This is a genomic window from Agrobacterium sp. NPDC090283, assembly GCF_044769685.1.
Lineage (GTDB): Bacteria > Pseudomonadota > Alphaproteobacteria > Rhizobiales > Rhizobiaceae > Agrobacterium.
In genome coordinates this window covers 285,159-397,835 of sequence record NZ_JBIVYG010000004.1, presented here as the reverse complement: position 1 = coordinate 397,835, position 112,677 = coordinate 285,159, and the positions used below count along the sequence as shown (strand labels likewise).

At 60.5% G+C, this 112,677-nt stretch carries 108 protein-coding genes, 2 tRNA genes and 1 pseudogene (2 of these 111 running past the window's edge); 40 read left to right on the top strand and 71 right to left on the bottom strand.

Annotated elements, in window-relative coordinates:
- Window positions 1-90 carry the start of a YihY/virulence factor BrkB family protein gene (locus tag ACIQUH_RS09225; protein ID WP_400813977.1) on the bottom strand. 828 nt of this gene lie to the left of the window's left edge, so only the first 90 of its 918 coding nucleotides appear in the window; it begins with the start codon at window positions 88-90; the stop codon falls past the left edge of the window.
- A 180-nt stretch (window positions 91-270) separates the two neighbouring features.
- Between ACIQUH_RS09225 and ACIQUH_RS09220 the strand changes: the two genes are divergently transcribed.
- From ACIQUH_RS09220 to ACIQUH_RS09190, 7 genes are all read left to right on the top strand, one after another.
- Window positions 271-1,104 carry an SDR family oxidoreductase gene (locus ACIQUH_RS09220; RefSeq protein ID WP_400813974.1) on the top strand — a complete coding sequence of 278 codons (834 nt, stop codon included), beginning with the start codon at window positions 271-273 and terminating at the stop codon, window positions 1,102-1,104.
- Window positions 1,105-1,120: 16 nt separating this feature from the next.
- Complete coding sequence (locus ACIQUH_RS09215; RefSeq protein WP_003520830.1) at window positions 1,121-1,318, top strand: twin transmembrane helix small protein; 198 nt, start codon at window positions 1,121-1,123, stop codon at window positions 1,316-1,318.
- Window position 1,319: 1 nt separating this feature from the next.
- Window positions 1,320-1,898, top strand: a complete 579-nt coding sequence (locus ACIQUH_RS09210) for a cob(I)yrinic acid a,c-diamide adenosyltransferase (RefSeq protein ID WP_400813969.1) — start codon at window positions 1,320-1,322, stop codon at window positions 1,896-1,898.
- Window positions 1,899-1,933: 35 nt separating this feature from the next.
- Window positions 1,934-2,707: a rhomboid family intramembrane serine protease gene (locus ACIQUH_RS09205; protein WP_400813967.1), complete on the top strand. Its 774-nt coding sequence runs from the start codon at window positions 1,934-1,936 to the stop codon at window positions 2,705-2,707.
- Window positions 2,708-2,890: 183 nt separating this feature from the next.
- Window positions 2,891-3,637: an electron transfer flavoprotein subunit beta/FixA family protein gene (locus ACIQUH_RS09200; protein WP_400813965.1), complete on the top strand. Its 747-nt coding sequence runs from the start codon at window positions 2,891-2,893 to the stop codon at window positions 3,635-3,637.
- 25 nt (window positions 3,638-3,662) lie between these two features.
- Window positions 3,663-4,604: an electron transfer flavoprotein subunit alpha/FixB family protein gene (locus ACIQUH_RS09195; protein ID WP_400813963.1), complete on the top strand. Its 942-nt coding sequence runs from the start codon at window positions 3,663-3,665 to the stop codon at window positions 4,602-4,604.
- 115 nt (window positions 4,605-4,719) lie between these two features.
- Window positions 4,720-5,601: a 3-hydroxybutyryl-CoA dehydrogenase gene (locus ACIQUH_RS09190; protein WP_400813960.1), complete on the top strand. Its 882-nt coding sequence runs from the start codon at window positions 4,720-4,722 to the stop codon at window positions 5,599-5,601.
- Window positions 5,602-5,647: 46 nt separating this feature from the next.
- Here the strand turns inward: ACIQUH_RS09190 and ACIQUH_RS09185 are convergent, their stop codons facing one another.
- Complete coding sequence (locus ACIQUH_RS09185) at window positions 5,648-6,316, bottom strand: TlpA disulfide reductase family protein (protein ID WP_400813958.1); 669 nt, start codon at window positions 6,314-6,316, stop codon at window positions 5,648-5,650.
- A gap of 24 nt (window positions 6,317-6,340) precedes the next feature.
- Between ACIQUH_RS09185 and argH the strand changes: the two genes are divergently transcribed.
- The 4 genes from argH (at window position 6,341) to ACIQUH_RS09165 (ending at window position 12,355) form a co-directional block, all read left to right on the top strand.
- Complete coding sequence (argH, locus tag ACIQUH_RS09180; protein ID WP_400813955.1) at window positions 6,341-7,741, top strand: argininosuccinate lyase; 1,401 nt, start codon at window positions 6,341-6,343, stop codon at window positions 7,739-7,741.
- A 223-nt stretch (window positions 7,742-7,964) separates the two neighbouring features.
- Window positions 7,965-8,168 carry a lipoprotein gene (locus tag ACIQUH_RS09175; RefSeq protein WP_400813953.1) on the top strand — a complete coding sequence of 68 codons (204 nt, stop codon included), beginning with the start codon at window positions 7,965-7,967 and terminating at the stop codon, window positions 8,166-8,168.
- Window positions 8,169-8,181: 13 nt separating this feature from the next.
- Window positions 8,182-9,450, top strand: coding sequence for a diaminopimelate decarboxylase (gene lysA / locus ACIQUH_RS09170; protein ID WP_400813950.1), 1,269 nt, complete (start codon window positions 8,182-8,184; stop codon window positions 9,448-9,450).
- Window positions 9,451-9,628: 178 nt separating this feature from the next.
- Window positions 9,629-12,355: a TIGR02302 family protein gene (locus tag ACIQUH_RS09165; RefSeq protein ID WP_400813948.1), complete on the top strand. Its 2,727-nt coding sequence runs from the start codon at window positions 9,629-9,631 to the stop codon at window positions 12,353-12,355.
- 254 nt (window positions 12,356-12,609) lie between these two features.
- On the opposite strand, the gene ACIQUH_RS09160 is transcribed toward ACIQUH_RS09165, so the two are convergent.
- From ACIQUH_RS09160 to ACIQUH_RS09150, 3 genes are all read right to left on the bottom strand, one after another.
- Window positions 12,610-12,969, bottom strand: coding sequence for a response regulator (locus ACIQUH_RS09160; protein ID WP_400813946.1), 360 nt, complete (start codon window positions 12,967-12,969; stop codon window positions 12,610-12,612).
- A 142-nt stretch (window positions 12,970-13,111) separates the two neighbouring features.
- Window positions 13,112-13,654, bottom strand: a complete 543-nt coding sequence (gene hpt, locus ACIQUH_RS09155; RefSeq protein WP_077985217.1) for a hypoxanthine phosphoribosyltransferase — start codon at window positions 13,652-13,654, stop codon at window positions 13,112-13,114.
- A 68-nt stretch (window positions 13,655-13,722) separates the two neighbouring features.
- Window positions 13,723-14,394 carry a hypothetical protein gene (locus ACIQUH_RS09150; protein ID WP_400813941.1) on the bottom strand — a complete coding sequence of 224 codons (672 nt, stop codon included), beginning with the start codon at window positions 14,392-14,394 and terminating at the stop codon, window positions 13,723-13,725.
- 202 nt (window positions 14,395-14,596) lie between these two features.
- Between ACIQUH_RS09150 and ftsE the strand changes: the two genes are divergently transcribed.
- The 4 genes from ftsE (at window position 14,597) to ACIQUH_RS09130 (ending at window position 18,014) form a co-directional block, all read left to right on the top strand.
- On the top strand, window positions 14,597-15,256 hold the full coding sequence (ftsE, locus tag ACIQUH_RS09145) for a cell division ATP-binding protein FtsE (RefSeq protein ID WP_003497447.1): 660 nt from the start codon (window positions 14,597-14,599) through the stop codon (window positions 15,254-15,256).
- Window positions 15,249-16,256, top strand: coding sequence for a cell division protein FtsX (locus ACIQUH_RS09140; RefSeq protein WP_400813937.1), 1,008 nt, complete (start codon window positions 15,249-15,251; stop codon window positions 16,254-16,256). Before ftsE ends, ACIQUH_RS09140 begins: the two co-directional genes overlap by 8 nt.
- 129 nt (window positions 16,257-16,385) lie before the next feature.
- Complete coding sequence (locus ACIQUH_RS09135) at window positions 16,386-17,102, top strand: YdcF family protein (protein ID WP_400814034.1); 717 nt, start codon at window positions 16,386-16,388, stop codon at window positions 17,100-17,102.
- Window positions 17,103-17,216: 114 nt separating this feature from the next.
- Window positions 17,217-18,014: a lysophospholipid acyltransferase family protein gene (locus ACIQUH_RS09130; RefSeq protein ID WP_400813934.1), complete on the top strand. Its 798-nt coding sequence runs from the start codon at window positions 17,217-17,219 to the stop codon at window positions 18,012-18,014.
- On the opposite strand, the gene ACIQUH_RS09125 is transcribed toward ACIQUH_RS09130, so the two are convergent.
- Window positions 17,987-18,538: a gamma-glutamylcyclotransferase gene (locus ACIQUH_RS09125; RefSeq protein WP_400813931.1), complete on the bottom strand. Its 552-nt coding sequence runs from the start codon at window positions 18,536-18,538 to the stop codon at window positions 17,987-17,989. The genes ACIQUH_RS09130 and ACIQUH_RS09125 overlap by 28 nt on opposite strands.
- Before the next feature lie 49 nt (window positions 18,539-18,587).
- Here ACIQUH_RS09125 and ACIQUH_RS09120 point away from each other — a divergent pair, with 49 nt between their 5' ends.
- Entirely contained in the window at window positions 18,588-19,589 is a 1,002-nt protein-coding gene (locus tag ACIQUH_RS09120; protein WP_400813928.1) for a DUF2125 domain-containing protein, read from the top strand.
- Window positions 19,590-19,702: 113 nt separating this feature from the next.
- Here the strand turns inward: ACIQUH_RS09120 and ACIQUH_RS09115 are convergent, their stop codons facing one another.
- From ACIQUH_RS09115 to ACIQUH_RS09105, 3 genes are all read right to left on the bottom strand, one after another.
- Window positions 19,703-20,632 carry a prephenate/arogenate dehydrogenase family protein gene (locus ACIQUH_RS09115; RefSeq protein ID WP_400814032.1) on the bottom strand — a complete coding sequence of 310 codons (930 nt, stop codon included), beginning with the start codon at window positions 20,630-20,632 and terminating at the stop codon, window positions 19,703-19,705.
- The gene (hisC, locus tag ACIQUH_RS09110; protein WP_400813925.1) at window positions 20,632-21,738 is read right to left on the bottom strand and encodes a histidinol-phosphate transaminase; all 1,107 of its coding nucleotides are present in this window, start codon (window positions 21,736-21,738) and stop codon (window positions 20,632-20,634) included. Before hisC ends, ACIQUH_RS09115 begins: the two co-directional genes overlap by 1 nt.
- An 84-nt stretch (window positions 21,739-21,822) precedes the next feature.
- Window positions 21,823-22,584 (bottom strand): class I SAM-dependent methyltransferase, encoded by a 762-nt coding sequence (locus ACIQUH_RS09105; RefSeq protein ID WP_400813922.1) that lies wholly within the window; start codon window positions 22,582-22,584, stop codon window positions 21,823-21,825.
- A gap of 119 nt (window positions 22,585-22,703) precedes the next feature.
- On the opposite strand from ACIQUH_RS09105, the gene gloB reads away from it, so the two are divergent.
- Window positions 22,704-23,474, top strand: a complete 771-nt coding sequence (gloB, locus tag ACIQUH_RS09100; protein WP_400813919.1) for a hydroxyacylglutathione hydrolase — start codon at window positions 22,704-22,706, stop codon at window positions 23,472-23,474.
- Window positions 23,474-23,914 carry a cupin domain-containing protein gene (locus ACIQUH_RS09095; RefSeq protein WP_400813917.1) on the top strand — a complete coding sequence of 147 codons (441 nt, stop codon included), beginning with the start codon at window positions 23,474-23,476 and terminating at the stop codon, window positions 23,912-23,914. Before gloB ends, ACIQUH_RS09095 begins: the two co-directional genes overlap by 1 nt.
- A 204-nt stretch (window positions 23,915-24,118) precedes the next feature.
- Here ACIQUH_RS09095 and ACIQUH_RS09090 read toward each other — a convergent pair whose 3' ends face one another.
- Entirely contained in the window at window positions 24,119-24,892 is a 774-nt protein-coding gene (locus ACIQUH_RS09090) for a DUF3108 domain-containing protein (protein WP_400813915.1), read from the bottom strand.
- Window positions 24,893-25,144: 252 nt separating this feature from the next.
- On the opposite strand from ACIQUH_RS09090, the gene rpmB reads away from it, so the two are divergent.
- The 3 genes from rpmB (at window position 25,145) to ACIQUH_RS09075 (ending at window position 26,684) form a co-directional block, all read left to right on the top strand.
- A complete protein-coding gene (gene rpmB / locus ACIQUH_RS09085; RefSeq protein WP_003509888.1) occupies window positions 25,145-25,435 on the top strand; it encodes a 50S ribosomal protein L28 in 291 nt (96 codons plus the stop codon).
- 163 nt (window positions 25,436-25,598) lie between these two features.
- Window positions 25,599-26,237 carry a queuosine precursor transporter gene (locus tag ACIQUH_RS09080; RefSeq protein ID WP_400813911.1) on the top strand — a complete coding sequence of 213 codons (639 nt, stop codon included), beginning with the start codon at window positions 25,599-25,601 and terminating at the stop codon, window positions 26,235-26,237.
- Window positions 26,238-26,348: 111 nt separating this feature from the next.
- Window positions 26,349-26,684 carry a pentapeptide repeat-containing protein gene (locus ACIQUH_RS09075; protein ID WP_400813909.1) on the top strand — a complete coding sequence of 112 codons (336 nt, stop codon included), beginning with the start codon at window positions 26,349-26,351 and terminating at the stop codon, window positions 26,682-26,684.
- A 3-nt stretch (window positions 26,685-26,687) separates the two neighbouring features.
- Here the strand turns inward: ACIQUH_RS09075 and ACIQUH_RS09070 are convergent, their stop codons facing one another.
- The 4 genes from ACIQUH_RS09070 to ACIQUH_RS09055 all read right to left on the bottom strand — a co-directional run bounded on the left by ACIQUH_RS09070 (window position 26,688) and on the right by ACIQUH_RS09055 (window position 31,409).
- The gene (locus ACIQUH_RS09070; RefSeq protein ID WP_400813905.1) at window positions 26,688-27,713 is read right to left on the bottom strand and encodes an esterase-like activity of phytase family protein; all 1,026 of its coding nucleotides are present in this window, start codon (window positions 27,711-27,713) and stop codon (window positions 26,688-26,690) included.
- A complete protein-coding gene (cobT, locus tag ACIQUH_RS09065; protein ID WP_400814030.1) occupies window positions 27,703-29,607 on the bottom strand; it encodes a cobaltochelatase subunit CobT in 1,905 nt (634 codons plus the stop codon). The genes ACIQUH_RS09070 and cobT overlap by 11 nt, the downstream gene beginning before the upstream one ends.
- 108 nt (window positions 29,608-29,715) lie before the next feature.
- Window positions 29,716-30,705, bottom strand: a complete 990-nt coding sequence (gene cobS, locus ACIQUH_RS09060; RefSeq protein WP_003523293.1) for a cobaltochelatase subunit CobS — start codon at window positions 30,703-30,705, stop codon at window positions 29,716-29,718.
- 68 nt (window positions 30,706-30,773) lie between these two features.
- The gene (locus ACIQUH_RS09055; RefSeq protein ID WP_269346727.1) at window positions 30,774-31,409 is read right to left on the bottom strand and encodes a J domain-containing protein; all 636 of its coding nucleotides are present in this window, start codon (window positions 31,407-31,409) and stop codon (window positions 30,774-30,776) included.
- Window positions 31,410-31,523: 114 nt separating this feature from the next.
- On the opposite strand from ACIQUH_RS09055, the gene ACIQUH_RS09050 reads away from it, so the two are divergent.
- Window positions 31,524-31,805, top strand: coding sequence for a BolA family protein (locus ACIQUH_RS09050; RefSeq protein WP_400813898.1), 282 nt, complete (start codon window positions 31,524-31,526; stop codon window positions 31,803-31,805).
- A 227-nt stretch (window positions 31,806-32,032) separates the two neighbouring features.
- On the opposite strand, the gene aroB is transcribed toward ACIQUH_RS09050, so the two are convergent.
- Window positions 32,033-33,166, bottom strand: a complete 1,134-nt coding sequence (aroB, locus tag ACIQUH_RS09045; RefSeq protein WP_400813896.1) for a 3-dehydroquinate synthase — start codon at window positions 33,164-33,166, stop codon at window positions 32,033-32,035.
- Between the two features lie 5 nt (window positions 33,167-33,171).
- Window positions 33,172-33,753: a shikimate kinase gene (locus tag ACIQUH_RS09040; protein ID WP_400813894.1), complete on the bottom strand. Its 582-nt coding sequence runs from the start codon at window positions 33,751-33,753 to the stop codon at window positions 33,172-33,174.
- A gap of 188 nt (window positions 33,754-33,941) precedes the next feature.
- Between ACIQUH_RS09040 and ACIQUH_RS09035 the strand changes: the two genes are divergently transcribed.
- The 5 genes from ACIQUH_RS09035 to ACIQUH_RS09015 all read left to right on the top strand — a co-directional run bounded on the left by ACIQUH_RS09035 (window position 33,942) and on the right by ACIQUH_RS09015 (window position 37,950).
- On the top strand, window positions 33,942-34,115 hold the full coding sequence (locus ACIQUH_RS09035; RefSeq protein WP_035239639.1) for a hypothetical protein: 174 nt from the start codon (window positions 33,942-33,944) through the stop codon (window positions 34,113-34,115).
- Complete coding sequence (xerD, locus tag ACIQUH_RS09030) at window positions 34,112-35,107, top strand: site-specific tyrosine recombinase XerD (RefSeq protein ID WP_400813890.1); 996 nt, start codon at window positions 34,112-34,114, stop codon at window positions 35,105-35,107. Before ACIQUH_RS09035 ends, xerD begins: the two co-directional genes overlap by 4 nt.
- A 62-nt stretch (window positions 35,108-35,169) precedes the next feature.
- Window positions 35,170-36,123, top strand: a complete 954-nt coding sequence (locus tag ACIQUH_RS09025) for an acetyl-CoA carboxylase carboxyltransferase subunit alpha (RefSeq protein ID WP_400813887.1) — start codon at window positions 35,170-35,172, stop codon at window positions 36,121-36,123.
- A 295-nt stretch (window positions 36,124-36,418) separates the two neighbouring features.
- Window positions 36,419-37,717, top strand: coding sequence for a L,D-transpeptidase family protein (locus ACIQUH_RS09020; RefSeq protein WP_400813883.1), 1,299 nt, complete (start codon window positions 36,419-36,421; stop codon window positions 37,715-37,717).
- Window positions 37,714-37,950 carry a sulfurtransferase TusA family protein gene (locus ACIQUH_RS09015; RefSeq protein WP_400813881.1) on the top strand — a complete coding sequence of 79 codons (237 nt, stop codon included), beginning with the start codon at window positions 37,714-37,716 and terminating at the stop codon, window positions 37,948-37,950. The genes ACIQUH_RS09020 and ACIQUH_RS09015 overlap by 4 nt, the downstream gene beginning before the upstream one ends.
- 242 nt (window positions 37,951-38,192) lie before the next feature.
- Here ACIQUH_RS09015 and ACIQUH_RS09010 read toward each other — a convergent pair whose 3' ends face one another.
- The gene (locus tag ACIQUH_RS09010) at window positions 38,193-39,338 is read right to left on the bottom strand and encodes a CobW family GTP-binding protein (RefSeq protein WP_400813880.1); all 1,146 of its coding nucleotides are present in this window, start codon (window positions 39,336-39,338) and stop codon (window positions 38,193-38,195) included.
- 192 nt (window positions 39,339-39,530) lie between these two features.
- Window positions 39,531-40,589, bottom strand: coding sequence for a D-alanyl-D-alanine carboxypeptidase family protein (locus tag ACIQUH_RS09005; protein ID WP_400814026.1), 1,059 nt, complete (start codon window positions 40,587-40,589; stop codon window positions 39,531-39,533).
- 224 nt (window positions 40,590-40,813) lie between these two features.
- Between ACIQUH_RS09005 and ACIQUH_RS09000 the strand changes: the two genes are divergently transcribed.
- Window positions 40,814-41,977, top strand: a complete 1,164-nt coding sequence (locus ACIQUH_RS09000) for a M20 aminoacylase family protein (protein WP_400813878.1) — start codon at window positions 40,814-40,816, stop codon at window positions 41,975-41,977.
- A 458-nt stretch (window positions 41,978-42,435) separates the two neighbouring features.
- Here ACIQUH_RS09000 and ACIQUH_RS08995 read toward each other — a convergent pair whose 3' ends face one another.
- Genes ACIQUH_RS08995 through ACIQUH_RS08985 form a run of 3 tightly spaced genes read right to left on the bottom strand, consistent with a single transcriptional unit; the run spans window position 42,436 to window position 47,196 of the window.
- The gene (locus ACIQUH_RS08995; protein ID WP_400813874.1) at window positions 42,436-43,194 is read right to left on the bottom strand and encodes a transporter substrate-binding domain-containing protein; all 759 of its coding nucleotides are present in this window, start codon (window positions 43,192-43,194) and stop codon (window positions 42,436-42,438) included.
- A gap of 13 nt (window positions 43,195-43,207) precedes the next feature.
- Complete coding sequence (gene acnA / locus ACIQUH_RS08990) at window positions 43,208-45,835, bottom strand: aconitate hydratase AcnA (RefSeq protein WP_400813872.1); 2,628 nt, start codon at window positions 45,833-45,835, stop codon at window positions 43,208-43,210.
- Between the two features lie 14 nt (window positions 45,836-45,849).
- Window positions 45,850-47,196, bottom strand: coding sequence for an MFS transporter (locus ACIQUH_RS08985; RefSeq protein WP_400813869.1), 1,347 nt, complete (start codon window positions 47,194-47,196; stop codon window positions 45,850-45,852).
- 138 nt (window positions 47,197-47,334) lie between these two features.
- Between ACIQUH_RS08985 and ACIQUH_RS08980 the strand changes: the two genes are divergently transcribed.
- Window positions 47,335-48,399 (top strand): lactonase family protein, encoded by a 1,065-nt coding sequence (locus ACIQUH_RS08980; RefSeq protein WP_400813866.1) that lies wholly within the window; start codon window positions 47,335-47,337, stop codon window positions 48,397-48,399.
- A 6-nt stretch (window positions 48,400-48,405) separates the two neighbouring features.
- Here the strand turns inward: ACIQUH_RS08980 and ACIQUH_RS08975 are convergent, their stop codons facing one another.
- From ACIQUH_RS08975 to iolD, 11 genes and pseudogenes are all read right to left on the bottom strand, one after another.
- Window positions 48,406-49,290 (bottom strand): GntR family transcriptional regulator, encoded by an 885-nt coding sequence (locus tag ACIQUH_RS08975; RefSeq protein WP_400813863.1) that lies wholly within the window; start codon window positions 49,288-49,290, stop codon window positions 48,406-48,408.
- A 93-nt stretch (window positions 49,291-49,383) separates the two neighbouring features.
- Window positions 49,384-50,883: a tripartite tricarboxylate transporter permease gene (locus ACIQUH_RS08970; RefSeq protein WP_400813860.1), complete on the bottom strand. Its 1,500-nt coding sequence runs from the start codon at window positions 50,881-50,883 to the stop codon at window positions 49,384-49,386.
- A 7-nt stretch (window positions 50,884-50,890) separates the two neighbouring features.
- Window positions 50,891-51,364 (bottom strand): tripartite tricarboxylate transporter TctB family protein, encoded by a 474-nt coding sequence (locus ACIQUH_RS08965; RefSeq protein ID WP_400813857.1) that lies wholly within the window; start codon window positions 51,362-51,364, stop codon window positions 50,891-50,893.
- A gap of 53 nt (window positions 51,365-51,417) precedes the next feature.
- On the bottom strand, window positions 51,418-52,389 hold the full coding sequence (locus ACIQUH_RS08960; protein ID WP_400813855.1) for a Bug family tripartite tricarboxylate transporter substrate binding protein: 972 nt from the start codon (window positions 52,387-52,389) through the stop codon (window positions 51,418-51,420).
- Between the two features lie 182 nt (window positions 52,390-52,571).
- Window positions 52,572-53,156: pseudogene (locus ACIQUH_RS08955) on the bottom strand (isocitrate lyase/phosphoenolpyruvate mutase family protein); the annotation flags it as partial.
- Window positions 53,157-53,178: 22 nt separating this feature from the next.
- Window positions 53,179-53,703 carry a GNAT family N-acetyltransferase gene (locus tag ACIQUH_RS08950; RefSeq protein ID WP_400813852.1) on the bottom strand — a complete coding sequence of 175 codons (525 nt, stop codon included), beginning with the start codon at window positions 53,701-53,703 and terminating at the stop codon, window positions 53,179-53,181.
- 182 nt (window positions 53,704-53,885) lie between these two features.
- A complete protein-coding gene (locus ACIQUH_RS08945) occupies window positions 53,886-55,049 on the bottom strand; it encodes a Gfo/Idh/MocA family protein (protein WP_400813847.1) in 1,164 nt (387 codons plus the stop codon).
- A complete protein-coding gene (locus ACIQUH_RS08940) occupies window positions 55,049-56,107 on the bottom strand; it encodes a sugar phosphate isomerase/epimerase family protein (RefSeq protein ID WP_400813844.1) in 1,059 nt (352 codons plus the stop codon). Before ACIQUH_RS08940 ends, ACIQUH_RS08945 begins: the two co-directional genes overlap by 1 nt.
- 4 nt (window positions 56,108-56,111) lie before the next feature.
- A complete protein-coding gene (locus ACIQUH_RS08935; RefSeq protein ID WP_400813842.1) occupies window positions 56,112-56,924 on the bottom strand; it encodes an SDR family oxidoreductase in 813 nt (270 codons plus the stop codon).
- Entirely contained in the window at window positions 56,921-57,814 is an 894-nt protein-coding gene (gene iolE / locus ACIQUH_RS08930; RefSeq protein ID WP_400813839.1) for a myo-inosose-2 dehydratase, read from the bottom strand. Before iolE ends, ACIQUH_RS08935 begins: the two co-directional genes overlap by 4 nt.
- A 1-nt stretch (window position 57,815) precedes the next feature.
- Complete coding sequence (gene iolD, locus ACIQUH_RS08925) at window positions 57,816-59,687, bottom strand: 3D-(3,5/4)-trihydroxycyclohexane-1,2-dione acylhydrolase (decyclizing) (protein ID WP_400813837.1); 1,872 nt, start codon at window positions 59,685-59,687, stop codon at window positions 57,816-57,818.
- 105 nt (window positions 59,688-59,792) lie between these two features.
- Here iolD and iolG point away from each other — a divergent pair, with 105 nt between their 5' ends.
- From iolG to ACIQUH_RS08895, 6 genes are all read left to right on the top strand, one after another.
- Complete coding sequence (gene iolG, locus ACIQUH_RS08920; RefSeq protein ID WP_400813833.1) at window positions 59,793-60,800, top strand: inositol 2-dehydrogenase; 1,008 nt, start codon at window positions 59,793-59,795, stop codon at window positions 60,798-60,800.
- A 3-nt stretch (window positions 60,801-60,803) separates the two neighbouring features.
- Window positions 60,804-62,234, top strand: coding sequence for an NAD-dependent succinate-semialdehyde dehydrogenase (locus ACIQUH_RS08915; protein ID WP_400813830.1), 1,431 nt, complete (start codon window positions 60,804-60,806; stop codon window positions 62,232-62,234).
- 124 nt (window positions 62,235-62,358) lie between these two features.
- Window positions 62,359-63,171 carry an HpcH/HpaI aldolase/citrate lyase family protein gene (locus ACIQUH_RS08910; protein ID WP_400813827.1) on the top strand — a complete coding sequence of 271 codons (813 nt, stop codon included), beginning with the start codon at window positions 62,359-62,361 and terminating at the stop codon, window positions 63,169-63,171.
- A complete protein-coding gene (locus ACIQUH_RS08905) occupies window positions 63,172-64,140 on the top strand; it encodes a hydroxyacid dehydrogenase (protein WP_127755587.1) in 969 nt (322 codons plus the stop codon).
- Entirely contained in the window at window positions 64,133-65,257 is a 1,125-nt protein-coding gene (locus ACIQUH_RS08900; RefSeq protein WP_400813823.1) for a Gfo/Idh/MocA family protein, read from the top strand. Before ACIQUH_RS08905 ends, ACIQUH_RS08900 begins: the two co-directional genes overlap by 8 nt.
- 75 nt (window positions 65,258-65,332) lie before the next feature.
- Window positions 65,333-66,217, top strand: a complete 885-nt coding sequence (locus ACIQUH_RS08895) for a MurR/RpiR family transcriptional regulator (RefSeq protein WP_080819437.1) — start codon at window positions 65,333-65,335, stop codon at window positions 66,215-66,217.
- 10 nt (window positions 66,218-66,227) lie between these two features.
- On the opposite strand, the gene ACIQUH_RS08890 is transcribed toward ACIQUH_RS08895, so the two are convergent.
- The 11 genes from ACIQUH_RS08890 to ACIQUH_RS08840 form a co-directional block, all read right to left on the bottom strand.
- A complete protein-coding gene (locus ACIQUH_RS08890; RefSeq protein WP_236774974.1) occupies window positions 66,228-66,983 on the bottom strand; it encodes a sulfite exporter TauE/SafE family protein in 756 nt (251 codons plus the stop codon).
- Window positions 66,984-67,040: 57 nt separating this feature from the next.
- Window positions 67,041-68,054: an ABC transporter permease gene (locus ACIQUH_RS08885; RefSeq protein ID WP_046799878.1), complete on the bottom strand. Its 1,014-nt coding sequence runs from the start codon at window positions 68,052-68,054 to the stop codon at window positions 67,041-67,043.
- A gap of 35 nt (window positions 68,055-68,089) precedes the next feature.
- Window positions 68,090-69,625 (bottom strand): sugar ABC transporter ATP-binding protein, encoded by a 1,536-nt coding sequence (locus ACIQUH_RS08880; protein WP_400813817.1) that lies wholly within the window; start codon window positions 69,623-69,625, stop codon window positions 68,090-68,092.
- An 86-nt stretch (window positions 69,626-69,711) separates the two neighbouring features.
- Window positions 69,712-70,638, bottom strand: coding sequence for a substrate-binding domain-containing protein (locus tag ACIQUH_RS08875; RefSeq protein WP_161991693.1), 927 nt, complete (start codon window positions 70,636-70,638; stop codon window positions 69,712-69,714).
- Entirely contained in the window at window positions 70,638-70,844 is a 207-nt protein-coding gene (locus ACIQUH_RS08870) for a hypothetical protein (protein WP_110758044.1), read from the bottom strand. Before ACIQUH_RS08870 ends, ACIQUH_RS08875 begins: the two co-directional genes overlap by 1 nt.
- Window positions 70,845-71,150: 306 nt before the next feature.
- On the bottom strand, window positions 71,151-73,229 hold the full coding sequence (pbpC, locus tag ACIQUH_RS08865) for a penicillin-binding protein 1C (RefSeq protein ID WP_400813813.1): 2,079 nt from the start codon (window positions 73,227-73,229) through the stop codon (window positions 71,151-71,153).
- Window positions 73,226-78,682 carry an MG2 domain-containing protein gene (locus tag ACIQUH_RS08860; RefSeq protein WP_400813810.1) on the bottom strand — a complete coding sequence of 1,819 codons (5,457 nt, stop codon included), beginning with the start codon at window positions 78,680-78,682 and terminating at the stop codon, window positions 73,226-73,228. Before ACIQUH_RS08860 ends, pbpC begins: the two co-directional genes overlap by 4 nt.
- 118 nt (window positions 78,683-78,800) lie before the next feature.
- Entirely contained in the window at window positions 78,801-78,989 is a 189-nt protein-coding gene (locus tag ACIQUH_RS08855; protein ID WP_003497541.1) for a Trm112 family protein, read from the bottom strand.
- A gap of 11 nt (window positions 78,990-79,000) precedes the next feature.
- Window positions 79,001-79,672 (bottom strand): LON peptidase substrate-binding domain-containing protein, encoded by a 672-nt coding sequence (locus tag ACIQUH_RS08850; RefSeq protein ID WP_400813805.1) that lies wholly within the window; start codon window positions 79,670-79,672, stop codon window positions 79,001-79,003.
- Window positions 79,673-79,741: 69 nt separating this feature from the next.
- Window positions 79,742-80,710, bottom strand: coding sequence for a thioredoxin (gene trxA / locus ACIQUH_RS08845; RefSeq protein ID WP_400813802.1), 969 nt, complete (start codon window positions 80,708-80,710; stop codon window positions 79,742-79,744).
- A 53-nt stretch (window positions 80,711-80,763) separates the two neighbouring features.
- Window positions 80,764-81,273, bottom strand: coding sequence for a prolyl-tRNA synthetase associated domain-containing protein (locus ACIQUH_RS08840; protein ID WP_400813799.1), 510 nt, complete (start codon window positions 81,271-81,273; stop codon window positions 80,764-80,766).
- Between the two features lie 253 nt (window positions 81,274-81,526).
- Here ACIQUH_RS08840 and ACIQUH_RS08835 point away from each other — a divergent pair.
- A tRNA-Gly gene (locus tag ACIQUH_RS08835) sits at window positions 81,527-81,601 on the top strand.
- A 289-nt stretch (window positions 81,602-81,890) separates the two neighbouring features.
- Window positions 81,891-82,190 carry a hypothetical protein gene (locus tag ACIQUH_RS08830; protein WP_400813797.1) on the top strand — a complete coding sequence of 100 codons (300 nt, stop codon included), beginning with the start codon at window positions 81,891-81,893 and terminating at the stop codon, window positions 82,188-82,190.
- Window positions 82,191-82,408: 218 nt separating this feature from the next.
- Here ACIQUH_RS08830 and ACIQUH_RS08825 read toward each other — a convergent pair.
- The 26 genes from ACIQUH_RS08825 to ruvC all read right to left on the bottom strand — a co-directional run bounded on the left by ACIQUH_RS08825 (window position 82,409) and on the right by ruvC (window position 107,334).
- Window positions 82,409-82,485 (bottom strand) — tRNA-Met (locus ACIQUH_RS08825).
- Window positions 82,486-82,620: 135 nt separating this feature from the next.
- The gene (mnmA, locus tag ACIQUH_RS08820) at window positions 82,621-83,817 is read right to left on the bottom strand and encodes a tRNA 2-thiouridine(34) synthase MnmA (protein ID WP_400813793.1); all 1,197 of its coding nucleotides are present in this window, start codon (window positions 83,815-83,817) and stop codon (window positions 82,621-82,623) included.
- A gap of 205 nt (window positions 83,818-84,022) precedes the next feature.
- Window positions 84,023-85,213 carry an OpgC family protein gene (locus ACIQUH_RS08815; RefSeq protein ID WP_400813790.1) on the bottom strand — a complete coding sequence of 397 codons (1,191 nt, stop codon included), beginning with the start codon at window positions 85,211-85,213 and terminating at the stop codon, window positions 84,023-84,025.
- 472 nt (window positions 85,214-85,685) lie between these two features.
- The gene (locus ACIQUH_RS08810) at window positions 85,686-86,762 is read right to left on the bottom strand and encodes a Tim44 domain-containing protein (protein WP_400813788.1); all 1,077 of its coding nucleotides are present in this window, start codon (window positions 86,760-86,762) and stop codon (window positions 85,686-85,688) included.
- A gap of 225 nt (window positions 86,763-86,987) precedes the next feature.
- On the bottom strand, window positions 86,988-88,583 hold the full coding sequence (gene serA, locus ACIQUH_RS08805) for a phosphoglycerate dehydrogenase (protein ID WP_269346694.1): 1,596 nt from the start codon (window positions 88,581-88,583) through the stop codon (window positions 86,988-86,990).
- An 85-nt stretch (window positions 88,584-88,668) separates the two neighbouring features.
- A complete protein-coding gene (locus ACIQUH_RS08800) occupies window positions 88,669-89,847 on the bottom strand; it encodes a phosphoserine transaminase (RefSeq protein ID WP_400813784.1) in 1,179 nt (392 codons plus the stop codon).
- A gap of 212 nt (window positions 89,848-90,059) precedes the next feature.
- Window positions 90,060-90,905: an outer membrane protein gene (locus ACIQUH_RS08795; protein WP_400813782.1), complete on the bottom strand. Its 846-nt coding sequence runs from the start codon at window positions 90,903-90,905 to the stop codon at window positions 90,060-90,062.
- Window positions 90,906-91,093: 188 nt separating this feature from the next.
- Window positions 91,094-92,446, bottom strand: a complete 1,353-nt coding sequence (glmM, locus tag ACIQUH_RS08790; protein WP_003523248.1) for a phosphoglucosamine mutase — start codon at window positions 92,444-92,446, stop codon at window positions 91,094-91,096.
- 189 nt (window positions 92,447-92,635) lie between these two features.
- On the bottom strand, window positions 92,636-94,582 hold the full coding sequence (gene ftsH, locus ACIQUH_RS08785; RefSeq protein WP_400813778.1) for an ATP-dependent zinc metalloprotease FtsH: 1,947 nt from the start codon (window positions 94,580-94,582) through the stop codon (window positions 92,636-92,638).
- A gap of 154 nt (window positions 94,583-94,736) precedes the next feature.
- Entirely contained in the window at window positions 94,737-96,074 is a 1,338-nt protein-coding gene (gene tilS, locus ACIQUH_RS08780) for a tRNA lysidine(34) synthetase TilS (RefSeq protein ID WP_400813776.1), read from the bottom strand.
- Between the two features lie 27 nt (window positions 96,075-96,101).
- Window positions 96,102-97,112, bottom strand: a complete 1,011-nt coding sequence (gene ybgF / locus ACIQUH_RS08775) for a tol-pal system protein YbgF (RefSeq protein ID WP_400813773.1) — start codon at window positions 97,110-97,112, stop codon at window positions 96,102-96,104.
- A gap of 158 nt (window positions 97,113-97,270) precedes the next feature.
- Entirely contained in the window at window positions 97,271-97,804 is a 534-nt protein-coding gene (gene pal / locus ACIQUH_RS08770; protein WP_003506243.1) for a peptidoglycan-associated lipoprotein Pal, read from the bottom strand.
- Window positions 97,805-98,015: 211 nt separating this feature from the next.
- Window positions 98,016-99,323 (bottom strand): Tol-Pal system beta propeller repeat protein TolB, encoded by a 1,308-nt coding sequence (tolB, locus tag ACIQUH_RS08765; protein WP_400813768.1) that lies wholly within the window; start codon window positions 99,321-99,323, stop codon window positions 98,016-98,018.
- Window positions 99,324-99,343: 20 nt separating this feature from the next.
- Complete coding sequence (locus ACIQUH_RS08760) at window positions 99,344-100,513, bottom strand: hypothetical protein (protein WP_400813765.1); 1,170 nt, start codon at window positions 100,511-100,513, stop codon at window positions 99,344-99,346.
- A 9-nt stretch (window positions 100,514-100,522) separates the two neighbouring features.
- Window positions 100,523-100,981, bottom strand: a complete 459-nt coding sequence (gene tolR / locus ACIQUH_RS08755; RefSeq protein WP_003523240.1) for a protein TolR — start codon at window positions 100,979-100,981, stop codon at window positions 100,523-100,525.
- Window positions 100,982-101,033: 52 nt separating this feature from the next.
- On the bottom strand, window positions 101,034-101,753 hold the full coding sequence (gene tolQ, locus ACIQUH_RS08750) for a protein TolQ (RefSeq protein ID WP_003523238.1): 720 nt from the start codon (window positions 101,751-101,753) through the stop codon (window positions 101,034-101,036).
- A 261-nt stretch (window positions 101,754-102,014) separates the two neighbouring features.
- Complete coding sequence (ybgC, locus tag ACIQUH_RS08745; protein WP_065656478.1) at window positions 102,015-102,455, bottom strand: tol-pal system-associated acyl-CoA thioesterase; 441 nt, start codon at window positions 102,453-102,455, stop codon at window positions 102,015-102,017.
- A complete protein-coding gene (locus ACIQUH_RS08740; RefSeq protein ID WP_400813761.1) occupies window positions 102,452-102,988 on the bottom strand; it encodes an NUDIX hydrolase in 537 nt (178 codons plus the stop codon). Before ACIQUH_RS08740 ends, ybgC begins: the two co-directional genes overlap by 4 nt.
- Entirely contained in the window at window positions 102,985-103,509 is a 525-nt protein-coding gene (locus ACIQUH_RS08735) for an NUDIX hydrolase (RefSeq protein ID WP_400813759.1), read from the bottom strand. Before ACIQUH_RS08735 ends, ACIQUH_RS08740 begins: the two co-directional genes overlap by 4 nt.
- On the bottom strand, window positions 103,506-104,087 hold the full coding sequence (locus tag ACIQUH_RS08730; RefSeq protein WP_400813757.1) for a DinB family protein: 582 nt from the start codon (window positions 104,085-104,087) through the stop codon (window positions 103,506-103,508). Before ACIQUH_RS08730 ends, ACIQUH_RS08735 begins: the two co-directional genes overlap by 4 nt.
- 36 nt (window positions 104,088-104,123) lie before the next feature.
- A complete protein-coding gene (locus ACIQUH_RS08725) occupies window positions 104,124-104,342 on the bottom strand; it encodes a DUF2945 domain-containing protein (protein ID WP_400813755.1) in 219 nt (72 codons plus the stop codon).
- A 52-nt stretch (window positions 104,343-104,394) separates the two neighbouring features.
- On the bottom strand, window positions 104,395-105,435 hold the full coding sequence (ruvB, locus tag ACIQUH_RS08720) for a Holliday junction branch migration DNA helicase RuvB (protein WP_003523226.1): 1,041 nt from the start codon (window positions 105,433-105,435) through the stop codon (window positions 104,395-104,397).
- Window positions 105,432-105,830: a PIN domain-containing protein gene (locus ACIQUH_RS08715; protein ID WP_400813751.1), complete on the bottom strand. Its 399-nt coding sequence runs from the start codon at window positions 105,828-105,830 to the stop codon at window positions 105,432-105,434. Before ACIQUH_RS08715 ends, ruvB begins: the two co-directional genes overlap by 4 nt.
- Window positions 105,827-106,108, bottom strand: coding sequence for an AbrB/MazE/SpoVT family DNA-binding domain-containing protein (locus ACIQUH_RS08710; RefSeq protein WP_400813749.1), 282 nt, complete (start codon window positions 106,106-106,108; stop codon window positions 105,827-105,829). The genes ACIQUH_RS08715 and ACIQUH_RS08710 overlap by 4 nt, the downstream gene beginning before the upstream one ends.
- A 63-nt stretch (window positions 106,109-106,171) precedes the next feature.
- Window positions 106,172-106,789 carry a Holliday junction branch migration protein RuvA gene (gene ruvA, locus ACIQUH_RS08705; RefSeq protein WP_003506224.1) on the bottom strand — a complete coding sequence of 206 codons (618 nt, stop codon included), beginning with the start codon at window positions 106,787-106,789 and terminating at the stop codon, window positions 106,172-106,174.
- A 32-nt stretch (window positions 106,790-106,821) separates the two neighbouring features.
- A complete protein-coding gene (gene ruvC, locus ACIQUH_RS08700) occupies window positions 106,822-107,334 on the bottom strand; it encodes a crossover junction endodeoxyribonuclease RuvC (RefSeq protein ID WP_003523217.1) in 513 nt (170 codons plus the stop codon).
- A 245-nt stretch (window positions 107,335-107,579) separates the two neighbouring features.
- On the opposite strand from ruvC, the gene ACIQUH_RS08695 reads away from it, so the two are divergent.
- On the top strand, window positions 107,580-109,886 hold the full coding sequence (locus tag ACIQUH_RS08695) for a methyl-accepting chemotaxis protein (protein ID WP_400813746.1): 2,307 nt from the start codon (window positions 107,580-107,582) through the stop codon (window positions 109,884-109,886).
- A gap of 143 nt (window positions 109,887-110,029) precedes the next feature.
- The gene (locus ACIQUH_RS08690; protein ID WP_400813744.1) at window positions 110,030-111,031 is read left to right on the top strand and encodes an LLM class flavin-dependent oxidoreductase; all 1,002 of its coding nucleotides are present in this window, start codon (window positions 110,030-110,032) and stop codon (window positions 111,029-111,031) included.
- Between the two features lie 52 nt (window positions 111,032-111,083).
- Here the strand turns inward: ACIQUH_RS08690 and ACIQUH_RS08685 are convergent, their stop codons facing one another.
- On the bottom strand, window positions 111,084-111,830 hold the full coding sequence (locus tag ACIQUH_RS08685) for a YebC/PmpR family DNA-binding transcriptional regulator (protein ID WP_400813741.1): 747 nt from the start codon (window positions 111,828-111,830) through the stop codon (window positions 111,084-111,086).
- A gap of 195 nt (window positions 111,831-112,025) precedes the next feature.
- Between ACIQUH_RS08685 and ACIQUH_RS08680 the strand changes: the two genes are divergently transcribed.
- Window positions 112,026-112,529 carry a pyridoxamine 5'-phosphate oxidase family protein gene (locus ACIQUH_RS08680; protein ID WP_031234299.1) on the top strand — a complete coding sequence of 168 codons (504 nt, stop codon included), beginning with the start codon at window positions 112,026-112,028 and terminating at the stop codon, window positions 112,527-112,529.
- A 36-nt stretch (window positions 112,530-112,565) separates the two neighbouring features.
- Here the strand turns inward: ACIQUH_RS08680 and ACIQUH_RS08675 are convergent, their stop codons facing one another.
- Window positions 112,566-112,677 carry the final stretch of an MBL fold metallo-hydrolase gene (locus tag ACIQUH_RS08675; protein WP_400813738.1) on the bottom strand. 731 nt of this gene lie beyond the right edge of the window, so only the last 112 of its 843 coding nucleotides appear in the window; the start codon falls outside the window, past its right edge; it ends in the stop codon at window positions 112,566-112,568.

The following is a 112,677-nucleotide window of genomic DNA, read 5'->3' as shown; positions in this document are numbered from 1 at the left end:
ATGGCTCGCCATCGCCCAGCCGTCATCCTCGGCGAAATGGGAATAGGCATCGAAGGCAACCTTGCCTGCCAGGCGCACTGCGGCAACCATGTCACCTCCATTCATCGGCATTTCATTTGTAACTTCGTCGCGAATATGGGAAATCAGCTTCGCTTTGTACAGCGCGCAAGCGGGCCTTTCGGTTCCCGCAGGACACGGATTTCGCGCAATTTCGATTTTAACGGGCCGGGCAATCGGGCCAGAACAACAGTCGGTTTCCCGGAGCGGCAAATGTCTGAAAAACCCGTCATCATCATCACCGGCTGTTCCTCGGGCATCGGCGCCTATTGCGCCGGCGCGCTCCACCGGGACGGCTGGCGGGTTTTCGCCACCGTGCGGCGCATCACCGACATGGCGGCGCTCGAGAATCAGGGCATCGAGACACTGATCATGGATTACACCAAGCCGGAAACCATTGCCGCGCTGGTGGAGACGGTGAGGGCGCGCACAGGCGGCCGCATCGATGCGCTTTTCAACAATGGCGCCTATGGCCAGCCGGGCGCGGTGGAGGATCTGCCTGTCGAAGCGCTCAGGGCGCAGTTTGAAACCAATGTCTTCGGCTGGCACGATCTGACACGGCGGGTCATTCCCTTCATGCGCGCCCGCGGTTCGGGGCGCATCGTGCATTGCTCCTCGATCCTCGGCCTCGTTCCCTATCGTTATCGCGGTGCTTACACCGCATCGAAATTCGCGCTTGAGGGGCTGGGCGTGACGCTGCGCATGGAGCTTCAGGGCAGCGGCATCCATGTGAGCCTGATCGAGCCCGGGCCGATCACTTCCAAATTCACCGCCACCGCGCTCGCCCATATCAACGAACATATCGATCTCGAAAATTCGGCCCATGCGGCGGAATATAAACGCCAGTTGGCGCGCATGGATGGCTCCGGTCCCGTCAACCGGCACAAGCTTGGCCCCGATGCCGTTTATGCCGTGTTGAAACATGCCCTGACCGCCGCGAGGCCGAAACCGCATTACCCCGTCACCGTTCCAGCCAAACAGGGGCTTATCCTGAAACGGCTCTTGCCTGCCGGACTTTTCTATCGTCTGCTGCGCAGATTCGATTGAGGAGGAGTAATACCGCATGTCCGGCTTCACCACCGTTCTGGCCCTTATCGTCATGGGCCTCGTTGTCATCGTGCTGATACGCGGCCTCTTCAACATGCTGAAGGGACAGGACGCCAACCGTTCCAACAAGCTGATGCAGCTTCGCCTGCTTTTGCAGGCTGTCGCCATCGTGCTGATCATGTTCACCCTCTGGCTCACCGGCGGCGGCCGCTGACATGGTGAAGCTGAACAAAATCTATACCCGCACCGGCGACAAGGGCACCACGGCGCTGGTTTCCGGCCCACGCCGCCTGAAGCACGATCTTCGCGTCGAGGCCTATGGTACGGTGGACGAAGCCAATTCGGCCATCGGCGTTGCACGACTGCATACGGGCGGGCTGGAAAGGCTGGATGCCATGCTGTTCCGCATCCAGAACGACCTTTTCGATCTCGGCGCCGATCTCGCCACGCCGGAAAGCGGCGAGCCGCTCTCCTACGAGCCGCTGCGCATCGTCGAAAGCCAGGTGACCCGGCTTGAAAACGAAATCGACGAAATCAACGCCGCGCTTGAACCGCTGACCTCCTTCGTGCTGCCGGGCGGCAGTGCGGCGGCAGCCAGTCTCCATATGGCGCGCACGATCTGCCGCCGGGCGGAAAGGCTGATGGTGGCGCTTTCGGTCACCGAGAACGAGACTGTCAGCCCGGCGGCTATCAAATATGCCAACCGCCTGTCCGATTTCCTGTTCGTGGCCGCCCGTTTTGCCAATGACACGGGCAAGGCCGACATTTTATGGGTTCCCGGCAAGAACCGCTGACACAGTGCGACAACCGTTCAGACAAAGGGCATTCGATGTTCATCCCCCTGCACGATGCGAATTCCCTCAAGCACATCCGGCTGCAATATGTCACCATCAGCCTGATCGTGGTCAATGTGCTGGTCTGGCTGTTTACCGGCGTGATCGCCAGCGATACCGAGGCCAATGCGGCAGCGCTCGGCCTCGGTTTCATTCCGGCGGTCGTGTTCGATTACGCCTATCTGGAACCCGCCCTGCAGATCGTGCCTGATGACCTCACCGTTGTCACCTATGCCTTCCTGCATCTCGACTTCTGGCACCTCGCCGGCAACATGCTGTTTCTGTGGGTCTTTGGCGATAATGTCGAGGATGCACTCGGTCATTTGCGTTTCCTGGTCTTCTATCTCGCCTGCGCCATCGTCGGCGCGCTGTTTCATGGCTTCGTCGCCCCCACCTCGGAAGGGCCGCTGATCGGCGCTTCGGGCGCCGTGTCTGGCGTCGTCGCCGCCTATTTCCTGCTGCATCCCAAGGTACGCGTCTGGGTGCTGGTTCTCATGCGCATCCCGCTTCCTTTGCCCGCCTTCATTCCCCTGGCGTTATGGATCGGCCAGCAGTTCCTGATGCTGGCGCTCGGGCTCGAAGAAAACGTCTCGTGGGGCGCGCATGTCGGCGGCATATTGGCTGGGGCGATCCTGGTGGTTTTCATGCGCAGGCCGGGTGTTCCCCTGTTTGACCGCACCATTGTTCCGCCGAGGGCGGCGCAGTTCAAGAATCCGTCGCAAACGGCGGGGTTGTCGCAAATCGAACGGGGCTATGACGGGGGCAGATGATCCCTTGGCGAAGAGATAGCGTATTTACGTGAACGTCAACGTAAGATATGCCTAACGTGCATGCGATAATGAAGTTTGCTCCGTTGTAATTGCGGGAAAAATGCTTATCCATGTCGCCAACCTTTTTTTGGAGGTCCGCGCGGTCCAGTGACCAAACGGACAGGAGTTTGAGGAAAGCCGCCGATGAAAATCCTTGTCCCCGTTAAACGAGTCGTCGATTACAACGTGAAGATCCGCGTGAAGTCGGATGGTTCAGGCGTTGAGCTTGCCAATGTGAAGATGTCGATGAACCCGTTCGACGAAATCTCGGTGGAAGAGGCGCTGCGTCTCAAGGAAGCCGGCAAGGCCGAAGAGGTTGTGGTCGTCTCCATCGGCCCGGCCAAGGCGGAAGAAACGCTGCGCACCGCACTCGCCATGGGTGCCGACCGCGCCATCCTGATCGAGACCGACGAGACGGTCGAGCCGCTCGCCGTCGCCAAGCTCCTGAAGGGCGTGGCGGAAGCCGAACAGCCCGGCCTCGTCATCGTCGGCAAACAGGCGATCGATGACGATTCGAACCAGACCGGCCAGATGCTGGCCGCCCTGCTCGGCTGGGGCCAGGGCACCTTTGCCTCCAAGGTCGAACCATCAGACGGCAAGGTCGCGGTCACCCGTGAAGTCGATGGCGGCCTGCAGACGGTGGAGCTGAAGCTTCCCGCCGTCGTCACCACCGATCTTCGTCTGAACGAGCCGCGTTACGCCTCGCTGCCGAACATCATGAAGGCCAAGAAGAAGCCGCTCGACAAGAAGTCACCGGCCGATTTCGGCGTCGATGTTTCGCCGCGCCTGAAGGTGCTGAAGACCGAGGAGCCGGCAGGCCGCAAGGCCGGCATCAAGGTCGGCTCGGTTGCCGAGCTGGTCGAAAAGCTCAAGGCCGACGGCGTCCTCTAAGATTTCGGAAAAGGGAGATATTCTCATGGCCATTCTTCTTCTGGCAGAACACGACAACGCAACCCTTTCCGACCTGACGGGAAAGACGCTGACGGCGGCAACGCAGATTGCCAAGGGGACGGGAAGCGACGTCCACGTGCTGGTCGCCGGTTCCGGCGCCAAGGGCGCAGCTGACGCAGCCGCGAAACTCTCCGGCGTCTCGAAGGTGCTGCTTGCCGACGACGCCTCCTATGCCAATGCGTTGGCAGAACCGCTGGCGGCGCTGATCGTTTCGCTCAGCCCTTCCTATGATGTCATCATTGCGCCGGCCACCGCCTCGGCCAAGAATGTGACGCCGCGCGTCGCGGCGCTTCTTGACGTGGCGCAGGTCTCGGAAATCATCGAGGTTGTCGGCCCCGACACCTTCAAGCGGCCGATCTATGCCGGCAACGCCATCCAGACGGTGCAGGCGACCGATGCGAAGAAGGTCATCACCGTGCGTCCGACCGCCTTTGCGGCAGCAAGCGAAGGTGGTTCCGCCGCAGTGGAAAGCATCGGTGCGGCCGAAAATCCGGGCCTTTCCAGCTTCGTTTCCGATGCGCTGGCCTCGTCCGACCGTCCGGAACTGACGTCTGCGAAGATCATCATCTCGGGTGGCCGTGCGCTTGGTTCCTCGGAAAAGTTCAAGGAAGTCATCCTTCCCGTCGCCGACAAGCTCGGTGCCGCCGTTGGCGCCAGCCGTGCTGCGGTCGATGCCGGTTATGCGCCGAACGACTGGCAGGTGGGCCAGACCGGCAAGGTGGTTGCGCCGCAGCTTTATATCGCGGCGGGCATTTCCGGCGCCATCCAGCATCTGGCCGGCATGAAGGACTCGAAGGTCATCGTCGCCATCAACAAGGATGAAGAAGCGCCGATCTTCCAGGTGGCGGATTATGGTCTCGTCGCAGATCTCTTCGAGGCGCTGCCGGAACTCGAAAAATCGCTGTAATTTAAGCATGAATTGGAGGCGGCGCGTTTTTTGAACGCGCCGCCTTCTCTTTTTCGGCGATATGCGTAACATCGCCGGCCATAACGCAGACAAATCCCTGAGAGGAGACCAGCCTATGACCGCCCCCTTTAAAAACATCGGTGTCATTGGAGCCGGTCAGATGGGATGCGGCATTGCGCATGTCTCCGCCATTGCCGGCTACAGGGTCCATATTTACGATCTTTCCAAGGAAGGCATCGAGGCCGGTCTTGCCACCATCAATGGCAATCTCGCCCGCCAGGTCACCAACGGCAAACTTTCCGACGAGGCCCGCAAGCAGGCGCTGGCGCTCATCAGCGGATCGACCGATATCAACGATCTGGCGGCCATGGACCTCGTCATCGAGGCCGCGACGGAAAATGAAGAGATCAAGCGCAAGATTTATGCGCAGGTCTGCCCGATCCTGAAGCCCGAGGCGCTGCTCGCCACCAATACGTCGTCGCTCTCCATCACCCGGCTCGCATCCGCCACCGACCGTCCCGAACAGTTCATGGGCATCCACTTCATGAACCCGGTGCCGGTCATGAAGCTGGTGGAACTGGTGCGCGGCATCGCCACCAATGAAAAGACCTTTGACGCGGCGAAGGATTATGTGCGGACGCTGGAAAAGGCGATCACCGTCGCCGAGGATTTCCCCGCCTTCATCGTCAACCGCATCCTGCTGCCGATGATCAACGAGGCGATCTATACGCTTTATGAAGGTGTCGGCTCGGTGGAAGCCATCGACACCGCCATGCGGCTCGGCGCCAACCACCCGATGGGTCCGCTGCAGCTTGCCGATTTCATCGGTCTCGACACCTGTTTGTCGATCATGCAGGTTCTGCATGACGGCCTCTCCGACAGCAAGTATCGCCCCTGCCCGCTGCTGGTCAAATATGTCGAGGCCGGCTGGCTCGGCCGCAAATCCGGCCGCGGCTTCTACGACTATCGCGGCGAGACGCCGGTTCCGACACGGTAAAGATCAGCCGCAGCGAGGGAGAGAAAAATCTCTCCCGAAAGCCGGCTTACTTAGCGGCTGCGGCGGTCACCAGCGCCCTGGCATCTTCGCTGTCCCATGCCGCCGGGCCGTTCATGGCGGCGAGCAGGCAGCCGTTCTCATCCAGCAGCAGCGTTGCCGGCAGGCCGAAGGCGAGGCCTTCCTTTTTCAGAACGTTGAAGACGCCCATGGAACTGTCGCGGTAAGGCTTCAGCGCATCGATCTTGTATTCTTCCATGAAGGCTTTCGGCTTTTCATCCCCGCCGACATCGATATTGATGGCGACGACCTCGAAATCCTCGCCGCCCTTTTCATGTTCCAGTGCATTCAGAGCCGGCATCTCTTCCCGGCAGGGCACACACCATGTGGCCCACAGGTTGAGAAGAACCGCCTTGCCCTTGAGATCGGCAAGCGTCATATCCTTGGCCTCCGGTCCCTTGAAGGACAGCGGAACGATGCGGGGCTTGTCCGCCGCCGACATGGCGGCCACCTGCCCCTTCAGAAAAGGCTTCAGCGAAGCGATGCGGTTTGCCGCCCCCTCACATAAACCGCCCTCTGCCACCGCTGCCCCTTGAACCGGGCTCTCAGACCCAATATGCCTGAACCAGACCGCGCCTGCGCCGCTTAAGACACCGGCAACGGCAGCAATTGCAACCAACTTGGCGGAAGGAAGCCGGAACGGCGTTTTTTCTGTCATCGAATACTCCAGGGCACTAAAAACATGGCTGACGGCACAGATCAGAAATCCTCCAACCAGATGTGGGGCGGGCGTTTCGCTTCCGGGCCATCTGCCATCATGGAAGAGATAAATGCCTCCATCGGCTTCGACAAGAAGCTTTACGCCCAGGATATCCGCGGCTCTATGGCGCATGCCGCCATGCTGGCATCTAAAGGCATTATTTCGCCCGAAGATAAAGACAAGATCACCGATGGCTTGAACACGATCCTGTCAGAGATCGAATCCGGCACCTTCGAATTCTCGCGCAAGCTCGAAGATATTCACATGAACATCGAGGCCCGTCTTGCGACCCTCATCGGCCCCGCCGCCGGCCGCCTGCACACCGCCCGCTCGCGCAACGACCAGGTGGCGCTCGATTTCCGCCTGTGGGTGAAGGAAGAATTGCAGAAAACCGAGGGCATGCTGACCGCCCTCATCGCCGCCTTCCTCGACCGCGCCGAAGAAAATGCCGACACCGTGATGCCCGGCTTCACCCATCTGCAGACCGCACAGCCCGTCACCTTCGGCCACCATTGCATGGCCTATGTGGAAATGTTCGGCCGTGACCGCGCCCGCGTGCGCCATGCCATCGAGCATATGGACGAAAGCCCGATCGGCGCGGCCGCCCTTGCCGGCACCGGTTACCCCATCGACCGCCACATGACGGCGAAGGCGCTCGGTTTCCGCGAGCCGACCCGCAACTCCATCGACACCGTCTCCGACCGCGATTTCGCGCTGGAATTCCTGTCGATCGCTTCCATCTGCGCCACGCATCTGTCGCGTCTCGCCGAAGAGATCGTCATCTGGTCGACGCCGCAATTCGGCTTCATCCGCCTGTCGGATGCCTTCTCCACCGGTTCCTCGATCATGCCGCAGAAAAAAAACCCTGACGCCGCCGAACTGGTGCGCGCAAAGACCGGCCGTATCAACGGCTCGCTGATCGCGCTGCTGACTGTCATGAAGGGCCTGCCACTCGCCTATTCCAAGGATATGCAGGAAGACAAGGAACAGGTTTTCGACGCCGCCGAGAGCCTGGAACTGGCGATTGCCGCCATGACCGGCATGATCCGCGACCTTGAAGTGCGCAAGGACCGCATGCGTGCGGCGGCCGGTTCCGGCTACTCCACCGCCACCGACCTTGCCGACTGGCTGGTGCGCGAGGCAGGCCTGCCCTTCCGCGACGCCCACCATGTGACCGGCAATGCCGTTGCGCTGGCGGAAAAGAAGGGCTGCGATCTCGCCGATCTGTCGCTGGAGGAATTGCAGGCCATCCACCCCGGCATCACCAAGGGCGTTTTCGACGTTCTGTCCGTCGAGGCATCGGTTGCCAGCCGCACCAGTTTCGGCGGCACGGCGCCTTCCGAAGTGAAGAAGCAGATCGCCTGGTGGCGTGGACGCAACTGATAAGCCGACCTGCCGCCGTCACCCCGGACTAGATCCGGGGTCCAGCGCGATCAAGTCCTTGATCGCAATAGACTCTTCTCACGGCGCAGACGCGCCGTGGCTGGACGCCGGATCAAGTCCGGCATGACGGCGGAGAGATTTTCGCGCTTTGCCCCAGTCTGAGGGTGCACAAGCGCCCTGTTTTTCGTTATCAGAGAGGCACATATTTCCTTTGGACAGGCTCATGCTTTCAAAAACCGCGCGCAAACTCATCGTTCCCATCGGCATGACGCTCGCCGTCAGCCTTGTTCTCAGCGCCTGCGGGCGTAAAGGCGACATCGATCCGCCGAGCACGCCGGTCGAAATGCGCAACAAGCGCGCCGCCGATGGCAGCGAGCCGAAGCCGGCGACGGCAGAGCGTCCGTTCATTCTCGACAAGCTTCTCTGACGGGTAAAAAGCCGTGAACCATTTTGGCTATATCGACGGCGTGCTGCACGCCGAAAACGTGCCCGTGCCCGAGATCGCCAAGGCGGTCGGCACGCCTTTCTATGTCTATTCCACTGCAACGCTGGAGCGCCATTACAAGGTGTTCTCAGGCGCTTTTGCGGATGTGGACGCCATGGTCTGTTACGCCATGAAGGCCAACTCCAATCAGGCGGTTTTGAAGACGCTGGCAAAGCTCGGCGCCGGCATCGACGTCGTCTCGGGCGGCGAGTTGCGCCGCGCACTCGCAGCCGGCGTGCCGGCAAGCCGCATCATGTTCTCCGGCGTCGGCAAGACGGTGGCGGAAATGGATTATGCGCTGGAAGCCGGCATTTATTGCTTCAACATCGAATCCGAGCCGGAACTGGAAGTCCTCAACCTGCGCGCGGTCAAGGCGGGCAAGCGGGCGCATGTCTCCTTCCGCATCAATCCGGATGTGGATGCGCGCACCCACGCCAAGATTTCCACCGGCAAAAAAGAGAACAAGTTCGGCATTTCCTATGAGCGGGCGCGCGCGGTCTATGCCCATGCCGCCACCCTGCCCGGCATAGACGTCACCGGCATCGACATGCATATCGGCAGCCAGATCACCGAATTGCAGCCTTTCGAGGATGCCTTCCGGCTGCTGCGCGAACTCGTGGAAGTGCTGCGCACCGACGGCCACACGATCAGCCACGTCGATATTGGCGGCGGTCTCGGCATCCCCTATCGCGATGACAATAATCCGCCGCCGTTGCCGGATGCCTATGCCCATATCGTCAAGAACGAGCTGAAGAGCCTCAACTGCAAGATCGTCACCGAGCCGGGCCGCCTGATCGTCGGCAATGCCGGCATTCTGGTGACCGAAGTCATCTATGTGAAGGATGGCGGCGAGAAGACCTTCGTGATCGTCGACGGCGCGATGAACGATCTCATCCGCCCGACGCTTTATGAGGCCTATCACGGCATCCGCCCGGTGGTGCAGCCGGCCGAGAACACACCGCGCATCAAGGCCGACATCGTCGGTCCAGTCTGCGAAACCGGCGATTATCTGGCGCTGGACCGCGAGATGGCGGCACCGCAGCCGGGCGATCTCATCGCCGTCAGTTCCGCTGGCGCCTATGGCGCGGTGCAGGCCGGCACCTATAATTCGCGCCTGCTGGTGCCGGAAGTACTGGTGAAGGATGACAAGTTCCACGTCATCCGCCCGCGCGGCACCTATGAGGAGTTGATCGCTCTCGATTCCGTGCCCGCCTGGCTCGACTGATCCCGCTCACTATCCAGCGTGACCGATCACAATCAAGCGAAGCTGCCTAAAAAATGGGGGTGAGGGCTTAGGCGCCCTCGTCTTCGCCACAAAGAATGTTATCCTTGCCCCCGTGATATGAACAGCGCGCCGTTCCGGGAATGGCGTTCGACGTGGCCAGAACCGGGAGAACGGATTGATGACCACTGCCGGAGAGGACAAGACTGGCGGAGAGGACAGGGCAGGCAGAAAGCGCCCGACCGGCGCATTCGCGCAGCGGCCGGACCTTGCCCGTCGGGTTGCCGCCAAGCGCTTCTTCGCAAAAATCGTCCTGCTCGGCGAAAAAATCGCGCCGAAAACGCTGTGGCCGCTCTCCATCGCCGCCGTATTTCTGGCGCTTGCCTGGTTCGGCCTCTATCGGCACATGCCTGATGTCCTGCGGCTCGGCGTCGTGTTCGTTCTGGTTTTCAGCTTTATCGCCACGCTTCTGCCGATCCTTCGGCTGAAATGGCCGACGGATCATGACGCGTCGCGCCTTCTCGAAGATCGCAACGGTCTCGCGCACCAGCCGGTCGGCGTGCAGGAAGACGAGCCGGCCTTCGATACGCCTTTTTCCCGCACGCTCTGGAAAGAACATCAGATCCGCATGGCGGAGCGCATCGCCGCGCTGAATGCCGGCCTGCCGAAACCCGATATTGCCCGGTACGACCGTCTGGCGCTGCGCGCCATCCCCGCTCTCATTCTGGCAGCAGCATTCGGTTTCTCCTATTCGAATGGTGCGGGTACAATTGCCGATGCCTTCCGCAGCCGGCCGGTCGTCGGTCCGCTCAATCCCGATATCCGCCTCGATGCCTGGGTCACGCCACCCGCCTATACCGGCCGCGCACCGATCTTCCTGACCGGGCGCGATGCGTCCGGTCGCGACGCGGTTTCCGTGCCGCAATCCTCCAGGCTGACGATCCGCATGACCGGCGGCGATGGCGGCGAGGAAGTGACCTTCGAACCGGAAATGGCAGGCGCGCTGCAAAAGCTTGCACCGGAAGCGGCACGCGCCGACAGCGCGAGCGGCGATATTGCCGTTCAGACACCGGTACGCTCAGCGGATCAGCCCGTCGCGCCGCGCACCTTCGCCATGGATGTTACCGAAAGCGGCATGATCACCGCCAATGGCGAACAATGGGTGTTCAACGTCATTCCCGACCAGCCGCCCAGCATCGCCTTCGACAACATGCCGCGCCGCGCCGTCAATGGCGCGCTGGAAGTGGGCTTTACCGCCAAGGACGATTATGGCCTGAAGGAAGCCCATGCCATCATCGAGCCCATCGGCGTGGCCGAAGGCGCGACCGCGCTTTATCCGCCGCCGGAATTCAAGCTCGATCTGCCGCGGCAGAACAATCGCGAGATCAAGGGCCTGACCAGCCGCAACCTGACCGAACATCCGATGGCGGGAAAACGCGTGCGCATCACGCTCGTGGCGACGGATGGCGCCGGCCAGACCGGCCGCAGCCCGGCACATGAAATGGTGCTGCCGGGCCGCAATTTCTCCGAACCACTGGCCGCTTCCGTTGCCGAACAGCGGCAGATCTTCTCGCTGGATACACGCCAGATGCCGAAGGCGATCGCCTATAACGAGGCGGTGGGCATGCGCCCCGAGGAGACCATTCCCAACACCACGCATTATCTCCTGCTGCAATCCGCCCAGACCCGCATGCGGCTCGCCTATAATGAGGAGATGCTGAAGGAGACGGCGGATTATCTCTGGGAAATCGCGCTCGGCATCGAGGATGGCGATCTTTCGCAGGCGGAAAGACGCCTGCGTGATGCGCAGAACGCGCTGTCCGAAGCGCTGCAACGCAATGCCTCCGACGAGGAAATCGCCAAGCTGATGCAGGAACTGCGCGAAGCCATGCAGCAATTCATGAGCGAGCTTGCCCAGCGCATGCAAAATGCGCCGCAAGCCAACATGAACCAGCAGTCGCAAAACGTGCTGCGTCAGCGCGATCTGGAAAACATGATGAACCAGATCGAGAACCTTGCCCGCTCCGGCAATCGCGACGCGGCGCAGGAAATGCTCTCGCAGCTGCAGCGCATGATGAATAATCTGCAGGCCGGCCGGCCGCAGCGTCAGGGCCAGCAGGGGCAGCAGCAAAGCAGCAAGATGCGCCAGCAGATCGACAAGCTGGGCGAAATCCTGCAGCAGCAGCAGAAACTGATGGATGAGACTTTCAAGCTCGATCAGGCGCTTCGCGACCGCATGCAGCGCGGCGATCCGCAGCAGGGCGGGGAAAGCGAAGACGACCAGCAGATGGGCGAGAACGGTCAACCGCCGCAACAGGGCCAGCAGGGTCAACAAGATCAACAGGGTCAAAATGGCCAGCAGGGCGGGCAGCAGCAGACCGACCAGATGACCGCCGAGCAATTGCGCGAGGCGCTGAAAAACCTCAGGGCGCAGCAGGATGCGCTCGGCAAGCAGCTCGGCGAGTTGCAGCAGGGCCTTCGCGATCTCGGCATGGAACCGGGCGAAAACTTCGGCAAGGCCCAGCAGGAAATGCAAGGAGCGGGCGAAGCGCTGGGCAAGGGCCAGGGTGAACAGGCCGTCGAAGGCCAGGGCAATGCGCTGAACGCGTTGCGTCAGGGCGCACAGGACATGATGGGCCAGATCATGCAGGCCATGCGCCAACAGGGGCAGCAGCCCGGACAGGGACAGGAAGGCATGGCCGGTCAGGGCGGCCAGAACGGCCGCGACCCGCTCGGCCGCCCGCGCAGCACCACCGGCCCGGATTTCGGCGATCAGGTTAAGGTGCCTGATGAGATCGACGTGCAGCGCGCCCGTGAAATTCTCGAAGCGATCCGCGAAAAGCTCGGCAACAATCCGCCGGGTGAAGTGGAACGGCGTTATCTGGAGCGGCTGCTGGATATTCGGTGAGGACTGAAAACAATTCCCAACTGGTCCGAACTTTGACCTCGCTCTTTTATCCGAGACAGAGCCCTGTCATTCAGTTCGGAGCAAAGGCTCATCAAGCACTCCATGTCATCCTCGGCCTTGAGCCGAGGATCCACAACTCGGTAATGGATCCTCGGCTCAAGGCCGAAGATGACGTGTTTAGGGACGGCGCAATCCGCAACAAAAACAAAAAAGGCGGCCCCTGGCCGCCCTTTCAATCTCTCTAATCTCGCCGTTCAGGCCGCAAGCGCCCGCGCAACGGCCTTGCGAATATCCGGAAGCGCGAAGGGCTTGGAGACGACGTCGATAATCTTCTCCGCCAGATCGTCCGCACGTTCGCGCTGTTCGGCATAACCCGTCATCAGCAAAATGCGCATCGCCGGGAAGCGCTCGGCGGCGCGGTGCGCCAGCTCGATGCCATCCATGACCGGCATGCGGATATCCGAAAGAAGAAGATCGAAACTGGTTTCCTGGAGCTTCTCCAGCCCCTGCTCGCCATCCGCCGCCTCATAGGTCTCGTGACCGTCGAGACGGAGCGCCCGCGCCACGAAGGAACGCAGCGCATCCTCGTCTTCGGTAATCAGAATCTTTGCCATTACTCATTGCTCCTGGGCATCATTTCCAGCCGTGAGCAACATCGCAGGCTCCTCTTTTCAAGAGGTAAACACCCAGGCTTTGGCTGGGTGAATGGTTAATGAGGCGTCTCCGCCCTGTGCCGTTCCGGCACGGCAAATATGCTCAGGCGTCGCCGGTCACAACGCCGACAAAGGGCAGTTCGCGGAAGGCATAAGCGACATCCATGCCGTAACCCACGACGAAATAATCTGGACATTCAAAACCGACATAATCGGCCTCCAGATCTTCCTTGCGCTTCACCTTCTTGTCGAGCAGCACGGCGATGGTGACGTTGCGGGCGCCACGCTCGTAAAGCAGTTCCTTGGCGAAACGCAGCGTGCGGCCGGATTCGAGAATATCGTCGATCAGCAGGACATCGCGGTCCTTCACGTCGCTGTCGATATCCTTGACGATCCTGACGCCCTGGGACACCGTGCCGGCGCCATAGCTAGAGAGCGTGATGAACTCGACTTCCGGAGCAAGGCCGCTGTCATGCAGCGCGCGGATAAGATCGGCCGCGAAAATGAACGATCCCTTGAGCACGGCGATGACCAGCAAATCCTTGGTCGGGCCGCTGGCAATGTGCTTGGCCATATCGCGATTGCGCTCGGCGATCTGCTCGGCGCTATAAAGCGGCTCGATGTTTTTTCCACGGACGACGGGCATTCTTACTCCTGTGCTGCGTCTTGCCGATTTTACCTTTCAGTAAAAATAGAAGACACGCGTTAGCACAGTCAGCGTTCGGACGCACCCGCCTCAACGAAGGAAAGCTTGATCTCCGGCGTTTTTCCACCGGGATGGCGCAACTTTGCCGAAAAACCATGGCTGAAACCCGGCTGCATCTCTTTGACCGGCGGTTCGATGACCATGCTCGCCACGAGCTGTCCCTTGGCGGCGAAGAGATCGGCACGAAGGGCCGGCACCTCTTCCAGATGGCCGCCATTGTTTTCCACGATGCCATTGATGAGCAGGATATCCATGCCGCCCGCCTCCTGCGGGGTCACGGTGACATGGGAAATGGCGAGCGGATTGACCGAGGCCGCAACGGCCGTCTTTTCCGGTATGACGACAGACAGACCGCCCGAACAGACGAAGACAAAAATGGCAAGCCCGGCCACCAGTGCCGAATAGGCATCTGCCGACAGCCGCGACAATCTGCGATCCACCCAGCCGATGAAAGCGAGGCAAAGCATGGCAAGGGTAACGGGTGGTTTTTCCATCTGCCGGCGCGCTACGCCACGATTGTCATTTCCGGGCTGGCGCGCACGGTTTTCCTTGATGGTGACAAATTCCGCGTCTACCACATCGCGGTCGGGATTTGCCGCCCGTGCCGTGCGGCGCGCCGGCGTTTCCGGCATCAGGAGGTCAAAATCGAATGCCGCTTGCCGGCGAGATGAACGGAACATAGCCATAGAATTCCTTGGGTGAGGTTTTCCGGCCCGCAAAACTGGGCATTGCAACGAATCCTGCCAAGTTTTAAATTTAATTGGTTAATGCTTCGCAAAAACGGCTCGCACAGGCCACCGGAACCGGGTTAGACCCGCGCCGTCCGGGCCTCATGCGCCGGCGGCTTGCGAACCACCACGAAACGAAGAGACTGGAAGTCCGTTGATCCATTTCGAAAATGTCGGGTTGCGTTACGGCATGGGACCCGAGATCCTGAGGGACATGACCTTCGATATCCCCAAGGGTTCGTTCCAGTTTCTGACCGGCCCTTCGGGTGCGGGCAAAACGACGCTGCTGCGCCTGCTTTTGATGTCACTGCAGCCCACCCGCGGCAATATCCGCATGTTCAATCGTGATGTGTCGCGCATTCCGCGCAGCGAGTTGCCGATGCTGCGTCGCCGCGTCGGCATCGTGTTTCAGGATTTCCGGCTGCTCGATCATCTGACCACCTATGAGAATGTCGCTTTGCCGCTGCGCGTGCGCGGCAAGGAAGAGAGCGCCTATCGCAACGACGTGATCGAGCTTCTGAAATGGGTCGGGCTCGGCGAGCGCATCAACGTGCTGCCGGCCATTCTTTCCGGTGGGGAAAAGCAGCGCGCCGCCATCGCCCGCGCGCTGATGGACCAGCCGGAAATATTGCTGGCCGACGAGCCGACCGGCAACGTCGATCCGCCGATGGCCAAGCGCCTTCTCAACCTTTTCCTGGAACTCAATCGGCTGGGCACGGCCGTCGTCATCGCCACCCATGATTTTGGCCTGATGGACCAGATCGATGCGCGCCGGATGATCCTAACCGAAGGGCGGCTCGACATCTATGAATGAGATCAACCGCAAACCGTTGAAGCCGGAAGCGGCGCAGCCGAAACGCCCGCCCATGCGCATCCGCCCGATGGCGCCCATCCTGCCGCCTTCCAATATTCAGGGCAATGCGCTGATGGTGGTGATCGCCATCATGGCCTTTCTGGCCTGCCTTACCCTTGGCGCCGTCTCCATGGTGCGCGCCACCGCCGCCACCTGGCAGAGCCAGATTTCCCGCGAGATCACCATCCAGATCAAGCCCGAGGACGGGCTGGACATGGATGCGGCGCTCTCCAAGGCGCGCAATCTGGCGCTCACCTTTGTCGGCACACGCGATGGCACGATCCTCGACGATGCGGCGACATCGCGTCTGCTGGAGCCATGGCTCGGCAGCGGCCTCGATCTTTCCGAACTGCCGGTGCCGCGTCTCGTCGTCATCACCATCGATGAAAACAATCCGCCCGATTTCCAGGCGATGCGGGACATGCTGAAGGCCGAGATTCCACAGGCGTTCCTTGATGACCACCGCACCTGGGTCGACCGGCTGGTCTCCATGGCCAGAACCACCGTCATGATCGGCGTCGGCGTCCTCATCCTCGTCTTCACCGCCATGGTGCTGACGGTTGTGTTCGCCACGCGCGGCGCGCTTTCCGGCAACCGGCACATTGTCGAGGTGCTGCATTTCGTCGGTGCCGAAAGCAGCTTTGTGGCACGCGAATTCCAGAAGCACTTTTTGAAGATCAGCCTCAAGGGCGCCGCGGCAGGCAGCGCGCTGGCCGCCGCCGTGTTCCTCGTCGCCGGCTTCTGGCAGTCGAGCACGGTCGCGACGCCACAGAGCGATCAGGCAAGCGCACTTTTCGGCTCGTTTTCGGTCGGTCTCGGCGGTTATCTCGGCATCGCCATGACGATGATCATCATCGCGCTCCTCACCACGATCACGGCGCGCATGACCGTTATCCGCACCATCGACGATATCGACCGTGTCCGGTCCGATCCATCGAAAAGCGACGGCCTTGCATCGTGAGAATGCCCCCCGGAATCCTGCGGGAAAACTGAAACCGTCACACGCCGGATGTAACCTGCGGACGGTGGACAAAAATGCCTGTTCCTTGCCTTAATCGGCGAGTATTCAGGAGGAATGTTTGTGAGTCGGATGGACCAGGATCAGACGACGGTGCGGCCGGCCAGGAAGGGCCTGTTGTCGCGGCGTGGTCCTCTGCGCCGTTTTATTCGCGGCCTCATCCTGCTTTGCGTCGTCGCGCTGGGTGCGTTTTCCGGCGGTTTCCTGTGGTTTGCCGATTCCGTCGCCTCCATGCGTCCGCCCGAAGGAGCGAGAGGGGATGCCATCATCGTTCTTACCGGGGGTTATCAGCGGATAGAACAGGCGGTCGGCCTGCTTCGGGACGGCGTGGGCAAGCGGCTTTTAATCTCCGGCGTCAACCCGGCCACAACCCGCTCGCAGATCCGCAAGATGACTCAAGGGTCTTCCGACATGTTCTCCTGCTGCGTCGATATGGGCTACAAGGCGATCGACACGATCGGCAACGCCAATGAGGCGGCCAGCTGGATACGTGACCACAACTATTCCTCCATCGTCGTCGTCACCAATAATTACCACATGCATCGCAGCCTGCATGAATTGCGCAGCGCCAGCCCGCAGACGGAATTCATCGCCTATCCCGTCATCAGCGCCGATCTCGCCCGTACCAACTGGTTTGTGGAGCCGGATGTGGTGAGAACCATGCTCTATGAATATCTGAAGTTCGTGGCTGCGGCTGGACGAGACCTCACCGGCTTCGGCAAGGGCGATGGCCTGCGCAAGGCCGCCACGGATCATGCCCCGCCGAAAGTCACGGCGGCTTCGTCGTAAGCATCCAGAAACACGCTTGCTGCCGCCCCTTGTTTTCGTGTAGGCGTCTGGCATCGGCATCCGGCATCGAGACGCTCAAAGTTTCGGGACGGCTGCATCCCGGGAAGGCTGTTGATGCTCAAACTGCGCTCTTTTCTTTTCAATACGCTGTTTTACCTCAATCTGATTGTCCGCATGATCGTGCTGACGCCGATCTATTTCATCCTGCCGCGCAAGATCGCCTTTGAAATCCCCAAGAACTGGGCGCGGTCCAACCATTGGCTGATGAAAACCATCGTCGGCACCACATTCGAAATCGAGGGGCTGGAGAATATTCCCGAAACCGGCTGCATCTTCGCGCCCAAGCATCAATCCTTCTGGGATACCTACGCGCTTCTGCCGAATCTGCCAGACCCGGTCTATATTCTGAAACGGGAGCTGATGTGGATTCCGCTGTTCGGCTGGTACGTGATGAAACAGCGCATGATCCCGGTCAACCGCGCCGCGCGCGGCAAGGTGATGCTGAAGGTGATGGAGCGGGCGAAAGAGGAAATGGCCGCAGGCCGCGAACTCATCATCTATCCCGAAGGCACGCGCCGCCCGCCGGGCGCGGAGCCTGAATATCGTTACGGCATCGCAAGGCTTTACCGTGACCTTCAGGTGCCGGTCATTCCCGTTGCCATGCATCCCGGTCTCTTCTGGCCGCGCCGGTCCACCATGCGTTATCCCGGCCATTTCAAGGTGCGCATTCTGCCGGCCATCGAGCCGGGGCTCGACCCCGACGTGTTTTTCAAGCGATTGATCGATGTGACGGAAAAGGCGAGCGACGAGCTGCTTCTGGAAACCGTGCGCAACAACCCACACCTGCCGCTGCCGCCGACCGCCGTGAAGCGGATCGCCGAACTTCAGGGCAAGGACACCGCCGCCGGCTGAGCGGCGAGTGTGCCGACATTTTTTGCGATGTTCTCCAGCAGGGAGTCGCGAATGCCCATCTCCTGCAGATGCTGCACGGTGTTGAAGACATAATCCGTGTTCGGCCCGGAACGACCGGTGGCGGCCGCGATGATGACGGCCGATTCGGCAACGCCGAGACCGCCGATATATTGCTCATGCGCGGGATCGGCCACATACGTCACCGCACTGCCGCGCCGGCCATTGGCGAGCGCAATGGAAACCACCCGCTCCTTGTAGACATTCGTCACCAGTTCGCGCTCGCGCAGATAGGCCATGACGGGATCGTGGTCCTCTCCCCGCACGCGGAAAGCGACACCAAGGCAGGAACCGCCGCGCTCCAGACCGAGGACGAGGCCGGGCTTTTCATCCGTACCTCTGTAAAAATTGGAACTGATGCAGAGCGAGCGCCGATAACCGTGCAGCCGGGCCTGCTGCCGCTCCTCGAACGCGAAGCCGGGGTTCCACATCAACGAACCGTAGCCAAAGACCCAAAAATCGTCCATATCCCAAGCCAAATCAAAATTCCCTGAAGTCTGTTCATCGGAGATCAATATGGCAGCGTCAAGCCAATCCGGCACGGCCAAAAAATTCCTCTGGCTCGCCGTCGCCATCCTCGTGGTCATCGGACTCTACACCGCCGGGTGGTTTTATGCCGCCGAGCGGCTGAAGCAGACGGTGCTGAACGTCATTGCCCCCTCGCAGGCCCGCAGCGTCAGCGGCGATTGCGGCGATATCGCCTTCAAGGGCTATCCCTTCCGAATCGGCCTCTTCTGCTCCAAGGTAACGGTGGATGACAAGGAGAACGGCGTTTCCGCTTCCTTCGGCGAACTTCGCTCGGCAGCGCAGGTCTATAATCCCGGCCATATCGTATGGGAACTCGATTCGCCTGCGGAAATCCGCTCCGCCCACGGCCTGTCGATTTCGGCCGTCTGGCAGAACATGCAGTCCAGCATCGTCACCAAGCTGAAGGGGATCGACCGCAGCTCGCTCGTCATCGACGGGCTGAAAGCGCAGGCGGTTTCCTCCGTCACCGGCCAGACGATCGACTTCGATGCCGTCAAGACGGAGATGCATCTGCGCCAGAACGGCGCCGATCTCGATGGGGCGATCACGCTCACCAAGTCGGCGACCGTTATCAAGGACTGGCCGCAGGTTCTTCCGCGCCTCGACGCCATCTTGGATGTCACGCTCGCGGGCAAGGCGGGCATGGTGGATGGCAGCGACAAATCCGGCCTTTATGGCACGAGCGGCGAGCTTCGCCGGCTGGTGGCCGATATTGGCGAGGGTCGCACCATGCACATCAGCGGCCCCTTCTCCTTCGACAATGAGGGTTATCTCTCCGGTCAGTTCAAGCTGGAAATCGAAAAGCTCGGCGCATGGTCGGACAATGCCAAACAGGCGTTTCCGCAGCTGCAATCCACCATCGATACCGCCCGCAAGCTGCTCGGCGCGCTGGCTGGCGGCGGCGACAGGGCATCCGTCGACCTCGTGGTGGATCGCGGCCGCGCCACCGTCAGCGGCTTCATTCCGCTTGGGAAAATCCCGCCGATTTGAGCAGTTGATTTATACCCTCTGTCATCCTCGGGCTTGACCCGAGGATCCATGCTGCGTCGAATCGTGGATCCTCGGGTCAAGCCCGAGGATGACAGAGGGAGACTAAATGCGCCCTACTTCTTCTGATCCAGCGCGTGACGCCCAAAGTCCGGCGCGTCGACATCCTGACCGGCCTGGACGATCGAGCGGCGGATGGCGCGGGTGCGGGAAAACAGTTCGAACAGCTTGTCGCCCTCTCCCCAGCGGATCGCCCTTTGCAGCGAGGCGAGGTCTTCGGAAAACCGCGCCAGCATTTCAAGGATCGCATCCTTGTTATGCAGGCAGACATCGCGCCACATGGTTGGGTCAGAGGCGGCCAGACGCGTGAAGTCACGGAAACCGGAAGCGGAATATTTGATGACTTCCGATTCGGTCACCGTCTCCAGATCATCTGCCGTGCCGACAATGTTGTAGGCGATGATGTGCGGCAGATGCGAAACGATCGCCAGAACCTTGTCGTGGTGTTCGGCATCCATTTCATCCACGCGCGAACCGAGCGCCCGCCAGAAATCCTTCAGCCTTTCCAGAGCCTCGGCATCCGTGCCCGGCAGCGGCGTGAAGATGCACCAGCGCTCGCGGAAGAGGCCGGCAAAACCGGCATCCGGGCCGGATTTTTCCGTACCCGCCAGCGGATGGCCGGGAATGAAATGCACGGTATCAGGCATATGCGGGGCCATCTGCGCGATGACCGAGGCCTTGGTGGAGCCGACATCGGTGACGATGGCGCCCGGTTTCAGATGCGGCGCGATCTGCTGCGCGACGCTTTCCGAGGCACCGACCGGCACCGAAACGATGACGAGATCGGCATCCTTCACCGCTTCCGCCGCCGAAACCGTATAATCCGTGCCGAGCGTCAGTTCTTCCGCCCGTTTCAGCGTGTCTTCGCTGCGGGTGGAAATCGTCACGTGGCGGGCAAGCCCCAGCTCTTTGATATCGCGGGCAATCGACGAACCGATCAGGCCGATGCCGATCAGCGCGATGCGTTCAAACATGATTTCCCCCATCACGCCTGCCCCATGAACTCGGTGAGAACAGCGATGACGCCGAGATTGGCCTCTTCGGAACCGACGGTCATTCTCAGCGCATTCGGGAAGCCATAACCGCGCACCGCACGCAGGATGTAACCGCGACGGCTCAGGAACTCATCCGCGTCCGTCGCCCGCTTGCCATCCTGATCCGGGAAATGGATGAGGATGAAGTTGGTGACCGAAGGCGTGACGGTGAGGCCGAGACCGGTAAAGGTCGCGACCAGCTTTTCCATCCACAGGGCATTATGTGCCACAGCCTGTTGAACGAATGCCTGATCGCGGATCGCAGCGGCACCCGCCGCAATGGCCGGGGCGCTCATGTTGAACGGGCCGCGCACACGGTTCAGCGCATCGATAATATCCACCGGGGCATACATCCAGCCCACACGCAGTGCGGCCAGACCGTAAACCTTCGAGAAGGTGCGGGTCATCACCACGTTACGGTTGCCGGAAACCAGCTCCAGCCCGGCCTCGTAATCGTTCTTGCGGACATATTCGGCATAAGCCGCATCCAGCACCAGCACGACATGTTTCGGCAGACCTGCCTGCAGGCGGCGGATTTCCGCGACGGGAACATAGGTGCCGGTGGGATTGCCGGGATTGGCGACAAACACCATCTTCGTCTTCGGCGTCACGGCGGCGAGGATCGCATCCACATCGACAGCGCAATCCTTTTCCTTCACCGTCACCGGGGTCGCGCCCGCACCCATGATCTGGATCTTGTAGACGAGAAAACCGTGTTCGGTGATGATCGCCTCATCACCCGCGCCCAGATAAACGTGGCAAAGCAGGCCGAGAAGCTCGTCCGAACCATTACCGCACAGGATGTTTGCGATATTGAGGCCATGCACATCGGCAATCGCCTGGCGCAGCGCGATCGCCTGACCGTCCGGATAGATTTCCAGATGGCTGGCGGCGCTGCTGAAAGCCTCTATCGCCTTCGGGCTCGGCCCAAGCGGCGTTTCATTGGAGGAGAGCTTATAAACCTTCGCGACGCCGTCCACATGTTCCTTGCCGGGAACATAAGCGGCGATATCCAGAATACCCGGACGCGGAACAGGTTGGTGAAGCTCTGCACTCATTTGATCGACCTTTGGAAAAACGCCGGAGAACCCGGCAAAAGCAATGCCGGAGGCATTAGACCGGAATGGCCGCTTTGTCGAGGGTCAGCGCGGCTTTCCCTGCGAGGTGGCAGCGCGAGTCGTTGGAACCCCCTGCGGCGCGAGCACGGGCACAAAAACGCGACGCGAGGCGCGCTGGGTGACCGGCAGTCCCTGATAGAGACGCTTTTGCGCTTCCACCACGATGACGCCGGAAAACAGCGGCCAGAGCCTGCGACCGGTATGTTCGAGATAACGGCGGAACTTCAGAACCGGCCGGCTGGTGGTGGGCGGAAAGAACAGCGCCTCGGCGGTGGCGCCCGGGGTGAAATTGGTTTCGCGCAAAAGCGCCGTCAGCTGCCCGCGAGAATAGGGTCGGCCGGAACCAAAAGGCGTATGTTCCATGCGTGCCCAGACCCCGCGCCGGTTCGGCACCACGATCACCAGACGGCCGCCGGGCGCCAGCACCCGCCACAGTTCCTTCAAGCTTTCGCGTGGATTTTCGGCAAATTCCAGCGCATGCACCATCAAGACGCGATCGATCGACGCATCGGGCAGCGGCAGTTCCTCGTCGAACACCAGCGCCGTGGAAGATAGCTCGCCCGCCGGCCAGTTCACCGCCCCCTGCCCCGCCGGCATGAAGGCGAAGGTGCGCTCCGTATCGCGGCGAAACCGCTCCAGAAACGGCACGGCATAACCAAGGCCGACCAGCCGCTCTTCCGGCAAGGGCGGCCACAGCGTCGAAAGCGCCATGGTGATCGCCTGCTCGGCCGAGCGGCCAAGCGGAGAATGATAGAATTCGCGCAGATCGACGATATCGGTATTCATGGGCGAGAATGTAGCATCAGGCGGTTGGACTTCAAGGCGTCTGCCCTTACATTGGAAATCAGTTGGGAAAGTCAGGCGGGCGAATGCGCCGGTTTAGGCCGGCAAATGGAGAGGATACGATGAAACCTTTGGAAATAGACGTCTTTCTTTGCCGCAGCGACAATTTCGGGGTTCTGTTGCACGACCCCGAAAGCGGGGCGACGGCCGCCATCGACGCGCCGGAAGAAGGCCCTATCCTGCAGGCTCTCGACGGCCATGGCTGGAAGCTCACCCATATCTTCACCACCCACCACCATCAGGACCATGTGGAAGCCAATCTCGCGCTGAAGGACAAGTTTCGCTGTGAGGTGCACGGCCCCTACGACGAGGCGATCGCAATCCCCGGCCTCGACCGCTCGCAGGCGGATGGCGACGAATTCGAATTCGCCGGACGCCGCGTTCAGGTCATCGCCACACCCGGCCATACGGCGGGCCACATCTGTTATTATCTGCCCGATGACGGGCTGCTGTTTGCCGCCGATACGCTGTTTGCCATGGGCTGCGGCCGCCTGTTCGAACGCCCGGCGGCGGATATGTGGCATTCCTTCCAGAAGCTGATGGCCCTGCCGGATGACACGAAGGTCTATTTCGGCCACGAATACACGCTGAGCAATGCCCGTTTTGCCCTGACCGTCGATCCCGACAATGCCGTGCTGCGCGAACGCGCGGAATGGGTGGAAAAGGCAAGACAGGCAAATGAATTCACCATCCCCACCACCATCGGGCTCGAAAAACAGACCAATCCCTACATGCGCGTGGCGGATGCCGGTATCCGCAGACATCTTGGCCTAGAAAGCACCACCGATGCCGATGTCTTCGCCGAAATCCGCACGCGCAAGGACAATTTCTGATGGGAACGGATATATCCGCGCAGGCGATCATTCGCGAACTGGGGCTGGAGCCGCATCCCGAGGGCGGGTTCTACCACCAGACCTTCCGTGACAGGGCCGGCGGCGAGCGCGGCCATTCAACGGCGATCTATTATCTCTTGGAAAAAGGCGTACGCTCGCACTGGCACCGGGTTACCGATGCGGTGGAGGTGTGGCACTATTATGCCGGCGCGCCAATCGCGCTGCATCTTTCGCAGGATGGCCGGGAAGTGCAGACCTTCACGCTTGGCCCCGCCATTCTGGAGGGCGAGCGCCCACAGGTGATCGTGCCGGCCAATTGCTGGCAATCGGCGGAAAGCCTTGGCGATTTCACCCTCGTCGGCTGCACCGTCTCCCCGGGCTTTGCCTTTTCGAGCTTCGTCATGGCCGAACCCGGCTGGTCGCCGGGCGATGCGCCGTGAAGCTCAAAGCCGATGAAGCGAGCGTGCGCCCCTTGTTTCTTCTCCCCAAGGGGGAGAAGTCCGCGGCAGCGGGATGAGGGGGCAAGGGTAGCGATATTCGGTGAGGGTTCCCCCCTCATCCGACCCTTCGGGCCACCTTCTCCCCGGCGGGGAGAAGAAATACGCCGCACCGCCGGGCGTCACTCACCCGGCAACAAATCTTCGTCAGCCGCCGTACTTCGTGGCGGTAATATAAACCTGCCCCACCCGCGTCGGAATGATCGCATAAACGGGCGCATAGACATCCATATTGTTCGACTTGGCGAACCATATCTCCATCGAGATCGATTTCAGATATTCGATATCCTTGCGTCCCTGCCGGTAACCCGACTTCGGCACGTAACGTGCCTTGCAGACGATGGCGTCCCCACTGAAACCGTTCGTCTTGAAAGGCTTGGTGCCGCTGGAACTCAAAACGAGATCGAGTCGCGATTCGCCGTCATAGATCGGCAGGCGAGTCGGGCAGATGCGGCCGCCCGCTGGAATGATGAGGCCGGAAATCGGGTCCAGAACCGAGCGCAGGTCGCGATCCTTCACATCCACCCAATTGTCCGGACGGGCCTTCGGCTCGGGTTTCACCGTCGTCGACGTGACATTGCCGTTGCGATAAACGACGTCATAGGTTCGCACGCGCTTGCCGTCCTTGTAGACCAGCGAATATTCATTGGCCTGCAGCCGGTGACCGCGCTTGGCGCCCGACACCGTCGTCTTGCCGGAAATATCCTTCAGAATGCTGGCGAGGCCGGCGGCACTGAAGGAACCGGAGATCGAATAATTCGGGCCATTCATGCGAGTCGAAAAACTTGCCCGCGCGATCGGCAAAATGCCGAGATTGATGCTGTATTCGCTTGTGTGGCGTGCTTCGGCGGCGAGCGAGGGGGAGACGCCCGCAAACGCTATTGTCACGGCCATGAAAATGCTTTTTCCTCTGGCAATCATTTCGATATCACCTTAAAAGAGGCGCGGAAGCGGCCTTATCGGGCGATCATATACGCTGACTTGTGGCAATAAAAAAGCGGACGACGGTTGAAAACGCCGGAATTTCCTTTGATTTGATCCCGAGCGGCTTGACTGTTAAGTCCCGTCTGACTATAGAACCGCAACTTTCCAATCATGGCCAGTTGGATTGCCACCCCGGTTTTGCCGGTGGCGAGCCAGTGGTGAAACAGACGAAACGAAATAGGTGTACCCATGTCCCGTGTATGCGAATTGACCGGCAAGGGCGTCCAGACGGGCAACAACGTCAGCCACGCCAACAACAAGACCAAGCGCCGGTTCCTTCCGAACCTCTGCCAGGTCACGTTGATCTCCGATGCTCTCGGCCAGCGCTTCCGCCTGCGTGTTTCCGCAGCCGCTCTGCGCTCCGTTGAACACCGTGGCGGCCTCGATGCTTTCCTTCTGAAGTCCGGCGAAAACGAACTGAGCATGCGCGCTCGTCTCCTGCGCCGCCAGATCGCCAAGAAGACGGCTGAAGCTGCTTAATAGCGGCTTCGCATCATCTGATATTCAGAAGGCTTGAATGGCTTTTGCCGCTCAAGCCTTTTGTTTGTTCCAGATTTTAGTTGCATCGGATTTTGCGGAAACCGTTTGAGACGTTTCGCTCCGATGTTTGGCTCCAACTGGTGGCATCACCCAGGATAAAAAAATGCCCTATCTGCGCTTTACGCTTATCTACGTTCTGCTGATGACGCTCGTCGTCGTCGCGTCCAATATTCTGGTGCAATATCCGCTGTCGGGCTCGCTGTTTGGTATCAACCTCGGCGACCTTCTGACCTGGGGCGCCTTCACCTATCCGGTCGCCTTCCTCGTCACCGACCTGACGAACCGCCAGTTCGGCCCCTCGGTCGCGCGCCGCGTGGTGCTTGCCGGCTTCGTCGTCGGCGTCACGCTGTCCTTCTGGACATCCATCCCCCGCATCGCCGTCGCCTCCGGCACCGCCTATCTGATCGGCCAGCTGCTCGATATTTCGGTCTTCAACCACCTGCGCCGTCAACGCTGGTGGCATGCGCCGCTTGCCGGCTCGATGCTGGGTTCGGTGCTGGATACGGCCCTGTTCTTCTCCATCGCCTTTGCCGCAAGCTTCTCCTTTGTCGGCCCCAATGATGCATTCGCCATCGAAAGCGCGCCGCTGCTCGGCGTTCTCACCCTGGAAGCGCCCCGGTGGATTTCCTGGGCACTGGGCGATCTTTCCGTCAAGGTCCTCGTCGGCCTCGTCATGCTCTTGCCTTACGGCGCGCTGATGAACACGCTGAAGCCGATGCCGGGCGCCGTCAAATCGGGCTGACATTTTCGTCAGCCGGATTTTGATGTTGAACGCGTGGATCAAATCGCGCTTGCAAACCCAAAGGTGACGTTGCAGTCTGCCGTCCGTGTCAACGCACGGAGGCAGATCAACATGCAGATCAAGGACGTTATCGACATTGTGGATGCGACGAGCGCCACGCTTTCTGGCTCAAGCTTCGATAATGTCAATCTGTCGGGAACCACCTTCGAAAACGTCAATCTGGCCGGAACACGCTTCAACGACATCAACTTTTCCGGTGCGTCGTTTACGGACAGCAACATGTCCGGCTGGTCAATCGATGACGTCAATTTTACCGGACTGAAACTGAGCCATTCAAACCTGTCCGGCGCGCAGATAACGGCATGCCGAATGACCGGCATGAAGATCGACGGCATTCCGGTCGAGGATCTCCTGGCTGCCTATAAGGCGGCACGGGAGCAGGCCTGATACTCACTCCACCAGCTTGAATTCCAGCATCAGATTGCGCTGGAGGAACGAGTGATTGTCATCGGAAACGATGATGAGGCGCGTCGAGCCATCCGGCCCTTTCACCACATCCATGCCTTCCATATTGTCGATCTGATAGGCCATGCCCGCTTCCATGAGGATTTCGCCATCCACCACGGCACCCGGCCGGATATCGCCCCCACGGATGCGGCGGATGCGCATGCCCACGCCTTCGGCGAAGTTGAAGCGCCGCTCAAGAAGCAGCAGATCGCCGTTCGGCAGGAAAGCGCCATCCGTCACATCGAAGGACGGATGATGGGTAACAGCGAAGGTGCCCTTCAGCGGACCTTCCAATATGGCCGCGAGAAGATTGCCGTCCGCATCGATGCTTTTTTCAGCCACCACGACCAGGGCGCCGCCGAGTGGGGAATCGGCCGGCGACACCGCCAGTGCCTCCATGCCGCCATTATGGCGCAACTCGTTATTGGGAATGAGGTACGGCAGGCGGGCGAGCGGCTTTGAGGTGGCGAAGCCCGGATCGGGATAGATGTCGATCCTGTGACGCTGCTCGTAGCTGACGAACACCTTGCCGTCGCGCAGCGCCAGCCCTTCCGCATCCATTTCCATCTTGCGCGGCGGTTCGCGCCCGCTCATGTCCAACATGGGCGTGATACGGGCATCTGCAAGCCCGGACAAAGCACCGCGAGCGTCGCGCGTGACCCTGCCCGTCAGCCAATGGCCGGTATCCAGCACTGCAACGAATTCCTCGCCATCGGGGCGGAAACGGATGGAAGAGATCGCACCGAACAGCTTTTCCGGCGCGCTCATCACCATGCCGCCGACAAATTCCAGCTTGCCGAAACGTTTTTGGCTGGTGCCGACCTCGAAGCCGGACAGAAGACGCGCGCTGACAGGCACATCGATGGTCGACGCGCCGATGGGAACGGGAAACAGCGAAGCCGCCGTAAGAACGGCGGCCAGCGCAACAGACTTGCAGGCAGAGGAAGCCCGACCCCGCTTATCCGGCACGGCGGATCCTGCGGGACGAACCGGAAGCACCGCTCGTATCCTCGAAGAGGGCAGCGAGCTGCTCGGTCATTGCGCCGGCCAGCTCATCCGCATCGACGATGGTGACCGCGCGACGGTAATACCGCGTCACGTCATGGCCGATACCGATTGCCAGCAGTTCCACCGGCGACCGTGTCTCGATCTGCTCGATGACGGCGCGCAGGTGCCGTTCCAGATAGTTACCCGGATTGACCGAGAGGGTGGAATCATCCACCGGCGCACCATCCGAAATCATCATCATGATCTTGCGCTGTTCGGGGCGGCCGATCAGGCGGTTATGCGCCCACATCAGCGCCTCGCCGTCGATGTTTTCCTTGAGCAGTCCCTCGCGCATCATCAGACCGAGATTGCGCCGCGAACGCCGCCATGGCGCATCCGCCGACTTGTAAATGATATGGCGCAGATCATTGAGGCGACCCGGCGAAGCGGGCTTGCTGTTCGCCAGCCACTGCTCGCGCGACTGCCCACCCTTCCACGCCTTGGTGGTGAAACCGAGGATCTCCACCTTCACGCCCGAACGTTCCAGCGTACGGGCCAGAATATCGGCGCAGGTGGCCGCAACCGTGATGGGCCGGCCCCGCATCGAACCGGAATTGTCGATGACCAGCGAAACCACGGTATCGCGGAACTTGGTATCGCGCTCCTTCTTGAAGGACAGCGGCTGCATCGGATCGATGATGAGCCGCACGAGCCGGGCAGGATCGAGATAACCCTCTTCCAGATCGAAATCCCACGAACGGTTCTGCTGCGCCATCAGGCGGCGCTGCAGACGGTTCGCCAGCCGCCCGACGGCGCCCTGAAGATGGGCGAGCTGCTTGTCCAGGAAGGCGCGCAGACGGTCAAGCTCGGCCTCGTCGCAGAGTTCCTCGGCGCGGATTTCCTCGTCGAATTCCTCGGTGAAGATGCGGTAATCGACCTTCTCGTTGAAATCGTCGAAGGGGCTGTTGGGGCGGCGGGTCTCGCCGGGCGTTTCGGAATCCTCGTCGAGATCGTCGGACATTTCCTCGTCCGACATCTCGGCGCCGTCCATCTCGCCTTCTTCCATTTCCTCCTGCGAGGCCTCGTTCTCATCGGCGGGCGTCGCGTCCGAGCCGGCCTCTTCCTCGACCTGCTCTTCTTCGGTCTCGTTGGTGCGCGGCTGGTCCTCGTTGGACTCCGCCTCCTGGCTCTCAGGCTCGTTATCCTCGTCGCCGAAATCTTCCGCCATCTGCATCGAGGTCAACATCTTGCGCACCAGCCGCGAAAACGCCTTCTGGTCGGTGATGACACGTGAGAGATCGTTGAGGTCGCCGGCCGCCTTGTCCTCGATGAAATCGCGCCAGAGATCGACAACCTTGCCGGCGCTTTCCGGCGGCTTTTCGCCGGTCAGCTTCTCACGCACCAGAAGTGCAACGGCTTCCGCAAGCGGCGCGTCATCCTTGTTGCTGATGCCCGAAAAATTCGCCTTGGCATATTTCTCGGTGTTCATGGCGTTGATGTTGGAAGCCATGCCCGGCATGCGCAGCGCGCCGATGGACTCCACGCGAGCCTGTTCGACGGCATCAAAGATCAGCCGTGCTTCCGCACCCTGCGGCGACATCACCGCATGGGTATCCGCATCATGGCAGGCCAGGCGCAGCGCCATCGAATCGCCGAGGCCACGCGTGATAGCGATTTCCTGTGCGGTGGGTTTCTTGGAGATTTCCGGCAGGCGCATGCGCTCGCCGGCAAGGCCCGGCCGCTCATTGGCAAAAACGACCTCGACTTCGGCATCGCCGGCAACGGATCGCACGCATCCGGCAATCGCCTGACGCAACGGTTCCGTATCGACCGCCGTACCCGGTTTCGCTCTGGAATTGTCGCCGCGCCCTGCCATTGTCTTTCCTGTCATTTGTCGGCGCCTGCGGCACGCCCATCCCTAGGATGCGCGGCCGGCCGGCGTCTTCAAGTCATCGGTGATCTTCTCCGGACAGACCGGGGACGATCAGGCGCTGAGAACGATGTTCGCGGCGCTTTCCTTCAGCTCGACACCGAAGGCCCGCTGATATTGCTCGGCCACCAGCGTACGCTCCAGCTCGTCACACTTGTTGAGGAAGGTCACACGGAAGGCAAAGGCGAGATCGCCGAAGATTTCCGCATTTTCCGCCCAGGTGATAACGGTACGCGGGCTCATGACGGTGGAAAGATCGCCATTGATGAAGGCCGAACGGGTGAGATCGGCCACGCGCACCATCTTGGAAACGGTTTCGCGACCCTTCGGATTGTCGAAGCTCTTCACCTTGGCGGCAATGATGTTCACTTCCTGCTCATGCGGCAGATAGTTCAGCGTGGTGACGATGGACCAGCGGTCCATCTGCGCCTGGTTTATCTGCTGCGTGCCGTGGTAAAGGCCCGTCGTATCGCCGAGGCCGACCGTGTTGGCGGTCGCAAAGATGCGGAAGGCGGGGTGAGGACGGATGACGCGGCTCTGGTCGAGCAGGGTCAGGCGGCCCGACGATTCCAGCACGCGCTGGATAACGAACATCACGTCCGGGCGGCCGGCATCATATTCGTCGAAAACCAGCGCGACATTATGCTGGTAGGCCCAGGGCAGGATGCCGTCCTTGAATTCGGTGACCTGCTTGCCGTCTTTGAGGACAATGGCGTCCTTGCCGACGAGGTCGATACGGCTGACATGGCTGTCGAGGTTGACGCGCACGCAGGGCCAGTTGAGGCGCGCGGCGACCTGCTCGATATGGGTGGATTTGCCCGTGCCGTGGAAACCGGACACCATGACACGTCGGTTGTGAGCAAAACCGGCAAGGATCGCAAGCGTCGTATCGCGATCGAAAAGATAGTCGGGATCGAGGTCCGGCACATAGGCGTCGCCCTGGGAATAGGCGGGAACCCGCAGATCCGTATCAATGCCGAAAACCTCCCGCACGGACACCGTCGTGTCGGGCAGGTTGGAAATATCAAGGTCGATTTTGCTCATCACGTCTCCAAGGCGGGCGGCAGCCACCCGGCCACATCATCAATCAGGCGGTAAACACGTAAGTTGGCTTAGCAGAAACCTGACTGCTTTAACAATTGATATGCTTGAACAACAGCCCGAAAACGTTCTTCCGAACCACGATCGCCACCATTAGCATCAGGATGGTGCTTTTTGACAAGCTCCTTATAGCGCCTTTTTATGTCTTCCTGCTTTGCGCTGGAAGAAAGACCGAGCGTATCGAAGGCTTTTGCCTCCAGCGTCTTCAGCTTGCGGTCCTGCTGCATGCGGGTGCCGCCTGCCCTCGAGCCACCCGCAAAACCGCCGGCGAAGCCGAAAGGATCGCGGATACGGGCATTGCCGCTGGCCGTGCCGGAGCGCAGCGTGGAATGCAGCGGGCTATCGCGCGCCGTCTTGTTGACGCCCACTGTCCAGGTGGGGCGATGGCCAGTGATCGCCTCCTTCTGGTAACGGGCGATCTCGCTGTCGGAGAGGCCGGAAAAATAATTATAGCCCTTGTTGTATTCCTTCACATGCTCAAAACAGAACAGGAAGAATTGCCCCTCGGCATTGCGGCCGACGGGTGCCCGGTGAATACCCGGCTTGTCGCATCCGTCCCACTGGCAGGTTGGGGCCTGAACCTCAGGTTCCCGCTCCCTTTTCCGGCGCGTGCGGATGCGATCGAAATATTTCGAATCCAGTTTCATGATGCCCTGATTATGGGGTGCGAAAAGCTGCACAACAAGAATTGACAAAGCGGAATGTTACAGGCTTTTAGGGAGCCCCCTTCAAAGACCGAAAACAGAATTGGAGCCCTTCGCATGTCGCTGCGAGATCGCATAGAAACCAAGCTTAGGGAAAGCTTTTCACCGGAACGCCTAAGGGTCGTCGATGAAAGCCAGATGCATGCGGGCCACCAGCCGGATATGACAGGCACGGGCGAGACGCATATGCGTGTTCAGATAGTGTCTGAAAGCTTTTCAGGCAAGTCTCGTGTCGAGCGTCACCGGGCGATCAACGCGCTTTTAAAGCCGGAACTCGATGCCGGGCTGCATGCGCTGGCGATTGAGGCGGCGGCGCCGGGGGAAGTGGTGCGGTTTTAGGCCAAGTTTATCATTAAAGCCGAGAGCAAGCCCCCTCATCCGGCCCTTCGGGCCACCTTCTCCCCGGCGGGGAGAAGAAACCGGGCGGCAACGCCTTGCTCAAAGCGCCAGCACCGTTCCCCCGTATAGCATTGCCAAAGCGGCTTGTACTTCTCCCCGCCGGGGAGAAGTGCCGGAGCGGAGCGAGGCGATGAGGGGGCGCCCTCACCGTACTGCCCGGCGCCAGTTCACCCCGGATGTTTCTCCGACAGGAAGGACTGCACCTCGGACGCCGCCACATCGTCAGCCACGAAGGACTGGCCGATGCCGTGGGTGAGGATGAAGGTGAGCTTGCCGCCCTTGACCTTCTTGTCCTGCGCGATTGCCGCCATCAGCGTCTCGACCGGCGGCAATTCGCCGGGAATGTCCTTCATCGTCGTCGGCAGGCCAACAGCCTTCAGATGCGCCTCGACGCGGGCCGCATCATCAGGGCTTGCGAGGTTAAGGCGGGCGGAGAACTGGTGCGCCAGCACCATGCCGATGGCGACGCCTTCGCCGTGAACCAGCCGCTTGCTATCGTAATTGGTCGCCGCCTCCAATGCATGGCCGAAGGTGTGGCCGAGATTGAGAAGCGCGCGCACGCCGTTTTCCTTCTCGTCGGCCACCACCACATCGGCCTTGGCCTGGCAGCTCGTGGCAATCGCCTGAATGCGGGCCGGGCCACCGGTGCGGATGTCATCCCAGTTCTTTTCCAGCCAGAAGAAAAAATCCGGCTTGTCGATCAGGCCATATTTGACCACCTCTGCATAACCGGCGCGGAATTCCCGCGGGCTCAGCGTATCGAGCACCGCCGTATCGGCCAGCACCAGATCGGGCTGGTGGAAAACGCCGACGAGGTTCTTGCCGTGGCGGCTGTTGATGCCGGTCTTGCCGCCGACGGAGGAATCGACCTGCGCCAGCAGCGAGGTCGGTATCTGCACGAAGCGCACGCCGCGCCGCACGATGCCCGCGGCAAAGCCGGCGAGATCGCCGATCACGCCGCCGCCGAGCGCGATCACCGCATCGTTACGCTCCACCCTTGCTGCGAGAACCGCATCGCAGACGGTGACCAGATGCTCGAAGCTCTTTGTCTTTTCGCCGGCCGGCAGGGTCAGCGAAACCGCTTCGATGCCATCCGTCTGCAGGCCATCCATAAGACCTTCGAGGTAGAGCGGCGCGACATGCTCATCGGTGATGATCGCCGCGCGCCGGCCCTTCAGCCGCGCCGAAATCTCGCCACCCGCCCGGCCGATCAGCCCCGGCCCGATCAGAATGTCATAAGCGCGCTCGCCGAGCGGCACATGGACGAGACGTTCATCGGCGTGGATTTCGGAAGGCGTCATGGGGATCAGTCTTTCTTTTCGATGCCGGCTATGGCGGCCAGCACTTCGGTCACGATGATTTCCTTGCGGACATCACGGGATTCGATGGTCAGATCCGCTTCCGCATAGATCGGATAGCGCTTCTCCATCAGGGCCGCCAGCGTGGCCTTGGGGTTTTCGGTCTTGAGAAGCGGGCGGTGGTCGCGCTTGTTGACCCTTTCCCATAGAACCTCAAGATCGGCCTTCAGCCACAATGAAATGCCGCCGCGCGTGATGTGCCGGCGGGTATTGTCGTTGATGAAGGCGCCACCGCCGGTGGAAATGACCTTGGGGCCGCCGCGCAAAAGCCGCTTGATGACCCGCGTTTCCAGCGCCCGGAATTCCTCCTCGCCATAGGTGGCGAAAAGTTCCGATATCGTCATGCGCGAAACGCGCTCGATTTCGACATCCGTATCGATGAAAGGAACCTTGAGCTGCTGGGCGACCATGCGGCCCACCGCCGACTTTCCAGCCCCCATCAGACCGACGAAGACGATGTTGCGCCGTCCGAGCTTTGCCCGCGCTTGCTCCCCGAGTGTGGCCGGGACGGATAAATTCGTTTCATTCATAGATTTGAAAGCCCGTTTGGCATGGATATCTGCAAATGTTTACGAAGCGTCAAGCCAAATTGCTGACTGAATGGTGGTGAATCACAATCAACGCCGCATGCGGCGCGGGGTGGAGCGGGCATTTTGATCTTGTCGCCGCTTTCGCCGCACCGCATATACGTTTCGACCGCCACCTTCACGGAGCCGCCATGCCCACCCTCTTCCGCTTCACGATGATACTGGCGACCATCGCGGGGCTGATCTATGGCGGCATGGTGCTGCTCGTCATGGTCGTCAAACCGCGCGACCGCGAAGTGACGGTGCGCATACCCTCCGAGCGGCTCAACCCGCCGTCGACCGAACCTGCAAGGCGCACCCCATGAGCGGACAGCCGACGGCAGGGCGCGACGGCGCGCGGCTGGAAAGTTTTCTGGAAATGATGAGCGCCGAACGGGGAGCAGCCGCCAATACGCTCTCTTCTTATGAGCGCGATCTTTCCGATCTGCGCGAATTTCTCGGTCAGCGCGGCCAGTCCCTGACGGAAGCGCAGACGCCGGATCTTTCCGGCTATCTGACCCATCTTTCCGCCCAGGGCTTTGCCGCCACCTCACAGGCGCGGCGCCTCTCCTCCATGCGGCAGTTTTATCGCTTTCTTTATTCGGAAGGGCTGCGCGGCGATGACCCGACCGGCATCATCGATGCGCCCAAGAAAGGTCTCGCCCTGCCGAAAACCATGAGCGTGGCCGATGTGAACCGGCTTCTTGGGCTTGCGGCGCAGGAAGCGGCAACCGAAGGCCCCGGCCAGCTTGCCCGCATCCGCATGCATCTGCTGCTCGAACTGCTTTATGCCACCGGCATGCGTGTCAGCGAACTGGTCTCGCTGCCGGTCAAGGTGCTGCGTCAGGAAGGCCGTTTCCTGATGATCCGCGGCAAGGGCAACAAGGACCGCATGGTTCTGCTGTCCCGCGCCGCCATCGAGGCGATGGAAAAATACGAGGCCGCCAGAAAGGCGTTCGCGTCGGAGAAAAGCAAGGCGGCAGCTTCGCAGAAAAAACCGGAGACACCGGAGAGCCAATGGCTGTTTCCTTCGAACGGCAAGGAAGGCCACCTGCCCCGCCAGGTCTTCGCCCGCGACCTCAAGGACATCGCCATTCGTGCGGGCCTAACCCCGTCCGCCGTATCGCCGCATGTGCTGCGCCACGCCTTCGCCAGCCACCTCCTGCAGAACGGCGCGGATTTGCGCGCGGTGCAGGAACTGCTCGGCCATTCCGACATTTCCACGACACAAATCTATACACATGTGCTGGAAGAACGCTTGCAAGAGCTGGTACAAACACATCACCCCCTTGCCAAACAGGGCAAAAACCTTGATTAGAGCGACCGGAACCGCCGGATAATCCGGTCAAACCTTGCGCAAAACGATCGGAAACGGATCTCATGCACAATTATCTCGACTTCGAAAAACCTATCTCGGACCTTGAGGGCAAGATCATCGAGCTGAAGAAGCTTGCCGATGAAGACGAGAGCATAGACACCTCGGAGGAGATCAACCGTCTGGAATCGCGGGTCAACGACGCGATGCAGGACATTTATTCCAAGCTGAATGCCTGGCAGAAAACGCAGGTCGCGCGCCATCCGCAGCGTCCGCATTTCGTCGATTACGCCAAGGCGCTGTTCACCGATTTCACGCCGCTGGCCGGCGACCGCAAATTTTCCGAGGACGCCGCCATTCAGGCCGGTCTTGCCCGTTTCAACGGCCAGCCCGTCGCCATCATCGGCCAGGAAAAGGGCAACGACACCAAGAGCCGCCTGAAGCATAATTTCGGCAGCCCACGCCCGGAAGGTTACCGCAAGGCGATCCGTGTGCTGGAACTGGCTGACCGCTTCTCGCTGCCGGTCGTCACCCTCATCGATACCGCAGGTGCTTATCCCGGCGTCGGCGCGGAAGAGCGCGGCCAGGCCGAAGCCATCGCCCGTTCGACGGAAATGTGCCTCAACGTCAAGGTGCCGATCGTTTCCGTCGTCATCGGTGAAGGCGGCTCGGGCGGCGCGATCGCGATCGCCACCGGCAACCGCGTCTATATGCTCGAACATGCGATCTATTCGGTGATCTCGCCGGAAGGTGCAGCCTCCATTCTCTGGCGCGATTCGACCCGTGCCAAGGAAGCTGCGACCAATATGAAGATCACCTCGGAAGATCTGAAATCGCTCGGCGTCATCGACGGCATCATTCCCGAACCCATCGGCGGCGCGCATCGCGATCCGGCAACCGTCATCCATGCAACGGGCGACGTCATTGCCAAGGCGCTGGCCGATCTTTCGCAGCGTTCGGGCACGCAGCTTCGCGCCGAACGCCGCCAGAAGTTCCTGGATATCGGCCGGAACCTCTAGAGCATTTCCAGTAAAATTGCGTAGCGGCTTTACGTCCGGAAAATGCGTCAAAAGAAAGAGTGAGATTGTTTTGGCGGTTCGAAGAAAAGCCAAAACGATCTGACAGCAGCCTTATTTTCCTTGAATATCGCCCCAACTCGGCCATAGTCCGGTCACATCAACAGATGTATCGGCGGCCGCGGGGGCGGATCCGATTTGAGTTAAGAAGATGTAAACGGTTAATACCGTATTTAAATTACACACGGAACGGTATAGAACTGCCGCCGCTTCGTGCCATCGTCTTTCGGATCAGATCATGCGTTTGACACATTTTGCACTTCTTGCCTGCACCGCGCTCGTTCTCGCCGGCTGCAACGATACGCTCGAAACCGTTGAACGCGACGTTTCCCACGTCAAGAACAAGGTCGATTACCCGCTGTCTCCGGCCATTCTGGCCGAGATCGACAAGCGCGGCATGGACCGCACCTCGCCGATCATGATCCGCATCTTCAAGGAAGAAGGCGCGCTGGAAATCTGGAAAGCCAGACGCGACAACCGTTTCGAGAAGATCGCCGGTTACGAGATTTGCGCATGGTCCGGCAAACTCGGCCCGAAGGTGAAGGAAGGCGACCGGCAGGCGCCGGAAGGTTTCTACAACCTGACGCCCGCCCATCTCAATCCGAATTCCAAATATTATCTCGCCATCAATACCGGTTTCCCGAACCGCTACGATGCCGCCAATGGCCGCAACGGCACCAATCTGATGATCCACGGCGCCTGCTCATCGTCAGGCTGTTATTCGATGACGGATGCGCAGATTCTTGAAATCTACGGTTTCGCCCGTGACGCCTTCAAGGGCGGCCAGAAGACCGTGCAGCTGCAGGCCTTCCCGTTCCGCATGACGGCGGAAAACATGGCCCGCCATCGCCAGAGCGAGCATCTCGAATTCTGGAAGATGCTGAAGGTCGGTTACGACAATTTCGAAGTGACCAAGCGCCCGCCGGAAGTGAATGTCTGCGAGAAGAAATACGTCTTCAACCAGCAGACGGAAGGCGGCAGCTTCAACGCGTCGGCCCAATGCCCGGCCATGAGCACACCGCCGGCGCTCGTCAGCGCGCTTTCGAGCTACGAGAAGACCTACGATCTCGCCTATGAAAAGGCGATGAAGAAATATGACGGCATGGCCTGGTACGACCCGAGCGAGGCGGAGCGCAAGGCGCTGGTCGCAGAAAAGCGCAAGGGCCGCGAGCCCGCCTATGCCCCGACCGGTTCGGCGCTGAAGGCCGGCAAGCTGATGAAGGAAACGGAATATGCCGCGCTGATGGAGAAAAAGGCGCAGCAGGTGACGTCGTCCTCTCCGGCCACGACCGCAACCGCTTCTTCCTTGCGCGGCCCGCGTCCTTCGGCGGTACAGCCCGCCACGGCACCGCAATCGAACCCGGCGCCCGCGGCACCGACGATGGTTGCCTCGGCCACACCCGCAGCCGCCGGTCAGACCGGAACTGCCGCCCAGAGCATCCCGGTTCCAGCCATGAACCCGCTTGCCTATTCCGCAGCACCTGCACCGGAAGCGCCGGAAAAGAAGCCGTTCTGGAAGTTCTGGGCCAAGGAATGAGCGACACGGCCGAGATCGTTTATGATTTGAGGGGGCTTAAATGCCCCCTTCCGGTTTTGAGAAGCCGCAAAAAACTCGCGACCCTGAAGGCTGGCGATGTTCTGACCGTCGAGACGACCGATCCGCTGGCGGTGATCGATATTACCCATATGTGCAATGAGGATGGGCATAGTCTGGTGGAAACGGTTGCGGTGGATAAGGGGCATCGGTTTCGGATTGTGAAGGGCGGGTAAGCGACATTCGACGCTGACGCTCGGGGCTTACCCCCCTCTGCCCTGCCGGGCATCTCCCCCTCAAGGGGGGAGATCAGTTGTAGTGACCGCTCGTTTTCTCACAAGCTCTGCACTTCGGGTTGCTGTCCCCATAAAGATGTTCGGAGCAAGCCGCTTGTCGATCTCCCCCCTTGAGGGGGAGATGTCCGGCAGGACAGAGGGGGGTGAACCACACCCACCGACCTAGACCATCACGACACGCCCTAAAACCGCAACCCGGAAACCGCCAACGGATTATCCGTCATCGCCTGCCTGTCCGGCCGGTCGATGCCCGGCGCGCTTGTGAAGGCCGCGAACAGATCCTGTACGAAGGCTTCGGGCAAATCCTTCGTAATCAGCACCATGCGCGTGCGCTGATCAGCCGGGTCCGGCCACGTCGCGAGGCGCTCCGGCGTGTGGAAAATAGTCTGAACCCCATGCAGCACGAGCGGCCGGCCCGGATTATCCGACAGCTTGACGATGGCCTTCATGCGCAGGAGCTTTTCACCATGTGCCGAGCGCAGCAAATCCACGAACATGTCAATCGCCATAGGACTGACCGGCTGATCGTGAATGATCGAAAAGGACCGGATAGATGCATCGTGCCGGTTCACATCGTGATGATGGTGATGGTCATCGTGATCGCCATGATGGTGATGTTCATGATCGTGGTCGTGATGGTGGTCATGATGATCATGAGCCGTCTCTTCACCCAGCCAGCGGCCGACATCGGCAGTCTTGCTGCCGGCATCGTAAAGGCCGTTGTCCAGAAGCCCCACAGCGCTCCAATCGGTTTTGTCGCCATCCTCGATGGTCGCACGTGGATTGAGCGCCTGAAGATGGCCTGTCAGCGCGGCAATCGTGGCGGCATCGGCAAGCGCGCGCTTGGTCATCACCAGACGGTCAGCCACGGCGACCTGTTTCACCGCCTCCTGGTGGTTATCGAGCGTGGAAAGACCGTTCACGGCATCCACAACCGTGATCATGCCGTTCAGGACGAAATTCTGCGCGATGACCGGATTGCCCATGACCGACTGCATGACGGGGGCGGGATCGGCAAGGCCCGTGGTCTCGATCACCACCCGCTTTACCGGCTTCAGCTTGCCGGTCTGGATGCCATCCATCAGTTCCGCCAGCGTATCCACCAGTTCACCGCGCACCGTGCAGCAGAGGCAGCCCTCCGCCAGTTCAATGATGCCCTCACCCGCGCTTTCAACCAGCATGTGATCGATGCTGACATCGCCGAATTCATTGATGATGATCGCCGCATCGCTCATCTCGGGGTCTTTTAGAAGCCGGTTGAGCAGCGTCGATTTTCCGGCGCCAAGAAATCCGGTGATGATGGAAACCGGGATGCGATCGCGAGACATGATTTGCCTGTGTGTTGACGGCTGCTCCGGCATGTCATTGCACGACACAAGACACCGGAGCCGCATAGAGCGAAAAGAAATCGCCCGAGGCTGAAAGCCACGAGCGACACTGTAATATCATAACATCATCGGACTGCGAATACACAAAGCGCATCTCAACCGCGCCATTGCCCCCGAGGCCGTCACCGACGATCAGAATGTCGGGCGCGGGATCGGGATCGGCACATTCGCCACTTCGCCCTTGCCGGCCGCGCCCTTGGCGGTGTTCACCGCCACGGTCTCGCTGCCGGGAATGAGACCGGCGAAGGAATATTCCGGCGGGCGGGTCATTTCCTGAACATAGGGCGAATGGATGACCATGCGGCCAGCCTCGTCGCGGCTTTCGCTGCGCACCTTGGCGGCCTTCGGGTTGCAGATTTCGGCGCTGACATCATTCACCTCACCGGTATCGCCATAGGGCGCCAGTGCGGCGAGCGAAACACCCTGACCTGAAGGTGCGGTCAGCCCCATCTGCAGCAAATCGGCAGACTGATCGGTGCGCCCGGCAAGACTGTCCGCACCCAGCACCACGGTGATGACCGAACGGCCATTGCGCACGGCTGACGACACCTGGTTGAAGCCGGAGGCACAGATGAAGCCGGTCTTCATGCCATCAGCGCCATCGAAGCGGCCAACCAGCATGTTGAAATTGGCATAGTTCTTCTTGCCGGTGCTGACACCCTCCAGCGAGAAATAATGGGCATATTCCGGGAACTCACGCTTGATGATCAGCGCCAGCAGCGCCAGATCCCGGGCGGTCGTATATTGCCCCTTGCCGGGCAGGCCATTGGCATTGATATAACGGGTGGAGCTCATGCCGAGGCGCTGCGCCTGCGCATTCATCTGCGCCACGAAATTGTCGCTGGTGCCGCCGATCGTCTCGGCAATCGCCACGGCGATGTCATTGGCGGACTTGATGAGCAGCAGCTTCAGCGCGCTGTCCATGGTCAGCTTCTGGCCGGGCTTGAAATACATTTTCGAGGCCGGCTGGTCGGCGGCCTTCTTGCTCATAACCACTTCCGTCTGCGGGCTGATCTTGCCGGCCTTCATCTGCGAAAAGGCGATATAGGCGGTCATCAGCTTGGTCAGTGACGCCGGATACCACTTACGGAAGGCTTCCTGATGGGAAATCACCTTGCCGGTTTTGACATCGACCACCATTTTCGGATTGGCATTTGCCACGGGCGCCACGGCAACGAGGCCTGCGGTCATGATGGCAACGGCTGCGGAGAGCCGTCTGGCGGCGTTTGGCGATTTCACTGTGTTTGGCAAGGCTAGTCCTCGAATTCCCGTCTTCGGTCGGGGAATGGCAATATTCACCATATATGTCCTAGCAATGGCAAAGTACATTGATTACGTCAATTATGCGGCGCACTATCCACCATGGAGGATAGGATTTTACCACAAGCCGCACCGATGAACCCAGGAATGAACGAATGCCGATTTTGAACAGAGCCGCCGAACTCCAGCAGGAAGTCAGCGAATGGCGGCATCACCTGCATGAAAATCCCGAGATATTGTATGACGTCGACAACACCGCGGCCTTCGTTGCGGAGAAGCTGAAATCTTTCGGCGTTGACGAAATCGTGACCGGTCTCGGCCGCACCGGAGTGGTCGGCATCATCAGGGGCAATCTTTCCGGCAATCGCACCATCGGTTTTCGCGCGGATATGGATGCCCTTCCCATCGTTGAAGAAACCGGCAAGCCCTGGGCTTCAAAAACGGCGGGTGCGATGCATGCCTGCGGCCATGACGGCCATACCGCCATGCTGCTCGGCGCGGCGAAATATCTCACCGAGACCCGCAATTTCGCCGGCTCCATCGCCGTCATCTTCCAGCCTGCTGAAGAAGGCGGCGCGGGCGCTCTCGCCATGGTCGAGGACGGGCTGATGGAACGCTTCGGCATCGATGAGGTCTATGGCATGCACAATATGCCGGGAATTCCGCTCGGCGCCTTCGCCATCCGCAAGGGCGGCATCATGGCGGCACCGGACAAGTTCTCCATCACCGTCAAGGGCCGTGGCGGCCACGCGGCGCAGCCGCACCGCACCATCGATCCGATCACCATCGGCGCGCAGATCGTCGGCAACCTGCAGATGATCGCCTCGCGCAATGCCGATCCGATCCGTTCCGTTGTGGTCTCCGTCACCCGTTTCCACGCCGGTTCCAGCCACAACATCATCCCCAACGAGGCTTTGATCGCCGGCACGGTGCGCAGCCTGGATGAAACGGTGCGCGATCTGGCGCAGGATCGTATCAAGCAGATGGCGGAAGGTATTGCCCTTGCCAACGGCGCGGAAGCGGAAGTCGTCTACGAGCGTTATTGCCCGGTGACCTTCAATCACGCTGCCGAGACCGACCACGCCATCCGTGTGGCCCGCGATGTGGCGGGCGAACCGAATGTCGACCCCGATGTCGACCCTTCCATGGCGGGAGAGGATTTCTCCTTCATGCTGAAGGAAAGGCCGGGCTGCTTCATCTTCATCGGCAATGGCGATTCGGCCGGGCTTCACAATCCGGGTTATGATTTCAACGACGAGGCCATCGCCTACGGTATTTCCTATTGGGTGAAGCTGGCCGAGCAGCGCCTGACGAGCTGATTGCCGGGGCGCGGGAAGAAAGCCGGAAAAGAGATCGACCGCGATGAAGAACGCGGTTGATCCGCGGGCATCGTCGGGTTAAAGAGCAATTCAGTGTCCACGTAGCTCAGCAGGATAGAGCACAGGATTCCTAAGACAAATTGGGGGTTGCGCCCGGAAACGACGCAATCGATCTGCTCAAAGTCGGGGAAAGCTTCGCTGGTCTTCCAGCATGCCAATCCCGAGCCAAGCTCCGGAGAAATCCGTTGAAGGTGTAGAGACTGGATGGGCAGCACCTAAAGGCCTGATGGCCCATGGTGAAGGGACAGTCCAGACCACGAACGTCCTGTCCATTGGCGACCGGGCGGCGGTTAAAGCCGAAGTGGTATGAATCCTGGGGTCGGAGGTTCGAATCCTCTCGTGGACGCCATTTTCCTGTTTTATTTGCTATCGAAAATGCAAGGCGCATTTATGCGAGATCAGGAAGATATGATATCAACTGTCAGCGGAGCCACCGAGACCGCCTCCACCTTATTGGCTTTCAGGAAACCGGCAACCCGACCTTCGGCTTTGACGCTTTCCACAAACGCAGTCAGATAGTTCTCCGCCACCGGACCATGTGTCCGTGCCACTCCCATCGCCTGCTCGATCACCATGAAGCGGCTGGGCAGAAGCCGCAGTCCACCGAACCGGTCCGCGTCCTCTTCGAGTTGCTGGCGAACGCCCGCCGCCACGTCGGCTGACGTTTCCAGGAAATGCTGGACGACGGTGGGGGACGTCGCGGCGCGCTCGATCGCGGCATGTCGAAGTTCTCGTGTAAGATACAGGTCGTAGGCGCTGCCCTTGCCCACAACCACCCTGCGGCCCGCAACATCGATGTCTTTCATTTCGGAGAGCGGAGAGCCGTCTCTGACAAGATAACAGCCCTCGATCAGTACGTAAGGGGCAGTGAACGCAATCAGTTGCGCGCGTTCGGGATCGCGAGCGAAGAAGCCGATATCGGCACGGCCTTCCTCAACGGCGGTGACTGCCTTACCCGCTGACTCGAGAACGACAAGTTCGAGCGGTACGTCCAGCCGCTCAGCCAGCGTCCGGGCGAGATCGACGGAAACGCCTGCGACGCCTCCTGGCACGTCCTTCCGGCTTGCGAGGATCGGATTCCCGACATTTATCGTCGTCCGCAACGTTCCCGAGGGGGCGATTGCGCGTCGTACTTCGGCGATGTCGATGTCTGCCATTTCGCTTCTCCGATTACACTTCCCGCCCGGATGCCTTCCGACCCGGCCTGTTCAGCAATTGCTTGAGGATGAGCGGCAGCACACCGCCTGCCCGAAGAATGCCGACCTCCGCGCTGGTTTCGATTGCCGCTACGGCATCCAGGGTCATCGAGGTGCCGTCCGCCTTCCTTATTGTCACGGTCACATCGCAACGGGGCGCCATGGTCTGTGGATCAGCGTCGATCACGACGACATCGTCGGCCGAGATGCCGAAGTCAGCGGGCTTGACGCCTGGCGGTAACCGTAGGGGCAACACACCCATGCCGATCAGGTTCCAGCGGTGAATGCGCTCAAAGCTGGTTGCGAGCACGGCGCGGACACCGAGAAGCGCCACGCCCTTGGCTGCCCAGTCACGAGAAGAACCCATTCCATAACGCTCGCCTGCCAGCACGACCACGGACCTGCCCTCGGCTTGGTATCGTTGCGCCGCGTCCCAGAGCGACAGGACATCGCCCGATCCGGCGTGGATGGTGGAACCGGCGGGAATGTCGTGGCCGAGAAGATTGCGCACCGTTTTGTTGGTGAACAGGCCACGGATCATCACTTCCCAATTTCCACGCCGCGACGAAAAGACGTTGAGGTCAAGGGGATTTTCCCCGCGCTCGATCAGATGGCGCCCGGCATCGCCCTTTGCGGGGATCGCGCCGGCCGGTGAAATGTGGTCGGTCGTGATGTCATCGCCGACGACGAGGATCGGATGCGCCTCATAGGTTCCGAGCTTGGTACCCTTGCCGAAACTCGCGAATGGCGGACGGCGGATGTAGGTGGATGTCTCATCCCAGGGAAACAGCGTCGTCGTTGGAGCCGGAAGCTCCTTCCACGCCCTGCTCGCTTCGGCGGCATCGTAGGCGGGCGCGAAGTCCTCGATCTTCGATGCGGCAGCCAGGGCTTCGTTGATCTCCGCAGCACTCGGCCACAGCATGGAGAGGGTCACCGGCGTACCGTTCTTTGAAACCCCGACCGGATCGTTCATGATATCGAGTTCGACGGTCCCGGCGAGTGCGAAGGCCACGACCATTGGCGGCGAGGCGAGGAACCCGGCCTCAAGCTGGGGATGGACACGCCCGGGAAAGTTGCGGTTTCCCGAAAGCACGGCGACCGGAAGGATGCCACGCTTGGCCATCGCATCCGCGACCGGCTCGGTCAGCGGGCCGGAATTGCCAATGCATGTCGTGCAGCCGTAACCCACGATACCGAAGCCCACGGATTCGAGATCGGACAAAAGCCCTGCCCGCACGAGATAACGCTCCGCCGTCGGCGAGCCGGGAGCGGTGGATGTCTTGACCCAGTGCGGAGGACGAAGCCCATAGGCCTTCGCCTTGCGGGCCAGAAGTCCGGCAGCGATCAACAGGCGCGGATCGGACGTATTGGTACAGCTTGTGATGGCCGCGATCGCGACTGAACCGTCGTTCGGTTCGCCGTCGACGGAAGGCGCGCCGCCGTTCTTTTTCATTGCCGCGATTGCGCTACGGGTTTCGCTGACCGCAATCCGGTCCTGCGGGCGGCGGGGGCCTGCGAGGCTGGGCTCGACGCTGGACAGGTCGAGATCGAGGGTGGACGTGTAGCGCGGATTGGCGTTCGGATCGAACCAGATGCCGACCCGTTTCGCGTAGGCCTCGACGAAAGCGGCGTGTACCGACCTGCGCCCGGTGGCGAGAAGGTAATCGATCGACTGGCGGTCGATCGGGAAATAGCCGCTATTCGCCCCGAATTCGGGCGTCATGTTGGCGACGACCGCACGGTCGCCCGCCGTGAGGTTTGACACGCCCGGGCCGTAGAACTCCACGAACTTGTCCTGCAAGTCGATCTGGCGGAGCAGATGGGTAACGACAAGCGCCAGGTCGGTCGCAAGCACACCCTCCCTCAGGGCACCCGTCAGCCGGACGCCGACGACATCGGGAACACGAAGGGCGACAGGCATGCCGAAGAAAACGCTTTCCGCCTCGAGCCCGCCGACACCCCAGGCCAGCACGCCGATCCCATTGATCATCGGCGTATGACTGTCCGTCCCGATCAGCGTGTCCGGCATGGCCCACAGCCTGCCGTCCCGCTGCACCGACGTCACGACCGTCGCGAGCCGTTCGAGGTTGAGCGTATGCATGATCCCGGTTCCCGGCGGATGCGCCCGGAAGTCGGCAAGGCTGTTGGTCGCCCATTTCATGAAACTATAGCGCTCGGCATTACGTTCATACTCCCGCTCCATGTTGCGCGCGAGCGCCGCCGAAGTCCCGAAAGCATCGACGGCGACCGAGTGATCCGTGGAGACATCGACGGGAACGACCGGGTTGAGCAGGGCCGGATCGCCGCCTGCCTCGGCGAGCGCCGAGCGCATTCCGGCGATATCCACGAGCGCGGGCCCGCACGTTGTGTCGTGCATCAGCACCCGGTTCGGCAGGAAGGGGATTTCGACATCGCTCTGGCCCGTTTCGAGCCAGGCGAGCATAGCGTCCTTGGCACGAAAGGCGTCGTCACCTGCCGTGCGGAGAACGTTCTCCAGCAGGATGCGATGGATATAAGGCATGCGCACCAGACAATCGCCGGCCTCGGCCGGAAGATCGATGATGTCGTGGCTGACGCCGTTGATGTCGAATGTGGTGCGCATGCTGTTTTTTCCGTTCAGGCTTTGCGGGAGGACGTGCGGCCGGCGTGGAACTGTCCGGTCGGACTGTCATCGGCGTCGGGAGCCGGGAAACGCATGAACCATGTCATGAAGAATGAGATCACGAGAAGCACCGCCAGGAACAAAAGGCCGCCGAGCGGGCTGCCTGTCGCCGTCTTGGCCCAACCCATCGCGTAGGGTCCGACAAAACCGCCGAGGTTGCCGATCGAGTTGATCGCCGCAATCGATACCGCCGCCGTTGAACGTGACAGGAAGAGGCTCGGCAACGACCAGAACGGCGATTTGAACGCATAGATGCCGGCGAGAGCCACCGAGATGAGGCCGATCGCGACATAGGGATCGTGCGTCAGGCCTGTAGCGGCCAGCGCGAGCCCTCCGATCAGGAGCGGTACGGCACTGTGCTTTTGCCGCTCGCCCGTGCGGTCGGAACTCCTGGACCACAGGACCATGGCAACGGTGGCGATAGCATAGGGAACCATGGCGACGAGGCCGATCTGGGTATGTGTCAGCGACTTACCGAAGCTCTGGATGATCTGGGGCATCCAGAGGCCGATCCCGAGATTGCCGACCTGATAGATGAAATAGATCGCTGACAGGAAAAGCACTTTCGGGTTGGAGATTGCAGCCCACAGCCCAAGATGCTGGACGTTCTTGCGTTTGTTATGATCTTGGGCGAGCTCGCCGACCAGCCAGTTGCGCTCGTCCTCGGTCAGCCACTTCGCCTTCTCCGGGCGGTCTGTCATGTAAAAGTAGTTGAAGACGCCGGCCAGGATCGCGGGCAACCCTTCGAGCACCAGCATCCAGCGCCAGCCCGCATGTCCGAACCAGTTCACGTTGTCCATGATCCAGGTGCTGAGCGGCGCGCCGAGCAGATAGGAAGCCGGGATAGCGGCGGTGAAGAACGCCACCGTCGTCGCCTGTTCCTTGGCGCGGAACCAGTAGGTGAGATAGATGATGATACCGGGGAAGAAACCTGCTTCCGCGACGCCGAGGAGGAAGCGGAGTGTATAGAGCTGCCAGGCTTCCTGAACGAAGCCCGTCAGGACCGCAACCGCACCCCATGTGAGGAGAATACGCGAAATCCAGATGCGCGAACCGTATTTCTGGAGGGCGACGTTGCTTGGAACCTCGAACAGAAAATAGCCGATGAAGAAGATTCCCCCCGCAAAGCCGAAAGCTTCGGCGGAAAGGGCAAGGTCCTTGTTCATCTCCAGGGCCGCATATCCGAGATTGGCGCGATCCAGATAGGAAATGACATAGAGGATGAAACAGTAGGGCACGATTCTCCAGAAGACTTTACGCGTGGTCGTCTTCTCAAGCGTGCTCGTATCGGTGAGCGTCATGGCTCCCTCCCAAAGGTGTTTATGTCGCTTGCCTCCCAAGGCAGGAGCTTTATTTACATATTATAGTTATAAAATGCAATTGCGATTTTTGAAGGATAGGCTTATCAGGTTCTGGGCCATAAGGAGGAGACCTGGGAAATGGAAAATTGTGGCGACCTGGTCGTTTACGTCGGCGCGCGAACAACGCGGCAACGCAACGCGCGCGGCAACGGCCTCAATGTGTACCGTCTTCGCGATGGCATGCAGTGGGAGCACCTCCAGCTCCTCGATATGGAAAACCCGTCCTTCCTGACATTCGACCGAACCGGCCAGTTCCTGCACACCGTCCACGGCGACTCGGATCGGGTGACTTCCTTCTCGATCGAACGATCGACAGGCAAGCTGACGCAACTGGGAACGCAATCGACGCGGGGACGCAATCCGGTCGATCTCTCCTTCGATCCGACAAACCGATACCTCGTCGTGGCAAATCATGTTACGTCGTCGATTGCCCTTCTTCCGCGCCTCGAGAACGGATCCCTCGGCGAGGTATGCGACCTTGCCGCAATTAACGGGGAAATCGGCCCGCATCGCGTCGAGCAGCCCATGCCCAAGCCTCATCAGGTGGAATTCGATCCGAGTGGCCGGTGGATCGCGGTGCCGGACAAGGGTACCGATACGGTCCTCATCTACGAGATCGACGCGGTGAACGGAACCCTGCGGGAAGCGAGTGCCTGCGCCGCGCGGGAAGCCTCGGGTCCCAGACACATCGCGTTCCACCCCAGCGGCCGCCTCGCCTATGTTGTCAACGAGCTCGATTCAACTGTCACCGCGTACCGTTTCGACCCCGACAACGGACGCCTCTCACCCTTCCAGATACTCTCGGCCCTTCCCGACACCTTCACCGGAAACAGCCGCGCTGCCGAAATTGCGGTATCGGGCGACGGACGGTTCGTCTATGCCAGCAATCGCGGCAGCGACACCATCGTGGTCTTCGAACTGGACCGCTCCGGCCACATGCGTCTCGCCGGACATTGGGCGACCGGCGGAAAGACACCGAGATTTTTCACAATCCTTCCGAACGGCGTCCTTCTCGTGGCAAACGAGGATTCGGACACCGTGACCGCGTTCGACATTGACGCAATGACCGGCCGCCTGTCAGCGAGGGATGAGGTGCTCCCGGTCGGCAGCCCTGTCTGCATCGTCTTCAAGGCACTTGGCTGACGGACGTCAGACCTTCGGCGCCTTGATGCGGCTTGCGCCCATGATGTGGGTGAATAGAAACGCCGCAGCCTCGTTTCGTCGCCCGTCCTCAACGAGATCGAGGATATGGAGATGCTCCGCCGTCTGCTTTGGCAGACGGCTGCGGTCGATGGTGATGTGATATTCGATGAGACGGCGAAGCCTGTTGATCCGCTTGATGGAGTCGAGAAAGAACTCGTTGCGGGAGCATGCGACGAGCATCTCATGGAATTCGTTGTTGGCCTTGAAGATATCGGCACGCGACCAGGTCTCGAAGCCACCGTCACGCAGGGCGGTCTGAACCTCGCGGGCGCGCTTCAAGCCCTCGACGTCGGGCTCGAACGTCGGCAACAGCATCGCCTGCTGCTCGATCACGGCCCGGAATGCATATCCATCCTCGTAACTCTGTCTGGACGTCAGAGCCTGGCGGAATGCCCACCCGTTCCCCGGCAGTCGCTCGATCCAGCCTTCGTCAGCGATACGATGCAGAACTTTCAGGAGACGCGTTCTCGGGACGTCGTAGAAGCGCATCAACTCGTTTTCGCTGACGCGCTCCTCAAGCTTGCCCGACAGACGGTCTTCGGCCATACGGAAATAGATTGCCTCGTCGCCCGCCGTGTCCATATCGTCGTTGGCGGTTTCAAGCGCGATATTCTCAGCGTCGACGGCAAGGAAGTAGCCCCTGTTTGGCTCCGCCCGGACGATGCCATCTCCTTCGAGTTTCTGGAGAGCGCTCAGGATCGGTGCACGCGAGACCCGGAACGTGTCGGCCAGCATCTGCAATGGCAGGTGCTGGCCCTGCTGCATGCGGTTCGTCTGCACATATTCGATGATGTTGCTGCTGATCTGTGGTACCAGGCTTTTCCTAGCCATCCGCCGCCCTGTCCTGTTCGTCGCATGCTCGCGATGTCCCTTTAAGGAACATCGCGCCATGTTACCATAGCGCGATGGGTCGATGGTCGCCACTCAATCCTCGTCCTGCTGGAAACGTGACAGCCCGCGGAAAATGAACGGTGCGACGAGAGCGACGACCGCGATCCCGATCATGATGGCCGAACTCGGATGTTGTAAGAAGACAATCGGATCACCGAGACTCATCTGAAGCGAGCGACGCAATGCGCTGTCGGCAAGAGGCCCAAGAATAAGGCCAACGACAGCAGGGGCGATCGGATAATCGAAACGCCGCATGAGAAATCCGACGACACCGAATCCGGTCAGCAAGAGCAGTTCGACGACGGATGGATTCGCCGCGATCGTTCCCATGGAAGCGAAGACCAGAATTCCGGCGTAAAGCCATGGAAGCGGGATTTTCAGCAGTCTGACCCAGAGGCCAACCAGCGGCAAATTAAGCACCAGCAGCATCACGTTGGCGATGAACAGGCTCGCGACGAGGCCCCATACGAGATCGGCGTGCTGAGCGAAAAGGAGCGGTCCTGGTTGAATGTTATATTGCTGGAATCCCGCAAGCATCACCGCCGCCGTCGCGGACGTAGGCAGGCCGAGCGTCAGCAACGGTACGAGCGTTCCTGCCGCAGAAGCATTGTTCGCCGCTTCGGGGCCCGCAACGCCCTCAATCGCGCCTTCGCCGAATTCCTCGGGTTTGCGGGACAGCTTCCTTTCGATGTTGTAGCTGAGGAATGTCGGGATTTCCGCGCCGCCTGCCGGAAGCGCGCCGATCGGAAAACCGATGAAGGTTCCGCGCAACCAGGGCTTCCACGACCGGCTCCAGTCCTCTTTCGTCATCCAGATCGATCCCTTCACCGGGATCGGCTTTTCCGGCCTGTAGAGATGTCGGGACGCCACGATCAGGGCTTCTCCTATGGCGAACAGGCCGACCGCGAGCGTCGTCACCTCAACCCCGTCGAGAAGTTCAGGGACGCCGAAGGTCAGACGTGCCTGGCCCGTAAGCTGGTCTATGCCCATAAGACCGAGCCAGAGGCCAAACGCCAAGCTCGTCAGACCACGGAGCGGCGATGATCCGAACGTCGCCGAAACAGTGACGAACGCAATCAGCATGAGGCCGAAATAGTCCCACGGCCCAAACTTGACCGCGACTTTAACGAGGACGGGCGCGAGGAAGGCGAGGCCGACCGTTGCGATCAGGGCCGCGACGAAAGATCCGATTGCGGCCGTGGCGAGCGCCGGACCGCCCCTTCCCCTGCGCGCCATCTGATTGCCTTCGAGCGCGGTCACCACCGACGCGCTTTCCCCCGGCGTATTCAGAAGGATCGCGGTCGTCGAACCACCGTACATCCCGCCATAATAGATGCCCGCGAACATGATGATGGAACCGCCGGGATCGAGTTTGAAAGTGACGGGAAGCAGAAGCGCGACCGTCAGCGCCGGGCCGATACCGGGAAGCACGCCGACCGCCGTGCCGATAATGACCCCGATTGCCGCGTAGATAAGGTTCGCGGGATCGATGGCAATGGCGAAGCCCTGGAAAAGATAGATGAGGGTGTCCATGGCGACCTCAAAACAGCCGCTCAAGCGGGCCCATAGGCAACGCGAGCGTCAGAAGCTTGTTGAAAAGAAGGAAGATGATGATGCCGAGGATCGCGCCAAGACAAATATCGGTGACGAATGCCTTGCGGCCGAAAGCGCGCGCCGTGAAGGCGAAAAGCAGCGTCGATCCCAGAATGAACCCGCCCCCTGCCCAGATGGACACGATCAGTCCCGACAGGGCAAGACCGATCCAACCGACGGCCTTCCAGTCGACTTCCTCGTTCTCGACATCATTCGGCTTGAACGCGCTGATCAAATGGCCGGCCGCCAGAATTGCAAACAGGATCGCAACGAAATATGAAGCCGCGGTGGCACTCATTCCGTATGTGGCCCGTACGACCATTCGGCTCGCGTCCCAGTAGGTCACGGCGGCGATAGCGAAAAGCACGATGGCGATGACCGCCGCGGGGCGGTTGTGGATAAAGGCTGTTTTGCTGGTCATTGTTTCCTCGTCGCCGGGATGCCGCAGACGGGGCATCCCGGTCTTGGGAGAAATCAGTCGGCAAGGCCGATGGACTTCAGAATGCCGTGCACGCGCTCGGTCTCCGAGCCGATGAACGTCTTGAATTCACCGGATGGCGCGTAGTAGTCGGTCCAGCCGCGCGTCTTGAGAACCCCCTGCCATTGTTCGGATTTTACCGTCTTCTCTACGGCAGCCTCGATAGCCTCGAGGTCAGCGCCCTCGACGCCGGGACCTGCGAAAACTCCGCGCCAGTTGACGAGTTCGATATCGAGACCCTGTGCCTTCAACGGCTTGGCCTCGATTCCTTCGATAGGCTCGGGATAGGAGATAGCCAGAGCGCGGAGATCGCCGGACTTGATCTGGCCTTCCCATTCACCGTAACCGGAAACGCCTGCCGTCGCCTGCCCGCCCAGCATGGCAGCCAGGGATTCACCGCCGCCGGAGTAGGCGACGTAGTTGATCTTCGCGGGATCTTCGCCAGCGGCCTTGGTGACCAGCGCAGCAAGGATGTGGTCCGCGCCCCCTGCGGAGCCGCCGACCCAGATGGCCTTGGCAACGTCAGTCTTGATGGCCTTGAGCAGGTCATCCATGGTTTGGATCGGGGAGTCCTTGGGAACGACGATGACGAGCGGATCGCCTGTCAAGCGGGCGACCGGCGTGACCTGCGTAAAATCCACGGGCGACTTGTTCGAGATGCTGGCGCCGACAAGGGTAATGCCCGCGACGAGGAGTTGATTGGGACTGCCCTTTGCCGACCCGACAAACTGCGCCAGCCCGACCGTGCCGCCGGCTCCCGGAACGTTGACGACCTGCACGCTCTTTGCCGCCCCCGTGGCCATCATGACTTCCTGGAGCGAGCGGGATGCCGAGTCCCACCCGCCGCCGGCTCCGGCCGGAGCAGTGATGGTGAGCTCAAGACCCTGCGCCATCGTGGCGTTCGCCCCCGACATCGCGGCAGTGGCGGCGATGGTTGCAGCCACGAGAAATTTTCTGAGATGAAGCATTGCGACGATCCTCCTTATCGCGTGAACCCACCTCCATGGGTATGACGGGAAGAAACTGCATTATATAATCATAAAAGTAAATGGGTATTCCATGCTTCTTTGTGAAGCGATTGGTCGCAGCCGGTCAGGCTCGCATACAGTCAGTCACGGCTCATTCCCTCGCTCGCCTGTTTCGATGCTGCTCATCGGGCATCCAGCTGACGCTTCCATGCCTCCCGCGCTTGGGGAAGGCTGCTTGCTACGATGCTGGCATCGAGCGCTTCATAACTTGCAAGGTCGATCAGATCGTAGAGTTCGGCACGGGTCTGCATCCTGTGGATGGCATCCGTCACGCCTCCCCGGCGAGCAAGCTCAGCATAAAGTTCCTGCTGCGCCTTGCTGGCGACCCGGAGCGATGAGATGGGCCAGATAACCATCCGGTAGCCGAGCGCCTGCAGCGCGTCGGCCGTCATGGGGGGAGAACGACCGAATTCCGTCATATTGGCCAGAAGAGGTGCGCCATCCATAGCGGCTGCGAAGTCGGCGAACATGGCCTCGGTCGTCAAGGCCTCAGGGAAGATGGCGTCCGCTCCGGCCTTCACATATAGACGAGCATGATCGATCGCCCGTTCCATTCCTTCATCGGCCACCGCGTCTGTCCGTGCGACGATCACGAGAGACCGCCGGGCCCGGGCCGCCGCCGCAATTTTCGCGGCCATGTCCGCAGCGGTGGCCAGCTTCTTGTCGTTCAGATGACCGCATTTCTTCGACAGCACCTGATCTTTCATCGTCCGCCTGGACCGGGACCGATCACCTTTTCTCGCTGATATATAGATAACGATCTACGATAATTTCGCTTTCCCCAAGCCGTTTCTGATAAATTTCTTTTCTGTCATGCACCCTTTCCGCAACCCTTTGTGAAGGAATGTTTTCAGGCGTGGTGATGCTGACCACCCTGGGCAAACCAAGGTTGTGAAAGGCATAGTCGCGACAGGCGATGGCCGCTTCAGTCGCCAGACCCTTTCCCCAGAAACCGCGCCAGAGATGATACCCTATTTCCGGCTCAAGGCCCGCAGGGGTCCTCTGAAGCGTAATTCCACAATCGCCGATAATCTCTTCCGAGATCGAATCGACGACCGCCCAGAGACCGAAGCCATGCCGGTCGTAACTATCGAAAGCCAGTTCCTGAAACCAGGCAAGGGTTTGTGAAGGTGACTTGGTACTCGGATAGAATTGCATGCAGTCCGGGTCAGCATAGATCCGGCTCAATGCGGCCAGATCAGCGCTCTCGACTTTCCGCAGATGTAATCGTCTGGTCCTTATGATGATGGACACGCGAACCCCTCCAGCGCCATGTCGCACCCTGCCCCCACACCTTTATGAAAGCAACACCGCCCGTCCTTCCCGCCATTCTCGGTTCAGTGGAGGGCGTGGCAGAGAAATTCACACAACCTTTCGGACCGGCATGGCCTGTCCGAAAGGTCGATTTCCGGCAAAATCCGTCCTTGGCTGCACGCCTATACCGCCACCGGGGTAATCCAGCGCGGATCGGTGCTCTCGGCGCTGTCCACCACCGCCTCCACGAAGGCGACACCCTTCAGCCCGTCATAGGCAAGCGGAATGTTGCGGCCGATGGCATCAGGCTCTCGGCCCGCCTTGCGGGCACGGATGGCTTCCGCGAAACCGGCATAGAGGTTGGCGAAGGCCTCCAGATATCCCTCCGGGTGGCCGGGCGGAGTGCGGGTTCGAACCTTCGCATCTTCGGAAAGATCATCCGCGCCCCGCTTGATGGTCTGCACACGCCCGTTAAGCGGCGTATAGACGAGTTCGTTCGGCTGTTCCTGAAACCATTGCAGCGAACCCGTCGCGCCGAAAACCCGCAGACGCACGCCGTTGGAATTGCCGAGCGCCACCTGCGACGACCAGAGGAGTCCCCGCGCGCCGCCCTCATAACGCATCATCACATGGGCATTGTCATCCAGCGCCCGCCCCGCCACGAAAGTGGCGAGATCGGCGGTGAGCGACTGCAGTTTCAGCCCGGTCACGAAACCGGCCAGATGATAGGCATGGGTGCCGATATCGCCGATGGAGCCGCCGCGGCCGTTCTTCTTCGGGTCGGTGCGCCATGCCGCCTGGGCATTGCCCTGCTGTTCGATGGCCGTCGCCATCCATTCCAGCGGATATTCCACCTGTACGGTGCGAACCTCGCCGATCTCACCCGCCGCGACGCGCGCACGCGCTTCATGCACCATCGGATAGCCGGAATAGGTGTAGGTCACCCCAACGAAGCGGCCGCTTTCCCGCGACAGTTTCTCCAGCGCGATGGCATCTTCCAGCGTCGCGGTCAGCGGTTTTTCGCAGATCACGTCGAACCCTGCCTCGATCAGCGCTTTCGCGATCGGATAGTGGGTGAAATTCGGTGTGCAGATTGCGACCGCATCGACACGATCCTCGCGGGCAGCCTCGCCGGTAATCAGCTCCTGATAGCTGCCATAGCTGCGGGCCGGGTCAAGCCCTTCATTGATCGCAAAGGCGCGGCCCCTTTCGGGATCGACATCGAAGGCCCCGGCCACAAGCACCCATTTGCCGTCAAGGCGTGCGGCAAGACGATGGATATTGCCGATGTAGGCGCCCTGACCGCCACCGATCATGCCCAGACGAAGTGGTCTTTCGATAGTCATTATTCCTCCAGCCCCAGCATGGCGCGGTTGGCATTGCGGTTCGCGCCGGATTTGACGAAGTCGTCAAAGGCGCGGTCCGAGACGCGGATGATGTGGTCAGCGATGAAACGCGCGCCTTCAGACGCCCCGTCCTCGGGATTTTTGACGAAACATTCCCACTCCAGCACCGCCCAGCCATCAAAGCCGTAGGTCGTCAGCTTGGTGAAGATCGCCCCGAAATCGACCTGCCCGTCGCCGGGGCTGCGGAAGCGGCCGGCCCTTTTGGACCAGGGCTGATAACCGCCATAGGCGCCTGATTTTCCGTCTGGACGAAACTCGGCATCCTTGACGTGGAAGGTTTTTATCCGCTCGTGGTAATGGTCGATGAAGGCGAGATAATCCATTCCCTGCAGAACGAGATGCGAGGGATCATACATCAGGTTCGCCCGGGGATGCTCCTTGACCTTGTCGAGAAACATCTCCCAGCTGTGGCCGTCATGCAGGTCTTCGCTGGGGTGGATTTCATAGCAGACATCCACACCATGGGCGTCGAAATCATCGAGAATCGGCGTCCAGCGGCGGGCAAGCTCGTCAAAGCCTTCCTCCACCAGCCCTTCCGGCCATTGCGGATAGGGATAAAGATAGGGCCATAAAAGCGCCCCGGGAAAAGTCACATGGCGGTCGATGCCGAGGCGGTTTGAGGCGCGGGCGGCAAAGCGCAGCTGTTCCTCGGCCCATGCCCGACGCTTTGCGGGATTGCCGCGCACATGTTCCGGCGCAAAACTGTCCATGATCGCATCATGGGCGGGGTGCACCGCCACAAGCTGCCCGGTAATGTGAGAGGCAAGTTCGGTGATCTCCAGCCCATGCTCGCCGAGCATGCCCTTCAGATCATCACAATAGGCATCGCTTTCCGCCGCCTGTTTCATGTCGATCAGACGCGTATCCCAGGTGGGAATCTGCACGCCCTTGAAGCCCTTGGCCGAGGCCCACGCCGCCAGCGAGGCAAGCGAATTATAGGGCGCATCATCGGCCGCGAACTGCGCCAGAAAGACACCCGGCCCCTTGATGGTCCGCATTATCTTATTCCTCCAGCTTTTTCGCCGGCACAGGCGCGTCGTCGTAACCGCCATAGACCGACTGATCGAAGGGGATAACCGCGCCCGTCATCATGCCACTGTCGTTGGAGGACATCCAAAGGATGGCGCGGGCCACTTCGAGCGGATCGAGGATGCGCCCGAACGGCTTGGCCGCCGCTGCACGGTCGATGAAATCGGGATCGCCAGTTTCGGAAAGGACAAGCTTGCGCTCGTGATCGGAATTCATCCAGCCGATATCGAGCTGGTTCACATGGATACGATGGCGCATCAGCGAAAAGCCGGCATGACGGGTAACGGTGGCAAGCGCGCCCTTGGACGCCGCATAGGGCGCAAGGAAAGGCTGGCCTGTCAGACCCGACATTGATCCGACATTAACGACACGACCCTCGATCCCCTCGCGGATCATCACCTTTGCCGCATCCTGAATGAGAAAGAATGGCGCACGCGTATTGACCGCAAACATCCGGTCGAAAAGCTCGGGCGTCGTGTTGAGCATGTTGCCGCGATCCGTCAGGCCTGCCGCGTTAACGAGGATATCGACCCGACCGAAGCGTTTGTCCGTCGCCGGAATGATGCTGCGGACATCATCGATATCGCCGAGATCGGCCGCGACCATCTCAACCGGCACGCTTGATTTCTGCGTGATGGCATCCGCGACCGCCTGTCCTTTTTCCACACCGCGCCCGACGATGACGATCCCCGCCGCGCCCGCCTGCGCAAACACCTGCGCAACGGCTGCGCCCAGACCCTGGGTTCCGCCGGTAATAACGGCGATCTTTCCTTCAATACGGTTCATTTCACGACCTCATATCCAGCGGCGTCCATCACGCGCAGCAATTCCTTGTGCCCCTTGCGGGCCATGTCCAGCGGCGGGTTCCTGATCGGGTCCTGCTCCGCCTCGACCACGAACCAGCCCTCGTAACGTTTCGACGCCAGCGCCTTGACGATTGCCCCGAAATCCAGGCTGCCATCACCCGGCACGGTAAAGGCGCCCTTGATAACGGCATCGAGGAAACTCTCCCGGCTCCTGTCCAGCCCATCGACAACCTCACGCCTGATATCCTTGGTGTGGACATGGGTAATGCGTGCATGGTGGTTTTCGATGACACGCATGACATCGCCGCCCGCAAAGGCCATGTGCCCGGCATCAAACAGCAGGGGAACGGAGGAATGCTTCATGAAAAGATCGAGTTCCGGCTCGGTCTCCACCACGGCCGCCATATGGTGATGGTAAGAAATCGGCATGCCCTTCGCCGCGCACCAGTCGGCAAAGTCGGACATCTTGCGGCCATAGGCCGCCATGCCGGCCTCATCGAGCCGGGGCTTCGTGGCAAGCGGTGCGGAGCGCACGCCCTGAATGGAGCGCGCCGTTTCACCATAAACGATGCAGGGCGCACCGGCGGCGATGAAGAATTCCATCTGCTGCGCGATGCGGTCTTTCTCCACCTCGATGTCGCCATCCAGCAGCAGGCCGGAAAACCAGCCGCCGCACACCGATATGCCGTAGCGGTCGAGGATCGGCCCGAGCTCCGCCATATCCATCGGAAACCGGCGCCCGGTCTCCATTCCGGTAAAGCCGGCTTCGCTTGCCTGCCGCAGGCATTCCTGAAGGCTCACATCATCGGAAAGCTCGGCAAGATCGTCATTCCACCAGGCAATCGGCGCGATACCAAGTCTTGCTTTCATCTCAGACCCCCACTCGCTGTGCCTTGCGGATGTTTTCCTGCGCGGCGCGGGCGGCACGCACTGTCTCGAAACTGGAGACGGAGGGAACACCGACATCCCAGTCGGCGTCGCCCGGCACCCATTTCCACGCATCGGAAACGATGGAGATGACGGTCACGCCGTCATTGCCCTGCGCCCAGATCATCGCGTCTTCAAGATCGGCAAGGCTCTCGGCCCTACGCGCATGGGCGCCCATGGCTTCCGCATGCTTGACGAAATCGACATGCAGCGGATTTTCCCTGTCCCTGACGCGGCAATCTGCCAGCAGATTGTTGAAGCCGGGAACGCCCTTGGCCTGCTGCAGACGGTTGATGACCGCATAGCCGCCATTATCGCAGACCACCACGATCATCCGGTGCCCGGTAAGCGCGGCCGAATAGATATCGGAGTTCATCATCATGTAGGTGCCGTCACCCAGCATGACGATTGGAACGCCGCCGGCACCACCCGGCCCTTCCTGCGCCATGGAGCAGCCCCAGCCGGCAGCGATTTCATAACCCATGCAGGAAAACCCGAATTCGCAATCGAACGTATTCGGGTTCTTGACCCGCCAGCCCTTGGTCACCTCACCCGGCGTTCCGCCCGCCGCCGCAATCAGCGTATCTTCGGGCCGCGCAACCCGGTTCAGCACGCCAACCACCTGCGCATAGGAAGGAACCGGCGCATTGGTGATGCGCTGGTGTTCGTCAAGCAGATTGTCCCATTCGGCAAACAGCGTTTTGGCCCGCTGCATATGGGCGTCGTCGGCCTTATAGGCACCGAGCGCGTGGTCCAGATCATCGATTGTCTCCAGCGCATCGCCGACCACGGAAAGCGCCCGGTGTTTCACCGCATCGAAGCGGGCGGCGTTGACGGAAATGAACTGCGCATCACGGGAGAAAGCCGTCCAGGAACCCGTGGTGAAATCCTGAAGCCGGGTACCGATCGCCAGCACGACATCCGCCTCCTTCGCCAGCGCATTCGCCGAGGTTGATCCGACGATGCCGATCGGCCCGGCATGGACCGGATGGTGATGGGTGAGCGCGCCCTTGCCGGCGATGGTTTCGACCACGGGAATGCCGCGCTTTGCAGCGAAATCGGCAAGGCGTTCTTCCGCCAGCGAATAACGCACGCCACCGCCGGAAATGATGAGCGGACGTTTCGCCTGCGCCAGCAGCCGGGCGGCAGTCGCCACAGCGTCACGGTCAGGACGCGGCCGAGGAATTTTCCAGACCTTCGGTTCAAAAAAGACTGCCGGATAATCGAAAGCGATTTCCTGCGTATCCTGCGCAAGACCGATAAAGGCCGGGCCGCAATCGGCTGGATCGAGCATGGTGGCAACCGCCTGCGGCAGCGATTGCAGCAATTGTTCCGGCAGCACGATCCTGTCCCAGTAACGCACCACGGATTTGAACGCGTCATTGACGGTGAGGGTCGGATCGCCGAAATGCTCGACCTGCTGCAGAACCGGGTCCGGCAGGCGGCTTGCGAAGGTATCGCCCGCAATGAGGAGAACGGGCAGCCGGTTGGCCATCGCGACGCCGGCGGCGGTCACCATGTTCAGCGCTCCCGGCCCAATCGAAGTCGCAGCGACCATGATCTGCCTGCGCCGCTTTGCCTTGGCAAAGCCGATTGCGGCAAGCGCCATGGATTGTTCGTTCTGCCCGCGCCAGGTCGGCAACTGGTCCTGCACCGTCTCCAGAGCTTCGGAAAGGCATGTGACATTGCCGTGCCCGAAAATGGCGAACACGCCTGCAAACAGGGGAACGCGCTCTCCGTCGATCTCGGTAAACTGGTTGCACAGGTAACGTACTAGCGCCTGGGCCATGGTCAGGCGTAAGGTCTTCACGGTCATCTCGCCTCCTCCTGCGGATGGTTGTTGATATGTTTTTGGAATACATATTGACAAATTCGGTACTTTGCAATGATTATTGCCAAATACCTCGGGAGGAAAATTTCAATGCTGAGAATTGCAGTGCTTGGCGTCGGCCGTATCGGCCGCATGCATGCGGAAAACATCGTCGCTCATCCACGCGCGACACTGGCTGGTGTCTTTGATGTATACGAGCCCTCGGCGAAACAAATTGCCGAAAAGCTTGATGTGACACGATTTGAGTCGGCCGAGGCGGTTTTTGCCTCGTCTGAGGTCGACGCCGTGCTGATCGCCACCTCAACGCCCACCCATGCGGATCTGCTGGAAAAGGCGGTTGCCGCCGGAAAACCGGTGCTTTGCGAAAAGCCCATCGATCTCTCCCTCGACCGCGTCAACGCCTGTGCAACAAAAATTGCCGGCAGCGGCGTGCCGATCATGCTCGGCTTCGTCCGGCGTTTTGACAGCGGACACCGCGCCGTGCGTGAGGCCGTCGAAAACGGAACGATAGGCGATCTCCATCAGGTCGTCATCACCTCGCGCGACCCTGGCATGGCGCCCGCCGCCTATATCGAAATGTCGGGCGGCATTTTCCGCGACATGACGATCCATGATTTCGACATGGCCCGCTTCATTCTGGGTGAAGAGATCGCCCAAGTCTCGGCCACCGCTTCGCGGCTGGTCGACCCGGCGCTGATGGAAAAATGCGACGACTACGACACCGTGACCGTGGTGCTGAAAACGGCTTCGGGCAAACAATGCACGATCAGCAATTCGCGGCGCGCGGTTTATGGCTACGATCAGCGGGTGGAAGCCTTCGGAAGTGCCGGCATGGCGATTTCCGAAAACCGGACGCTCAATCACCTGCGCCTCCACACCGAAAGCGGCACCGACCGGGCAGCACCGCTGATGAACTTCTTCATCGATCGTTATGCCGATGCCTTCGCAGCGGAAATCAGCGCCTTCGTCGATGCGGTGGAACAGGGCAAGGCACCGGAGGTCGGCTTCGAAGACGGCCGGCTGGCATTGCTTCTCGCCGAAGCGGCGATCCGCTCTGTCGCCGAGGGGCGCACCGTCAACACAAGCGAGATCGGGTAAGCCATGTACGCGAATTTTGGACTTTTCATCAATGGCCGCTGGCTTGCCGGTGCCGCAACGGGAGAGGTCGTCTCTCCGGTCACCGGCGCTGCGCTCGGCGAGGTGATGCTTGCCAGCGCCGATCAAACCCGCGATGCGATTGACGCGGCGGCCGCGGCCCTTCCGAAACTGCGCGCCATGGGCGGCTTCGCACGTGCCGAAGCGCTGCACCGGGCAGCCGACGAAATGTTGCGCCGTGCCGATGAGGGCGCGAAGATGATCTCGCTGGAGACCGGCAAACCGATTGCCCAGGCGGGCCGTGAATGGACGCTTTCCTGTGACCAGTTCCGCTGGTTCGCCGAAGAAGCGCGCCGCATCTATGGCCGCATCGTCGACAGCCGGGTGCCCGGCGGTCGATTTGAGGTGACCCGCGAAGCCGTCGGCATCGTCGGCGCTTTCACCGCCTGGAATTTTCCGGCCGCCCTTCCGGCCCGCAAGCTTGCCCCGGCGCTCGCCGCCGGATGCCCCGTCGTGCTGCGCCCCTCATCCCAGACGCCGGGTGTCGCCATGGTGATGGTCGATTGCCTGAGGGCAGCCGGCTTTCCCGATGGCGCCGTCAATCTGGTTGTCGGTTCGACCGCCGATACCTATGGCCCTGTTATGGCGGACAAGCGCGTGCGCAAGGTATCGCTGACCGGCTCCACCCGGGTCGGCCAGCAAATGATCCGTGACGCTGCTGAGACCGTGAAGAAGGTCTCTATGGAACTGGGCGGCAATGCGCCCCTCATCATTTATGACGATGCGGATCTCGACAACGCGCTCGATCTTGCCGTGCCCACCAAATTCGCCAATTGCGGCCAGGTCTGCGTCACGCCGGATCGCATCTTCGTTCACGAGAGCCTGCACGACGCCTTTGTCGATGGTTTCGTGGCCCGTGCAGCGAAGATCAGGCTCGGTGACGGGCTTGATGCCGATACCGGCATGGGTCCGCTCATCAATGCCGGTCGCCTTGAGGACATCGAGGCGGTGGTCGCCGACGCCGTGCGCGCCGGTGCAAAAATCGCCCATGGCGGCAAACGCCCGTCGCACCTGAACCACGGTTTCTTTTTCGAGCCCACCGTGCTGACCGGCGTGACGGACACGATGAAGGTCTTTGCCGAAGAGAATTTCGGGCCGATTGCCGCGATCACCCGTTTCAGCACCGAGGAAGAGGTTCTGGAGCGGGCCAACGCCTCCGACATGGGCCTTTCCGCCTATGCCTTCACCCGTTCTCCGGACAGGGCACGGCGAACGGTAGCGGCACTGAAATCCGGCATGGTCGGCATCAACAGCTTCGCGCTCGCCGCATCCGAAGCGCCTTTCGGCGGCACCAACCATTCCGGCATGGGACGTGAGGGTGGTATCGAGGGGATAAGCGATTATCTCGAAACCAAACTCGCCCAGATCGTCTTTTAGAGCATTTCCAGTAAAAGTGCGCAGCGGTTTTACGTCCGGAAAATGCGGAAAAACAAAGGGCTAGAGCACATCCGACGATTCCGTTTACATGCTCTAGCGACAGACATTCTTGCAGGAGAATCCCATGCGGAAAAACAAGTTGAAGGAAATCTGGGCCGAGGGACGTCCGGTGCTGCATGGCTGGCTGTCCATTGCCAGCCCGTTCAGCGCCGAAATCATGGCGGCGCAGGATTACGACGCCATCTCCATCGACATCCAGCACGGCGCGGTCGACTACAAGGACGTGCTCGGCATGTTCCAGGCAATGCGCGCTTCCGACAAGGTGCTGATGGCGCGGGTGCCCTGGCTCGACCCGGCGTGGATATCCAAGATTCTGGATGCCGGGGCCTATGGCATCATCTGCCCGATGATCAACAACCGGGCACAGGCCGAGCAATTCGTTCGTTACATGCGCTACCCCCCGCTCGGGGAACGCAGCTTCGGCCCCACCCGCGCCGTTTACGCCGCAGGCGGCAATTATGCCGCGGAAGCCAATGACGAAATCCTCGCCTTTGCGATGATCGAAACGGCAGAGGCGATGGACAATCTCGAAGAGATTGCCTCCACCCCCGGGCTCGACGGGATTTATGTCGGCCCCGCCGATCTCAGTTTCTCGCTTTCTAAAGGGCAGTTGACACCTGCCTTCGACCGCGAGGAGCCCGAGGTCATTGACGCCATCAAGCGTATCCTCGATGCCTGCCACCGCAACGGCATCAAGGCGGCCCTCCATTGCGGCACAGCGGATTACGCGGCCCGTGCAGTGGAATGGGGTTTCGACATGACCACCGTATCAGGCGATTCCCGCCTGCTGGCTGCTGCAGCGACGGAATCGACCGCGACCTGGCGCAGGCTGGTGGAAAAGACCGCCAAAAAAACCGATGGCAAAGGGGGGTATTGAATGCCGAACCTTCTCGTGGCCGGAAAACTTCATCCTTCCGGCGAGGCCATGCTGCGCGATCTGCCGGCCCTCGGCTTCTCCGTCCGCTATATCGAAGATGTTTCCGAAGCCTCCTACGCGCCTTTCATCGAAGAAGCGGATGCCATCGTCATCCGCACGCAACCGCTCTCGGCAGCCACCATTGCCAGGGCCGGACGGCTGAAAGTGGTGTCACGCCATGGGGTGGGTTACGATAGCGTCGATCTTGCCGAACTGAACCGCCGCAACATCGCCCTCACCATCGTCGGCGACGTCAATTCCGTCTCCGTCGCCGAACATGCGATGATGCTGCTGCTGGCGGCGGCAAAGCGGGCCATACTCGCCGACCGCGCTGTCCGGGAGCCCGGACAGTGGAGCTGGCGCAACAGGCTGGAGCAACAGGAAATATCCGGCAAGAACCTCCTCATCCTCGGTTATGGCCGGATCGGGCGGCATCTCGCCAGAATGGCTTCGGGTTTCGGCATGCATATCCGCGCCTACGACCCCTACCTGCTGCAATCGGGATGGCCCGAAGGGCCAACAAGACCCGTATCGCTGGAAGAGGGCCTGCCCTGGGCCGACTATATTTCCGTGCATATTCCCAAGGGAGCAAGCCCGGCAATCGGGGCCGCCGAAATCGCACTGATGAAACCCGGTGTCGTCCTGTCAAACACGGCCCGTGGCGGTGTCGTTTGCGAAAAGGCGCTCAGCGAAGCACTTGCCTCGGGTCATGTCGGTGCGGCCGGGCTGGATGTCTTCGACGACGAGCCGCCGGAAAGCTCCTCGCCGCTGTTATCGCAGTTCAACACCGTCCTGTCGCCGCATATTGCCGGGCTTACGACGGAATGCGGGGAGAGGATGGCCATCGCGTCCATCCAGAACGCCGTCAATTATCTGAAAGGGACGATCGATCCCGGCCTCATCGTCAATCCGGAATTTGCCCATGTCTGAAAAACCCGTTCTACGCGTCGGCCTCATCGGCACCGGCTTCATGGGCAAAGCCCATGTCTTCGGTTTCGCCTCTGCCCAGAAGGTCTTCGACCTCCCCTACCGGATCGAACTGCACACCGTTGCCGACATCACCGAAGATGCGGCTGCACGGGCAGCTGCGGATTTCGGCTTCGCCCATTCCACGGCGGACTGGCGCAGCATCATCACCGATCCGGATATCGACCTCGTCGACATCACCGCGCCGAACGCCCTGCACAAGGAAATGGCGCTTGCCGCGATTGCCGCCGGCAAACATGTCTATTGCGAAAAACCGCTGGCGCCGCTTGCTGCGGATGCCGGCGAGATGGCCGCAGCCGCGGCTGCGCGTGGCGTCAAAACACAAGTGGGCTTCAACTATCTCTGCAATCCCATGCTGCGGCTGGCGCGGGAAATGGTGGCGGCAGGCGAACTCGGCAAGATACGCGGTTATCGCGGTCTGCATGCCGAAGATTATATGGCTGACGCCGCAGGCGCCTTCACCTTCCGCCACGATCCGGCCGGCGGCGGTGCGCTTGCCGATATCGGCTCGCACGCGCTTGCCACAGCTGAATTCCTGCTCGGCCCGATAACCGAAGTGATGGGAGATTGCGTGACGCTGATTGCCGAGCGGCCGGATGGCAAGGGCGGCACACGCAAGGTGGAAGTGGACGATGTGGGGCGCGCCTTCCTGCGTTTCGCCAATGGCGCGCAGGGTTCGGTTGAAGGCAACTGGATCGCCACCGGCCGCAAGATGCAGCATGATTTCGAAATCTACGGCGACAAGGGCGCGCTTTATTTCACGCAGGAGCGCTTCAACGAGCTGCATTTCTATTCCGCCGCCGATCCAGCCGGCCGCCGTGGCTTCCGCAAAATAGAAGCCTCTCCTGACCACGCACCCTATGGCCGCTTCTGCGTCGCACCCGGCCATCAGCTCGGCTTCAACGACCTGAAAGCCATCGAAATCGAGGGTTATCTCCGGGCGATCGCGGGACAGGCACCAGAGCCTTTCGGCTTCGCCGCCGGCCTGCGCATCCAGCGGCTGGTCGAAACGATCCAGCGCTCGTCATCCACACGGCAATGGATGGATGTCGATGCCTGAAATCCCGGATTAAGCGGCGGGCTGCGGACCTTCATGCCTCTTGGAAAACCGCAATAAATATTGCAAGATCATGCCATGAAGCAACAACCGCAGCCCGTCGACCCTCCGAAAGATTACGAAGAACTGATCCGCCTCATCCATGATCGTCATGATCAGATGAGCAAGACCTATCAGCGGATTTCCGTTTATCTGACGCAGAACCCCAATGAAGTCGCCGTGCATTCGGTCAATACCATTGCAGAGCGGCACAACATCCACGCCTCCAGCTTCGTGCGGTTTGCGCAGTCGCTGGGCTACAAGGGTTTCAAGGAGCTGCAGGCGCTGTTCCAGAAACGGCTGGCGACGGCGGCTCCGGGTTTCGAGGCACGCGTGCGCGCGCTCGACGATGAATTGCAGAGCCGCGAGGACCGTTCGGAATACGGTTTCCTTCACGATCTGGTCGTCAGGGATATCGCCTCGCTACAGGACCTGCTCGAACGCATCAGCGCCGAACAGCTCGGCACCGCCGCCGATCTGATCGAGGCCGCCGGCACCGTCTATCTCGTCGGCCAGCTGCGCTCCGCACCGGTGGCGGAGCTGCTGCGTTACATCCTCACCATGCTCGGTAAGCAATGTATCCTTCTCGATCCGGGCGGCGGGCTCGCCACCCATATGGCGCGGACGATGAAGACCGGTGACGTGCTGATCGCGGTGTCCTTCCGATTTTATGCGACGGAAGTGGTGAATATCGTCGAGGAAGCGGAAAAGATCGGTGTGCCGACCGTGGCGATTTCCGACAGCACCCTGTCGCCGCTGGCAAAATCGGCAAAGGTCCTGTTCTCGGTCCCCGAGCATGATTACAGCTTTTCCCGGTCTCTGGCAGCGCCGATGTGCCTTGCGCAGGCTCTGGCTGTCGCCGTTGCCGCCCGTGTTCAGAAAAACGAGACCGCGCCGCGCATTCCGACGGTGACCGGCCTCTAGGCACTCACACTCAAAGCCCTGTCACGCCGTCCCAGATCAGCTTCACCGCCACCAGCGCCACGGACACATAGGTCAGCGGATAAAAGATCGAGGCGCGCATGTGGCGCACCGTCCAGGCACCAAGCCATGTGGAGACGATCGCCAACGGCACCATCAGGGCGGCGCGGCCGAGATTTTGCGCGCCGAAACCACCGAGAGCCGCATAGGGCACGAGTTTCAGCACATTGGTGATGGCAAAGAACATCACATTGGTGCCGGTGAAAACCTTCGGGTCCATGCGAAGCGGCAGCAGATAGACCTGCAGCGGCGGCGAACCCGCATGGGCGACGAAACTGGTGTAACCCGCAAGCAGGCTCCAGAAGCGTCCCGCCATCGGCCGCTCCTTCGCAACCGTCACCAGAACGCCCCTTGAAAGCACGACGCGCAGCACGAACACGGCCGAGACAAGGCCGACGATCAGGCGCACCACGGCATCCGAGGTGATCTCGGCGGTCATCCATCCAAGCCCGATGCCGAGAACAGCTGCCGGCAGAAGCTGTCGCATGATCCGCCAGTCGACCCATTTGCGCCAGGCCGCCACACCGACCATGTCCATGACCACCAGAATGGGCAGCAGGATGGCGGCCGCCGTGACCGGTGACATCACCAGCGCCATCAGCGGCACGCCAAGCAGGCTCATGCCGCCGAGCCCGCCCTTGGAAAGCCCGACCAGCACGACGGCAAGCACGGTGACGCCCAGTTCCAGAGGAGAGTTGAAAAGGTTCAAGCGCATCTCCTCGGCATTACTCCCGGCACCCCTGCCGGGGCACCGCGCGCATGGATATCAGCCCTTCCGGAGCCGGGCTTTTTGACGGTAGACATCAGCAACGACCGCGCTGACGATGATCAGTCCCTTGACGATCTCCTGATAGTAAGCATCCACACGCAGAAATGTGAAGCCCGACATCATCAGACCGAGGATCACCGTGCCGATAACGGTGCCGAAAATGCGTCCCCGCCCGCCGGAAAGGGATGTGCCGCCGATGACCGCCGCAGCGATGGCGTCGAGTTCGTACATCATGCCCATGCCGGCCTGCGCCGTTTCCGCACGGGCGGCGGTGACGATGCCGGCGAGACCCGCGAGCAGGCCGGCAATGGCATAGACCTTGACCAGATGCAGCTGGACATTGATGCCCGACACGCGGGCCGCCTGCATGTTCGCGCCGATCGCATAGGTGAACTTGCCATAACGCGTATAGCGCAGGGCAATGTGGAAGGTAACGGCGACGAGAAGGAAGATGACGACCGGCCATGCGCCCGAGCCGATCGATGCGAAGCTCTCCGTCGGGAAGGAGATCGGCTGCCCCTTCGTATACCACTTGGCGATGCCGCGTGCGGTCACCATCATGCCAAGCGTGGCGATGAAGGGCGGTATTCCCGTGACCGCGATGAGCATGCCGTTAACGATGCCGGCAATCAGGCCGAGACCGAGGCCGACGGCCAGCGGCACCACCACGGGCATATCGGTAAGCGCCGGATAGATCGCCCGGGCGAAATCGCTGCTTTGCGCAAAACTCATGGCGATCATGGCCGTCATCGCCACCACCGAGCCCGAACTGAGGTCAATGCCGCCGGTGATGATGACCTGGGTGACCCCGACGGCGATGATGCCGACGACGGAGACCTGCAGGATCATGATCGTCAGGCGCTGCGGACTGCCGAGAAAGCTCTGCCCCTGCACGAACCAGCCGAGCAACTCAAATACAAGTGCGACGCCGATCAGCACGGTCAGAATATTCAGTTCCTGCGGCAGCTTGCGCCTTTTCCGTTCGACCGGTTCGGTCTGTACGCTATCCATGATTTTTCCTCCCCGGCATTGCCGCCGTCGCAGCCTCAGCGGGCCGCCAGTTCCATGATTTTGACTTGGTCCGCGTCGGCGCGATCGAGAATCCCGGTCATATGCCCCTCATGCATCACGACAATCCGGTCGGACATGCCGAGAACCTCCGGCAGTTCCGACGAGATCATGATGACGGCGACACCTTCCTTCGCCAGACTGGAAATCAGGCGATGGATTTCCGCCTTGGCGCCAACATCGATGCCGCGCGTCGGCTCGTCGAGGATGAGGATTGCCGGTTTCGTCAGAAGCCAGCGGGCGATCAGCACCTTCTGCTGGTTGCCGCCGGACAGGTTTTCGATCCGCTCGTCGAGATCGGGCGTCTTGATGCGCAGCGCCTTTTTCATGTCGTTGCACAGCACCGTCAAACCGCGCTCATCAACATAACCCATCGCCGCATGGCCATTCTGGAGGGCCGCGATCTGCATGTTTTCAAGGATCGAAAGCGGCAGAAAACAGCCGGTTGCCTTGCGGTCTTCCGTCAGCAGCGCCATGCCCCTGCGCATCGCATCCGCCGGCGAATGGATCGTGACCGGGGCGCCGTTGATGCGGATGGTCCCTTCGCTCGCCGGCACCACTCCGAAAATCGCTTCGGCGACGTTGGAACGGCCGGATCCCACCAGCCCCGCCACGCCGAGGATTTCGCCACGATGCAGATCGAAGGAAATACCGCGGAAAACGCCGGACAAGCCGAGATCGCGGACCTCGAGAACCACATCGCCGATCGATGCCTCCTGCTTGGGAAACATGTTGGTGATCTCGCGTCCGACCATCATTTTTATGATGTCGTCGCGCGTGACATCGGTGCTCGCATGGGTTCCGACATATCGCCCGTCCCGAAACACCGAAAACTCGTCGGCGATCTCGAACAGCTCGTTCATCTTGTGGGTGATGTAGACGATGCCGATATTGCGTGACCGCAGATCGCGGATGATATCGAAGAGATGCGCGACCTCGGACTCCGTCAGGGCCGATGTCGGCTCATCCATGATGAGCACGCTGGACTGGTAACTGACGGCCTTGGCGATTTCGACCATCTGCCGCTGCGCCACCGTCAGCGTGCTGACCTCCGCCGCCGGATCGATATTGATCTTCAGCTGGTTAAACAGCGCCTGCGTCTCCGCCAGCATTTTCGCATGGTCTATGAGGCCGAGACGGTTTTTCGGTTCGCGGCGGATCCAGATATTCTCCGCCACGGTCATCCAGTCCATCAGCGCCAGCTCCTGATGGATCATGGCGATGCCGCGCTCCAGCGCATCCCGAGGACTTTTGAGGCGGACATCCTCTCCTCGCAGCCTGACGGTGCCGGCATCCGGGCTGTAAATACCGGCGATGATCTTCATGAGCGTCGACTTGCCGGCGCCATTTTCGCCCATCAGCGCGTGCACGGAACCGGGGCGCAGCCGAAACTGCACATCATCCAGCGCAACGACACCCGGAAATTCCTTGCGCACCCCCTCGATTTCGAGAAGGTAGGGGCCGGCGGCCTGCTTGAAGCGTTCGATCGCCTCTAAGGTGGTTGTGGAAATCATATCTCACCCGTCCTTTATCCGGCCAGCGGCCGGGCCGTGATTTGCTGTGCCGGCGACCGAGACAATGCCCGGTCGCCGGCCACAAATCAGTTGTTGGACTTGTATTGAGCGACATTGGCGGGGGTGACGAGTTCAAAGGGCACATCGACCTTGTGCTCGAATTTTTCACCGCGCGCGATTTTAAGGACGGTATCGAGAGACCCTTCGCCCTGACCCTTGGCGGACTGGTAGACGGTGACGTCAAGGTCGCCCGCTTCCATCGCCGCCAGCGCATCCTGCGTTGCATCAACACCGGCGACAATGACATCCTTCATGCCGACGCCGGATGATTTCAACGCCTGGATCGCGCCGAGCGCCATCTCATCATTGTTTCCAAGCACGATGGTCGGCTTCATTCCGGATGTGATCCAGTTCGTCATCAGGTCCATGGCGGGAGTCCGCATCCAGTTTGCGGTCTGCGCGTCCAGCACCTTGATGTCCTTGCAGGCATCGCTTTTGAGGACACGTTCAGCCGCCGCGGTGCGGCCGCGCTGGCCGGTGGTACCGAGTTGCCCCATGAGAATGACCGCATCGCCCTTGCCGCTGGCAAGCTTGCAAACCTCTGTTGCCTGCAATTCGCCGGCCTGTTCCTCATTGGAACCGACCCATGCCTGCTTTTCCGGGAATTTTTCCATATTGGCCGGCAGCATGTTCACGAAGACCAGCGGGATCCCCGCCTGATCGGCAATCTTCGACATCGCCCTGCCGGAATCCGCATCCACCAGCATGGTGATGATGCCATCAACGCCAGCCGCCACGAAGTTTTCGATCTGCGACTGCTGGCGGGCGATATCGCCCTGCGCATCTTCCATCTGGACTTCGACGCCGAGGTCCTTGGCATGGCGCTGAATGTTGTGACGTAATACGGTGAGATAATTGTCGTCAAAGAGCGACATTGCCACGCCGATCTTCTCGGCATGGGCAGCGTTTGCCATCAGGGCGCAGAATGCGGTTGTGATTACGATTTTTTTGATCACGAGATTTTCTCCTCCTCTTTTCCCCGCACGTGACGAATGTGTGCGATCACCCAAACCGGCGCCTCCCGGCCGTCTCCAGGCATGGCTTCGCCGGTGACGGATGCAGCAGCAAAATCCGCCTCAAGCGAAGTCATGTCCTGTCGATCAGTCGAAACAGCAGCACTGTTTGCGCGCAGCTTTAGTGCTGCGCCCGTCTCTCCCATGCGACCGGGTATTTTCCGGGCGCAGTTTCAACATAGCGGGATGGAACAGGATTCGCAACAAAAATTGCAGGATTTCTATACGGCAATAAAATTTCCAAAATCTCACTCGTGGGCCGCGGGCCACTATACGCCGGAAGATGATTGGGGAGAGCGCCAGACCCGGATGCCGGGGCTTCGCGGACCGCACGGCACGACTGGAGCGTTGTCGCATTTCCGGAGGGAAACCCGGGAGCCACTTTTCCTGGATATGTTCTATATCGCTTTTGGGGAACAGCAGTTGAAAGCGGCACTGTCAGGCCGCAAAAATCACTCGACGAAAATCCGCACGCTCGAGGCGCGGCCATCGGCATCGATCACCGTGAGGGTGGAAAACCCTTGCCCCTCGGGTCGCCACTCGCTGTTGCGGCGATGGGAAGCGTCGGGCAGAGGCATGCCATTCGCGAGCCAGCGGAAGGGAGCGCGCCCGCCTTGCAGCTTCAGCACCAGCGGTGAAATGCCCGACTGGCCGGAAAGCTCAACCCTTGCTCCTTCCGGCGGATAAACGATGCGCGGGGCGCTTTCGCGTCTCGAGGCCGAAAGCAGGCCGCTTGCGGTCAGGGTGAAACGCCGCTGGTTGGCGGGAAGGTCGGTGACGGCAACGCGCGCCACACCGGAGGGTGCGCCGGGCATCGGCGTGATCGCCACACCGGATTTTGCGAAGGCCTCGAACAGGATCGGGGCCGCTGTCGCGTAACCGGCAATACCCGGCACCGCGCCATTATCAGCCCGGCCGACCCAGACGCCGATCACGTGCCGCCCGTCATAGCCCACCGACCAGGCATCGCGATAACCGTAACTCGTGCCTGTCTTGTAGGCGATGCCGCGCTGTTTCATACCGAGCGGCGGCAGCACGCCGGAAAGTATGTCGGAGACATTCCAGATCGCAGCATCGGAAAACAGCCGGTCACCGGCAAGGCGCTCAGGGACTGAGCGGACGCCGTCGCCCAACCGCACGGGATCACCGTTGCCGGCAAGCCCGGCATAAAGCTGCACCAGATCAACAAGCGAAATACCCGCCCCGCCAAGCGCAATGGCAAGTCCGGGCGCCTCGCTTGACGGCAGCACCAGCCGGACGCCCGCCCGCCGGAACCGCACCATCAGCGCCGATGGGCTGACGGCATCCAGCAGCTTGACGGCGGGTACGTTGAGCGACAGTTGCAGGGCCTGCCGGATGCTCACATCGCCCTGATAATGCATATCGAAATTGCGCGGTCGATAACCGGAAAAATCCGCCGGGCGATCCTCGATGATGGTTTCCTGCCCGACAAGACCGTCTTCAAAGGCAAGGCCATAGATGAACGGCTTGAGGGTGGAACCCGGCGAGCGTATCGCCCGGCTCATCTCAACGAAACCGCGCCTCGCCGTATCGAGATAATCCGCCGAGCCGACCTCCGCGAGAATATCACCGGTCTGCGCGTCGGCCATGACGATCGCGACGGAGACCTTGTCTCCGAGCTTTTCCGCCGCATGGCGGGCAACCCCCTCGAGCTCCCGCTGGATCGGCAGTTTCAGCGTCGAGCGCGCTTCTGTGGTATTCGGAAATTTCGCCCGCGCGGCGACGGCCATATGTGGCGCATAAGCCGGCAGGTCGCGCCGGCTGGCGGGCACGGCGGAAAGAGACGCCCGCTCCGCTTCCCCTTCGCCCACCACGCGTTCGACGGCAAGCCGTTGCAGCACTCGCTCGCGCGCCTGCCTTGCCGCTTCCGGAAAACGGTCCGGACGACGTTTCTCCGGCAACTGCGGCAGCGCCACCAGAAGGGCCGCCTCCGCCGTATCGAGCCGGCCCGGCTCCTTGCCGAACCAGGCGAGGCTTGCGGCCCTGACGCCTTCGAGATTGCCGCCATAGGGCGCGATATTCAGATAAAGATCGAGGATATCAGCCTTGTCGAGCCGTCTTTCGATCTGGAGCGCCCGCATGGCCTGCAGCAATTTTGCCGAGAATGAGCGGTCGGCACGCGGCTCGATCAGCCGCGCCACCTGCATGGAAAGAGTCGAGGCGCCTGAGACGATCCGACCGTTGCTGGCCAGTTGCCAGGCGGAGCGCATAAGCGCCCATGGGTCGACCCCGTGATGATCGTAGAACCGCTGGTCCTCATAAGCGACCAGCATGCGCAGGAACTGCGGATCGACCTCGGCTGCAGCCGTTTTCAGCCGCCAGCGGCCGTCCGATGTCGCAAAGGCGCGCAACAGCTTGCCGTCGCGGTCCAGCACCTCGAAGGATCGTTGCTGCGCAGCCTCCAGCGGCGGCGGATAGGCCTTGTCCAGTGCATCAAGACCGAAGGCCGCGCCGCCGAGAAGCAGCGCGGCTGACACGATGCCGACGATGATCGCCTTGCGTCGCCTCATGGGTTTGCCGAGCGCACCTCCATGCGGACGGTTGCCGTGCGGGCGGCAAATTGCGGCCGGTACATATCTTCAACCGAGGCTGCCGGATGGTCATAAGTGCCCGGAGTGACGGCGCGGACGACATAGGCAAGCGTGATCTCCGAACTGTCGCCGGCCGAGCGGTCGAAGGCCGCCACGAAGCGGTCGTAGCGGAATTCGGTATGGGCCGCTTCCGTTTCCGGCAACCAGTCGAAATTCGAAAGCGCTGCCGAATTGACGAGGCTCGGATTGTCGATTTCGAAACCGGAGGGCAGCAGATCCGTCACGAGAATGCGCGACTGCCAGTTATTTTGCGGCACGACGTTCAGCACCGCGACATAACGCTCGTTTTGCGTGACCTCGCTCGGGTTCACCTCCTCGCCATCCATGGAATAATAGGTGCGGGTGATGGTGAAGCCTTCGCCGCCCGCCGCAAGCGGTTGGGCCGGCGGTGCCACGGTGGTGACAACAGCCGTAACCGGATCGGCCGACGCATTGGCGATCTTCAAGGGAGCTGCCAGCAATTCATCGCCGCTCATCCGCTTGCCGAAACCGCCGGTCTGCAGATCACCGTTCACATCGAGGCGGATATCCTTGTCCTCGCCTTTGACGGCACGGGCGGCCAGCAGCATCCAGGCCTGCTCCTGCGTGCTGGTATAGGGCTTCTTTTCCCATTCCTTCGCCACCGCACCGGCAAGCTGCGGCACGACGGCCGGAACCGGACGGCTTTCGGCCGCAAGCGCCAGCGTCGCCGCGCCGTCACGCAGCGCAGAGCCATAATCTGCCCGCGCCAAGCTGACATTGGTGGCACGGCTTGCCATATCGAGCGAAGCGCCGAACACACTCTTCGAACGGGCCTGATCGCCATAAAGTGAAAGGGCGGCGGCAACCTGCGCCTTGGCAAGCGGCGTCGGGAAGTCGGCAAGCGCCGTATCGGCGTAATAACGCAGATCGTTGATCGCCGCCTTGCGGTTGCGTGCCAGCACATAAAGCGAATAGGCGATCTCGTTACCACGATCCTTGACGTTGCTGTCATAGGAAAGACCGTTCTGCAGATTGTTCAGCGCCTGCACCATAGCCGCTTCGGGAACATCGTAATTCTGCTCGCGGGCGCGGGTCAGGAAGTCGCTGATATAGGCATCGAGCCATAGATCGCCATAACCCGGCGACCAGAGGCCAAAACTGCCGGAACTGGACTGGAAGGACAGCACCCGGTAAATCGCCTCCTGCACCCGCTTGCGGGTATTGGGGTCTTCGGCCATGCCACTATCCTTCGTCAGCTCCGAAAGGTAGAGCAACGGCAAAGCACGGCTCGTCGTCTGCTCGGCGCAGCCGTAAGGATATTTGTCCAGCATCATCACCAGCGCCGGAATATCAAAGGCGGGCGAACGCGTGACATTGACGGCGACGGAGGAGCCGAGCAGCATGCTGTCGGCCAGAAGATCGCCGTTGATCGTCAGGCTGCTGTTCGGCGCAATCTTGATTTCGCGCCGCGTTGTGACGGGCAGAACGGCCGGGCGCACCGGAACATTCAGAACCTGCTCCAGTGAAAGACCGGCGGGATTGGAAACCCTGATGGTGATTGCGCCATTGCCGGGCTGTTCGCCCGTCAGCGGAACCGTCAGCGACGACTTGCCGCCCTTTTGAAGCGCCAATGTCTGCGACATCTCGCCCTGATCGACCGTCAAGGCCGTGTTGCTTGTGACATCCAGCCGGTAATCGCTGGCCTCGCCATCGGTATTGGCGATATCGAGCCGCAATTGCGAGACATCGCCGGGAGCGAGGAATTTCGGTGCACTGGCCGTAACGACCACGGGATCGCGGATGACGGCATCGGAGACAGCATGGCCAACACCCGTCTTCGTCCAGGCCACAGCCATGATGCGGGCAGTACCGTTGAACTGCGGAATATCGAAGCTCACCGTCGCCTTGCCGTTAGCGTCGAGTTCGACCGGACCGGCAAAGAAGGCCACCAGCTTTTCGGTGGGCGGGCTGCCCTGAAGGGCGGCGCCTGCGCCATCACCGCCGGTACGCAACCGGCCGGTGGTACCAAGCGAACCGTCAATCAGGCGGCCATAAAGGTCGCGGATTTCCAGCCCCAGCCGGCGCTGGCCGAAATACCATTCATCCGGCTTCGGCGGCTCATAGCGGGTGAGGTTCAGGATGCCGACATCCACGGCCGCAACGATGGCATAGGCCTTTTCGCCGACACCAGCGCCCGCAACCGTGATCGGAATTTCAAGCGGCTGGCGCGGCAGCGTCTTCTGCGGCGCGCCGAGGGTGACGGCCAGCTTGCGCTCGGCCGGATCGACGGCAAGCCATTTGATGCCGATGGCGCGCATCGGCATGCGGCTTTCCTGCGCATCGCCGGGCCGGAACAGCGTGGCCGTGACGTAAGCGCCCGCACCCCATTCCTCGGTGACCGGAATGTCGATCTCGCCGCCATCCGCGCCGATCTCGGCATTCTGAACGGAAATCAGCTTCTCGGAACCGGACGTGATCATCAGTTCGCCGGCAAAACGTGAGGAAACCTTGAGTTTGGCCGTATCGCCGATCTTGTAGCTCTGTTTGTCCAGCGCGATTTCCAGCGCATCCGGCGTTTCGGTCGAGCTTGCCTCAACGTAAAAACCGGCATCGAATTCAACGCTGGAAACCGGTGCACCATTACCGGCACCCTCCACTTCCAGCCGGTAGCGGCCCCAGGTGACCGGCACGGAAATCTCGCCGCCATTGGCATCGACGGACAAGCTGCCGGCTTCCTGCTGTTTGGTATATTCCACCGGCTCATAACGCCAGGAATTGCCCTGACGATACCATTGATAGTTACGCTCGACCTTGATGAGCTTCCAGTTGAGGCCGCTCATCGCCTGTTTTACGCCATCGGCATCAACGCCGATGATGTGGAAACGGCCGACGGAATTCTGGGCGAGGTCGCCCGAAAATTGCGGCTTGATGCCGATGACAGAGGCTTCCGCCTTGATAGGCAACGTCAGCGAGCGCTCCACCGCACGCCCACCCGCCTCCTGCATGCGCACGGTGATGTTGGCGGAAAGCAGCTGCGTGGTGGAGGGCAGGTCGGTCAGATCGACATTGAAGCTCGCCTTGCCCTCTTCGTCCAGAACCGGCAGATCGGCAAGCGTGGTACGGTTTTCCTCTTCGCTTTCCTCATCGGCCAGACCAAAGAGATAACCTTCGAAATCGGCGCTGGTGCGCGTCGGCTTGATCGCGACCTCGCCTTCCAGCGTCAGGCCGGCAGCGGGCGCGCCATAGAGATAACGGCCATCGACGTCGATTGCCGTTTCCGCAGCCGGGTCGATCTGTTTTGCCTTGCTGGAAAGATCGAACTCGGTGCGATCAGGCACGAAATCATCGACGAGGAAGCTTTTTTCGCTGATGGCAGCCGTCTTCGGGTCGGTATGGATGCGCATTGTCCAGGTGCCGCGCATGGCATTTGCCTGCAATGGCAAATCGACCGCATGGCCGCCCAGCGCCTTGCCGTCGCTGACGAAACGCCGGTCCTCTACACCGTCAGGGCGCGAGAAGATGAAAGTGAGCGGCAGATCCTCGATTGCCTTGCCGTCGACATCGCGGGCAAGCGCTGCCGCATGCACGGTCTCGCCGGCGCGGTAGATGCCGCGTTCGGTCCAGCTGAACACATCGATCGCGCCGGGTGCTGCACGTCCCGTCACGCCGCGGTCGGAGAGATCGAAGCCGGCGCGTGTCATGTCGAGGAAGACGTAATCCTTGTCGCCGTTGCGTGCAGTCAGGATTGCGGGCGCCTGCGCAGCCGTGCCGCGCATCAGGCCGGCGGAAAACACCGCGCGGCCGTCCGCGTCGGTTTTTGCCGTGCCCAGCACCTCGTTATTCTTGGCGAGCAGCTGCAAATCCACATCCGCAAGTGGTTTTGCGCTGCCAAGCGCACGAACGAAAACATTCAGGCCGTCGGTGCCGGCATAGGTGGTGATCCCGGTATCGGACACCAGGAACCATTGCGTGGCGCGCGAATCCCATGTTTCCGGTGCGGTGCCCGGCGGCACGGCGGTCAGCACATAGATGCCGGGCTTGCGCTCCGGCAAGGCCTCATCCACCGGGAAGCTCGTCACCACATCCTTGTTGAGATCGGGCTGGATATCGATCGAGCCTTGCCAGACGAGTTCGCCGAGCTCGTTTTCGATGCGGTCGGCATTGTAACCGTCCATCTGCGTCAGAAACTGCGAATTCGCAAGCAGCGAGGTGATATTGCGGTCGCCGACGCGATAAAGCTTCAGGTCAGCCTTGTCGGCATTCACAGAAACAATCGGTATGCCACGGCGCGCGGTGCCCGGCAGGACGAAATTCTCACCCGTGAAGCGTACGCTTGCGGCGCGGTCACGCACGTAGATATCGAGATCGACCTGCTTTTCCAGGGGCTCTTCCACCGAAGACGGCAGGCCGGCGCGAAACGCGATCTTGTAACGCTGGCCATGGGTCAAGCCTTCCACGCAGATTTCGCTGCCCTTGGCCTCAATGGCCTTGGGTGCGGCAGCGTCCAGCGTGATGAAGGAGGAATAATCGACGCCGTTCTTCACCAGCGGTTCGGAAAACTGCACGCAGGCGCGCGGGCTGACGCTATCCGTATCCACGGTATTGTTGATGACGCGGAAACCCTGACGCGTGCGCAGATCGGCATAGGCCGCCTTGGTCTGCGCATTGTCTGACAGCGCAAGGCTCTCCTTATAGGCATTGAGTGCTGCGCGATAATTCTGGGTTCTTTCGAAAGCCTTCGCCAGCCGGTTCAGGGCCTCGGTACGGGCGCTGACCGTGCGGCTGAGCTGATAGGCGTTGATGGCGGCGGACGCCGCCTGCCCGGCAATCGTATAATTATCGGTGACCTGCGCCGCCTTTTCTGAAAGCTCCGCCCAGAGCGCGCCATCGTCAGGCGTGATTGCGAGGGCCTGTTTATAGGTCGTGACCGCATCGGGAATATTGCCCGCAGCTGCCTGCTGCCGCGCCGTCTGCACGAGGGTTTCCAGCCCCTGTTCGCCCTCACCATCATTCGCCGCAAGGCCGGATTTCAACCGACGCGCTTCCTGCTGCAGGCTGTCGGTCACGAAAGACAGGCGCTGCGGCGCGCCGATATCGGCTTCCGCGGCCACTTCCACGATCTTGCCGGCAACCGCGCCCGGGAAAGCGTTCAGCTGATTGAAATCCGACTTGAGGAAGCACCATTTCACCTTGGGATTGTAGGTAAAGGCCTTGCAGGCGGTATCGCCGACGCAAATCTCGCCGCATTGTTCCAGCGAAACATTCTGCTCCGTCCTGAGGTCGAAGCCGAAATAATCGCCATTTTGGGTGGTAACGACCTTGCGGGAAGGCTCCGCCGCCATGGCTGGCGGAAAAATGAGGGCGGTTGAGACCGCAACCAGCGAAATCCGGACGAGCGCGCGCAACGACATCAGTTTTCTCCCCGCAACAGACATGTCGGGCGGGACTCTGGTCAAATCCACGCATGGTTGTCAACGCATCTTCGTCAATTCACGTCATGCAATGCGGGAAGGCGGGTAAGCGGGAAGGTTAGTCTTCTATTTTGCGCGCTTCCGAGATCAGCATGATCGGCACGCCGTCGCGGATCGGATAAGCGAGCCTCGCGCTTTCGGAGATGAGTTCATTGCGGGCGCGATCGTAGGAAAGACGCCCCTTCGTCAAAGGGCAGACCAGAAGCTCCAGGAGCTTGGGATCGACATTGCTCATCCTGTCGTCCATGGGTGGCGATCCTATTGCAACACGTTGCCGCCCTCGCCCGATCCCTGGGCAAGAACGATCTCGGTAATGGCGATCAATGTCTCGGCCCGCGTCTTCAGATCAGGCGCTTCCAGCAGCGCCTGTTTCTCAGCCGGTCCGAAGGGAGACATCATGGAAAGCGAATTGACGAGAACACGATTGCCCGCCCTTTCCACGCTTTCCCAATCTGCTTCCAGCTGGTTCGCGTCAAGAAACGAGCGGAACACTCGGAGCAGATTTTCGCGGTCAACGGCCTCTTCGTCATATTCGCCGGAAAGATCGGCGATGAAGGGCGCATGCCGGAAGCTGCGATAGGGTTTGCCCGCCTCCACCTCTTCCAGCAGGCGGAAACGGCACACACCGGTGAGCGAAATGATATAACGGCCATCACCGGTTTCTGAAAAGGATGTGATGCGGCCGAGGCATCCGACTGCGCTCAGTGGCCCGCCTTCAAGGCTTGCCTCGATGACGTGAAGGGCCGGCTGCACCATACCGATAAGCCGATGGCCCGCCAGTGCCGTGTCGATCATCGCGAGATATCGCGGCTCGAAAATATTGAGCGGAAGATGGCCTTCCGGCAACAGCAGGGCGCCTGGTAGGGGAAATACCGGCACGGTTTCCGGCAGGTCGTCGTTCTTCACATATCTCGCATTTCCGACATGCATGGGATTCAAGCCCCCTGTTCATTGCTGCCCGGCCGGCGGTTCAACCGCCACGGCCGGGATATGCCCGCATTACGAAAACAGTATCGCCGAAAGCTTTCTGCGGCCGGCAACCGTTGCCGGATCCTTGAAGCCCCAGGCCTCGAAAAACTCCAGAAGCTGGCGGCGCGCGCCGTCGTCATCGAAGGTCCGGTCCTTGCGCATGACGTAGAGCAGATGATCGGCGGCCTCATCGCGCCGGCCTTGAGCATTCAGCACCTTGGCAAGCTTCACCCGCGCCTCGTGACGATCGGGATCGAGCGCCAGCTCGCGTTCCAGCGCCACCGGGTCGCCGATCTTGCGAGCTTCCTCATATTGCGCGATCTTTTTCGAAACGAGCTGAATGCCCGCATCTTCGGTAAGTTCCGCAGGCAGCGAAGAGAGCAGTTCGCTTGCCCGCTCATATTGGCCGGCCGCGATCATGCATTCGGCGATACCGGCAATCGCTGCGGGATTTTCCGGATCGGCCTGCATGACGGCACCGAAAAGCTGCGCGGCACCGTTAAAATCGCCATCCGCCAGAAGCTGCTTCGCCTCCGTCAGAACGGCCTCGATCTCGGCCTTGGGATCGCCCGCGTCAGGCCCGGCGATCTTCTCGATGAACTGCTTGATCTGGCTTTCCGGCACCGCACCCATGAAGCCATCCACCGGCCGGCCGTCGGCAAAGGCGACGATGGCCGGAATGGACTGGATACCGAGCTGGCCGGGAATCGACGGATGGTCGTCAATATTCAGCTTCACGAGCTTCACGCGGCCATTCGCCTCGTTGATGACCTTCTCGAGCACCGGCGTCAGCTGCTTGCACGGGCCGCACCAGGGCGCCCAGAAATCCACCAGAACCGGCTGGCGGCGCGATTCCTCAAGGACGTCCTTAGAGAAACCCGCCGTCGTGGTGTCCTTGATGTGGCCGGAGGCCGCACCGTTCAGCTCACCATTATGATGGGCGCTTGCGGTCATCTGCCCGCTATAGGAACCGCCGTAAGGATTATTCGTGCCGCTCATGCCGGTCTCCCGTAACCTCTGTCACATGTCTTATTTGAAGCAAAGATCGTATCTCACTCGCTGACTTTCAAGACAAGCGGCGCATGTCCGGTTGCCTCAAGAAAGCGAACGAGATCCTTGGACGCGATCGTCGTTGTCTGGTCGTTGGAAAGCGGATGGCCATTGACCAGCTCGTTTTCCAGAAGCCCGCTGTCGAGCACGAAGGTGACCTGCCTGTCGGTGTCGTTGATGGCTCCGAACACCGTCACAGAGCCCGGCACGACGCCGAGATATTCGAGCATTTTTTCCGGTCTGCCAAAGGACACGCGGCTTGCCGCACCGATGGTCTTGTGAACGCTCTTCAGATCGACGACCGCATTTTCCTCAACGGTCAGAACGAAATACTGATCCTTCTTGTCCTTCACAAAGAGGTTCTTTGTATGGCCGCCGGGAATGAGGTCGCGCAGTGACTGAGACTCGGCGACGGTAAACACCGGCTCGTGCTGCTTTGTGGTGTGGGAAATGCCGAGCCCGTCGAGAAACTCGAACAGCTCCGTTGCCGTCTTCCGGGAATTTTCCGCCATATCCTGCCGCCTGCCTCTGCCGATTCCACTATCCTTGTTTCCTGATTAAGGGGGCAACTGACGCTTGGCAACGCAGGAAAAACCAGCGGGAGGAAAAATTCTCAATCATTTCCGCCGCTTGTCGCATTTCTCAAAGAAATTTTCGTGTTTTTGTCATTTCCCTGTTGCATTCCAAAATCGATTGAGCGATATAGCGCCCGTCGCCACTTGGCGGCCCACGGTTCAGCGAACTACCCCGGACCGGTGGATTTGAGCGGGTGTAGCTCAGGGGTAGAGCACAACCTTGCCAAGGTTGGGGTCGAGGGTTCAAATCCCTTCGCCCGCTCCAAATTTCCAAAAGATAGAACATTCATCAAAGTGTTCATCCCTTCGCGCGTCGCCTCGTTCCGTGTCATGCGGCTTGACACTTGGCCTTCTCAGCACCCCTGTCGGCAAAGCGCGACGGAAATTATCCCCCAGGCGGAACCTATGCGGAAGATATCCGTTTCAGACCCGAGGCTCCTAACCTCAGTTCCCCTCTGATTGCCCGCCATGAGCGGGCATTTTTTTACCGGCACCCCTGGAACAGCTTATGTGCGCAACACGTTCTCCTGCGTTGTTCAACGCGGGGAAGAGCCATGTCCGCATATCCCAGAAGAATTCTCTTGATTGCCGCATTCGCCACCTTGTCGATATCGGGCACATCGCTTGCCGCAGATATGACGGTTTATCGTGAGGAACGGGTTTCGCCGTACAAAACACATCATCAACCGCGGCGGATCGAAAACATCCATTCAAATCCCGCGGAAACGCGCTGCAGTGAAAATATCGTCTCCTACCGCTCCCCTTACGAACGGTATACGGAACCGGTCACGCTCTGCCATCCGCCGATAAACTGGAGAACAGGGCCATCAACAGCAACAATATGGTCGCCTTGATCTTGCCATAATTCATTTGATGTGCTTTTGTGCAGCCGCCCTTGTGGGAGGGGGTAGAGGTTGAGACCCGCTGGCTGCATTTTGGCAGTAGGCGGGTTTCCCTTTTTTTGGGCGACACTTACCGGCAAACGTCATCTGATCCATCGTTTCTCAGACTTGGAGAAACAACGAAACCCGTCGCAAAACGGTGCGGATTTGATTTTTCATAGGAAGGAAAGTGGTAGCGGGAGAGGGACTTGAACCCCCGACACGCGGATTATGATTCCGCTGCTCTAACCACCTGAGCTACCCCGCCACAGGGGAAACGTGACAGTCATGTGACCGGCCGCTCCATCAGGATGAGCGGCTTATAAGGTGCCGCTCCCCAAAGTGTCAAGCGCAAGATGCGCAAAAAATTCGCTTTCCACATCGCTGCAAAAAGCGAATGGTTTCAGGCGGCAACCGGCTTTTCCAGAAGCGCCTTGAGCGACGCCTCGGCTTCCGCCGAGCGTTCCGACCGTTCGATGAAACCGCCGCCATAAACGCGGGCATCCGCGCCCGGCGCGGAATAGAGCACGCAGGCTTGACCGGGGGCGACACCCGCCTCCCCCGTCATCAGGTCCACATAGATGCCGTTTTCATCGGCATGCAGCACCGCTTCGGTCGGCGGGCGGGTGGAGCGCACCTTTGCAAAGCAGGCAAAGCCCTGCCCCGCATCATCCGTCAACTCGCCGTCGCCCAGCCAGTTCATGTCACGCAGATAGACGCGGCGGGTTTCCAGCGCTTCACGCGGGCCAACGATCACCCGGCGGCCCCGCGCATCGAGATGCACGACGTAGAGCGGCTCGCCCGTCGCGACACCAATGCCACGGCGCTGGCCGATCGTATAATGCACGATGCCATCGTGGCGGCCGAGCACGCGCCCGTCGAGATGGACGATATCGCCCGCCAACGCCGCATTCGGCTTCAGCTTGTTGATGATATCGGTATATTTGCCCTGCGGCACGAAACAGATGTCCTGGCTGTCGGCCTTCTTGGCCACCACAAGCCCCATATCTTCCGCCAGCGCCCGCGTTTCAGCCTTGGAGAGGCCACCGAGCGGAAAGCGCAGATAATCGATCTGCTCCTGCGTCGTGGCAAACAGGAACCAGCTCTGGTCACGGTCGCTGTCGATCGGCCGATAGAGCGCCCGCCGCCCCGGCTGGCCGGAAACGGGATTGGGACGCGAGCGGATATAATGGCCGGTCGCCAGCGCATCCGCTCCAAGTTCCTGTGCAGTCGCCAGCAGATCGGCGAATTTTACCGTCTGGTTGCAGGCCACGCAGGGGATCGGCGTCTCGCCCATCGCATAGGCTTCGGCAAAGGGATTGATGACGGTTTCGCGGAACCGCGCTTCGTAGTCCAGCACATAGTGGGGAATGCCGAGCGTCTCGCAGACCCGGCGCGCATCGTCAATATCCTGTCCCGCGCAACAGGATCCGGCGCGGTGCACGGCAGCGCCATGGTCGTAGAGCTGCAAGGTGATGCCGAGGACATCATAGCCCTCGCGCTTGAGGATACCGGCCACAACAGAAGAATCGACGCCACCGGACATGGCGACAACGATCCGGGTATCTTCCGGCCTCTTGTCAAAATCGAGCGTATTCACGTTTTTTCCCATCGTCAGTCATAACGGGGGTAAAGGCCCCGCCGCCTGTCGGTCATCCGCCACGAGAACCCTTGGCCATCGATCGGGCCGTCTGCTCGTCATCCTGCGGATTTAAGGGCTGCATATAGAAAGGAATGGCCGCGCACGCAAGTACGGGGCGGAAAACCGCCCCGTAAAGCCATCAAATTCGGGTCGTGACAGGCCGTTAAGCGCCGGCCGTCTTCTGGCCACTGCTGCCGAACCACCTGTCGCGTTCTCGCCACAGGGCCGGCAAGGCCAGCAATCCGATGGCCGTGAAGGCGATCAGCGTCTTGTTAAGCTGCGACAGTTCCGCCGTGCGGCCATCCAGATAATAGACGCCATACACGATCGCGACGTGCCAGACATAGACCTGCAGCGAATGGCGGCCGAGCAATTGCAGGAATTTCAGCGACAGCACCCAGATGACGCCTTCGGCGATGCAGCGCACGAGCGGGCGATGGTGATGGGGACCCGCAATCACCAGCCAGGTGAGGCCGACACCAACAGCGAGGAAGTTGATGAGGTAGACCGGGCCGAAATCGGCGCGGATTTCCATCGTGGAAAATTTACCCATCATGAATTCCGGCATCAGGCCCCAGGCCGTGGCGATGCGCAGCGGCATGAAGAACAGGCAGATGACAAGCGCGGCCTTCGGCAGCCACGTATGCTCAGGCGAGAAGATCGCCTTCCATGGAATGCGGTTCTGCGCCGTCATCGCGCCCATGACCAGCGCCGAATAGAAGACGAGCTGCCAGCCGAGCAGGTTGAAGCTGACGCGGATACCCTGTTCGTCCGCACCCTTGACGAGTTCGTTGAGCGGCGTCGTCACGATTTGCTGCAAGCCGAGCTGACCCGCCATCCAGACCAGCAGGGAGCCCGCCATGACATAGGCCCACTTGCCGTCGAGGCAAAGCTTCACCAGAACGGGCGCGAAGATCATGTAGACGATATATTGCGGCAGAATATCCATGAAGGTCGGCTGGAACAGGAAGGTGGCAATCGCCGCCAGACGCAACGGATCATCGAAGGTCGTCATGCCGAGCCAGTTGTACCAGATATAGGGGGCGTGCGGGATGATCATGCGGAAGAACAGCACAGCGATGACGAGGCCCATCGCATAACGATAGAGCTCCATCGCCCGGTTCCAGATCATCTGCTTGCCGGCATCATAGCCGTATTTCATCATCTTGCGCGCATAGACCATGCCGATCAGCAGGCCGGACAGGAACACGAAGCCCTGCGCGTCCTCGACAAAGGCAAACTGCCGGTGATTGATTTCCACCAGCCAGAAGCCGCCGGCAAACACCAGATGGTTGATCAGCATGAAGACGAGGAAGTAACCACGCATCCCGTCGATCAGGTCAAAGCGTTTCATCTCGATAGCTCTCCGTTCTCGCAGGGCCTGCATTGCCCGGCCACCCAGCCCGGCCTGGGAGGGGCCGGGGATTGGATTGTCAACGCCGTTTTGCGGCTGAGGTTCCCTTTCCAAAGCGGTTTAGAACCGGCGCGAAAAGTCACATTGACGTGTATGCATTCTGGTTAGGACCTAGGGACTGAATGCCGGATGAATAAAAAAAGGCAATTCCGTGAAGCGGACGAGCCATGCGCGGGCAACATGCCGCGACAAACAGGGCTCAAAGCCTTGCATAGCAAGGCGAAGCCGAATTCACCACCAATGACCGGCGGAGATATCACCCGTTAGATTTATCAGTCGTTTTTTTGGAGCACCTCGCCACGCCTTTGGCCGATCGAGCGTCGGCGTGACCATGCTTCACGCAGCGAGACGAACAAAGGCCCGGCGGTAACAAAACCGCCGGGCCTTTATCTGTTAAAGTCGATCCGATTCGTCAGGCAGCGGCCTGGATGGCGGCGACCTGCCAGTTGTCGTTGCCGGGGCGGCGGACGAAGGTCCACATTTCCACCGCTTCGGACGGATGCTGTTCGTCACCCTCGATCACCTTGCCGGAGGTGCGGTCGCGCATCACGTCGATGGCGGAGTAACGCATGGCGACCGTTGCATAATCCTGGCCCTCTTCGTGCCATGCTTCAGCGACGTCGCCCTGCAGCAGCGTCACATCGCGCACGTCGTTTTTCACGCCGCTGGTTGCGTTGTCGCTCAGTTCCTCGGCCAGATAGGACATGGCTTCCGGCGTTGTCAGCTTGCGCAATGTACCGTAATCCTCGGCGGCATAAGCAGCCTGCACGTCTTCCAGCATTTTCTGGAAGGTTTCGAGGTCGCCCTGGGTGATGCCGATTTCATCGCCTTCCGACATGGCATTGGCATGGGGCGTCGGCTTTGCCGCTGCGGCAGAAGCGGCCGCCGCACCACCCGCAGCACCGGCAAGTGCGCCGATCTTCGGAATCTTGAACGAGGATGCGGCAGAACCCGCCTGCGAACCGCCATTATAGGAGGAACCGGAATGATCCGTGCGCTGCGATCCGCTGGCCGAGCCATAAGCGGGCTGGCCCTGACGGCGCGAAGCGAAGAAACGCATGGCAAGCATGACCAGCAAGCCGATCAGCGCCACCTGCAGCAGCATGCCGAAGAAACCGGCCATGCCGCCAAAGCCGCCGCCCAGAAGCATGCCGAACAGACCGCCCATCAACAGGCCGCCCATCAAACCACCCATCATGCCGCCAAACAGGCCACGATTTTGCTGTGGTGCCTGCGCGCCGGGACGGGCCGGCTGAGCAGCATTGGGCGTTGCCGGGTTGGTGTTGGGCGTCATGCTGCGGTTGATCGGCGCGGTCTGGCCGGGCGCCGTGCTGGTCGAAGGCGGAGCGGAATAGGTCCGCGTGCCGCGGCTGCCGAAACCGCCGCTCGCGCGGCGCGCCTCTGCCATATCAACCGCCACGAAAGACACCGCGATACCCAGCGCGGCGACTGCGAACAAACCCTTGAAGCGCCGAAAGGCAGCAAACATCACTATCTCCTGTTGGCCGCCCTCCCATGAGCGGCATGTCAGCAGGCGATATAGCAACTCATGATCATCATTTTTAGAGCACCCGGCTTAAATTTTTTGTGATATGCAACCAAAGCGCGATACCGGCTTGTTACGTTACCAATCTGGCGGCCGGAAAACCAAAAAACCCGGCACAGGGTTTCCCCTGCACCGGGCCTTATTGTCCCCTTGGGAGGAACGATAAGATCAGTCGACGTTAAACGTCAGCGGCTTGACCTGACGGATCGCCGGGTTGGCGCGCAGCTTGTCGAGCACGGTTTCGGAAACCGGGCCATCGACATAAAGCAGCGCGATGGCGTCGCCGCCTTCCTTTTCACGGCCGAGCTGGAAGTTGGCGATGTTGACGCCAGCCTCGCCGAGCGTGGTGCCCATGAAGCCGATCATGCCGGGAACGTCGGTATTGGTGATGTAGATCATGTGCGATCCGACATCGGCATCCATGTTGATGTTCTTGATCTGGATGAAGCGCGGCTTGCCATCCGAGAACACCGTGCCGGCAACCGAGCGGATCTGGTTTTCCGTCTTGACCGTCAGCTTGATGTAACCGTCATAAACGCCGGTCTTGTCGCGCTTGACTTCGGAAAGGATGATGCCCTTTTCCTTGATCATGACCGGTGCGGAAACCATGTTCACGTCAGCAACCTGACTGCGGATGAGACCGGCCAGCAACGCGCTGGTCAGCGCCTTGGTGTTCATGTTGGCGGTTGCGCCATCATAGAGAATTTCGATTTCCTTGGTGGCGCTTTCCTGCACCTGACCGACGAAGGAGCCGAGAACATCCGCGAGACGAATGAAAGGCTTCAGGCGCGGCGCTTCTTCCGCGGTGATCGACGGCATGTTGATGGCGTTGGAAACGGCACCCTTGACGAGGTAATCCGACATCTGCTCGGCAACCTGCAGGGCAACGTTCTCCTGCGCTTCCGTGGTCGAAGCACCGAGATGCGGCGTGCAGACGACGTTAGGCAGGCCGAAAAGCGGGCTTTCGGTGGCGGGCTCGACTTCAAACACGTCGAAACCAGCGCCGGCGACATGGCCGGACTTGATGGCTTCGGCAAGGGCTGCCTCATCCACCAGACCGCCACGGGCGCAGTTGACGATACGCACGCCCTTCTTGGTCTTTGCAAGGTTTTCAGCGTTGAGAATGCCGCGGGTCTTGTCGGTCATCGGCACGTGCAGGGTGATGAAATCGGCCTGGGCCAGCAACTCGTCCAGCTCAACCTTGGTCACGCCCATTTCCTGCGCACGCTCGGGAGACAGGAAGGGGTCATAGGCCAGAACATGCATCTTGAGACCGAGCGCACGCGAGCAGACGATGGAGCCGATGTTGCCGGCGCCGATGACGCCGAGCGTCTTGCCGGTGATTTCGACACCCATGAATTTCGACTTTTCCCACTTGCCGGCCTGCGTGGAGCTGTCGGCGGCCGGAAGCTGGCGCGCGACGGCGAACATCAGCGCGATGGCGTGTTCGGCAGTGGTGATGGAGTTGCCGAACGGCGTGTTCATGACGATGATACCGCGGCGCGAGGCAGCCGGAATATCGACATTGTCGACGCCGATGCCGGCGCGGCCGATGACCTTGAGGTTGGTCGCGGCCTCGATCAGCTTTTCGGTCGCCTTGGTGGCGGAACGGATGGCCAGACCATCGTAATTGCCGATGATTTCGGCAAGCTTGTCCTTGTCCTTGCCGAGCTTCGGCTGGAAATCGACTTCGACGCCACGATCGCGGAAGATCTGGACGGCGGTTTCCGACAGTTCGTCGGATACGAGTACGCGAGGTGCCATGGTTCACGGGCTCCTTGGAGGAAACGATTGAGATGTGCGAATGGAGAATGCGCGGCCCTGCATCAGCGCAGGGCCGGTATCAAAATCAGGCGGCAGCCTTGGAAAGTGCTGCCTTCTGCGTCTGGTAGGCCCAGGCGAGCCAGGGCATGACGGCTTCCATATCGGCCGTCTCAATGGTGGCGCCGGCCCAAATGCGCAGGCCGGACGGTGCGTCACGGTAAGCGCCGATATCGAGGGCGACATTTTCCTTTTCGAGCAGGGCGACGACACCCTTGGCGAAATCGGCCTGTGCAGCCGCGTCCAGCGCCTGAACTTCGGGATCGACGATCTTCAGGCAGACGGAGGTGTTGGAGCGGGTTTCCGGCTTGACGGCCAGATTGGCGATCCAGCTGTTCTTCTCGATGAAGTCGTAGATGACCTTGGCATTGGCATCGGCACGGCCGATCAGCGCCTTGAGGCCACCAAGATTTTTGGCCCACAGCAGCGCGTCGATATAATCTTCAACGCAGAGCATGGACGGCGTGTTGATGGTTTCGCCGGTGAAGATACCTTCGATCAGCTTACCGCCGGAGACCATGCGGAAGATTTTCGGCAGCGGCCATGCCGGTGCGTAGCTCAAGAGACGCTCAACGGCGCGCGGCGACAGGATGATGACGCCATGGCCGCCCTCACCGCCCAGAACCTTCTGCCAGGAGAAGGTGACGACGTCGAGCTTCGTAAAGTCCATCTCCTGTGCGAAGGCCGCCGAGGTGGCGTCGCAGATGGTCAGGCCCTTGCGGTCGGCAGGGATGAAATCGGCATTGGGAACGCGAACGCCAGAAGTCGTGCCGTTCCAGGTGAAAACCACGTCGCGGTCGAAATCGACTTCGGCAAGGTTCGGCAGCAGACCGTAATCGGCCTCGAACTTACGGACGTCCTTCAGCTTCAGCTGCTTGACGACGTCGGTGACCCAGCCGGCACCGAAGCTTTCCCAGGCGAGCATATCGACGCCGCGTTCGCCGAGCAGCGACCAGAGCGCCATTTCAACGGCGCCGGTGTCGGATGCGGGAACGATACCGATACGATAATCGGCGGGAACGTTCAGAATTTCACGGGTGAGATCAATGGCCTGCTTCAGCTTGGCTTTGCCAACCTTGGCGCGATGCGAGCGACCGAGCGGCGCATCGGAGAGAGCATCTAGCGACCAACCGGGACGCTTCGAGCAGGGACCAGAGGAAAAATGCGTATTGCCCGGACGGACGTCCGGCTTCACTATATCTGTCATTTAACTACCCTTTCAGATAGGCGCCTCTCGTTAGGGAGAGGTGTCCTGACGCCGTTGCTATTCCTGTCGCCGATCCCAGTCAAGCGGAATATGTCGCTACGCAGAAGAATTTTGGTCCATATGCGTCATGCGCCGCGTCAGGTGCCGGTAAAACAAAACCGCCCGCACCCGGAGGATGCGGACGGTTTGAAACTACCAGCTAGGCGTGACGTTTATTTATAAACGGCAGGCTGCAGCGGAATATCGGCGGGCGGCATATATTGTGCGGTATCGCAGCCGTTGAAGACATAACGGCCACCGACGCGCACTTCGTGCGAATAGAGACCCTTGTCACGGCCCGGACCGCCGCCATTCTCATAAGCGAACATGTCGCCCTTATTGATGTGGCGGAAACGATAGCCGATATCGGCCTTCAGGTTACAGGTGACATCGATGGATGCGCCGGCCATCAGAGCGTAGGCGAAGCGCCACTTGCCCTTGCCGCCATGTTCGGTGGTCGGGTCGCAGCCAAGGCCATTGGTGCTGCACGAGGTATTGCGCAGCTTGTCCCACTTGACATAGGAGCCGCCGATACCACCACCAACATAAGGTGTGACACGGCCATAGGTGCCAAGATCAACATAGGCGTTCGCCATCAGCGTATAGGCACGCAGCGAGCTGAGATCCGTTGAAACGCAGGGACCGCTGACCGAACCGCAACCACCCACCGTCGAGCCACGGAAATCCGACTTGCCCATGTAGTCGAAGGTCACGTCGCTACGGAAATAGTTGTTGAACTGATAACCGACACCGGCACCGATGACATAGCTGTCCTTGATCTTCGCGGTTTCGAAATCCGCGAGATAACCACCCGGACCACCCTGATAATAATGGGCGCCGCGCAGCTTGTTGAAGGAATAACCGACATCGCCGCGCAGATACCAGCCGCTTGCCTGGGTGATCGCGACTTCGGGGGCCTCAACATAGGCGGGTGCGGGCTCGGCTTGATAAAGATCGGCAGCGATAGCGCTGGTACCGGTCAGCAGGACGGCCAGAAATCCGGCCAGGGCGTTTTTCATGACTTCCACTCCAGAAGAGGCACGTGCGGTTTCGGCAGCAGATGCCAGTGAACTGTTCAGTGATGGAGATTGACGTAAAATGGTTAAGTCCCGATTAACCACGATCATTCACTATATTTATTAGGAAATACTCAAAGAAAAAGCCGGCTGGACAGCCGGCTTCTTTAAGGCATTACTAACGCTGCGGCTTATGCGGCCGAGCGGGCATTGGCAATAACACCGACGAGATCGTTGACGATCTGCTCCACCTTCGCGCTATCGTCGCCCTCCGCCATGACGCGGATCAGCGGCTCCGTACCCGAAGGGCGAATGACAAGGCGGCCATTATTGGCCAGGGCACTTTCCGCATCCGCGATCGCCTGCTGCACGACGGGATTTTCCAGCGGCTTGCCACCGGAGATACGGACGTTCTTCAAAAGCTGCGGCACCGGCTCGAACTTGCGGCAGACTTCGCTGACCGTAAGACCGGAGCGCTTGACCTTGGCGAGAACCTGCAAGGCCGCAACAAGGCCATCGCCCGTCGTGCCGTAATCCGACAGCACGATATGGCCGGACTGCTCTCCGCCGACATTGAAATTGTGATTGCGCATATGCTCGACGACATAACGGTCGCCGACCTTGGTGCGGGCAAGGGTAAGGCCCTTGTCACCGAGGAAACGTTCCAGGCCGAGATTGGACATGACGGTCGCCACGATGCCGCCGCCGCGCAGCGTGTTGTCAGCGGCCCAGCTATCGGCGATGACGGCCATCAGCTGGTCGCCATCAACGATCTCGCCGCGCTCGTCGACGATGATGACGCGGTCCGCATCGCCATCGAGCGCGATGCCGATATCGGCCCGCACTTCATGCACCTTCTTCTGCAGCGCTTCCGGGTGGGTGGAGCCGCATTCGAGGTTGATATTGATGCCGTTCGGCTCATTGCCGATGGTGACGACTTCCGCACCGAGTTCCCAGAGCGCCGCGGGAGCCACCTTGTAGGCAGCGCCATTGGCGCAATCGATGGCGATCCGCAATCCGCTCAGCGTCACATCGCGCGGCAGGGTGCGTTTGACGAACTCGATATAACGGTAGATGTCGCCATCCACGCGCTTGGCGCGACCGATCTCGCTCGGCTTGGCAAGCTGCGCATAGATATCCTTGTCGAGAAGATCCTCAATCTCCAGTTCCAGCTCGTCGGAGAGCTTGTAACCATCCGGTCCGAAAAGCTTGATGCCATTGTCGGAGAAGGGATTGTGCGAGGCCGAGATCATCACGCCGATATCGGCGCGCAGCGAGCGGGTCAACATGGCGACGGCGGGCGTCGGAATGGGGCCGAGCAGGAAGACATCGAGGCCGGCCGCGGTGAAACCGGCGACCAGCGCGTTCTCCAGCATGTAGCCCGAAAGGCGCGTATCCTTGCCGATCACCACACGATGGCGATGATGGCCACGGCGGAAGATCGTCCCGACCGCAATGCCCACACGCATCGCCAGATCAGGCGTCATGGGAAAGACGTTCGATTGTCCGCGGATACCATCGGTTCCGAAATAACGGCGTGCCATTTGAACTCCAAATCTCTCGGGCATTCCGGCAAAAGCTGAAAACAGCCGGAAGCGTTTTTGGCTAGATGCCACAAACAACGATAAACAGCACGTAAATTAGCGCAAAAATGGCTTATATCTTGTTACCAAAATGAAAAGGCCATCCGGAGAACCGGATGGCCTTTTACAATTTTCAGCTTGTGCGGGCGATCAGTGCGGCTGCGGCTCCATGCCGCCTTCCGCCTCGCCATCGCCCTTCGCTTCGCTCGGGCCGTCCTTCTTGGTGCCTGCCTTCGGAACCGCAGAACCACGGCTGCCCGGAGAATCGTCGCCCAGATCGCGGGCGGGCTTTTCGCCCTTCAGCAGGGCCTTGATCTCGTCGCCCGTCAGGGTTTCGTATTCAAGCAGACCCTCTGCAATCGCAACGAAACCATCGTGGTTTTCCGTCAGGATGCGGCGAGCCTCGGCATAAGCCTCATCGATCAGGCGGCGAACTTCGGTGTCGATCGTCTGGGCCGTCGCTTCGGACACATTCTTCGACTGCGAGACGGAATGGCCGAGGAAAACTTCCTGCTGGTTTTCACCATAGGAGACCTGACCGAGCGCATCGGAGAAGCCCCATTGCGTGACCATGGCACGGGCTAGCTTGGTGGCCTGCTCGATATCCGAGGACGCGCCGGAGGTGATGTTTTCCTTGCCGAAGGTCAGTTCTTCGGCAACGCGGCCACCCATCATGATGACGAGACGCGACACCATCCACTTGTAGCTCATGGAATAGCGGTCGCCTTCCGGCAGCTGCATGACCATGCCGAGCGCACGGCCGCGCGGGATGATCGTCGCCTTGTGCAACGGATCGGCCACGGCAACCTTCAGCGCGGTGATGGCATGGCCGGCCTCATGATAGGCAGTCAACTTCTTTTCGGCCTCGGTCATGGCGGAGGAGCGGCGTTCCGCACCCATCATGATCTTGTCCTTGGCGTCTTCGAATTCTTGCATGGTGACCACCCGCTTGTTGCGGCGGGCGGCCATCAGGGCTGCTTCGTTAACGAGGTTCATCAGATCCGCGCCCGAAAAACCGGGTGTGCCGCGGGCCAGAACCTTGAGGTCGACATTCGGCGCCAGCGGCACGTTGCGGATATGCACCTTGAGGATACGCTCGCGGCCGACAATATCAGGGTTCGGCACAACGACCTGACGGTCGAAACGGCCGGGACGCAGAAGTGCGGGGTCGAGAACATCCGGACGGTTGGTGGCGGCAATGAGGATGATGCCTTCATTCGCCTCGAAACCGTCCATCTCGACCAGCAGCTGGTTCAGCGTCTGTTCGCGTTCATCGTTACCGCCGCCGAGACCGGCGCCACGATGGCGGCCGACGGCGTCGATTTCGTCGATGAAGATGATGCAGGGCGCATTCTTCTTGGCCTGCTCGAACATGTCACGCACGCGGCTTGCGCCGACGCCGACGAACATTTCCACGAAATCCGAACCGGAAATGGTGAAGAACGGCACATTGGCTTCACCGGCGACGGAGCGCGCCAGAAGGGTTTTACCCGTGCCGGGCGGACCGACGAGCAGCACGCCGCGCGGAATTTTACCGCCGAGGCGCTGGAATTTCTGCGGATCGCGCAGGAATTCCACGATTTCCTCGAGATCCTGCTTGGCCTCGTCCACGCCTGCAACGTCATCAAACGTCACGCGGCCATGGGCTTCCGTCAGAAGCTTGGCCTTGGATTTGCCAAAGCCCATCGCACCACGCGAGCCGCCCTGCATCTGCCGCATGAAGAACAGCCAGACGCCAAGGATGAGGAACATCGGCAGAAGCGTGCCGAGATAGCTCAGGAAGCCTGAGGAACCGTCGCTTTCGGGACGCGCCACGATGGTGACGTTCTTGCTCTGCAAGCGCTCCATCAGGCTGTCGTCGATAACGGGGGAATAGGTCTGAAAGGCCGTGCCGTTTTCGGTATAGGTTCCGAGAACCCGGTTACCGGTGACGGTCACGTCGCGAACTCGCCCGGAATCCACATCGCGAAGAAACTGGGAATACGGGATTTCCCGCGAACCCGTTTGCGTCGGCGACGTCTGGAACATGCTGAACAATGCGATCAGCAAGAGGGCAATCACGGCCCACAAGGCGAAATTTCTGAAATTTGGGTTCATCGAACTCCCCGAACTCACACGGGCATATCTGCTGCCCGCTCTTACGTGCCCCTAACATAAGGACGACATATGCCGTTGCCAAGGCAAAGCGCATTATCTGATGCGTTTTGGTGTAAAAACTATTCCATGGCAATTCACGAAAACGAGGCCGGATTTAAACCGGGGGCTGTGGATAGGCCGCCCGTCCGAATAAATTGGCGATTGCATTCGCCAACTCAAGGTCGAAACGCGGCAGGAAAAGATCGAAAGGTGCGAGCCTCGGCGTAACGGTGACGGCCTCCTTCAGCAAAACCGGCCCATCCGCCGCTGCGGCAATTTGCGGCAGACCCGCCATCGCCTGTTTCGCCACCCCGGCCGGTACTGACGGAAAAAGCGCGGCCGCTTCCGCAGCATCGCCAGCCCCGCGCGCTTCGGCATGGAGTGGAAAAGCCGATCCGTTCTTCACCAGGAAACGATCGTCCCACAGTCCTTGGTCATTTGCGCCAATATGAAGCTCCGGCAGGTTTCGCTGCTCGCGAAACATATAAAGCCCGTCCCGCCGGCGATCGAGCAGGACGCGACCGACCGTCAGTCGCCCGCTTTCAGCCGTTTTGAGAAACCGCAAAACGCGCTCCATGCTGCTTGCCCCCGGAAAATATGCCCTTCCGCCAAGGGTGGCGATCAGCGCCGCCAGCCCATGCCGGAACTCGGGACGATCGGATGTGACGCCATCGCCGGCCAATCTGGCAAGAGCGGCATGGAAGACCCGCGTATGATCGCGCAGGAAAGCGGCCGTTGTTTCGGAAAGCGCCTGTCTTTTGAGAGAGGTTTCTGCATCGACCCGCGCGGGGGAAACGGGAAGCGCCTGCCGTATACGCACCCTCTCATATCGGATGTTCTCATTGCTCGGATCGTCAAACCAACCGCGCGAGCGGGAAGACACATAGTCGCGGATCGCCTGCCTCTCACACATCAGGAACGGCCGCATGACCCAGTGGCGGCTATCGTATAAGACCGCATCCGCCATGCCGGAGAGACCGAGATTGTCAGAGCCGCCGCTGCGGGCGGCACGCATCGCCACGGTTTCGCGCTGGTCGCCGACGGTATGTCCCGTCACGACAAGATCAGCGCCGGTCTCGCGGGCGACTTCGGCAATCAGACTGTAGCGGGCAAGCCGGGAGGCTTCGGAGAGGCCGGAGGCCGGTTTGGCGCCGTCCCATCGGCGGGTGACGTGTGGGATGCCAAGTTCAGCGCAAAGCATCGCCACCTTGCGCGCCTCATCGGCGGATTCCGCTCTCAGCGCATGGTCGACCGTGACGGCGGAAAGGCGCAAGCCATCCCGATCCATCTCCGCCATTGCCTCATGCAATGCCAGCAACAGACCGGTGGAATCACTGCCTCCGGAGATTGCGACTAGGATATGGGCGGGTGCGTGGAGATTTTTGACAAAAGACCTCGCCGCTTCAAGCGGCGCAACAATCTTTTCGTTCAGAATGCGGGCATCAACCGGCATGGAAATACCCGCCATCGCAGGGGAAAATCAGCAGCTCAGCCGTTTCTGTTCGCTCGCAACCTTGCTCAGCACGGTCTTCGAAGCATTGGGATAACGCTTCGGCACCTCGCGCAGCGTGGCGCAGGCTGTTTCGGTATTGTCGAGAGCAGCAAGCGACATGCCGAGCTTCATCAGCATTTCCGGCGCCTTCGGAGATTTGCCATAAGCCTGATGGCCGTTCAGGAAGGTCTTTGCGGCCTCATTGAACTTGCCCTGGGAATATTGCGCCTCGCCCAGCCAGAAGCTCGCATCCGCGGCCTTCGTGCCCTTGGGATAACCCTGCAAATACTGCTGGAAACCCTGTTCCGCCAGTTTGTAGTCCCCGGAAAGCACATGGCCATAAGCGGCCTGATAGATATCGCCTTCGCTGGTCAGAGCCGCCGTATTGACCGGATCGGTCTTGCGGGTGCCGTTACCGGTGGTGACGCCCGGAAGGTTGCCGGAGGAATTGTTGGCGCCCTGGTTCAGCGTGCCGCCAACCGGCATGCCCTTGGAATCAAGCTCGATGGAGCCAAGCGTCGTTTCTCCCGGCGCGCCCGTCGGGGCGCTGGAGGACGCAGGCGGAGAAACGGAAGCGCCACCCTCGGGTGGCGTTTCGATGATCGTTGCAACGTCGTCGGTCGGCGGCGTGACCGGATTGACCGGACTGGCTTCCGCCTTCTTTTTCGGTGCAGCGGTCGGGCTTGCACCCTTGCCACCGCCGCTTTCCAGTTCCTGGAAGCGGAACTCGTTGTCTTCCTGCGCCTTGCGGATCGTTTCCTGCATCTGCAGAAGCTGGAAGCTCATTTCTTCGATACGGCCGTTGAGCTGCCGGATCTGCTCTTCAAGCTGCTGAACCTTATAGGCTTCATTGGCCTGAACCCGTACAATCGGGGGCTGCTGAGAGTTGATCGTGCCGAAGCTACCCCCCGCACCGAACAGCGGACCCGAAACGGCGATGCCGCTCAAGCCGGTGCAGGCTGCAAGCCCCAGCATTCCCGCCACGACAAGTTTCTTCATCTCATTCGTCCTGCCTTAACTGATTTGCACCGGAATGGCGCAAGCCGGATTTTTTCCATATCAACCGAAAAAGCAACTTAACTTCGGCCAAACTATGAAAAAAACAAAAGGCGGCCCGAAGACCGCCTCTCATTCACGTTCACAATAACGTCAGGCAATCACATGCCCGCGCCACCGAGAACCGTCACGGCGCGGCGGTTCTGCGACCAGCAGGAAATGTCGTCGCAAACCGCGACCGGCTTTTCCTTGCCGTAGGAGATCGTCTTCATGCGGTTTGCCGGCACGCCCTGGGAAGCCAGGAAGTCACGGGTTGCAGCCGCACGACGGGCGCCGAGAGCCAGGTTGTATTCACGCGTACCGCGTTCGTCGGCATGGCCTTCGACGGTGATGGCGTAGTTCGGGTAACGGGCCAGCCACTGGGCCTGGCGCTGCAGGGTCTGCTGGGCGTCGGCGCGGATCGAGGTGGAGTCGGTGTCAAAGAAGATGCGGTCGCCGACATTGACCGTGAAGTCCTGCTGGGAGCCCGGCGTTGCGGAGCCCGCGCCACCGAGGCCGAGTTCACCGGCGCTGTTCGGCATGTTCTTCTTGTTCGCGCAGCCTGCAAGAGCAAGCGCGAGCGTCATGGCGATGACAGCCGGGTTACGGGCCAGTTTCTGCATGGGGCTGAGTGCCGAAATGTGTGTACGGCTCATCGCCGGTCTCTCCTTAGGATTTCAATAACGTTGCCGGACACTAACGGATCGCGGTTAATAGCCGGCAAACGCTTATGGTTAACAGAAAGGAAATGTCCCACTTTTTTGCTCCCTCACAACACTTTGCGGCAAGAAAGAGGCGCACTTCCCCATGGTATCAAGTAAAACACAACGGCGCCGGTTCATGCCGGCGCCGCCATGGCAGTCCATATCAGTCCAGAAGCGGCGACCATGCCGGATCCGAAGCAAATGTCGGCGTCTTGATGAGCTGTTCGTTATAGCCCGTCAGGTCGATCGAATAGAGCTGCGGACCGCCCGCACCGGCGTTCTGACGGAAGAACATCAGCACGCGGCCGTTCGGCGCCCAGGTCGGGCCTTCATTGTGGAAACCGCTGGTCAGGATGCGCTCGCCCGAACCGTCGGTCTTCATCACGCCGATCGAGAACTTGCCACCCGACTGCTTGGTGAAGGCGATCAGATCGCCGCGCGGCGACCAGACCGGCGTGGAATAGGAACCATCGCCGAAGGAAACGCGCTGCTGGCCGGAACCATCGGCATTCATCACATAGATCTGCTGGCGGCCGCCTCGGTCGCTTTCAAAGGCGACGCGCTGTCCGTCCGGCGAATAGGAAGGCGCGGTATCGATCGCCGCCGTATTCGTCAGGCGTGTCGTGGTGCGCGAGCGCAGGTCCATGGTGTAGATATTGGCGTTGCCATCCTGCTGAAGGCTCATGATGACCTTCTGACCATCCGGCGAGAAGCGCGGCGAGAAGGTCATGCCGGGGAAGTTACCGACGACTTCACGCTGTCCGGTTTCCAGCTGCAGCAGGTAAACGCGCGGCTGCTGGCCTTCGAAGGACATGTAGGTGACTTCCTGACGGTTGGGCGAGAAACGCGGCGTCAGAACGATGTCGTTCGAGTTGGTGAGGTTGCGGACGTTGAAACCGTCCTGATCCATGATCGACAGCTGACGCTTGCGGGCTGTCTTCGGGCCGCTTTCGGAGACGAAAACGACGCGGGTGTCGAAATAGCCCTTTTCACCGGTAATACGCTCATAAATGGCGTCCGCGATGATATGGGCCACACGGCGCCAGTTTTCCGGCTGGGTAAAGAATTGCTGGCCGGTCATCTGCTGATTGGCGAACGTATCCCAAAGACGGAATTCGGCGCGCAGGCGGCCATCGCTTTCACGCGTGACACGGCCGGTCACGAGCGCCTGAGCGTTGATGACCTTCCAGTCTTCGAAACGCGGCTGCTGATCCGGATTGCTGATCTTTTCGATGAAGGCGTTCTTGTTGACCGGCGCGAAAAGACCGGAACGCTGCAGGTCGGCGGCAATGACCGCGGAAACCTGCGCGCCAATGCCGTCGCTCGACATGAAGTCGGTGATGGCGATGGGCAGCGGCTCGACATTGCCCTTGTTGATGTTGATTTCCACCCGCGCAAAAGCCGGTGCGGAGAAAACCGACATGAGGGCCGCGACAGCGAGCACCAGCCGGATCGGCGAAAATATCTTCATGTTGCCAGGCCTTTCAGCATTCATAGCAATTCACTGGGATCGAAGTTCACGACAACTTCGTTCCATGCGTCATATTTGTCGGCAGGAAGGTTGGTGAACGGAGCAGAACGCATGATGGCGCGATAGGCTCCGCCGGAAAGAGCACGACGCGTCCCTTCGGAACCGCCGGTCGCCTCGATCTCGGGCCGACCGATGATGGTTCCATCACGGTCGAGCTTCATGGTGACCCGGACGCGAACGTCCGAGGCATCCGCCATGCCGGGGATGATTTGCCAGTTCTTCTGGATCGCACCGCGCAGCGCATCCATTTCCGTCTGGCTGAGCGTCGAACCGCCCGTCGTCTTCTTGCCGCCAAGCGAGGCCTGCTGGGTGGAGCGCTTGGCGCCGCCGCCCGAGGGCGCCTGCTTGTTCAAAAGCGCGGCGATATCGTCAGCGTTGAAGTCGCTTTCCTTCGAGGAAGCCGATTTCGCAGTCTCCTGCTTCTTCTCGCCGGGCTTCTTGTCGGAAGGCTTGTCCGTGGACTTCGCCTGATCGGGCTTGGTCTCGGCCGGTTTTTCCGCGGGCTTCTGCTCGGCAGGCTTGGTCTCAGCCTGCTTCGGCTCTTCCGGCTTTGGCGGCTCGGGACGGGAATTCGGACGCGGCACGTTCTGCGGCACGGGGATTTCGGCCGGCTCCTGCTGCGCGGGTGGCGGCTCTTCGGCCTTGGTCTCCTGCGGCGGCGGTTCCGTCTTCGGCTGCGGCGCGATCTCGGGCTTGGTCTGCGGCAAGGCGGCCATTTCCTGCGGCTTCGGAGCCGAGGTCTCTTCCTTGACGATTTCCTTTACCTCATTCGCCTTGGTGTCGACGACGGGTTGCGGCTTTTCCTGCTTTGGCGGAGCGGCCGCGCTGAGATTGTCATTGGGCTTGGTGGTCGGGGTCGGCGGCGCTTCGATATCGGCTGTGTTGTTGCCGACATTCTGGGCGTTTTCGACAATATCCGGCCGCGTGGTCGGGACCGGGGCTGACTTCTCCGCTTTCGGCGCGTTCTTGTCGCCCTGCTGGATCTGGCTCAGCTCCTCGATGGGCACCAGTTCCACAGGCAGGGCTTCGGCCTGCGACACGTCAAGCGGCTCCGGCGAGCCCAGGGAAACGAGGGCGAAAGCCAGAAGCGACGCATGCACGATCGCGGATGTGGTAAGGCTGCCCTTCATCGTTTTACGTCAATTGTCCTGTTTCTGCTGGGTCACAAGGCCGATATTCTTGAAGCCCGCCGCCTGGATACGCGCCATCACATCGGCAACGACGCCGTAAGCGGCAACGGAATCCGCGCGCACGAAGATACGCTCGTTATAACCTGTCGTGGCGATCGCCTGCAGCTTGTCGGCCACTTCGGCCGCCTGGATTTCTGTTTCCTGCAAATGGATCTGGCCATTGGCATTAACGGAAATCGTGATCGGCTGTGTATCCGAATTCAGCGCATTGGCGGATGTCTGCGGCAGATCGATCGGCACGCCGACCGTCATCATCGGCGCGGCCACCATGAAGATGATAAGCAACACGAGCATGACGTCGACCAGCGGCGTCACGTTGATCTCGCTGATCGCCCCGCCCCTGCGCCGTCCGCCGCGCCCCCGGCGTCCACCGGAACCGCCGCCGCTGCCACCTGCTGACATACCCATACCATCTACTCCATTTTGCCTTGCGGCAAATTACTGCACAGCATGCGGCCGCTTACTGGGCGGCCTGCCGCGTCTGAAGTTTTTCATCGATCTGGCGCGACAGGATCGCGGAGAACTCGTCGGCGAAACCTTCCATGCGGGCGGAAAGCTTGTGCGCGTCGGCCGTGAACTTGTTGTAGGCGATAACCGCGGGGATAGCCGCGACAAGGCCGATGGCCGTTGCCAGAAGCGCTTCGGCGATACCCGGCGCCACGACCGCAAGGTTGGTGGACTTCGAACCGGCGATCGCCTGGAACGAGGTCATGATACCCACAACCGTACCGAAGAGGCCGATGAAGGGACCGGCCGAACCAATGGTGGCGAGCGAACCGAGGCGCGCCTCGTATTGTTCGCTTTCACGCGCCATGGTCACGTCCATCGCCCGGTCGATACGCATCTGCAGACCGATGGGCGAGCGTGCGCCGCGCTCGAAGGATTTCTTCCATTCGCGCATGGCGGAAACGAAAATTGCCGCAAGACCGCCATTCTGGCGTTCCGCCAGCGTGCGATAAAGCTCTTCGAGCGACTGGCCCGACCAGAAGACCTGTTCGAACTGGTCGAACTGGCGTCTTGCCTTGCCGAAGCTCACATATTTGTCGAAGACGATCGCCCACGTCCAGACCGAGGCGGCGATAAGTCCGATCATCACGAGCTTCACGATGAGGCCCGCCTGCATAAACAGTGCCCAGAGACTTACATCGTGCGTCGCCGCTGCCAAACCTGCCTGTTCCATAAATATCCAATCCCCGAATCCAAACGCCCGGTACGGGACCGGGCGATTCAAACGCGTGTTAACGCTCGAAGTCCTGCGGCAACAGCCGCCAACCCCTTAGCCATACCCCGATACTTGCCAGTAAGCCTTACTTGCCAATAAATTTGGTGAAAGGAAGGCGTGCGCCGCACAAATGCCAGTTGCTAAAGTAAGACACCATTATGGTTAAAGGAGTGTTACAGCAGGGCCACGCCGGATGGATTTACTGGATGCGGCCGCCAATTACTTCAGGAATTTTTCCGCGACCGTCTCCGGAAGCCGCCTCGGGCGACCATTGGCGTTGATGACGGCGATGATGACCTTGGCGGCGACCAGCAAGGTTTCGCCGCGCCGGATTTCCTGATTGAGCACCATTTTCGCGCCGCCGGCTTTCTCGGTGATGGTGGTGATCGTCAAGACGTCATCCATCCGCGCCGGGCTTTTGAAATCGATCTCCATGCGATGCACGACGAAGACCAGACCTTCCTCGTCAGCGGTCAGAAGCGCGCTTTGTTCGCAGCCGAGGCAGCGCAGGTAGTCGGTTCGGCCGCGTTCGAGAAAATGCAGATAGCGGGCGTGATAAACGAGGCCGGAAAAATCCGTATCCTCGTAATAGACGCGCTGTGTGAGGCGGTGGCCATGTTCGATAAGCTCACCCGAAAGCGAAACCACAAGCTCGCTCATATTGTCTCCTTGAGAATTGCGGCTACATCGGAACGTCCTTCGCGGACGATAAGATGCTCATGCCGTTGCGGCAGCGCCTCGATACGCTCCGCGATGAAACGGGGCCTCAGATCGCTCTTCAGAAGCGCGGAAGGCTGCGCGGGCAACCAGCGGAACTCCACTTCGACGCCATCCAGCACCCGATGCACGATATCGCTTTCATGGAACGGCAGGGGCTGGCGAAGCGAAACGAGATAATAAAATCCGAGCTCATGCGCCGCAAAATCGTCATAGGCGAAAAAATTTTCGGCCGACCAGAGTAGACGCTCGACCGAACAATCCCGGTCAAGCTCCTCGCCGATCTCGCGGATAATGGTTTCCTGCGAACTCTCGCCGATTTCGGCCCGCCCGCCGGGCAAGGCCCAGTAACTGTCCTTCGCGGCGCGCTGGACAAGAACATGACCGTTCTGAAAGATCAGCGCCGCCACGCGCATGCTGAAAAGCTGCGGTTTCCGGTCCAGCCGGATCATGTGGCGTTCAGGGGCAGAGGTCATTTATCGTCCAGATCGCCGTCATGCCAGACGAGGTGTCTCGTGGCCTTCGGCAGGTGCTCTATTTCGTCGGCGATGAAATAGGGCGGAATATCAAGCTCCGTCAATGCCTGCCGCGTCGCCGCAACCCAGCGGAACTCCAGTTCGTTGTCGCCGTCCTGAACGCGGTGAATGATATCGGTCGGATGAAAAGCCAGCGTCTCCGGCAGGTCCATCAGGTAATAAAATCCGAGCTCGTGCCAGTCCTTGCCTTCATAATGGAAAAAATTTTCGACCGCCCATAAAAGCCGCCCGACCCTGGCCTCGACGCCAAGCTCTTCCACCATTTCGCGCGCCAGCGTTTCTTCGGAGCGTTCGCCCATTTCGGCACGGCCACCCGGAAAGGTCCAGAATTTTTCATGCGACGCCCGATGCACCAGCACGTGACCATCGCGAAACACCAGTCCCGCCACCCGCATCTGGAAAATGCGCTTCGGCTTGAACTTGATGCGGATGCGGGTGTCCTGCTTGGTATCGTGTGTCATGGTGCTGGCCTGCGGGCTGGAAACATCAAATCGGTCTCCGTCCATCCTAACGCATCCATCGCGTCTTTTCTCGCCTTTGCGTCATCTCCCACAATGAATTCATCCAGTTGCGGTGGCTTGACTGCGGTGCCGGACAACATCGCATGCGCCTGCCCGCGATGATGCGTCTGGTGCTGGAAGAGATGCGACAGAACATCGTCGCAGCGATCCTGCTGGATGCGCGCGCCGCGATGGATATTGACGGCGGCGGCGAGGCCGTCTTCATCGAGACTGTCGACAAATGCGATCAGCACCTCGTCCAATTCCGTCTGGGCGACACGCAGATCCGCCATGGTGGCGAAAGGCTCCTCTTCCGCAAAAGCCGCAAGGCCGAGTGTGCCGCTCTGCAGGGCATCGATATAAAACCGGTCGACGGTGTAGATGTGGTTCAGCGTCGCGCGCAGCGTCGGAAAGAAACTGACACGGGAGGCGACGAACGCGTCCTGCGAAAGCTGAAGACAGGCCTGATGCAGCCGAAAATTGGCCAGCCGGTTGTTGCGCGCGAGTTTGCGGAAGACCCGCAGCGGATCGTAAGACATGAAGGTTCCTCCATTGCCGCCGAAGGACGGCGTCGTTCAATCGACGCGCTCAAGCTCCGATCTGCTTTTCAGAACCTTCGCGCCGTCTTCCTGTTCGATCAGATAGGCAGGCTCCCGCCTACTCGCTTTCCGCTTTATGGTGGAGCCGGAAATGATGCGTTCGACATCATCCGTGAAAGTCTCGACGATTTTACCTTCACCGGTGCCACTGCCCCAGTTCCACCGGACCTTCGTGCCCTTGCGATACACCGACATGATCATCTCCGTGCCAAAGACGATCAAATGCCAACGCACCGGGCTTGTTCCCTCAATCCTCCTCCAGCGTCAGCCGGAACTGCGCCGCCTCGATATCCTTCGGCGGCTGCATGCCCAGATGTTTCCAGGCCGTGCCGGTCAGAATGCGGCCGCGCGGCGTGCGCTGGATGAAGCCCTGCTGGATCATATAGGGTTCGATAATATCCTCGATCGCATCGCGCGGTTCCGAAAGGCCGGCGGCGATGGTTTCGATGCCAACCGGGCCTCCGCCGAAATTGACCGCGATCATGGTCAGATAACGCATGTCGAGCTGGTCGAGGCCCATTTTGTCGACCAGAAGCCGCGTCAAAGCCTCGTCGGCGATCTCACGGGTCACGGCTTCCGCCCGCGCCACCTCGGCGAAATCGCGCACGCGGCGCAATAGCCGTCCGGCGATACGCGGCGTGCCGCGGGCACGCCTTGCCACCTCGCGCGCGCCCTCGTCGGTCATGTTCAGCCCCATCAGCCGCGCGCCGCGCCGGACGATGAGTTCCAGCTCATCGACCGTGTAGAAAGCCAACCGGACGGGAATGCCGAAACGGTCCCGCAGCGGCGTCGTCAAAAGCCCAAGACGGGTGGTCGCGGCCACAAGGGTGAATTTGGAAAGATCGATCTTCACCGAGCGCGCCGCCGGTCCTTCGCCGATGATGAGGTCGAGCTGGAAATCCTCCATTGCCGGATAGAGAATTTCTTCCACCGCCGGATTGAGGCGGTGGATTTCATCGATGAAGAGCACGTCGCGCTCCTCGAGGTTGGTTAAAAGTGCGGCGAGATCGCCCGCCTTGGCGATGACGGGGCCGGAGGTGGATTTGAAGTTGACGCCAAGTTCCTTGGCCATGATCTGCGCCAGCGTGGTCTTGCCGAGACCGGGCGGGCCGACGAACAACACGTGATCCAGCGCTTCGCCACGGTTCTTGGCCGCCTCGATAAATACCTTGAGATTGGCGCGGGCCTCCGCCTGGCCGGTAAAATCGTCCAGCGATTGCGGGCGCAGGGTGGTGTCGATGTCCTCACCGCGCTTTTCGGGGGTAATCAGCCTTGCCGCATCGCTCATGTCAGAAGTTCCATTCCGGGTATGTCTTTTGCTGCGGTTCTATCGAAAGTAACAGTCGAGCGGCATCCTGCCCTGGCGCCGCACCAGAATACCAGATAGTCGGCAATATCGGCTTTCGGGCTTTTATGGTCATTGAGAAGCGCGTCCAACTCCTCGGTATGTTCAACAACCAGCCCTTCGGCCTCAAGCAGCGCCTTCACCGTATCACGCACATCCGCCGCCGGAAAATTCAGGCGTTTCCGTAAAATCCAGACAGTTTCTGCAAGCGTTACGGCGCTAATATACGCAGGATCATCGGCCGTCCGTTCGGAAAGGAAGCGTCTGGCGATTGCATTTTGCGGGTCATCATCATTGACCAAAAAGCGCATCAACACATTTGTATCGATACCGATCATCGGTCGCCTTCAGACCATTCCCGCCTGATCCGCTCATCATCTTCGGAAACGGCGTCCATGATTGCCTCGTCCATCGCTTCTAACGACAGTCGGGCGCCATTCGGCGGCTTGCCGAGTATGCCGGCCAAATCCGCAAGCTTTTTATTTTTCGGAACAGCCACAACTTGCCCGTTGCGTATCGTAACGTAGAAACGCGTCCCCGGGGTAAGTTTCAGCTCGTCCCGGATTTCCTTCGGTATGGTCAACTGACCTTTGGAGGTCATCGTCGTGATACCCATTTTCTTACGACCTCACTTTTTTCTTACTGTCTATAATCTAGTAAGAAAATTCACCCTCGGCAACTAACGCGAAAGCTCCTTCAAACCCAGCCGGATCAGCTTGGCGCTGTCGCCGCCCTCTCCGCCGTTCTTCAATGCGGCGGCAACCGCATTGGCGGCCTGGTCACGCGAATAGCCGAGATTGGTGAGCGCGGAAACGGCATCCGCCACCGGCGCGGATGCAACGCCTTCGCCAAGCTCCTGCTTGAGGCCGATCGAGGCGGAAGCCTCTCCGGCAAAGGCAGGCGCCTTGTTGCGAAGCTCGGTCACAAGACGCACCGCCACCTTCGGCCCGACGCCTGGCGCCCGCGAAATCATCACCTTGTCCTGAAGCGCGATGGCATTGGCCAGTTCGGAGGGCGACAGCGTGGAAAGAACGGCCAAGGCCACTTTCGAGCCCACGCCCTGCACGCTCTGCAACAGGTTGAACCATTCCCGCTCCAGCGCCGAGAGAAAACCGAAGAGCTTCAGCTGGTCCTCGCGCACATAGGTCTCGATGAACAGCACCACCGCCTCCCCGACGGAGCCGATTTTCGACAGCGTGCGCGCCGAACAATAGGCGACGTAACAGACGCCGTGCACATCCACCAGCACGTAATCCGCGCCGATTTCCTCGATGCTGCCTTTCAGTTTTCCGATCATGATGCCGCCCGCTGCAATGAGACTTTAAATATTCAACCGGCCGCCAGCAGTCGCCGCATCCTGTCGCCGCCGCGATTATGGGCGTGACAGATTGCGATGGCGAGCGCATCCGCCGCATCGTTACCCTTGAATTCGGCCTTCGGCATCAGGATTTTCAGCATCATGTGAATTTGCTGCTTTTCGCCGTGCCCGACGCCTATCACGGCTTTCTTCACCGCGTTCGGTGCATATTCAAAGACCGGCAACCCGGCGCGCGCCGGAACCAGCATGGCGATGCCGCGCGCCTGACCGAGTTTCAGGGTCGCAACCGCATCCTTGTTCACGAAGGTCTGTTCCACCGCCGCTTCGTCAGGCTGATGGCTGTGCACGATATCCGCCAGCCCGTCATGCAGCTGGCACAGGCGGGAGGCGAGATCCATATCGCCATCCGACGTCACCGTGCCGGAGGCGACAAAACGCAGGCTGTTGCCGAGGGTGTCGATCACCCCCCAGCCGGTGCGCCTTAATCCCGGGTCAATGCCGATGATTCGAATCGTCTTTTGCATGAGGCACCTTATCTTTCCGGTTGCGACCCTGCCAGCGATAAGTGAACAAAACGACAACATTCATCAAATTTGCAGTGCAGCATTTACCTCTGCTTAAACCGCGTGCCGCATTGTTCTCGCAAAATCAAAAAGGGGAGCTGCGGACATGATGATCCGCAGCACGATAGTTTCGCCATATCAGCCGTCCGATGGCGCCATCCGTGCATGGCGTGGGAACTGATCCGGCATTGGGGGCTGCATCGGCCATGCTGAACCGTTTTCATTCTATATCCACCAAGGTGCTGGTGATTTTCCTGGCGCTGATGGCGATCTCGACCGGGGCTCTGACACTTCTCGGTTATCAGAGCAGCAGCGGCGTTCTCGAGGAACAGGCGTCGAAATCCATGGAAAGCATTCTCGTCTTCCGCGGCGACATGCTCCAGGAACGTCTTGAACAGCTGAAGGTGCAGGCGGACTCCATCGCCAAGATCGAAGCCCTGCAGATGGCTGTCGTCTCCATGCGCAGCGGCTGGGCCACCGTGCAGAAGAATTCCGGCGACGCGAAGGCGGAACTGCAGCGCGTCTTCGTCAAGGAAAACCCCTTCGGCGACAGGGAAAAGCTGATCAAGCCGGAAAGCCCGAGCGGCTTTTATTATTCGACCCATGAGAAGACCCAGACGGATATTGGCGGTTATCTGCAGGGAACGCCGTTCAGCGACGTTCTCTTCATCGATCCGGCCGGCACGGTCTATTACTCCTATCTTAAAGGATCGGCTTTCGGGGAAACCGTCACCGGCAGCGCCTGGGCGGAAAGCGGCCTCGGCGCGGCCTTCGCACGCGGTGCCGCGAATGCCGAAAAGGCCGTGAACGATGTGGCGCAGACCAGCTTCTCCGGCCTGCGCATCGATGCCGCCACGAAAGAGGCTAGCATTTATTTCGGCGTTCCGGTCGTCAAGTTCGGCGCGTTCAAGGGCATCGTTCTCTTCCGGGTCAAGGAAGGCGTCTTCAGCCAGATTCTCACCAAGGGTGTGACGGCCGGCAGTTCCGAACAATCCGCGATCATCTCCGCCGATGGCAAGGTTCTCGGCGTTGAGGGCGAAAGGTTGGTCAGCCTTGAGCCGGCCATCTACGGTTTCCATGGCGCGGCTCTGAATGCGACGGGCATGACCGTCGCCAAGATCGACCGCGCGGATGGCGAAGCCAATGCCTATGCCCGCCCCTTCTCCTTCGCCGGGGAAAAATATCTCGCGGTGGAAAGCATGCTGCGCAGCGAGTTGAATGCCGGCTCCATCTCGATCGCCGGCACGCTTGCCGTGATCGGCCTCTGCGTTCTCGCCGCCATGTGTGCTGCGACGGCCTTTTTCGCACGGCGCCTTTTCGCCCCGCTGGAAAAACTTGCCGGCCTGACCGGCGAAGTGGCGGCCGGGCGTCTCGATGCCGAAATCGGCAATCAGGACCGCAGGGACGAGATTGGCCGCATGGCGCGCGCGCTCGGCAGCTTCCGTGAAAAACTCATCCTGCAGCGGGACATGGAGGAGACCGCATCGCGCACGCGGGAAGAAGCCGAAACGGCGCGGCGCGCCCATCTTGCGGAACGGGAGGCCGAGGCCGGCACGCTGCAGATGGTCGTGCGTTCCCTGGATGAGGGGCTGGACCGGCTGGCGAACGGCAATCTCGCCTATCGCATAGAGACCGTTTTTCCTGACGATCTCGAAAGCCTGCGCCACAATTTCAATACCGCGCTTGCCCGGCTCAGCGAGACCATGGAAGCGATTGGCGGCAACTCCGCCGCCGTTCGTGGCGGCTCCGAGGAGATGCGGGTGGGCGCTGACCAGCTGGCGGAACGCACAGAGCGGCAGGCGGCTTCCATCACCGAAACGGCAAGCGCCATCAAGGCGATTACCGAAGCCGTCCGCGACCAGATCGAACGCGCCGAACAGGCAACGCGGATTGCCCGGGACGCCAGCACGGAGGCAACGGCATCGAGCCGCGTGATGGAGCAGACCATCGCCGCCATGGAGGCAATCCAGACCTCGTCGCGTCAGATCAACCAGATCATCGGCGTCATCGATGAAATCGCCTTCCAGACCAACCTCCTTGCCTTGAATGCGGGTGTCGAGGCCGCCCGCGCGGGCGACGCCGGCAAGGGTTTTGCCGTTGTGGCGCAGGAAGTGCGCGAACTGGCGCAGCGTTCGGCAGCCGCCGCGAAAGAAATCACCAGCCTTCTGAAGCGCTCCACCGACGAGGTTTCCGCAGGCGTGGCGCTGGTGGAAAAGGCGGGTGCTTCGCTGAGCGGCATCGGTAAGCATGTGCAGACCATCAGCACGCGTATCGAAGAGATCATGGAGTCTACCCGCGAGGAAGCGCACACGCTTTCGGAAATCAACAGCACCGTCACCAGCCTCGACACCATGACCCAGCAGAATGCCGCCATGGTGGAAGAAACGACGGCCGCGATTCACAATCTCGCTTCCGAAGCGGGTGAAATGGATGGCAGGCTCGGACAGTTCGTACTGGCTTCGGAAACCGCGGCGGGGCGTCACGAAAGCCGGCAATTCCGGCGGGCGGGCTGAGGCGGCTCAGTCAAGAAAGACAGGGGCCTCTCCGGAGGCCCCAATTTTTTTGAACCATCCTTCAATTCTGCGCGACTTCTCTGGTAAATCGGGACACGCGCCTTACATCCGCAGCAAAGACTTAAACTCTGCAGGAGCGTCGGATGATCCCCTTTTCCATTCTCGACCTTTCACCCATCGGTGAAGGCGAGAGCGTCAGCGAGGCGCTTGAAAATTCCCGCCGAATGGCGATCAAGGCCGAAGAACACGGCTATAACCGCATCTGGCTGGCGGAGCACCACGGCATGCCGGGCATTGCCAGTGCTGCAACATCACTCGTCATTGCCCATGTGGGCGCGGCCACGAAACATATTCGCGTCGGTTCCGGCGGCATCATGCTGCCCAACCACTCCCCGCTCGTCATCGCCGAGCAGTTCGGCACACTTGCCGCACTCCTTCCCGGTCGTGTCGATCTCGGTCTCGGTCGCGCTCCCGGAACCGACATGCGCACGGCGCGGGCGTTGCGCCGCAATCTCGATGCCGGCGCGGAAAATTTCCCGCACGATATCGTCGAACTCCAGCGCTATCTCGGCCCGCCGCAACAGGATCAGGCCATTCTCGCCGTGCCGGGCATGAATTCCAATGTCCCGCTCTGGCTGCTCGGCTCCAGCACCTACAGTGCGCATCTCGCCGCAGCCCTCGGTCTGCCTTATTCCTTTGCCTCGCATTTTGCCCCTGACATGCTGATGGAGGCGATCCATATCTATCGAGAACGCTTCCAGCCTTCCGAGGTGCTGGACAAGCCCTATGTCATGGTGGGGGTGATGGGCGTCGGCGCCGATACGGACGAAGAGGCGCAGCATCTCTTCACCTCCTCGCAGCAGCAATTCGTCAACCTGCGCCGCAATGTGCGCACGCAGTTTCCGAAGCCGGTGCATAACATGGACGATTACTGGAACGAGATGGAGCGTTTCTCTGTCGAACACACATTGCGTTTCGCCGCCGTCGGCTCACCTGAGACGATCCAACGCCATCTCGACGGTTTCCTGGCGGAAACGCAGGCGGATGAGCTGATCGTTTCCATGCCGATCCACGATATCGAAAAAAGGCTGCGGTCGGTCGAGATTTTTGCCGACGTCCGAACCTCCATAAAGAAGGCCGCCTAAACAAAAAGCCCCGGAGCGGATCGCTGCCGGGGCTTTTTTGAAACATGAGACGTCAGGCGGAAAGCTTGGCGAGAATTTCTTCGGACACTTCGAAGTTGGAATAGACGTTCTGCACGTCGTCATCGTCTTCGAGATTGTCGATGAGCTTCATCAGCGACTGCGCCTTTTCTTCATCCACCGGCACCGTGTTCTGGGCCTTCCAGATGGCCTTGACGCTTTCGGCTTCGCCCAGCACGCCTTCCAGCGCCTTGGAAACCTCGTTCATCGCTTCGAAACCGCAGATGATGGTGTGGCCGTCTTCGCTGGATTCGACATCGTCGGCACCGGCCTCGATGGCGGCTTCCATGACCTTGTCGGCATCGCCGACTTCAGCCTTGTAGGAGATTTCGCCGACGCGGTCGAAGGAGAAGGAGACAGAACCGGTTTCGCCGAGAGCGCCGCCGGCCTTGGTGAAGATGGAGCGCACGTTGGAGGCTGTGCGGTTGCGGTTGTCCGTCAGGGCCTCGACGATGACGGCAACGCCGCCCGGGCCGTAACCCTCGTAGCGGACTTCGTCATAGTTTTCGCCATCGGCGCCCGACGCCTTCTTGATCGCGCGCTCGATATTGTCCTTCGGCATGGACTGGGCCTTGGCGTTCTGGATCGCCAGACGCAGGCGCGGGTTCATGTTCGGGTCGGGCATGCCCGTCTTTGCCGCAACGGTGATTTCGCGCGCAAGCTTGGAAAACATTTTGGACCGCACGGAGTCCTGCTTGCCCTTGCGGTGCATGATATTCTTGAACTGTGAATGACCAGCCATGGAAAACCTGATTGTCGTAATTTGGAGATTGCGGGCCTTATAAGTGCGATAGCCGCGCCATTCAACCCCGCAAGCGCTTTCTCTTGCCGCAACAACAGAAGGAACTGATTTATCCGCTCTTCGTTCTGATCATGAACGCGGCGGAACAGGGCATCTTTTCCTCCGTCGCAGCACGAGACCGGAAGGAGAAAACATATGGTCAGCCTGACTGAAGCAAGAGAAGCACCGGCCCGCCAGCTCTGGGACGAGATCAATTCCGTCCATGCCGGCATGCTTGGGCTGGAAGGATTGCACAACCACATGCAGCCCATGGCGCCTCATGCTGACCCCAAGACCAATACCATCTGGTTTTTCTCCAAAAAAGACACCGATCTGGTGAAATCGCTGAAATCCGGTTCCCGGGCGCATTTCTGCGTGGTGGGCAAGGATCATGACTACCACGCCTGCCTTTCGGGCATCCTCGAAGCGCGCGACGACAAAACCAAGATCGACGAATATTGGAACTCGGTCACGGCGGCCTGGTACGAACATGGCAAAAGCGATCCGCAACTGACCATGCTGGCGCTGCATGTCGATGACGCCGATATCTGGGCTTCCACGGACAGCACGCTCAAATTCGGCTGGGAAATCGCCAAGGCGAACATGTCGGATGACAAAACGCCCGATGTCGGCGTCCGCCAGCATCTCACCTTCGCCTGAGAAACGGCTCCCCCGGCCTTCCTCGCCCGCCGCCTGCTACATGCCTTTCGGCACCAATATCTGCGGTTGGCGGGGAAGGTTTCGCATCGAAACCCGGATCACCGGATCGGTGGCATAGGCAATGCGGAAACTTTCGCCGAACATCGTG

Excerpts from the sequence above, each read along its gene's own strand:
- ACIQUH_RS08980 (WP_400813866.1), top strand. The coding sequence starts at position 47,335 with ATGGAAAATTGTGGCGACCTGGTCGTTTACGTCGGCGCGCGAACAACG.
- ACIQUH_RS09215 (WP_003520830.1), top strand. The coding sequence starts at position 1,121 with ATGTCCGGCTTCACCACCGTTCTGGCCCTTATCGTCATGGGCCTCGTT.
- ACIQUH_RS08735 (WP_400813759.1), bottom strand. The coding sequence starts at position 103,509 with ATGACACACGATACCAAGCAGGACACCCGCATCCGCATCAAGTTCAAG.
- trxA (WP_400813802.1), bottom strand. The coding sequence starts at position 80,710 with ATGAGCGGCACGAATAATCCTTACGGCGGTTCCTATAGCGGGCAGATG.
- ACIQUH_RS09125 (WP_400813931.1), bottom strand. The coding sequence starts at position 18,538 with ATGGACGATTTTTGGGTCTTTGGCTACGGTTCGTTGATGTGGAACCCC.
- ACIQUH_RS09005 (WP_400814026.1), bottom strand. The coding sequence starts at position 40,589 with ATGACCGCAGGCCTCGTTGCCGTGGCGCCCGTGGCAAATGCCAATCCG.
- tolR (WP_003523240.1), bottom strand. The coding sequence starts at position 100,981 with ATGGGTATGTCAGCAGGTGGCAGCGGCGGCGGTTCCGGTGGACGCCGG.
- ybgF (WP_400813773.1), bottom strand. The coding sequence starts at position 97,112 with ATGAAGAAACTTGTCGTGGCGGGAATGCTGGGGCTTGCAGCCTGCACC.
- ACIQUH_RS09095 (WP_400813917.1), top strand. The coding sequence starts at position 23,474 with ATGGGAACGGATATATCCGCGCAGGCGATCATTCGCGAACTGGGGCTG.
- serA (WP_269346694.1), bottom strand. The coding sequence starts at position 88,583 with ATGGCACCTCGCGTACTCGTATCCGACGAACTGTCGGAAACCGCCGTC.
- ACIQUH_RS08940 (WP_400813844.1), bottom strand. The coding sequence starts at position 56,107 with ATGCGGACCATCAAGGGGCCGGGTGTCTTTCTGGCGCAGTTCGCGGCC.
- ACIQUH_RS09120 (WP_400813928.1), top strand. The coding sequence starts at position 18,588 with ATGGCAGCGTCAAGCCAATCCGGCACGGCCAAAAAATTCCTCTGGCTC.
- ACIQUH_RS08685 (WP_400813741.1), bottom strand. The coding sequence starts at position 111,830 with ATGGCTGGTCATTCACAGTTCAAGAATATCATGCACCGCAAGGGCAAG.
- ACIQUH_RS09055 (WP_269346727.1), bottom strand. The coding sequence starts at position 31,409 with ATGAAACTGGATTCGAAATATTTCGATCGCATCCGCACGCGCCGGAAA.
- ACIQUH_RS09090 (WP_400813915.1), bottom strand. The coding sequence starts at position 24,892 with ATGATTGCCAGAGGAAAAAGCATTTTCATGGCCGTGACAATAGCGTTT.
- ACIQUH_RS08985 (WP_400813869.1), bottom strand. The coding sequence starts at position 47,196 with ATGACGCTCACCGATACGAGCACGCTTGAGAAGACGACCACGCGTAAA.
- ACIQUH_RS08970 (WP_400813860.1), bottom strand. The coding sequence starts at position 50,883 with ATGGACACCCTCATCTATCTTTTCCAGGGCTTCGCCATTGCCATCGAT.
- ACIQUH_RS08810 (WP_400813788.1), bottom strand. The coding sequence starts at position 86,762 with ATGTTTGCTGCCTTTCGGCGCTTCAAGGGTTTGTTCGCAGTCGCCGCG.
- ACIQUH_RS08690 (WP_400813744.1), top strand. The coding sequence starts at position 110,030 with ATGATCCCCTTTTCCATTCTCGACCTTTCACCCATCGGTGAAGGCGAG.
- ruvA (WP_003506224.1), bottom strand. The coding sequence starts at position 106,789 with ATGATCGGAAAACTGAAAGGCAGCATCGAGGAAATCGGCGCGGATTAC.
- tolB (WP_400813768.1), bottom strand. The coding sequence starts at position 99,323 with ATGAAGATATTTTCGCCGATCCGGCTGGTGCTCGCTGTCGCGGCCCTC.
- ACIQUH_RS08910 (WP_400813827.1), top strand. The coding sequence starts at position 62,359 with ATGCGGAAAAACAAGTTGAAGGAAATCTGGGCCGAGGGACGTCCGGTG.
- ACIQUH_RS08850 (WP_400813805.1), bottom strand. The coding sequence starts at position 79,672 with ATGCATGTCGGAAATGCGAGATATGTGAAGAACGACGACCTGCCGGAA.
- tilS (WP_400813776.1), bottom strand. The coding sequence starts at position 96,074 with ATGCCGGTTGATGCCCGCATTCTGAACGAAAAGATTGTTGCGCCGCTT.
- ACIQUH_RS08900 (WP_400813823.1), top strand. The coding sequence starts at position 64,133 with ATGTCTGAAAAACCCGTTCTACGCGTCGGCCTCATCGGCACCGGCTTC.
- ACIQUH_RS08885 (WP_046799878.1), bottom strand. The coding sequence starts at position 68,054 with ATGGATAGCGTACAGACCGAACCGGTCGAACGGAAAAGGCGCAAGCTG.
- rpmB (WP_003509888.1), top strand. The coding sequence starts at position 25,145 with ATGTCCCGTGTATGCGAATTGACCGGCAAGGGCGTCCAGACGGGCAAC.
- ACIQUH_RS09015 (WP_400813881.1), top strand. The coding sequence starts at position 37,714 with ATGAGCGACACGGCCGAGATCGTTTATGATTTGAGGGGGCTTAAATGC.
- ACIQUH_RS08740 (WP_400813761.1), bottom strand. The coding sequence starts at position 102,988 with ATGACCTCTGCCCCTGAACGCCACATGATCCGGCTGGACCGGAAACCG.
- ACIQUH_RS09130 (WP_400813934.1), top strand. The coding sequence starts at position 17,217 with ATGCTCAAACTGCGCTCTTTTCTTTTCAATACGCTGTTTTACCTCAAT.
- pal (WP_003506243.1), bottom strand. The coding sequence starts at position 97,804 with ATGAGCCGTACACACATTTCGGCACTCAGCCCCATGCAGAAACTGGCC.
- ACIQUH_RS09160 (WP_400813946.1), bottom strand. The coding sequence starts at position 12,969 with ATGGCAAAGATTCTGATTACCGAAGACGAGGATGCGCTGCGTTCCTTC.
- ACIQUH_RS08840 (WP_400813799.1), bottom strand. The coding sequence starts at position 81,273 with ATGGCGGAAAATTCCCGGAAGACGGCAACGGAGCTGTTCGAGTTTCTC.
- ftsH (WP_400813778.1), bottom strand. The coding sequence starts at position 94,582 with ATGAACCCAAATTTCAGAAATTTCGCCTTGTGGGCCGTGATTGCCCTC.
- aroB (WP_400813896.1), bottom strand. The coding sequence starts at position 33,166 with ATGACGCCTTCCGAAATCCACGCCGATGAACGTCTCGTCCATGTGCCG.
- ACIQUH_RS09140 (WP_400813937.1), top strand. The coding sequence starts at position 15,249 with ATGAATGAGATCAACCGCAAACCGTTGAAGCCGGAAGCGGCGCAGCCG.
- ruvC (WP_003523217.1), bottom strand. The coding sequence starts at position 107,334 with ATGCAAAAGACGATTCGAATCATCGGCATTGACCCGGGATTAAGGCGC.
- acnA (WP_400813872.1), bottom strand. The coding sequence starts at position 45,835 with ATGCGCACCACATTCGACATCAACGGCGTCAGCCACGACATCATCGAT.
- ACIQUH_RS09035 (WP_035239639.1), top strand. The coding sequence starts at position 33,942 with ATGCCCACCCTCTTCCGCTTCACGATGATACTGGCGACCATCGCGGGG.
- ACIQUH_RS08945 (WP_400813847.1), bottom strand. The coding sequence starts at position 55,049 with ATGACTATCGAAAGACCACTTCGTCTGGGCATGATCGGTGGCGGTCAG.
- ACIQUH_RS09175 (WP_400813953.1), top strand. The coding sequence starts at position 7,965 with ATGCTTTCAAAAACCGCGCGCAAACTCATCGTTCCCATCGGCATGACG.
- ACIQUH_RS09050 (WP_400813898.1), top strand. The coding sequence starts at position 31,524 with ATGTCGCTGCGAGATCGCATAGAAACCAAGCTTAGGGAAAGCTTTTCA.
- ACIQUH_RS09205 (WP_400813967.1), top strand. The coding sequence starts at position 1,934 with ATGTTCATCCCCCTGCACGATGCGAATTCCCTCAAGCACATCCGGCTG.
- ACIQUH_RS08795 (WP_400813782.1), bottom strand. The coding sequence starts at position 90,905 with ATGAAAAACGCCCTGGCCGGATTTCTGGCCGTCCTGCTGACCGGTACC.
- argH (WP_400813955.1), top strand. The coding sequence starts at position 6,341 with ATGGCTGACGGCACAGATCAGAAATCCTCCAACCAGATGTGGGGCGGG.
- ACIQUH_RS09185 (WP_400813958.1), bottom strand. The coding sequence starts at position 6,316 with ATGACAGAAAAAACGCCGTTCCGGCTTCCTTCCGCCAAGTTGGTTGCA.
- cobS (WP_003523293.1), bottom strand. The coding sequence starts at position 30,705 with ATGAGCAAAATCGACCTTGATATTTCCAACCTGCCCGACACGACGGTG.
- ACIQUH_RS09025 (WP_400813887.1), top strand. The coding sequence starts at position 35,170 with ATGCACAATTATCTCGACTTCGAAAAACCTATCTCGGACCTTGAGGGC.
- ACIQUH_RS08830 (WP_400813797.1), top strand. The coding sequence starts at position 81,891 with ATGTCCGCATATCCCAGAAGAATTCTCTTGATTGCCGCATTCGCCACC.
- iolE (WP_400813839.1), bottom strand. The coding sequence starts at position 57,814 with ATGAAAGCAAGACTTGGTATCGCGCCGATTGCCTGGTGGAATGACGAT.
- pbpC (WP_400813813.1), bottom strand. The coding sequence starts at position 73,229 with ATGAGGCGACGCAAGGCGATCATCGTCGGCATCGTGTCAGCCGCGCTG.
- ACIQUH_RS08915 (WP_400813830.1), top strand. The coding sequence starts at position 60,804 with ATGTACGCGAATTTTGGACTTTTCATCAATGGCCGCTGGCTTGCCGGT.
- ACIQUH_RS08895 (WP_080819437.1), top strand. The coding sequence starts at position 65,333 with ATGAAGCAACAACCGCAGCCCGTCGACCCTCCGAAAGATTACGAAGAA.
- ACIQUH_RS08680 (WP_031234299.1), top strand. The coding sequence starts at position 112,026 with ATGGTCAGCCTGACTGAAGCAAGAGAAGCACCGGCCCGCCAGCTCTGG.
- ACIQUH_RS09220 (WP_400813974.1), top strand. The coding sequence starts at position 271 with ATGTCTGAAAAACCCGTCATCATCATCACCGGCTGTTCCTCGGGCATC.
- ACIQUH_RS08860 (WP_400813810.1), bottom strand. The coding sequence starts at position 78,682 with ATGTCGTTGCGCGCGCTCGTCCGGATTTCGCTGGTTGCGGTCTCAACC.
- ACIQUH_RS08800 (WP_400813784.1), bottom strand. The coding sequence starts at position 89,847 with ATGACAGATATAGTGAAGCCGGACGTCCGTCCGGGCAATACGCATTTT.
- ACIQUH_RS08965 (WP_400813857.1), bottom strand. The coding sequence starts at position 51,364 with ATGACCAGCAAAACAGCCTTTATCCACAACCGCCCCGCGGCGGTCATC.
- ACIQUH_RS08695 (WP_400813746.1), top strand. The coding sequence starts at position 107,580 with ATGCTGAACCGTTTTCATTCTATATCCACCAAGGTGCTGGTGATTTTC.
- ACIQUH_RS09195 (WP_400813963.1), top strand. The coding sequence starts at position 3,663 with ATGGCCATTCTTCTTCTGGCAGAACACGACAACGCAACCCTTTCCGAC.
- ACIQUH_RS08935 (WP_400813842.1), bottom strand. The coding sequence starts at position 56,924 with ATGAACCGTATTGAAGGAAAGATCGCCGTTATTACCGGCGGAACCCAG.
- ACIQUH_RS08715 (WP_400813751.1), bottom strand. The coding sequence starts at position 105,830 with ATGATCGGTATCGATACAAATGTGTTGATGCGCTTTTTGGTCAATGAT.
- glmM (WP_003523248.1), bottom strand. The coding sequence starts at position 92,446 with ATGGCACGCCGTTATTTCGGAACCGATGGTATCCGCGGACAATCGAAC.
- ACIQUH_RS09040 (WP_400813894.1), bottom strand. The coding sequence starts at position 33,753 with ATGAATGAAACGAATTTATCCGTCCCGGCCACACTCGGGGAGCAAGCG.
- ACIQUH_RS08975 (WP_400813863.1), bottom strand. The coding sequence starts at position 49,290 with ATGGCTAGGAAAAGCCTGGTACCACAGATCAGCAGCAACATCATCGAA.
- ACIQUH_RS08870 (WP_110758044.1), bottom strand. The coding sequence starts at position 70,844 with ATGGGAGAGACGGGCGCAGCACTAAAGCTGCGCGCAAACAGTGCTGCT.
- ACIQUH_RS09210 (WP_400813969.1), top strand. The coding sequence starts at position 1,320 with ATGGTGAAGCTGAACAAAATCTATACCCGCACCGGCGACAAGGGCACC.
- ACIQUH_RS08855 (WP_003497541.1), bottom strand. The coding sequence starts at position 78,989 with ATGGACGACAGGATGAGCAATGTCGATCCCAAGCTCCTGGAGCTTCTG.
- xerD (WP_400813890.1), top strand. The coding sequence starts at position 34,112 with ATGAGCGGACAGCCGACGGCAGGGCGCGACGGCGCGCGGCTGGAAAGT.
- iolG (WP_400813833.1), top strand. The coding sequence starts at position 59,793 with ATGCTGAGAATTGCAGTGCTTGGCGTCGGCCGTATCGGCCGCATGCAT.
- ACIQUH_RS09200 (WP_400813965.1), top strand. The coding sequence starts at position 2,891 with ATGAAAATCCTTGTCCCCGTTAAACGAGTCGTCGATTACAACGTGAAG.
- ACIQUH_RS09165 (WP_400813948.1), top strand. The coding sequence starts at position 9,629 with ATGACCACTGCCGGAGAGGACAAGACTGGCGGAGAGGACAGGGCAGGC.
- hpt (WP_077985217.1), bottom strand. The coding sequence starts at position 13,654 with ATGCCCGTCGTCCGTGGAAAAAACATCGAGCCGCTTTATAGCGCCGAG.
- ACIQUH_RS09105 (WP_400813922.1), bottom strand. The coding sequence starts at position 22,584 with ATGAATACCGATATCGTCGATCTGCGCGAATTCTATCATTCTCCGCTT.
- ACIQUH_RS09150 (WP_400813941.1), bottom strand. The coding sequence starts at position 14,394 with ATGTTCCGTTCATCTCGCCGGCAAGCGGCATTCGATTTTGACCTCCTG.
- ACIQUH_RS09020 (WP_400813883.1), top strand. The coding sequence starts at position 36,419 with ATGCGTTTGACACATTTTGCACTTCTTGCCTGCACCGCGCTCGTTCTC.
- ACIQUH_RS09080 (WP_400813911.1), top strand. The coding sequence starts at position 25,599 with ATGCCCTATCTGCGCTTTACGCTTATCTACGTTCTGCTGATGACGCTC.
- ACIQUH_RS09075 (WP_400813909.1), top strand. The coding sequence starts at position 26,349 with ATGCAGATCAAGGACGTTATCGACATTGTGGATGCGACGAGCGCCACG.
- gloB (WP_400813919.1), top strand. The coding sequence starts at position 22,704 with ATGAAACCTTTGGAAATAGACGTCTTTCTTTGCCGCAGCGACAATTTC.
- ACIQUH_RS08725 (WP_400813755.1), bottom strand. The coding sequence starts at position 104,342 with ATGTCGGTGTATCGCAAGGGCACGAAGGTCCGGTGGAACTGGGGCAGT.
- hisC (WP_400813925.1), bottom strand. The coding sequence starts at position 21,738 with ATGAGTGCAGAGCTTCACCAACCTGTTCCGCGTCCGGGTATTCTGGAT.
- ACIQUH_RS08960 (WP_400813855.1), bottom strand. The coding sequence starts at position 52,389 with ATGCTTCATCTCAGAAAATTTCTCGTGGCTGCAACCATCGCCGCCACT.
- ACIQUH_RS09135 (WP_400814034.1), top strand. The coding sequence starts at position 16,386 with ATGGACCAGGATCAGACGACGGTGCGGCCGGCCAGGAAGGGCCTGTTG.
- ybgC (WP_065656478.1), bottom strand. The coding sequence starts at position 102,455 with ATGAGCGAGCTTGTGGTTTCGCTTTCGGGTGAGCTTATCGAACATGGC.
- ACIQUH_RS08730 (WP_400813757.1), bottom strand. The coding sequence starts at position 104,087 with ATGTCTTACGATCCGCTGCGGGTCTTCCGCAAACTCGCGCGCAACAAC.
- ACIQUH_RS08710 (WP_400813749.1), bottom strand. The coding sequence starts at position 106,108 with ATGGGTATCACGACGATGACCTCCAAAGGTCAGTTGACCATACCGAAG.
- tolQ (WP_003523238.1), bottom strand. The coding sequence starts at position 101,753 with ATGGAACAGGCAGGTTTGGCAGCGGCGACGCACGATGTAAGTCTCTGG.
- ACIQUH_RS08815 (WP_400813790.1), bottom strand. The coding sequence starts at position 85,213 with ATGAAACGCTTTGACCTGATCGACGGGATGCGTGGTTACTTCCTCGTC.
- ruvB (WP_003523226.1), bottom strand. The coding sequence starts at position 105,435 with ATGAGCGATGCGGCAAGGCTGATTACCCCCGAAAAGCGCGGTGAGGAC.
- ACIQUH_RS09115 (WP_400814032.1), bottom strand. The coding sequence starts at position 20,632 with ATGGGGGAAATCATGTTTGAACGCATCGCGCTGATCGGCATCGGCCTG.
- iolD (WP_400813837.1), bottom strand. The coding sequence starts at position 59,687 with ATGACCGTGAAGACCTTACGCCTGACCATGGCCCAGGCGCTAGTACGT.
- ACIQUH_RS08995 (WP_400813874.1), bottom strand. The coding sequence starts at position 43,194 with ATGGCAGACATCGACATCGCCGAAGTACGACGCGCAATCGCCCCCTCG.
- cobT (WP_400814030.1), bottom strand. The coding sequence starts at position 29,607 with ATGGCAGGGCGCGGCGACAATTCCAGAGCGAAACCGGGTACGGCGGTC.
- ACIQUH_RS09190 (WP_400813960.1), top strand. The coding sequence starts at position 4,720 with ATGACCGCCCCCTTTAAAAACATCGGTGTCATTGGAGCCGGTCAGATG.
- ACIQUH_RS08905 (WP_127755587.1), top strand. The coding sequence starts at position 63,172 with ATGCCGAACCTTCTCGTGGCCGGAAAACTTCATCCTTCCGGCGAGGCC.
- ACIQUH_RS08880 (WP_400813817.1), bottom strand. The coding sequence starts at position 69,625 with ATGATTTCCACAACCACCTTAGAGGCGATCGAACGCTTCAAGCAGGCC.
- ACIQUH_RS09000 (WP_400813878.1), top strand. The coding sequence starts at position 40,814 with ATGCCGATTTTGAACAGAGCCGCCGAACTCCAGCAGGAAGTCAGCGAA.
- ACIQUH_RS08760 (WP_400813765.1), bottom strand. The coding sequence starts at position 100,513 with ATGAAGGGCAGCCTTACCACATCCGCGATCGTGCATGCGTCGCTTCTG.
- ACIQUH_RS09010 (WP_400813880.1), bottom strand. The coding sequence starts at position 39,338 with ATGTCTCGCGATCGCATCCCGGTTTCCATCATCACCGGATTTCTTGGC.